The organism is Globicatella sanguinis, assembly GCF_002847845.2.
GTDB lineage: Bacteria > Bacillota > Bacilli > Lactobacillales > Aerococcaceae > Globicatella > Globicatella sanguinis.
Genome location: NZ_CP126962.1, coordinates 1,672,472 through 1,787,814, shown reverse-complemented (window position 1 = coordinate 1,787,814; position 115,343 = coordinate 1,672,472). Strand labels below are relative to the sequence as shown.

Sequence of the window (115,343 nt, the reverse complement as noted above, 5' to 3'; positions counted from 1 at the left end):
AGTTTTAAAGTAGAATCTACAGTGCTTTCTGAATTAGATTCATTTTCTGATGCCTCTTGTTCTATTTCAATATTCTCATCATCGTTTGTTATTTCATTCTCAATTGAGTTTTCCTCGCTTGGATTTTCTTCATTTGGTTCCTCTTCAGCCGAGTTTTCATCAATTGGACTTTCTTCATTGTCCTTTTCAGAAGGTTCTTGAGCAATATCGCCTGTTTTCTTTAATAACCAATTATCAGTCGTTCCCCAGGCTTCAGCATCAGCAGTCACGTGTAAACCAAAAATTAGTTCAGTAGACTCTTTAAGTGTAAAATCAATATTAGCTTCTTGCCAATTCGCATAGCCTTTTAAACTAATCGTTGAAGTTAACAACGTACCATCTGGATATTTAATGAATGCATAAATATTTTCACTCTGCCCCGTTTGATCTCCTTGCATCAATAAATTAAATTGATACATTCCCGGTGCTAAAAATACTTTTTGTTCAACATCAAAATCAATCGCTTGCTCAGACCAAAAGTGAAGAGCATATTCGCCATCTTTTGGCGTATCATTTAAACGCGAAACATATCCTTCACTAATTGTATAACTATTAAGATTTTCTTCCTCAAAGCTAGGGTTATCTAATAAACTCTCAAATTGTTCTTTTGGTTCTTCTATTATTTCTCTTTCTGGTACCTCACCATAGCCATTATTTACTAATTCAAAGACTTTTATAGAAGGTAATGCTTTACCATTGAAATCAAATAGCGCTTGGTTATCCCAAGCAGAACCACCATACGTTGATTCTGTTACATTCGAATCATATTCTATCGCATGAGAAGAAGCCCATCCTGACCCATATTTTTCCCAAATAGGAAGATTCTGTTCCCAATTTGGTTTGCCTACGGGTACCTATGCTGGTTCCCAATAAAAAATACCTAACGCACCGGCTTTGTTCGCTGCATCAATAACATCACGAATATTATTAGTTTGTCCCTGAACCGTTGCTTCATAGCCTCCCAAATCTGTATCTGATGTCGATCCGATGACATTCCCATGTCCATCACCATCTTCAAGAGTATAAGCATAACTCGTTTCTGCAATTAATGTTTTCTTATTATAATCTTGACTAATTTGTTGTAAAACATGCGTTAAATTTTCTAATTTTCCGTGCCAATATGAATAATAACTTGTCGCAAATACATCATAATCAATAGCATAGTCAGACAATCCTTTAGCAAAATTAAGTATAGTATCTGTTTTCTCAGGATTAGTAAAATGAAGGGCAATTTGGATTCCTGGATCAATTTCTCGAATGGCTCTTGAGCCTTCTTTGAATAATTGATATTTTTCAATCCCTTTTTCACCCGCAATGCCACTACCTGTCGTTTCATTTCCTACTTGCACCATCGTCACATTGACACCCGCTTTTTTTAGCTTCAACAAACTGTCCTTAGTATATTCATAAAGAGCCGTGGATTTTTCATCAATGGTCATCTCTTGCCAAGCCTTTGGAGCCAATTGACGCCCTGGGTCCGCCCAAAAATCTGAGTAATGAAAATCCACTAAAACATTTAACCCTGCCTCAGTTGCACGTTTTCCAATTTCAATCGCTTTATCTAAATCATTATTACCTCCACCATAACCATTACCATCACTATCATAAGGATTATTCCATACTCTTATCCGAATATAATTGACACTGTTTTGTGCTAAATAATCAATCAAATCCACTTCTTTTCCATTTAAGTCATAATATTTTACACCACTTTTCTCTTGAGCTATCAAAGTTGATATATCAACTCCCTTGATGAAATCATCCGGTAAGTCTTCTACCTTTTCAACATAAAAATCAGTTGGTAAAACATCATTTAGTTCGTCTGAAATTTGTTCATCATTCATAGTAACTGCTAGAGTCGTTTCGTTATTACCTTTTTCTAAGTCGGTCTCCTTCGTTTCTCCTGACTCTTCACCATCAGGTGTCTCATTTGCTGTTGTTTCAATTAAAGTGTTTTCAGTGGTTCTTTCTTCATCCAAACTGCTTTCATTAACTTTTTCTTCTGTATAACTAATTGCTATATCTTCATCCTCAACTCCATTATTTTCAATAATTTCTACTTCATTCATAGAGTTTTCTGTAAGCACCTCAATAACCTCTTCATTTTTCTTGTCTTCAGGTTGTTCTGCAGGGGGTATATTTTCTATTAGAGTACTAACGATAACTTCCTCATGATTAGTTTCCCTTACCACTTCCTTACTATCTTCATCAACTTTCTCTTCCATTGCTAGATCTATACTTGTCCTAGATTCAAAATTAATTAATTGATTTGAGATAACTTGATTGTTACTATCAACCTCTTGCGCAGAAACCGTCGCATTTGGCATTGCAATCATTAGGGTTGTTCCTAACATCAATAAAAGCTTTTTTGCATTCATTTTCATTAATTCATCAGCCTCCTTCTTTATTATTGTCATTGCGATTACCTCAAAATTAATATTTCACTCCTTTCATATTGAGTTAACGCTTACATTTATTTCGAATAGTAGGTGGGCAGGAAGTAGAAAATCGAATGATTTTCGCTTCGTCTACCCACTCCTGAACTGTTTGAGACCACTCAACCACTGCGCGTATAATTAATGAGCCATAACTTGATTGAATTTTTAATATTTTTGTTCAGACTCTTATAATTTCATTGTGTTTAACGTCTTTTTAAGACCTTAACTCCGTATACTGGTAGTGAAATATTTTTGCCTTGGGTTTCACCAGAAATAATATCCACTGTCTCCTCCTTTACAGTAATAGATTGTGGCTGTTCAGAAAAGTTCATTACAAAGTAATAATCTTGATTATTTTTTGTTCTAGATTGAACAGATACAACAGGATTTCCATTAACAACAAAAGGATTACTTAAATCAAACTCCTCGATAATCGCATCATAGATAGTATTTAAAGATGATACTTCTGTTCTCGCCCCGATGAAGTACGCTTGACCTTTTCCAAATGTATTTACAGTAACAGCCGGAGTACCTGCATAGAAATCTTTTTCATAACTGGCCAAAGTCTTAGCTGATAATAAGTCAATCACTGATTGATAGTCTTTAGTCTCAACAGTGGTTCCATCTAAAAATGTCATTTGATTATATTGACTTGGATAATACGTATCCGTTTCGAGAACAGAAATGCCAAATAATTCTTGTAAAGGTTCAGGCCAACCACCTAAATAAGTTAAATCCGATTCATTTACTAATCCTGTCAAGTAAGTAGAAACTAAAATACCGCCCGAATGCACATATTCTTGCAACTTGGTCATAGTATTTTCATCTATCATATATAACATTGGTAAGATTACCAACTTATATTTCGATAAATCGTGTTCTTTAGTCACAACATCCACTTCAATATCACGATCCCAGAAATAACGATAATGATCTTGTAATGTATGTGGATAGCGTTTTGTTTCTAATCCAAAACCTTGTGCATCATCTAATGCCCATTTATTTTCCCAATCATAAATCATCGCAACTTTTGCATGCTTATCGCTTGTCTTAACCTCTTGTATTTTTTCAAGTACTTCTCCTACAAGACTGACTTCTCGGAACACACGATTATTTTCGGAATTATCATGATCCACGACTGCACCATGAAATTTTTCACTTGAACCACGCGATTTACGCCATTGGAAATAAAGATTGCTATCAGAACCATGTGCAATAAATTGTAAAGAGGACAACAGATGCATTCCCGGTCTCTTTGTTTTATTAACTTTATGCCAATTAACACCGCTTGGGGTTGACTCCATAATTAAGAACGGTTTTTGTTTCAAACTGCGATATTGATCATTAATAAAACCAACTTTACTAGCTAAATCTGCAGTAGTTCCCCAATCATTATGCCAAGCTGGATAACAATCCCAACTGATAATATCGACATGCTGAGCAAATTTAGCATAATCTAGACTTTGGAAAGGAATAAGATCATCTGTATCTGCCATAAAATTAGTGGTAATCGGAATATCCGGAGTAATTTGACGAATTTCTATAATCTCATGTTCATAGAAATCAATTGTTTGATCTGTTACAAATCTTTTCCAGTCTAAATTTAAACCATGCACTGCATTCTCACCAATAGGTGAAGGAGACTCTATTTGATTCCAATCTGTTATTGTATGACTCCAAAACGGTCCCCACCAAGCATAATTAACTTCATCTAAAGTTTTATACTTATCTTTAACCCATTGTCTAAAATTCGCTTGACAATAATCACAGTGACACTCACCAGAATATTCATTTGAAATATGCCACATTAATAGAGCCGGATGGTTCTTATATCGCTCTGCTAGAAGTTTATTAATAATCGCTATTTTTTCTCGATATACTGGTGAAGAAAAGCAATGATTATGACGACCACCATGTAACATTTTTTCACGTCGTTCATTTGTACGCAACACCTCAGGATATTTATGCGACATCCAAGCTGGTCTAGCCCCACTAGGAGTTGATAAAATAACATTGCCACCTATTCCTGCGATATCATCCATAATCTTATCTAACCATTCAAAATTAAAGTGACCTTCTTCAGGCTCAAGTGTCGCCCATGAAAACATTCCTATCGAAAATGTATTGGTATTCGCTTTTTGCATCAATTCAATATCTTTTTCTAATATCTCTGGATAATTTAACCATTGATCGGGATTGTAGTCTCCACCATGTAAAAACCTTTGCTCACTCATATATTTATTCATTTCATTCTCCTATCCTTTTGTTCCTCCAGTTGTTAACCCAGAAACAAAATGTTTTTGTAATGACAAGAACACTAATGCGATTGGAATACTAATCAAAATAGCTCCAGCAGCAAAAGTAGTATAACTTGCTCCCATCTTATCAGTAACCAATTTATATAAGCCTATTGGTAAGGTATAATATTCTGGTTGTCTTAGTAAAACTGATGATAATGCGAAATCACCTAATGGGCCAGTAAAACCATTCATCGCTACTACTGCTAACATCGGACGCGATAATGGTAATAAAATCTGTAAAAATATTCGCGTATTTTTAGCGCCATCAATTTTTGCACTCTCATCTAAATCGATTGGTATCGAATCAAAATAGCCTTTCATTAAATAGGTATTCATAGGAATTTGTCCACCTACATAAATTAGTATCAATAACCAATGACTGTTTATTAACCCTAACATTTGTGCTAAAACAAAGATAGCAATTAGGGCTGAGAATTGGGGTATCATTTGTAATAGTAAAAAGAGCATTAATCCATTTTTTCTACCTTTAAAACGAAATCTCGAAAAAGAATACGCAGTCATTGAAACAAAAATTAACGACAAAATCATTGTAAAGAAACTTATTTTCAAAGAATTCAAATACCAACGACCATATAAAAGAGTTCCTTCATTAGCAAACAATCTTTTATAATGGGTTAATGAAGCGTTTTTAGGTATTAAACTCGTTGAGATTAAACTATTTCCTGGGTTAAAGCTAGCACCAACAGTCCATAATAATGGATAAATAATAACCACACAAACAATGATTAATAATAAATAAGTTGACAGAAGTCGTGTACGACGTTGTTTTGTTAAGGAATGTGTTTTTTCCACTACAATCTACCTCCTTCTTTAAATGAATTCGTTCTTCTAAATTGCCATAATGCTATCGCAATTACAAAGATTGAGAGTAAAATAGTTAAAGCTGCTGCCAACGCATACTGACTCTTTTGCATCGTTAATTTATAAATCCACGATACAAGAATATCGGTACCACCAGCTGTTGAACCTGGAACAGCTGGTCCTCCAGAATTAAATAGATAAATAATATTAAAGTTATTAAAATTAAAAGTATACTGCGTAATAATGATTGGTGCCATCGAATATAAAATTAATGGTAAGGTAATTTTTCTAAATTTTTGAAAACCATTTGCTCCATCGATGGTGGCAGCTTCATACAAATCGTTTGGAATCGATTGTAACGTTCCGGTCGTCACAATGAAGATATATGGAAATCCTAACCATCCTTGTATCATTAACAATGCAATTTTAGTCCAATTTGCATCGGTCAACCATGGAATTGGCGAAACACCAATTAAACTTAAAATGGAATTATTAATTGCTCCAAAAGTATCATTAAACATTCCGGCAAACACCATAATCGTTACAAAACCTGGAACAGCCCATGGTAAAACAAGTATGGTTCGGAATAATTTTTTAAATTTTAACTCCTTTTGGTGAACAACAATGGCTAACAAAATACCAATTGAAACTTGTAAAGTTGAAGCCACTAAAGTCCATATAACCGTCCAACCCAATACATTAAAAAAAGTCTCTCGCCAAATATCAACAGTAAAGATTTTAGCAAATGTTTCAAGCCCCACCCAATCAGCTAGATTCGCTGGCGCTGAATGATATAAATCGTAATTAGTAAAAGCCAAAGCAACACTAAATAAAATTGGAAAAATAACGGAAAATACTAATAAGAAAAAAGCGGGACTACTCATTAGATAAGGATATCCCTCACTTAATAATGCCTGGTAACTCTCCACAATGTTATTCACTGCATTGCCTTCGTCCCTCTTGCGTCCATTACGAAAAGCATCTTTTAAATTTAAATAATAAAATCCCAAACCAAACATCAGGACTATCAACGCAACCAAACCTTCAGCTAAAAGGAAAATTGAATTATCTCGAGGTAACTCTGTTCCTAAGGTAAACAACCCCCAAATCCCCATATTCAATAGATCTTTGAATACAAAGAAGTAAGAAACGGTAATAACGAGAAAAATAAACCCTTTAATATATTGTCGATTATAAATCTGTCCCAATCCAGGAACTACTGATAGAATTGTGGCATTTTTTGCATATTTTGATGAGTAAGATTGATCACTCATAATCATTACACCTACCTTTATTAAAGGCGACGAAAGATTCGTCGCCCATGAATTTCTCTGATTATTGTTGAGTCGTTGCTTTTATATCGTTAGCAATTTGTTCTACTGCTTGCTCTAAAGCTTCTTTTGGCTCAGCTTTTCCTGTTGCAATTGTTTGAAGGGCTTGATCAATTGGTAACCATACAGAGTTCATTGCAGTGATACCTGGCATCAATTCAGCATATTGTGATTGTAAAGCAATCGCGGCTGCCGCTTCACTTTCTTGAACACTTGGGTCTTCAGCTAGCGCTAGCACAGCTGGAACTTCTTTTGTTTTTTCATAGCGAACTTTTGAATTTTCTTCATTCGCAATAAATTTAACAAATGCTTCTGCTAATTCTGGGTGTTTTGTATAACTACTTACATTATAACTTTTGACACCAATGAATGATCCCATATGTTCTCCATTAGGTAACATTGGTAATTCTTTAACTCCATAATTAATGCCTGCTTCTTTATATGGTTCAACGTTCCAAGGACCAGAGATTACCGCTACAGCTTTTCCTTCAGTAAATAATGAATCTAACACATTAATACCTTGTTCGCCGATAATTCCTGCCGGGAATACTTTTTCGTCATAGAACTTTTTGATATATTCAGCTCCTTCGATAGCACCCTCGTTAGCAAGACCTAGATCTTCTGGGTTAAACTCTCCGTCCTTTTCGCCGAATACATAAGATCCAAATCCTCCCATTACCCCTTGAGCATAGTAAAGTGTATCCCATAGTGCTAATAGACCATATTTTTCACCATCAGAATAGTTCTTAGAAAACTCAAACCATTCGTCAGTAGTATTCGGTAGTTCTTCTTCTGCAATTAAGTCTTTATTATAAAATAAAATTTGGGTTTCTACCGCTTTTGGCAGCCCGTATACTTTTCCATCAACAGTTTGCGATTGCATAGCTGCTTCAGTATAAATTCCTTTTAATTCATCATCTACGGTTAATTCTTTCAGTAATCCTTCTGTTACAGCAGTCCCTACTTGATCACTCGGAATAGTAATCACATCTGGGCCTGTTCCTGCTGGTCCGTCCAAACGTAAATCCTCTATATGGTCTGCATAAGCTTTTTCTACCATCGTGATTTTTACATTATTTTCTTCTTCAAATTTTTTAATTGCATCTTCAATCCCTACACCTTTGGCTTGATCTTCCCAAACTAAAAGTTCTGTTGGTTCAGAATTTTCTGTTGTACTTAGATCGTTTGAAGTTACTGTTGCATCATTCTCTTTTGGTCCACATCCTGCCAACCCTAAAACGACTAAACTGCTAAGCAATAAACTTGATATTTTTTTCATTTGTCTAGCTCCTTTATTAATATTGGTACTTTTAGTATATAAGAAAACGTTTTAATTGTAAATAGTTTTATTTAAATAATTTAATTTATTTAGTAAATATATTTATCAATCATTCTTGATATAGTTGCACAACCATGATAAAAACGTTATAATTCTAGTAAATAGTTTTACTAACTAATATAAAAATAATTTTTATTGAGGTAACAAATGACAACAATTAAGGATATAGCATACCATTCTGGGTATTCTTCAGCGACAGTCTCTCGCCTACTTAAAGGAGACGAAAACTTATCCATAACCGAAGAGGCCAGACAAAAAATAATCCATACTGCCCTAACTTTAGGATATGATCGCTCTAAGATTAAAACGACACTTGAAAAAATTGCAGTGCTATCTTGGATAAGTGATGAGGAAGAATTGCAAGACGTTTATTTTCGCAATCTGAAAATTAATTTAGAGAAATATGCAAAATTGAATAATATGGAAATATTTACAATCAAACAAGACAAAGGTCTAGATTCTATTCCCAAAAATATTTCTGGTTTTATTGCTTTGGGTTCTTTTTCTGAAAAAGAAATACAAAAATTAAAAAATAGCTATACTAAGGGCGTCTTTTTAGAAATTAATCCTGAACCCGATTATTTTGATACTGTGAAGCCCGATACCGATCGGATGACAGTCAAAGCGATTGATTATTTTAGAGAAAAAGGCTATCAAAAAATTGGTTTTATCGGTGGAAAATATTACAATCATTTTAATGATACAATTGACATGGATAGTCGTGAGATAACTTTTCGTCATTATCTTTCAACTCTGGGACTACTTAATGATAAATATATTTTGAGCGAAGGCCGCTTTTCTGTAGAACAAGGTTATAATCTAGTAAAAAATAATATTTCAAAATGGAAAGACGACCTGCCCGAAGCGATTTTTATTGCATCTGATACGATTGCAATCGGCTGTTTACAAGCTTTTAATGAATTGCAAATCAATATTCCAGATAATATTGAAATTATTAGCATCAACGATAATGATATCTCAAAATTTGTCTCTCCCCCATTAACTACTTTCAGAATTGAGGCTGAAGAGATAGCAAAGACTACCATTGATATTTTAGTTGATCAAATTGTCTATAACCGAAAAACAACTAAAACCGTTTTACTTAATTCTGAATTAATCATTCGCAAAAGTTTTATCCCAAAAACATAGTTAGAAGGACAATAGTCCATCACCAATAGGTGTTACTATTGTCCTCTTTATTTAATCTACTTTATAATGGTTCTTTGATACGATATCGTTTTCTTCTAAAGTTAATAAAGATTGCTTCCGACTCACTCCACCGGCATATCCGCCTATTGAGCCATCGGATCTTATTACACGATGGCAAGGAATGAGAATCATCATAAGGTTACTACTATTGGCATTACCAATGGCTCTGCTAGCATTTGGATATCCAATTTTCTTACCTAACCCTTGATAATCTATGGTTGTACCGTAAGGAATATTTTTTAACGCTTGCCATACCTTCGTTTGAAAGACCGTGCCGTTCATAATGGTCGGAATTGTAAACTCAGTTCTTGTTCCTTCTAGGTATTCGCTTAGCTCTTGTTTCACTTTCAAATTCATCGAATGATCTTTTTCAATAATCTTCCGTTGATATTGCTTTTGAACTCGTTCAATTCGTTTTGATGTCAGGCTATCAGCGAACTGCAAAAAGTAGATACCGTCTTCTGCCACCAAACTAGTCATGGTACCAATGGGCGTCTCAAATGTATTTTTATATAAATAACTCATTTACGATCATCCTGTCTAAAATAAAAAGTATATTTATTATATCATAGTGCTGTATCTTACCTAATAAAAATCGAGATTGTGTGCTATTTTATCAGACACCCTTTGATACTAATAGCTTCGATAACAAAACATTAGTTATGACACATACTATAAACTACTTTTAAGCACATATCGGTACGGAAATCGAAAGCTATGAGGCTTTTAAAACGCAACTAAGGTTCGTCCTAAATGCTGTCCCTCTCGTATCTTCGATAGGGGTTCGTCTAATTTATCAAATGGCACTTCATTGACTAATAATGAATCAATGACATTCCATTCATTCGCTAACAACTCCCAAATTTGATTACGTAACGCTACAGGTCTTGCTAGTGAATCAATTCCAAATATCGTTACCCCTCTTAAAATCATCGGCAAAACAGACGTGTTAAATTGAATACCTGCCGCATTCCCACACATCGACATGGCACCATTATTGGCAATTTGAGTTAAAGCAATTGCTGCCGGTTCACCCCCTACGTTATCCACAACATAATCCCATTTTGCTGAAGCTAAAGGTTTAACAGTTCCTAAATCTTCTGGCCAAATTACTTCAGTGGCTCCTAATTTTAAGGCGATTTCTTCTTGATAATCTTTCCTTACCAGAGCTGTTATCTTTTCAAAACCTAACTTTTTCAAGATTGCTAAAGAAACGGATCCCACTCCGCCAGTCGCTCCCGTAACTAAAATATGAGGTTGTTTATTTACATCCATCCCATGGTTAATCAGTGACAACAAGGCATAAGCAGTAGTAAAGCCAGCTGTTCCATAAATCATCGCCTCTTTTGTCGTCATGCCCTCTGGCACTTTCACCGCCCAATCACTATCAACTGATACATATTCTGAATAACCACCGGTCGTCGATACTCCCATATTACTTCCCATCACGATGACTTTATCACCTTTTTGATATTTCCCCGATTGATCTTCGACTATTTCACCCGCTACATCTATCCCAGGTATCATTGGATAATGCCGAATAACGCCTCCTTTAGTTTTAAAACCCAACATATCTTTATAATTTAATGAAGAATATTCCGCCTTAATTAAGGTATTGCCTTGATATAAAAATTGACGGTTCAATTCCTCTACTTTATAGGTAACCTCGCCATTTGTTTCTCTAACCACATATGCTTTAAACTTTTCCATGATAAACCTCCCTAAAGTTTTCCATTCAAGAAAAAGATATCAAATCCCTAATACAATAGCAAGTGTAATCCCTTACAATTAATGGTGTTATAATATTTAGCATTCTATTTCTAAGAAATGTTGCCTATTCCTCCTTTCTAAAAGCTACCTGATATAGTCCGGTTCGCTTAAAGCTTGTTTTTCCACTATCAACGCCTAACTTTCATAATTACGTTTCATGACTATACATTGTCAATAACTTGGTTAAAGTTTATACAATACCTGATATTGACATCCACCGTGATTTTGCTATACTTAATTAACAAAAGGGAATGAGGTTCTCCCCAGGTAAGTTTACCTAAACCGCAGTTATTTGCTGATGACTTCTGTGACGCTTTATTTGGCATGTCACGGGGGTCATCTTTTTTATGGATACCTTCGTGAAACAAATTAATAAATGAAGGAGATTAATTTATGTTAACATCTTTAGCTTTCGTCTTTTTAGGCGGCTTATTAATGGCAACGGTCGCTGAAAAAATTGGTTTGCCTCGTATTATTGGTATGTTGCTTGCCGGAGTCTTACTCGGTCCCCATCTACTGAACGCCTTTGAACCAGCTTTGCTCGATAATTCAGCTGATTTAAGAAAAATGGCATTAATCATTATTTTACTGAAAGCTGGGCTTACCTTAGATTTATCGGATTTAAAACAAGTCGGACGCCCTGCCGTTCTGATGAGTTTCTTGCCTGCAACAATTGAAATTATTGGCTATTTGCTGATAGCCCCTTGGTTATTAGGTATTTCTCTTATTGATGCTGCTGTCATGGGCGCTGTCATGGCTGCTGTATCTCCTGCTGTGGTCGTACCTAGAATGATACATTTGATTGAACAAAAAATCGGTACGAATCAGAAAATTCCTCAACTCATTTTAGCGGGTGCTTCATGCGATGACATTGTGGTGATTATATTATTTACTGCTTTTTTAAGTATGGCACAAGGTGGCGCCATCCATTATCAAGATTTCTTTAATATTCCTATCTCAATAATCGCTGGCGTCGGCTTAGGTATTTTAACAGGTTGGCTGTTACTTCTTTTCTTCAAATGGGCTCATACAAACATTGGCTTAACTGAGATTCAAAAAGTCATTATAATGCTTGCTATTTCATTCATACTCGTAGCGATTGAAAAATGGTTAGCTAATACCATTGCAATTTCGGGTCTTTTAGCCGTCATGAGTATGGCCAGCGTAATAAAAATGCGTGGTCCGATACCACAATCGACAAAGTTATCTAAACAATTTGGTAATATATGGATTGCTTCAGAATTATTGTTATTTGTGTTAGTGGGAGCAGCTGTTGATATTCGTTATTTAAGCATTGCTGGATTTAAAGCTATATTAACTATTTTATTAGCTTTAATCTTTAGAAGTTTAGGCGTTTACCTTAGTTTACTCGGCACTAAACTGTCAGCAAAAGAAAAAGTATTTTGTATTTTTGCCTATTTACCAAAAGCAACAGTGCAAGCAGCAATTGGTGCTATTCCTTTAGCCGTCGGCTTAAATACAGGGCCACTTATCTTATCCGTGGCGGTCATCGGTATCACCATTACCGCACCTCTTGGGGCATTATTAATTGATCGAACCCAACACACTTTGCTATCACAAGATAATTTAATAGATTAGACAAATATTCACAAAACTCTAAATACTACTTTTCAACACTATATCATTTCTTAACAACCTCAGCTAATTATTTTCATTAGCTGGGGATTTTTCATTGCAAGTAAATATTAGCGAACTCTTTCAATAACACATTGATTAATTTTTTACTTAAGTTTATTTGCAAGGAATAATTGATTAGATTTTTACTTAATATTTACAGAAAATTGATATTACTTTGCCATAATTAAAGTGCGTAAAGCATATTGATATTTTTTAAGAGGAGTAAAATTGCTTAAATCTAAGTCTAGTAAATTCGTTGTATCGTTACTTGCTGCTACTCAATTATTAGCTCCAATGGCTGCATTTGCAGAAGACATGGAACTTTTAGCAGAAAAACCGGTTGTTGCTGAAGTTAAGTCAAATGATGTCCCTAACCGTGTCATTACAACCATTAAAAATGATCCATCAACTTCAATGGCCTTTAACTGGTTCACTACTTCGAAGTTTGATGATGCGACCGTATTAGTTTCAAAATCTGAAGATATGAGCGAACCGATGGAATTCACGGCTGAAGCTACTGAAGTAACCAATCGCTATTTAGAGCGTGATGAAAATGGCTTCTTAATCTTTGCTAACGTTGCTTACGATGAAGAAGGAAATATTGAAAAAGATGAAAATGGCGAACCAAAAATTAATGGTTACTTTACCGATGAAAATCAAACTGGACCTGAATGGACTTCAGGTGACAAAATAGGTCAAGCAGGGCTTGTTGATGTTGTAGAACATGCTTATAAAGCAGAAGCTACCGATTTAGAACCTGTCACAACTTATTACTACCAAGTGGGTTCAGCTTCAGGCGAAATGTCCGAGGTCGGAAAATTCAAAACAGCTGGCAAAGCGGATGAATCATTCACTTTTATTCAATATACCGATACCCAAAATGCGTATTGGAACGAAAACGTTCGTAACGAAGCAACATTTGCTGCCGATACCATTGCTCACGCCGTTGCAGAAGTGGGTACTGATAATGTAGATTTCATTTTACACACCGGTGACTTTGTTGAAACAGCTGAAGTAGAAGACGAGTGGGTAGACCTGATGGAACAATCAAAAGCTACTCATTTAAATTACGCATTCGTTTCAGCTTCTGGTAACCACGATGAATACACAATGAAACAATTTGGTGAATACCCTGATCCAGATATTACTCAATTTAATGAGCATGTTAATGTGAACTCAGCTAATGATGCGATTAGTGGCGGTTCATACTACTCATTTGATTACAATGGTGTTCATTTTACAGTATTAAACTCGAATGATAATAAAGCAGACGATACTGATAATCCAGATGAAAAAGCCTTTGGTAAAGCTCAATTAGAATGGGCTCGTAAAGATATTGAAGAAGCACGTGCAAATGGTGCCAAATGGGTAATTTTAGCTTATCATAAGCCTATCTTCTCTAAATCGTATCATTCACTGCAAGATAGTGATGTTCAAGCCGTTCGTGAAGAATTCATGCAACAAATTGATGAACTAGATGTTGATTTAGCTTTACAAGGGCATGACCATGTATTATCAGCAACCTATCCATTAAATTTCGTACCAACTGAAGAAAACTTCTCGAATGGTGTCATCGCGGATGCTGAAACAATCGAAAAAGATGGCGTTGACTACTATGTAGATCCTAAAGCAACAGTGTTTGTATTACCTAATACTGGTGGTACTAAAGCCTATGATGATATTTACTCTAAAGGTGTAGACCATGTTCATAAAGTTCGACCAGCTTTAGATTGGATGACAGCCGAAGATGTTGATTATTATAATAGCTTATTCGCATTCGGTAACCAACCACAAGAAACGGAAGCTTTTGCAGAGTCTCACTCTAACTGGCGTGATAGCTCTGTTCAAAACTTCGCAACCTATACTGTTGAAAGGAATTCATTACACGTTAAAATTTATCCAGTTTCTGGTGATATTTTAGCTGGCGAAGAACGTAAAGTAGAATTAGTTTACGAATTCGGTATCACGAAAGATGCAGCAGAAAACACTGAAGAAGAGACAACTGAAGCAAATAAAGAAGAAACTTCTGCTGAAGAAGCAGCTGAATCTAAAGAAGATGAAACTTCTGCTGAAGAATCAACTGAATCTAAAAAAGAAGAAACTTCTGCTGAGGAATCAGGTGAGTCAAAAGAAGATGAAACTTCTGCTGAAGATTCAACTGAGTCCAAAGAGGAAGAAACAACTACAGAGGAAATATCTGCCCAATAATCTTTCCTATCTATATTGGAAGAAAAAGGACAAAACCTAGGCAAAAAACTTTTATTACTCTTTTGGATCCTATTTATTTAATTTATTGCGCAAGGGTTGAGTGGTATCAGAACGTGTCTTAATCACTAGTTGGATACCTACTGGACTGTGAGGAGTGGGCAGACGAAGCGAAAATCATCCGATTTTCAACTTCTTGTCCACTCCCTTGCTTTATATAGAGGAAGGTTTAAAATGAAATTCGTAAATAAAATATTTTATGCGCTGTTTATAATAATCGCAGTCTCACAAATAAATTCACTTTTAGTGGAAGCAGGAAACACCATGATTAACGCGTCCCAACAAACATCATATACTGATAAATCTAGAGTATCCTTTCAATCTGATGAAACTGAAACCACATCACAAGCTCATGAAGCTGAGCTTATTATTCCAACTAGCACCACACTTCCTACTAACGAACAATGGGCCGAGTTAAGTTTAGAAGAAAAGGCTCATACAATTGTTTCAACGATTTATCTTAACGCTAACGCTGAAAATAGTATCACCGAAGAGCAAATTCAAGTACTATTAGGTGAACCAGATGAAGTGATTGAAATGAATGACCAAATCAAACAACATCTTTTTACATTAGAAGATGGTGGCCGAAAAATTGCTTTGAAATTAGCTTATGATTTAGAAAAAAAGACTTACTTTGAAGGACTGGGTGAACAATCATTTGAATTAGACACTATACCCGTTACATTTGATAAATTTAATGAACTCGCATCCCTTTTAAGAGAAAATTATCAAGATAAACAACATACAAAAGTTGAAGTATTGGCGGATTACTTGGAGTCACCAAAATCAGTCTCTTATATTTTTGATGCCATTGTCTATCAATTTCCCGGTGAAAACCATGATAAATATGCTTGTTTATTGTATTCTAAAAAGGGGCCAAAAATCGAAAGAATTGCAGCCGAAAAAGGGACCACCTGCAGTCAATTATCCGCTATAATATTTAGATAGAATTTTTATAGTGGAGGTTGCTTGGAGTGTTAAGTATGACTCTTGAATTTGAAATTATCAGTTGTTATCGTCGAGGAGAAACTAAAAGAGGAATTAGTCGTAAACTGGAGGTAGATAGAAAAACAGTCAGAAAAATTTGTGATGCTTATGACGAGACGCTAGTTAAACTGGGCAAAGCTGAAGACGACCAAGCCCTTGAACGTGCCACAGAGGAATTAGTGTTAAAGAGAAAGTATGATAGCTCTAACCGAAAGAAAACAGCCTTTACTCCAGAAGTAGAGGCAAGAATGAAGGAGTTGCTTGAAGAAGAAAAAGAGAAAACAAAAAGATTAGGTTCACATAAACAAGCTCTAACTGCCGTAGCTGTCGCTGAAATACTCAATGAGGAAGGCTATGATATTAAGTATCGAACGGTCGCTCACTATTGGGGACAATTGAATAAAAAGGCTAAGGAGGCTTTTATACGCCAAGAGTATGAATTAGGATCCCGAGTTGAATTTGACTTTGGAGAAGTTAAGCTGGAAATCAATGGAAAGGTGACAACACTTTACCTAGCGGTCTTTGCCAGCCCAGCTTCCGATTATTATTGGGCTTATTTATATACCCATCAGAAACAAGATGTTTTTCAAGACGCACATGTTCGCTTCTTTGAACAGGTAGGAGGTGTTTATTTAGAAGTTGTCTATGATAATATGCGTAACGTTGTTTCAAGATTTATTGGCAAAAGTGAAAAGGAGTTGAATGCTCGTCTGATTCAATTAGCTACTTATTATGGGTTTGATATCAACGTCACCAATTGTTTCAGCGGTAATGAGAAAGGAACAGTAGAAGGCAGGGTTAAAAAGGTGCGTCAAGCTTGTTTCACCAAAGTCTATCAGTTCGATAGTTTAGAAACAGCTTGTGACCATCTCCAATCCCAACTGGTAAAACTAAATGAAAGTAGCCAAATAGAAGCCGAAAAGGAACAGCTCTTATCTTATCGCCCACCTTTTGAATTAGCAGATTTCCATGAACTAAAGGTAAATCGTTATTCCGCTATTCATTATGAACGCAATCAGTATTCAGTACCCGATTACCTAGTTGGAAAAACTGTCCAAGTGAAAGCCTATCATGACCGCTTAGTTATCTATTCTAATGATCAAGAGGTCGCTAGGCATCAAAAAATAGAGGGTTCTCAAGGCTTCTGTCTCGATATCTTCCACTATATCAAAACTTTGAAAAAGAAGCCGGGGGCATTAAAGCATTCACATGCATTGAAGTATAACCCTGATTTGAAAATCCTCTATGAGAAATATTATAGCGATAAACCAAGAGATTTCCTAGAACTACTTGAAAAATATCAAGTTTTAAATCCTGAGGTTCGCATTCAAACCATTGAAGCCAGCCTTCTTTCTTCACTAGAAGAGCCCTCAATGGAGTCGAGTCAAGATGCCATCATCCAGCAGACTCAGCAGACTCTTCATCAATTCAATGACCTTTTCGGTTTGGAGGAAGTTATATGATGAAGATTGTTGAAGCAGCTAATGAGCTAAAATTGGCCTTTCTTAAAGAGAATCACCAGCAATTAATAAAAGAGTATCAAGCCAGAGGATTGAACATTGAAGAGGCCATCGAAGAATGGCTGAATGAAGAAGTGATGCATCGACGGGACCGTAGTCATCAAAGGCGAATCAAAGCGGCTAAATTTAATCAGAAGAAGTATTTGGTGGACTTTGATGACACAGTCTTTCAGGAGCCTGTTAGAAAGGAACTACGGAACTTAAAGACGTTACAATTTATTGAAGAAAAGGAGAATGCCATTTTTATAGGAAATCCAGGAACGGGTAAGACCCATTACAGTATTGGATTAGGGATGGAAGCTTGTTTAAAGGGTTATAATGTCTTATTTGTCAACGCCCCTAATCTAGTCATCCAGATGAAAGAGGCCGTCACTCAGAGTCAATTTTATCGTTTTAAGCAGCGCTTAAAGAAGGTAGATTTATTGATTATCGACGAACTTGGCTATTTATCCTTCGATGAATCGGGGGCTGAACTTATCTTTAATTTATTATCGAATCAGATAGGAAAGGGATCGGTGATTATTACCACTAATTTAACATTTGATCGTTGGCAAGAATGCTTTAAAGATCCTACTTTAACAGGAGCGCTTGTCGACCGTCTCGCTTACAAAGCCCATGTGGTAGATATGCGAGGAGAAAGTTACAGAATGAAGCAAACAAGCCTATGGAAAAAGGGACTAGAGAAAGGAGAAGATTAGCTCCTATTACCACTGCAAGGTGGTCCCTTTTTCGTCAGCAAAGTGGTCCCTTTTTCATTTGACATATACAATGCTGTGACAGTTAAAGAAAACATTATTACGGACATCAATTACTTATCGGGTGATCAAGCATCAATGAAGCACCCCATTGAACAAACCAAAAAACAATTGGACCGTTTGGCTCATGAAGCCGGACTCAATCACCAAGAAATTCTCAGCATTCTTGGCCAGCCTCATAGCATCAACTATGACTCAAAATCAGGCATCATCACCAATGCATGGTTTTCAACATCAGAAACATCAGCTGCTAAAGAAGTCTATTATTATTATGCTTATAATGGCATTAGTATCGGTTTAGCTTATGGGAGTAGACCAGAAGTAGAAAATTGAATAATTTTCGCTTCGTTGGCCTACCCCCGCACAGTTGAGTAGGCCTCAAACAAGTCTTTTAGACGCAGTTTGAGACCACTCAACCACTCCGCTATTAATTAACGCACAATAATTTTGACTAAATTTATCCAGTTTATGCCCAGCCTCTTGTTAGCAAAACTTCCATCAGTAGTATTTTTGCTACAAAAAAATAGGAGTAGGTAAGAAGAAGAAAACCCATGATTTTCGCTTCCTATACCTACCCCTCTTATATTTTGGGTAACAATTATTCTCTTTATTTTTCTGCTAATAAACGTTTTTTACTTTCTTCCATGGCTTCAATTTGTTCTTTTGACACCTCTGGAAATTGTGGATCTATTTCTTTTAATAAATCAAGCATAATTTCAGATACTAAGTAACGCGTATACCACTTTTGATCTGCAGGAATAACATACCATGGACTATGTTTCGTAGCCGTTTCATTTATCACCTTTTCATAAGTTTCTAAATAAGTATCAAATTGATCACGCACATCTAAATCCCCTGCATTAAACTTCCAGTTCTTCTCCTGACGTTCAATCCGTTCTAAAAAGCGTTCTTTTTGCTCTGCTTTTGACACATTTAAGTAAATTTTGACGATTCGATAGCTATTTTCATATAAATATTCTTCAAAATCTCGAATTTGACGATAACGTTTTTTGAAAAATTCCTGATCACTATCATTTTTCACTCGTTCAGCTAAACGATAGCCTTTATGAATATCATTAATTTGAACGGTTAAGACCTCTTCATAATGGCTTCGATTGAAGATTACAATATCGCCACGCTCCGGCACATGTCGGTGAATACGCCATAAGAAATCATGAGCTGCTTCTTCTTCACTCGGGACTTTAAAACTTTCCACGTAAACGCCTTGTGGGTTAAACCCCGTCATCACATGTTTAATGGTTGAATCTTTACCGGCAGCGTCTAAAGCCTGGATCACCACAATGACGCCTTCACGGCCATCCGCATACAATTTCTCTTGAAGTTCTTCCATTTTCAATAAATTTTCGGAAAATTTCGTCTCAATTTCTTCGCGTTCTACTTTATCCTCTGCCGCATTGGTTGGAATCTTTTTTATATTTAATTTTTCGCTTCCGTCAAACTTATATTGTTTTAGCATCTTAGATTCTCCTCTGTATTAATTTACTACCTTTCATTATAAATATATTTGAGACTATTAACAAAAATAACACCTTATCAACATAATAAAATATGATAGCACTGCCTATTGGTTGATAAGTTATCCTATTCAGTTGTATCAATACAAGCCGACCTATTTTCAAATGGATTTATAATATTTTTAGTTATATTGACTCAACCTTCTACCAATTGATAACTCTGTCGGATTAATGCCTGTAATTGCTCTAGATTAATCTTTTCATCCACTACCACACTCACCCAATGCTTCTTATTCATATGATAAGCTGGATAAAAAGTCTGATGGTCTATTAAATCAACGATTTGCAAAGGCGGTGCTTTAAGATTTAATACATCTACTATACCTGGCTGCTGTGAATCCAATAATTGATATGAAATGCGCATCATCAATCCATACCATTTTTGACGATTAGCTGTCTTCATTAAATAAAATTCTGGATGCTTAGCCCAAGGCGTCTCTAACTTTGTATTTAATTCAGCCCTAACAAAATCAAATACTATTTTTCGGAAATCCTTTAGTTGATAACACAATTCAATAATTTGATGCATCACTTCATTCACTTCAGAACGAATTTGATTAACAAAACTACCGCCCTCATCCTCGTTTAAATTGAAAGGCAAATACTCTAATCTTTCTGGCAATTCAAACACTGTTAACTTTATCTCATTATGATCGATCATAATTTGAACCTCAAAATCGGATGTTTTTAAAGGTTGATTGATTTCAAATGTTTCAGGTCCTGTTTTTTTAAAACCAAACTTAAGCGCTAAAGGAGGAATAAATTGTTTTTGTACGAGACTATCTAAATATCGCATGTTACCACCCCACAATCTTTCTAAAACTATTATAAATCATCTATTTTGAAAACTAAAAAATAAAGTTATCTATCAGGAATATTTAATCCGTGGTTCTTCAAATATGACTCTATTACGCAAAAAAGACTCGCAAAACCGCTGGGTCTTTCGAGCCTTTTAATCTCTTATTTAAGAATAAAACAATTAATCATGTGTATAATTATCAAAATAACCTTGAACTAATACAATCGGTGTCCCTTTATCGCCTGAACCACTCGTTAAATCACATAAAGAACCTAATAAGTCGGTAATACGACGAGGTGTTGTTCCTTCTGAATCCATTTGACCTACTAAACTTTGATCCTTTTCTTTTATACGCAACGCAATCGCATCTTTTAAATCTTGACCTGATAATTCACTGAATTCATTGTCAGCTAAATATTTTAATTTTAATTCATTTGGCGTACCTTCTAAACCATCCGTAAAGGCTGGTGAAACAACCGGATCAGCTAGTTCCCAGATTTGTCCTACTGGATCTTTAAAGGCACCATCACCGTAAACCATCACTTCTACATGTTTACCTAATTTAGCCAGGATTTGGGCTTGAACATCTTTAACTAAATCAGTACATTCATGTGGGAATAGCTTGACACTATCATCTGTACTTTTATTTGATCCTAATAAGCCAAATTCAGCATTATAACCACTACCATCAATAGATTCAGTTAATAAATCATCCAATCCATAAACCGTCGCACCTTGTGCTTTTAAAATACGCTTAGTGCGTTGACGAGTATGCACATCACAGTTAATAACTTTATCAGTATAGTTCAAAATTTCTTTAGCATGATTCGCAAATACAAATTCTACCTCTGCTCCAGCTGCTGTCACAATTTCTGCATAATACTTAACATAGTCTACACCGGTGAATGGATGCAAGTTTTCGCCAAATAAACGACGATATTCTTCTAAATTCATTACGGTAGCATAAGGATCAATATTATGTTCTTCTAATTGATCTTCTGTTAATAATTGGTTTCCTACTTCATCTCTTGGATAAGATAACATTAAAACAACTTTTTTAGCACCTAATGCAATTCCTTTTAAAATCATTGAAAAACGGTTACGTGAAAGAATTGGGAAAATAACCCCCACTGTTTCGCCACCTAATTTTTGGCGAACATCTTTACTAATTGCTTCAACTGATGCGTAATTACCTTGACTGCGTGCAACGATAGATTCAGTCATTGCGATGACATCACGATCACCAATTTCAAAATGATCACTGGCAGCTGCCTCCAATACACTATCCACAACGATTTTCGCTAAATCGTCTCCTTGTCGAATAATCGGGCAACGGATACCACGAGCAACTGTTCCAACATTTCTTGCCATAAGCTTTTCACACTTTCCATTATGAATTTAGACGTTGATAGAACGAGCATAGCATTTGTTCTCTTATTCATTGTCCAGATACATCATACACTAAAAACGAAAGATAGAAAAGAAAATCTTTTATATTTAGAAAAATTTAGAAAAACACCTATGAAAACGCTATTGATAATTCGTATTTTGACGAATTAATTGAGCCATTTCTTCTTCTTAATCATATACACTTCAAATATAACGATCCCAATGAAGACCATAATGATTATCGGATAGGATATAGGGGGTTCTAATTCAGGGATATGTTCAAAATTCATACCATACCATCCCGTCAATAAGGTTAACGGCGCAAAAACCGTTGTCACCACTGTCAATATCTGCATTATCCGATTTTGCTTATTAGAGACATCTGCGTTATAGATTTCACGCAATTGCATCACATACTCTCTTAAATCCAATGCATCATCTTTTAATCTTTTCGCATACTGGCTTAAATATTGTAATTTTTTTCGACTGATTGGCTTCACAATGTCTTGAAAATACTCATCTAACAAATCGCAAAATTCAGATAATTGTTGATAGTAACGTTTAAATGCTAATAATTCTCTGCCATATCTATGAAACTCATGATCTAAATCAGGCTGATATTCACCATCATTATTTAACATCGCTTCTTCTTGCTGATCTAACTTTTCTTCAATTTCATCCAAATACTTTTCTTGTGAATAAATCATTTTTTCAATAATCATTAATAATACTTGAATCGGTTTCGTAAGCTCAATAGTATTTATTTCATTCGCTATTTGATTAAGCAACTCTTTCATCCAATCATGCTCTTCAATAATAATGAATCTCGCATCATATAAATAAAAATAACAAGATTGTTCGCTACGTTGCTGAATCTTTGGTAAAAAAAGGGCTCCATATGCATAATGAGACATATCATATATTTTAGTGTGTTTAACAGGCTTATTAAAATTTAAAAAATGGTTATCTTCCATAAGGTATAAAAGTTACAATAAGATTACCCAATTTGTTGCACGTAACTTTCCCCAGTTACAAAAACAATTGAGGTAATCTTTTTTGATATAATTATTCCATTAGGAGGAATGATTATGTCAGAAATTGCAAAGATCACAATCACATCATTAGATGATTTATCCAGGTTAAGTGAATGGTATCAGAAAGGAGAATTGAAATTGAATCTATCAAAGATTGCACGTGAATTAAACTGTGACCGAAAAACGGTTAAGAAGAGACTAGAAGGCGTGATACCAAAGACAACACGTAAGAGAAAAAAGTATTTAGATGAGTTTAAACCGCTGATGCTTTCCTATCTTCATGATTCAACGCGTCACTTCAGTTATATCGATCACCTTTTCTATTTTATGAAAAGAGAACATCATATCACCTGTGCCCGTTCTACTTTTTATCGCTATATTGTGAATGATGAAGAGCTGAGTCAGTCATTCCAACAAAATACTAGAACAGCGTTCACACAACGTTTCGAAACTCAACCCGGTCAACAAGCTCAATTCGATTTAAAAGAAAAAGTAAAATTAGTAACGAATGACGGGCAGACCATTACAGTATATATTCCAACGTTAACTCTTTCATGGTCACGTTACAATGTTCGTCGACTGATATTAAATCCGACAACAGAAAACTTACTGTCATTTTTAGCAGAAGCATTCGAGGAAATTGGCGGAGCACCACGAGAATTAGTCATTGATAATTTGAAAGCATTTGTCGAAAAACCACGAACGAGTATGGGAGATAAAGCTGTCTTAACTTCACGTTTTTCAGAATTTTGTAAAGATTATGGTATTGAACCACTGCCGTGTATGGTCTATCGTCCTCAAACAAAAGGAAAAACGGAGACGCAGAATAAATGGGTGGAACAATTATATAATTACAATGGTACCTATGAAGGGATATGGACTATGCATCATCGGTTAAAACAACTGAATGAAGAAGATAACAGAGGCATTTCTCAAGCGACAAGGTTGCCACGAAATTTCTTATTAGAAAAAGAAAAAGGTGATTTGGTCCCACTGCCATCCTTATCAGTCAGAAAACCTTATCACCTTCATCTTAAAAAGTTCATGTTACCAACGACTCTCTCTTCCAATACCATTATAATAAATATTCCGTTCCAAAAGAATTTATCGGTAAACAAGTAGAAATTATCGTTCAAAACAATAAACTTTATATTTATTATAACGGAAACATCATCGATAGTCATCCTATAACCAATCAACTGTTCAACATAAAGCCAGAGCACCAATTGTATTATGCAAAACAGCAGGATGAAACAAATAACTTAGAAACAGCGACAGAACCGAGTCTTATTTCAAGGGAATTAGGAGGCATCCGTTATGACAATCTATCTTAAAGTACAAGAGCAATTAGAGTATTTAAAATTTAAATCAGCACAGCACTACTTAGAACAATTATATCAAAACCATCAAATGACCGAGGCAGAATTATCTGGATTATATAAAATACTGGCCAAAGAAGTGGAAGCGAAGGATGAAAATAACCGTTTGTATAATGTTAAAGTCGCTGCTTTCCCTTACTTAAAGACTATCGACGATTATGACTTCACGTTTCAGCCAAGTATTGAGGAGGATCAAATAAGAACGATTATTGAGTCATCCTTTTATAACGAAGCAAAGAACGTGGTATTAGTGGGGAATCCAGGTACAGGCAAAACGCATTTAGCGATTGCGATTAGCTATAGTGTCGCAATTAAACGTAATAGTGTTTACTTTATTAAATTTAGTAAACTAATCCATTCCTTGAGAACGGCTTATCAGGAAGGAACGCTCGAACGAAAAATAAAATTATTCTTCAAATATAAGTTACTTGTGATTGATGAAGTAGGATTTAATGAAATAAGTCCACTTGAAGCAAAATTATTCTTTCAATTGATCGATATGCGATATACAAAGCGATCCACGATCTTCACGAGTAACTTAACTTTCGATAAATGGCATACCATTATGGGACAAGATGAGATGTTAACAAAGGCGATTATTGATCGTATTTTACATCATTCTTATCTCATTAATATAACAGGGCCTTCTTATCGAATTAAAGACAAGCTTTCCCCACGAAAAAGTGGGGAATCTTAAGTGAGACAAATCGGGATTTTTAAGTTGACTTTTATATAAGGTATTGATACTTATCGTGATACTCTTTTACGCCGATTATTTCAACGTTGATATCACTTAATTTTTTCGGTAATCCTTCCATGATTTTCCTCATTTCTACTGTTTGATAATGTTTTGGCGAGGCTAGGCATAAACTTGTTAAATTTAGTCAAGTTTATGGTTCGTTAATTAGTAGCGCAGTGGTTGATTGTCCTTAAATGGCGTCATAATTTAGCTGAGATTAATCTTGAAAAGTCCAGTCAAATTAATTTATAACGCAGTGGTTGAGTGGTCTCAATCTGCGTCTCTAGACTTGTTTGAGACCTACTCTACTTTGCGCGGGTGAACAAACAAAGCGAAAATCAATCGATTTTCAACTTCTTGAACACTCCCTATTATACTATATATATGTGTGAGATGATAAACAAAAGTCTTGACTCTCCTATTAAGGGATGGTTTACACTATTAATATAAACATCAGTTGACTAGGAGGATTCATGATGAAATCAAATATTAATACACTGATTGCCTTTATTTTGAATTTAAGCTTTGCGATAATTGAATTTATCTATGGAGGAATTTTTAATTCTAGCGCTATACTAGCGGACGCTGTGCACGATACTGGTGATGCAGTAGCGATTGGGATTGCGGCTTTCTTAGAAAATTTTTCTAATCGTAAGGAAGATCATCAATTTTCTCTCGGATATAAACGATTCAGTTTACTGGGCGCGATGATTACAGCCCTTATTTTAATTATCGGTTCCTTTTTTGTTACCCTTAAAAATATCCCTAAATTAATTCATCCTGAACCCGTCAATTATAACGGTATGTTAATTTTAGGTCTCATTGCCATTATCATCAATTTTATCGCTAGTTATGTCGTCAGCCGTGGACAAACTAAAAACGAAGCGATCCTTGGTTTACATTTCCTAGAAGATATCTTAGGCTGGTTAGCTATTATAGCAGTTTCAATTATCTTACGTTTTACTAATTGGTATTTCTTAGACCCCTTGCTTTCACTCATGATTTCAATCTTTATTTTAAGCCGAGCTTTGCCACAATTTTGGACCAATTTGAAAATATTTCTTGATGCTGTTCCTGAAGATATCTGCTTAAAAACATTAGAAAATGAAATAGCTCAACACGATAATATCCGATCCATAAATCAAATAAATCTTTGGTCGATGGATGGTCTTGAAAACAATGCCACTTTACATATTTGTGTCGATGATACTCAATTGATAGAAGAAACAAAACATGACATTCGTGATTTATTGGAACACCATCAAGTTTATAATGTCACGATTGAAATTGATTCTTCTTGTGAAGCACACGACTTACATAAACGTGATATAGAAAAAATATTCGCTAATCGCAAGGGCCATACTCATAGCCATGGGCATCATCACCACCACTAAGTTTTAAGATCAGTTATTTAAAAAATAAGAGCACATTATCCCTCATAATTGAAACAACTTAAAATCTATTAAACTCTTTTAATACCTCATAATAAAGAGAGAGTTGGCGAGAAAGCATAAACTTTATAAATCCAGTTCGTTATTTTAAAGCACTGTGATGCAGTGGACTCACTTTGTGGGGGATGAACAGACGAACCGAAAAAACATTCGGTTTTCTACTTCACTCCCAGCTGTGCGGGGTGGGCAGACGAAGCGTAAATCATTCAATTTTCTACTTCTGGCCTACTCCCTCTCTTTTGTGTTATTTATAATTCACCTAGATTAATCTTCGATAAACTTATCCTCTTTTATTTGTGAGTATGGCAAAATTTTTGGCATATCTTTATGTTTTTTACCAATAATTTTTTCCATCCACATAATGTGATACCAACGATTAAATTTATAACCACAATAATGAAACACACCTGCTTGTTGATAACCTAAGTGGCAATGAAAATCAACACTGTTTTTTGATAGGTACTCATCCTCATCATCCAGAAAAGCAATACAAGCATAAATATTTAAGATCCCCATCTCTTTTAAAGTCATTTCCATTTGTTGATATAATTGACGTCCGTAACCTTTTTGTGGTGTAGGACGGATCTAAATAAATTGAAATCTCGCAAGACCAATCATACGCTTGTCGTGCATTTAAGGGACTCGCATAAGCATAACCAATGATTTCTTTTTGCTCTTCCATTACTAAATACGGATAACGTTTTAAAACATTCGTCATACGGTCTTCAAATTCAAATACTGACGGCACTTCTAGTTCAAAAGTGATGGCAGTATTATTCACATAATGAGCATAAATTGATAATAAATGAGTAGCATCTGTTAAACTGGCATTTCTAATTTCCATCGGGTCACTTCTTTCTTTTAGAATGATATTATTTTATTACTCCTTTACACTATTGGCAATAAAAAAATGGGATTGTCCAAATAGAAAACAGTCATGAAGGGCTACTAATCTGGACACTCCCAATATATTCACATTATAAACAGATTCCAAGTAAAATGGCCATTAAGACGATAAAAGGTGCCGGAACTTTTTTGGTTAGTAATAATAATACCGTAACTAACGTTACTGCCATATTTATAAAAGAGAATCCACTTCTTTGTACCATCGTAATAGCTGAAGCCAAAATTAACCCACAAGCCACCGGTGCAATGCCACTGATGGATAATTTTATTGCTTTAATCCCTTTTAATTGTTCCCAAACTGGATAAACAAAAAGGATTAATAAAATACCAGGTAAAAATATTCCAATGCCACCTACAATCGCACCCATTAATTGGCCTACCCAGGCTAATGAACGAGCAGCCATACCTCCAGCATATGCTGAAAAACTAAACATCGGACCGGGCATTCCTTGAACAATACCAAAACCGGTTAAAAACTCATCATTTGTCATGTGTTGATGAACTTCCACTAAATCATTATGCATTAAAGGCACAACCACTTGTCCACCACCAATGACTAAATAACCATATCGATAAAAACTCTCAAACAACTTGATAATTAAATTATCAAATAAAAAATTTAATACGATTAATCCCAGTGCAAAAACGAAAAATAGTATTAAATAGTGCCACGGAGGAGTAATCGAAACATGGTTAAAAATCCCCTCTTCCTTAGATGCCCAAACAGCAATAATTCCACCTAAAATAAGTACTAACGGAAAGACCCAAGTTGCTTTAAAGAAATATGTGACGACTGCACCCAATAAAAATAATCCTACCGTAAGATTTGAATTAATGACCTTACGTCCAATATTATAAATAGCCACTAAAATAAAACCCACCGCCATTGGTCCAACAAAACGGAAAATGTCTGCCGACACATTCATTGCTTTGGCAAATTGCCCATAGAAAGACAGTGCCGTCATAATAACTAAAACAGGAAGCGACCAAACAACCATGGTTAACAACGCTAGTGGAACACCACCCATTTTATAGCCCATGGCAATAATTGTCTGCGTAGAACTTGGCCTTGGAAGAATTGAAGTTAATGCAATCAACTCCGTTAATTCTTCCTCTGTCACACATTGCTTCTTTACCACCATTTGATCTGAAAATACACCATAATGGGCTTCCGGCCCTCCATAAGCACCTAGAGAACAAATAAAAACATCTTTTAGAAATGTCAGATGCGTCGATTTCATTGAGTAACCTCCAGTGAAATAATTAAATGACAGAAATAGGCTTCTATCTCCTCAATTATAGTATGGAAGAAACCAATTGCCTTATGATGCTTTTTAATAAGAATATTAGCAACACTAATTATTTTCCAAATAAAAAATCTTAGACCAAGGGATTATATCCTCCGATCTAAGGCTAAACTGTTTTATTAATTATTCCCCGTTTAATAACCAAGAAACTCCGAATGGATCATCGAACATACCAAATAGTTCAGTCCATTCTGTTTTTCCTAATGGTAGAGTAATCGTGCAACCTAATTCTTTCGCTTTAGCTTCTAATTCTTTAACGGCATTCACTTCATCTTCATTATTTAAATCAAATACAATTGAAATATTTTGACCAGACATATCAATTGGCATATTGCCCCAAGTGTCTGAACAGTAAATACGTTCACCTAACATATTGAATTGCGCATTCATCACGAAGTCTGGATTCGCTTTTCCAGCCATTGGTGAGTCAGCAAAACTTGGATCCGATGCTTTAACAATTTGAATATCAGTTGCGCCTAATTTTTCATAAAATGCTAATGCTTCTAATGAGTGTTGAAAATTTAAATACGGTACTACTTTTACCAAAAGGACCACCCTTTTTTCTAAAGTTGACTTAACGTCAACTCATTATAGCATTCAAAAATAAGTTAGAATAGTAGTTTGTAAAATTTATTTGTGTTCCTTTGCAAGTCGCTTGTTATACTCAATTTCAATAAATTCAGGTAAGTAATTAGGCGTACAACCTTTTGATACCCTCATCCCTTTATAAAGTTCAGTCTCTTCACCAAGTTGAACACATCGCGCTCGGTATTGATCTTCATAAACACCAATCCAACCCGCAACAAAATTCATGCCCATTGAACCACAGCTTCTTCATCCATAATTGTTTGCTCAATAATCGAAAGAAGCTCGCCTGAATTTTCAGGTGGAGTTTTCCCTTTCCAACGACGTCTCCCCTCAAAATACCAATAGGTGCGTCGTTGAAGAGGCAATTTGCTCTCACACCACGATTCAATCAATTGGACTAATTTTTTTGATTTCGTTAATTGATTAGCAAATAGCCAATCCATTAATTGAGTTTGTTCATTTTCATCATGAATCGCCATATCCTCAACTAAAGAATTTACTTTTGCTTCATCTAACTCTTTATTATCCATAATTAAAATGGCTAATTGTCTCGGTTTAAATAAATCCGTTGACCATAATTCCATTGCTAATAAATGATCTTTTTTTATCTCTTTAGCAATCTTACGTAAATCCCCTAATTTTGTGGAATCATCGAATGACTTTAAAATAATTTGTACATTTTCAGATAACGGTTTATTGTTTTCCGTTTTCATTCCCTCTTTTACTTATGATAGGCATGTGCGTACCAATCGTAACTGCGGTTTTTAGACTTTTATGATTGCTTCGACTATAGAAATTTTTATTAATCACAATTTTTTATAATGTTCACGTTCTCTACTATATAATAATCCTCACAAATGAAATCTCCATATTCGTTAGATAATTGAGGATAGTTTGAATTTTCTATAAAAATATCAGGCGTAAGGGAAACGATCAGAATTTGCTTTAAATTCTTTCCACTATCAATCAGGTCATCTATTTCGTCATTTTTATCGACCCGAATTAATTCTTTTTCAGCATCAAAAACATATTGATTATCTGTAACTTTAATCGTAATTTCTTTCAAGATATTATTATATAAATCATTTACAAAAAATGGCTTTAACTGAAAAAGAGCTAATATATTTTCTTTATCAACCAGATTCAGTTCTCCTAAACTCACAATTCCTTCATTAATGATTTTATTATCATCTACACGCAAAATATTAGCGAACATTTTGAGATGGTTTTGTAGCTGTTGCAATGAATAGAAGCTTTCGATCGCATCATTGTATGTCATTACTACTGTTCCTTTGTCTATATTAATTATAGTTTGATTATCGTCATCAAACTTGGCATTCGTATGTGCTCCAAGATGACGCAACTCACTATAATAAGCATTTTCGACAATTTTAGTAAATTCTGCCAAGGATGCTTCCTTTTTTAGTTTATCTCTAATATCATTTATAACTACTCCTTTTTTAATATTTCCTCTGTTATCTTCATAACGACTAAAGTTTTGATTCAATGGCTCATCTATAAGGCACTGTGTTACCCAAAACAAAATCTTCATTATTTCTGTATTTTCATACGAACTTTGAAAAATACTAAGTAAGGTAGGATTGAACTTGCTTTTTGAGTTTCTATTGAAATCTAATCTATAAGTAGAGTAGCTTCTATTTAATAATCTATCCCAAAAATTTTCATCTTCGTCTATTCTTACTTTTAATTTTTTTTGATTGTCAAATTAAGCTAGAATTTTTACCTAACACATAATACGTTTGCTTTTTGTTTAATTGATAATTAAAATGCTTGTTCGAAAGTTCAAGTATAAATTATCCACTAACTTTAAGGTTTCCACAAAGTCAGATTTGTGGCAAGTGTAGTGAGTCAAATTGATGCATTAAATCGTTAGAGCTTTACTTGGATGCTCCGGTATGATACTCGCGAATAGCGAGTTGGGGAAAGGGTTTGGGTAGGAGACCCAAAAAGCATCCCCAAATCATCATGCCGGGCTAGGCACCAAGTCAAGCTCTAACAATCAGGTGCCTTACGCAATGGATTCACTGTCTTAACAAACACATTGTGTGCATTAGAAAGCATCTATCCATCCAAGTTCCTTACAACAATCGATAAAAACTTCAATTGGCGTTCGATAACCTAATGATTTTCGTGGAATTTCATTGCGGAAATGAGCTGTTTGGCTGAGTATTTCCTGCGATATATCGGTAAAATCCATCCCCTTAGATAACCCATCTCTTCGAAGTAGTCCATTAGAGTGTTCATTTAAGCCGCGTTGTGACGGACAACCGGGATCAGCAAAGTAAATATTGATGTCATTGACATTTGAAATGGCTTGCCAATCAGAAAATTCTTTTCCACAATCAAACGTAATGGATTTAAATAAATTTCTCGGTAAATAAGCAAACCAGTTATCACAAGCGATTCGCACATCACTTGCTTTGCGACTGTTAATTTTTATCGGGATGATGAGTTTACTGATTCTTTCGACCAGTGTTAGGACTGCACTCTTATGGTCTTTTCCGACAATCGTGTCACCTTCTAGATGTCCAAATTCTTTCTCATATTGTGGATTTTCTTTTTGACGATCTTCGATGGTGCGTCTAAAGTGTTGTTTACCTCTTTTTTCCTGATACCCATTAGGTTTTCTCTTACCTTTCATCGGTAAAGTTGAGGGATCAAAGAGTTCCGAGTCTTTAAAACGACGATAAAGTGTTCGAGCTGTACATCCTAATGGGAGTTCATTCCGACCAATGATGACGTCAGGAGACCACCCCTGGTCCACTTTTTTCTTAATATATGTGATTTGTTTAGTGTTAAAGACCTTCTTTTTGGCACCACAGCGTGATTTATTCTCTTTATATTGATCGTAGTATTCCTGAATATTACCACTATTTTTAAGAAAATTAACGACGTTATAAATGGTTTGGATGGCCCGATTTAATTTTTTAGCGATATCCGTTACTTTTTTACCGCTATCGTAATAATTTTCTATCCAAATCAATTCTTTCATGGTAAGATGTGTATAAGCCATTTGTATGTACTCCTTCCTTAGCATGTGATTTTATGTTTAGGATACCATACAAATGGCCTATTTATTTTTCTAGCTTAATTTTACTATCCAAGTTTAATTTCTTAGCATATGACAAATTATTTAATTGAACCAACACTTCATAATCGACATTGGTGTCGCTAGCTAAAGCTATTTCCGAAGTTAAGGACGAAGTGTAGAAAGTTAAAGCATCAATAGGTTTATTATTAGCTGAAAAATATAACAAAGATTCTGGTATTAAATTTAAATCTAATTTGTCCCGCTTATTTAATGAAGTCAGATGGTGATAATAATATAACTTATCTTCCAGTTTACGGACTTTATCCTCAGAATATTCTAACTCATTCATAATTTTCCCCCTTTTATTTACTTTTTGTGCACTAAACTATAATATCATCTACTTATTGAACTCATGCTCATATTGGTAGTTCCCGAGGCTTATTTGCTATTAATTAGATATACCTCACTTAACTTTCTGAATTGTTTTCATCTAAAATATTTATTACGTATTGTTTATCTGTATTATAATCACCTTATTCATGTACGGTTTCAGTATACTAAATATTTCTGGCTTACTTTTATACTCAAAAATGCTATTGTAACTGTACAAAAATTTTAATAATTTGGATAGTAAAATTAAGCTAGAAAAATAAATAGGCCATTTGTATGGTATCCTAAACATACGAACACATGCTAAGGAAGGAGTACATACAAATGGCTTATACACATCTTACCATGAAAGAATTGATTTGGATAGAAAATTATTACGATAGCGGTAAAAAAGTAACGGATATCGCTAAAAAATTAAATCGGGTCATCCAAACCATTTATAACGTCGTTAATTTTCTTAAAAATAGTGGTAATATTCAGGAATACTACGATCAATATAAAGAGAATAAATCACGCTGTGGTGCCAAAAAGAAGGTCTTTAACACTAAACAAATCACATATATTAAGAAAAAAGTGGACCAGGGGTGGTCTCCTGACGTCATCATTGGTCGGAATGAACTCCCATTAGGATGTACAGCTCGAACACTTTATCGTCGTTTTAAAGACTCGGAACTCTTTGATCCCTCAACTTTACCGATGAAAGGTAAGAGAAAACCTAATGGGTATCAGGAAAAAAGAGGTAAACAACACTTTAGACGCACCATCGAAGATCGTCAAAAAGAAAATCCACAATATGAGAAAGAATTTGGACATCTAGAAGGTGACACGATTGTCGGAAAAGACCATAAGAGTGCAGTCCTAACACTGGTCGAAAGAATCAGTAAACTCATCATCCCGATAAAAATTAACAGTCGCAAAGCAAGTGATGTGCGAATCGCTTGTGATAACTGGTTTGCTTATTTACCGAGAAATTTATTTAAATCCATTACGTTTGATTGTGGAAAAGAATTTTCTGATTGGCAAGCCATTTCAAATGTCAATGACATCAATATTTACTTTGCTGATCCCGGTTGTCCGTCACAACGCGGCTTAAATGAACACTCTAATGGACTACTTCGAAGAGATGGGTTATCTAAGGGGATGGATTTTACCGATATATCGCAGGAAATACTCAGCCAAACAGCTCATTTCCGCAATGAAATTCCACGAAAATCATTAGGTTATCGAACGCCAATTGAAGTTTTTATCGATTGTTGTAAGGAACTTGGATGGATAGATGCTTTCTAATGCACACAATGTGTTTGTTAAGACAGTGAATCCATTACGTAAGGCACCTGATTGTTAGAGCTTGACTTGGTGCCTAGCCCGGCATGATGATTTGGGGATGCTTTTTGGGTCTCCTACCCAAACCCTTTCCCCAACTCGCTATTAGCGAGTATCATACCGGAGCATCCAAGTAAAGCTCTAACGATTTAATGCATCAATCTGACTCACTACACTTGCCACAAATCTGACGTTGTGGAAACCTTAAAGTTAGTGGATAATTTATACTTGAACTTTCGAACAAGCATTTTAATTATCAATTAAACAAAAAGCAAACGTATTATGACTCGTATTATGTGTTAGGTAAAAATTCTAGCTTAATTTGACAATCAAAAATTAATATAGTGGCTCACTTTTAAGTTAACATATACAGAAAGATCAATACCATCTAATAAGGTCTTGGTACCATAGGTCTTGTGTAAGTTTTCAATGGTTAATTCTTTCATGGAGAAGCCTCCTTTGTAATGAAATTATTATAACATATCCTGGATCTAACAAAGCTTGAAGGAATGATTCTTCTAGAAGAACTGCGCCAGATAGGTGATCCATAGATAACTAATGGGTAGCGAGACCGCCATGGCTGGAATCATGTTGGTGACTGGTAAACGTTTTAACTCCAAAATATTGAGTGCAGAAGCTAGAATCAAGACCCCACCCACTGCCTTGAAATCCGCAATTATGGCGGGTGTCGTATAGGCCAAAATTATTTCACCGGCATAGAACAAGGATAAGAAAACAATCGCCTGTGGCACCGCAATAAAGGAAACAACGGGCCCTAAGCTAGCGGAAAAAATCATGGCAGTAAAGAAATCCAAGAGGGTCTTGGTGATTAACAACCCATGATCACCGGTCATTCCTGATTCCAAAGATCCGTAGATTCCTGTCCCACTGGCACAAAAAAGCACAATGATGGTCGTCAATTGGAAAAAGTAAGTCTTTGAACCTAAACCGTGATTACCGATAGGAATCACTTTGGCCACCCATCGTTCCATATTGGCAGCCGCCTGATTAATTTTCTCATCAAAGCGCAAGCCCATTCCTACCAAAAGGCCGACAATCAGGCTCAATACAACTGCCGGCAAATTCTCGAGGGCGATCATATTCACAACTGCCATTAAGAAGGCACAAAGACCAAAAATCATGGTGAGCGATTCTTTGGCCTCTCGACTCAGCCTCTTACCAACGCTTCCACCTAATAATCCTCCAACAAAGATTCCCAATGAATTCACAAGGACACCGATCGGCATAGATGACTCTCCTCTTTCTCTTTTCTCACATCGACCATGCGTTTATTTTATCATGAATCATTCTTGAGTGGTAAAAATTTACAAGAAAGAGCCTTCCCGGTGATGATGGGAAGGCTCTTAAACGTGCGTTTGTCTTATAAGTTTTTAATGCTTTCATTTAATGCGTGTTGACGTTTCCGGCGGTTAAACCAAGCACGCAAATGACCTTTGCGCGGTGAGAACAAGAATGCAATCATAGCAACGATTCCTGTCACAACCGCAATCACACCGGCGTAGGATAAATCCATTTTGTAAGCCAGATGCACACCGACAATGGCATTGAAGGCCGCAATGATTAAACTGAGAACAATCACATGACTCAACCGATCGGATAAAAGATAGGCTGTTAAAGCCGGGCCCACCATAAAACCAACGACCAAAATAGATCCGACGGCTTCAAAAGCACCAACCGCGGTTAAACTTACCAGCGTCATGAGCCCATAATGAAGAAAGGTGGTCGGAATTCCCAAGGAATGGGCGTATTGAGGGTCAAAGCTCGAAACCTTTAATTCCTTGTAAAAATGAAGCACATAACCAAGGTTCACTAAGAAAATCACCACGGCGATCCAGAAAGCGCGTGGTCCAATATCATGACCCGCAATGACCATCCGGTCAAAGACCGTGAATCCCAACTGTCCCATAAAAACCGAGTCAATGTCCAAGTGAACATCCCCAGCATAGCGGGTCAACAGAATAATGGCAATACTAAACAAGAAAGGGAACACAATTCCGATGGACGCATCCTGGTCTAAGAGCTGTGTACTTCTTAAAGCTTCAATAGCTAAGACAGTAATGACCCCCACGATCGTTGCACCCACCATGAGCAGTGGTGAAGAAAGATCTTTGGTGATAAAAAAACCTATGACGATTCCTAGAAGAACCGTATGGGTGATCGCGTCGGATACCATGGTTTTACCTTGCAAGACCAGAAAGTTTCCGATAATTGCACAGGAAAGAGCGACTGCAACGGCCACGAAGGTAATTTGTATTAAGAGGCTCATAAAGATTCTCCTTTCTCCTGGGCCAGACTTTCTTTTAATTGGCGTTGACGACGAAGAGAACGACGGCGTCTCGCAATTAATCCACGTTCAGGTGCAAAACACACACTGATAATTGTGAGACACGTGGCGACGATTACAATGGTGGCACCTGTAGGAATCTGTTTGCCTGTGGAGCTCAAGAAGGTTCCTAACAAACCAGATATTCCACCAAAGAGGCCCGATAAACCGACAACGACTGACATGCGGTTGGACCACTGGCGAGCCGCAATGGCTGGATTCACAAGCAAGGCCGAAATTAAAACAACTCCGACCGATTCAAGCCCCATTACGATGGCTACCACAATCAGTAGAGACAAAAGAAAGGCAAAAAATCGGTAGGGACCCGGCAAAGTTTGGGCAAAGTGAGCATCGAAGGTAATGACCTTGAACTCCTTCCAAAAAACAATGACCAGTGCAAGAATTATCATTCCAATGATGATCAAAACATTGACTTCTTGCTTGAGCATTCCACTGGCTTGTCCAAAGATAAAATTATGCAGACCCGCTTGAGCGGCATTGGGCGTCTTTTGAACAGACGTTAACAGCGCTGTTCCTAATCCAAAGAAAGTGGATAATACCAAAGCCAAGGCGCTGTCTTGTTTGACCACAGAATTTCTTTGAGAAATAAAATTGATCAACCAGGAAGCCAACCAACCAAAAATTGTAGCTCCCGCTAATAAGGCAAACATGTTCTTGCTACCTGTTAAAATAAAACCAATGACAATTCCCGGTAAAGACGCATGCCCCAAGGCATCTCCCAAAAGACTTTGCTTTCTTAAGGTCAGGAAAACTCCCAATACTCCACTGAAAACACCCAAAAGTGCGGTACCCGTCGCTACCACTTGGAAAGTATGGTTATTTAAAATGTTGGCAATTGAATCCACATCACTCACCCTTCCCCTAAGTTATGGTCTTGTCGATAAGTTTCTTCAATATTGGCAGCCGTGTAAAACTCCTTGACAGGTCCTGCAGCCACGACTTCACGGTTCAAAAAGACCACTTGATCAAAATAATCTTTAACCGTATCCAAATCATGATGAACCGCAATGACTGTTCGTCCCAGTTCTGCCTGCTGGCGCAAGAGATCCATCAAGATTTTCTCCGTCTTCATGTCTACACCAGCCAATGGTTCGTCCAAAATAATGATATCCGCGTCTTCACAAAGAGCTCGGGCTAAGAAAACACGCTGGCGCTGACCGCCTGAAAGTTGTGAAATTTGACGATCCGCAAAAGTACCCATTCCGACACGTTCCAAATTCATCTTGGCAATTTCTCGGTCTTCTTTACTGGGTCTTTGACCAAACTTTAAGTGCCCATATCTTCCCATCAAAACCACATCCAAAGCAGAAGTGGGAAAGTCCCAGTCTACACTGGTTCTTTGAGGCACGTAAGCTAAGCGGCGTTTGACTTCCTCATAACAATAAGATTCACCGTCCAATTGATAAGTGACCTGACCGGCGATTGGCTTCAAAAGGCCCAACATCCCATTGAGCAGTGTGGATTTACCTGCTCCATTGGGACCGACGATGGCGGTGCGTTGCCCTTTCAAAAACTTTACATCCACGTTCCATAAGACGGGATGCCCATCGTAAGCAACGGTTAATTGATCGACTGTAATCGCATTATTAGTCATTTTCGAACCTACTTTCTAATTGAATCAAAACAATTGATAGTCATTAATTTTACTCTGGCCTAAACTTTTTCCTGAATCGATTTTTAGACCTTGTCAGGGAGAATTTTTGCAATAAGAAAACGGCGGCCCTGTGAGTCAGCCGTAAAATTCTTATATCAAAGAGTTATTTTAAAGCATTCACAATGGTTGAAATGTTTGTCACATAAGCGTCGATGTAGTTACCTGCTTTTTCTTCGTCAGTACCTAGGGCGTCTGAGTATAGCTCTCCGCCGATTTCTAGATTTCCACCTTTTGCTTCGACTGCTTCGACCAACGCTTTAACGTTACGATCTGAAACAGAACTTTCGATGAAACATGCTTTGATCTTCTTGTCGATGACAAGGTCAGCAACTTTAGCGATGTCCCCTGTACCAGCTTCGGTTTGTGTGTTCAGACCTTGGATACTTTCGACGTTGAAGCCGTAGTTTTTACCAAAGTATGAGAAAGCGTCGTGAGCAGTTACTAGGTAACGTGATTCTTCTGGAACTTCAGCAACTAAGTCAGCAATTTGCTTGTCTAGCTCGTCCAATTCCTTCACGTATGCATCCGCATTGGCTTGGTAGTCTTTGGCGTTGTCTGGATCCACTTCTGCTAACTTATCAGCAACTAATTGAGTGGCTTGTTGCCAGATTTGGATGTCGAACCAGATGTGTGGATCTAGGTCTAAATCTTTGTCTTCGTAGACATAGTCAAGAACTTGACCGTCTTTAAGAGCTTCTTCCAATGAGAAGATGTTAACATCATCGGATTCTGCCATCTTTTCGAAGATATCTGTGAACATGGCTTCTAAGTGCAGGCCATTGTATCCTACTAAATCCGCATTGTTAACAGCATCAATGTCTGAAGGGGTTGGTTCATAACCGTGTGGGTCAACCCCAGGTCCCATAAGACCGGTCACTTTTACGTGCTCCCCGCCGACAACTTCAAGCAAGTCCTTCATGTGTGTGGTCGTAACAACAACGTCTAATTTCTCAGCTTCCGCTTGTGCGGATGGCGTTGAAACAAATAGACCACCGATCATTAAAGCCAGCGCAACAAGAACTACCAAGCTTCTCTTAAATAAATTATTCATATAACCTATCGTCTCCTTTTTTATGATAAATTTAGTCTAACCTAAAATATAATTTCTGTCAACTCCACTTTGATCAATGATAGTGTCAAATTATTGTTGGTTTTCCTCTACCATACTTTTTACTAATTCTCTGAACCCAGTTTCATGGATTCCGTATTTTAACCACTATCCTTGATAGCGAGCCGCTAGCGGCATAATGGGTTCTGGAAGTCTTTAGGGAGGTATTCCCTATATCCAATCCAGTCTCGCTAGACGCCAGTACCATGCCGTTGCTCGCTATCAAGCATTCACTTCATCGCCTTTAGCTATCATTATGAAGACTGGCTTCAATCTACTATATTTCAATAACCAGCGATTGTCCCAAAAGCCTGGCGACTGCGTGTGTTATTGGAATAGTGTAAGATGGCTACTTTACCACTCCAATCATACTGACGAACGTATTTCCGCCCCACACGGCCATCTAATTTCTCTACTCTTCTTTTTCTTTCTTTTGTTTTAATTTGATTTGTTACCCAAGTTTTTAAATCGCCACCATTTAAGTCATAAGCACGGGCTTTAGCGATGTTTTCTGCTCCTGTTGTACTCCATCCTAGCGGTCGCGAACTTAAACGAGCACTTAACCAATGGCTGACGTGACCTTCGGCACTACAACCGATATATTGTGGGTCCCTTTGTCTTTGAATAGAATCCCAATTGCCTATCAGATAGCGACGGACCTTTTGAAGCGTTTGTTTCGAAGAGTCGGGTAGCGACGGATCGCTGAGTCGCACTTCGAAGTAGTCCTGTAAATAGCCTTTTTCACCTGTATAAAGCCAACGATGTAAAGTGGCGTATAAATGATCATTACTGATACCAACACATGCCTGACGAAGGTATTTAACCGTATGATAAGGGTCAAGAACAAAGCGTGTTTGAGTCGGTAGATAGTCCAACCCTTTCTTAATCCAGTGAGCCCCGTCTCCACTTAAATAAAGGGTCGGACAGGCTGCTAAATCGTATTGTTGGTCGAGATAGTAATAAACATCTTCCCACAATTCCTCGCTATCTTCGTATAAGCCTGTGAAGATGCGACTAATATTTAATTCTTTTCGGTCACTTGCTTCTAAATTTTCTTTGTATCCTTCGTGAACATACGCCAAGCGCATTTCCCGATTCTTCCCATCTTGATAAGCTACATGGTCTTCATCAGCTTCAATATATAAGCAGTCTACCTGACGCTTTGCTTCCACCGGTAACGCAACAGAATCTGGGCGATACTTATGCACAATATTCTTGACTGTCTGGCGACTATAAATCCCGATATGTTCGAAGCTATCAATGGTCTCTTGATAAGAATGCTTACTAGCCTTCTCGTAAATGGCTGCTTCTAGCTCGAGATCCACGCGCTGGTGAGGCGTGAGCGATAAGAAGTCATCCAATAAATAGCAGAACTCACCCGTTTGTTTATCTTTGTAATAACGCCTTGAGAGTTTAATGTCACCAATCAGTGTGGAGATTGTTTTTTCATCATCGCAACGATGAACGCTATATCTTGCTTTTCTTGCAGGACTTTCAAAGAGTGATTCCTCAATTGTTGTACAGAGATCTTCTCCTAAATCGACTGAGAGTTGACGCATCGTATTGCTAATGGTTTTGATGCATGTTGAAAAATCTACTTCACCTTGAATCGCTTGATTATATAAATCTGCCATCATTTCATTAATTTTTTGCATAATTTGTGTTATAATACTCATGGATAATCCTCTACCTTTCTGTGTATTTACCTACTTACAGTATAGCAGAGGATTATCTTTTTTGCTTTTAGATGACCAACAGTTATTTTACACTAAGTTGATCAATTTATAAAATAGCGACAAATTTTCCCAGCGTTTTCTCTTCTGACCAATGTTCGTTCAACTCCTTTATTTTGATTCTTAGATTAGAAAACAAAAGGAAAAAGCCCCACTCTGACTTTAGGGAAGAGCTTTTGAAATAAAGACTGGCTTATGGGGTGTCCTTGCGTACCCAATACTCATAGGCATAGTCGACAGGATCTTCGGGATTGGTTTCACCGGGAATGGACGTTTCCAAGATAAAAACTCCTGGATCAATGGGTGGCATAAAAGTATCGCACTCATAGGTATGTCGAATATTGGTGCGGATAATTTTATTCACATCGTCCCAAAATAAATTAAAAAATTTCTGTTCCACCGATGACCATGAGGGCTTCTTGAGTGGCCATATCCAAGGCTTCTTGACGATTAGTAATCACAGTCAGGCCCTGAATGTCGGCACCATAATGAGGATCTCGAGACAAAACAATTGTTTTTCGTCCTGGAAGTAGGCGTTTGCCGAGAGATTCAAAAGTTTTGCGTCCCATCAATATGGTATGTCCCATAGTTGTGTCTCTAAAGAACTTTAAATCATTGGGTAGATTCCAAGGCAATTGATTGTTGACACCAATGCCTCCTTGTTGGTCTTGGGCGTATACAAAGATAATCACTGGCACTCTCCTTTTTAAACGGCGATGGGTGCACGAATTCCTGGGTGTGGGTCATAGCCTTCCACTCGGATGTCATCCACACTTAATTCATCCATGGGCGTGTCTGAATCGATAACAAGCGTCGGTAAATCTTTAGGGTCACGGCTGAGAAGAAGTTCGGCTTGTTCCATGTGATTGGTATATAAATGGGCATCGCCAAAGGTGTGCACGAAATCTCCCACTTCCAAACCGGTTTCACGGGCAATCAGATGGGTCAATAAGGCATAGCTGGCGATATTGAAAGGAACCCCTAAGAACAAATCGGCGCTTCTTTGATACAATTGACAGCTTAATTTTCCATCTTGAACGTAGAACTGAAACAAAGTATGACATGGAGGTAAGGCCATATTGGGCACACCTTCCGGGTTCCAAGCCGAAACAATCAAACGCCTTGAATCTGGATTCTCTTTGATTTGCTCAATGACGTCGGCAATCTGATCCAAAGTCTCCCCTTGACGTGTTTGCCAAGCGCGCCACTGTTTGCCGTAGACATCTCCCAATTCACCATGTTTTTGAAAGAATTCCAGATCATTTAGAACCTTGTCTTGGAATTTTAACATTTCCTCGTCATAAACTTTTTTGAAAGCATCATCTTCTAAGACGCGCAGACCAAAATCAGTCATGTTCGGTCCCGTATAGTCGTCGCTGTCGACGTATCTTTCAAAGGCCCACTCGTACCAAATGTGATTGTTGTGTTCCAACAAAAATTGAATGTTGGTATCCCCCGTAAGAACCAGAGTGACTCACTCAAGACATTGGCCACGAGACAAACAGTTCCAAACAAGAGAACCTTCCAGACGGAGGGTTCTTTTCGCGTCGTCCGATTGAGATATGGGTATAACCATTCCCCGAAGCCCCGACGGTTTCAGAGAGGAGACACATAAGACGACATAGGAGACTTCCCGATTTCCCGACGATTTTAGAAGGATAGGAGTTTGAGTGAGGACCTCATTTCCTCTTCGGCAAACACCACAAAGCAGAGCTCACAGGTTTTCCTGTAAACTCTGCTTTATTTTTTTGATTAGATAGATGATCAAGTTGGGTTTTCCTATCTACGGGCTCTTACTTACTTCAACTAAGGACTATCTAGTAATCCCCCGAACCCCCGATGATTTTAGAGGATATAGAAGATTGAATAGACACTCTTATTTACTAAACACATGAAATTTTTATCATCATTTATGGTACGCATGCCCATTGATAATTCTAAATGCACGATAAATTTGCTCAACCAACACTAAACGCATCAATTGATGAGGTAAAGTTATACGTCCAAAACTCACACTTAAATCAGCCCGCTGCTTTAATTCTTCAGCAAGGCCGAGTGAGCCACCAATAATAAAGGTCACTTTACTATGACCATAGGTCGCATAGTTTTCCAAGGTATTGGCTAATTCTTCAGAGGTTATTAATTTCCCTTCAATTGCTAAAACAATCACTTTGCGGTTCGCATCTATTCGAGCACTAATCTTTTCAGCTTCTTTATTTAAAACCAACTGGATTTCATTATCACTCATTGACTCAGCAGTCGCTTCATCGGGCACTTCGAATATTTTAACTTGAGCATAATTACCTAATCTTTTAATATATTCAGCAATACCCTGTTTCAAATATTTTTCTTTTAATTTACCAACACAAATTATTTCAATATTCATTTGATCACCCTTTAATCTTTTCATAATAATCATAGCATTTATTGAAAATATTTTGTATCATTATACTATCGAATGATACATTTGAATGGAGGAAATATTTTGAAACCCACAATTATTGGTGTTTTAGGATTAGGTGTCTTTGGAAGAACTATCGCAAAACAACTTGGCCGTTTTGGCCGTGAGGTAATTGTTGTTGACAAAGACCAACATAACATTGATTTAGTAGCCGATGATGTCACAACAGCCACCATCGGAGACTTTACCGATTATGATTTATTAGAAGATATTGGTATCGCTAATTGTGATGCAGTAGTTGTCGCAACGGGTACTAATTTGGAAAGTGCGGTACTCGCAGTCATGCACTGTAAACGATTAGGCGTCCCTCATATTATTGTCAAAGCACACAGTGCTGTTTTTGAACAAGCCTTAAAGGAATTGGGAGCAACTAAAATTATTTCACCTGAACGTGATTCAGGTAAACGTTTAGCTTCTCAACTATTGAGAACTCATATCGGAGAAGTATTGTCACTGGATGATAACACTTCAATCGTTGAATTCTCTGTTCCGGATAAATGGGTCGGCAAATCAATCTTAGCTTTAGAATTACGTAAAAACTACGACATGAACGTCATCGGGTATCGCCCATACAAAGGCGCAAAAATGACTTCAACTTTAAATATTCAAACACCGATTGAAAACGGAATGATTTTTGTGGCGATTACGGATTCGCATCGATTTGAAGAACATGATTATTTAGATCGTATTAATTAAAATCTATTAATCATCAATATTTCCTATTACTAGCCATAAGGTTTTATGTTAAAAATAATATATGATACGCTCATTTTATGATGATTTTTTATTTATCAACAGGAGTTATGCACAGAAATTGTGGATAACTCTTTTTATTGCCAAAAACCTTTATAAAGCTTGATGCATCATTATTTTCATGTTAACGAAATAGTTACTATTTACAAACTAAGCTTATCAACATAGGAATCTAGTTATCAACAGTTTTCTGTGCATAAGTGTGTGGATAGGTGGTGAAATTAATTATAATTTATTTTTGAACTATCATTATAATTGTTTTTTGGTATACATTGATCATAAATATATAAAAATGACAGACCAAAGGCCTGCCGTTAAGAAAAAGGGCATTGATTAAACTTCTTGATTTCTATACATTTTGATAGTTTTCAGTAACAATAATAACAATAAAAGAATTGGTGTGTTGTATTATGAAATGCAACACACCAAATTCTTATTAAATATTTCTGCTTTAAGTTGAGTTTAGTAGATTATTATTTGCTGAACTTCACTTTCAAACAGAAATGTTGAGTTCAGCTTTGGCATTTACCAATGAACTGCATTTTTAACGAAAAAAATGGAGTTCATGTCAACAAAAAACGCTAAACTTCAATTCTCTCACTTTCACTCTTACTTACTGATAATACTGTGCCTGTGCACTCCATAATTCCTGGTACTTTCCTTTTTCATTCACCAGTTCTTTGTGTGTGCCTCTTTGTACGATCTCCCCTTGATCAAAAACGAGTATTTCATCGCAGAATTTGGAGCTTGAGAGTCTATGGGAAATATAAAAAGCTGTTTTATCTTTTACTAAGTTATCAAAGTTTTGATATATTTCAAATTCAGTCATTGGGTCCAGTGCAGCGGTCGGCTCATCTAAAATCATAACTGGCGCATCCTTATATAAAGACCGAGCGATGGCTATTTTCTGTTCTTGGCCCCCAGAGACACTGACGCCTGATTCTTCAAATTCTGTTCCCAGGTAGGTTTCTTCCTGATTAGGTAGATTTCTAACGAAGTCGCCTAACCCGACTTTATCTAAGGTAGACAACACTTTCTTTCTATCAAAAGAGGGTTTTACAGAAACGTTTTGTCCCAATGAAAATCCGACTAGATGGTAGTCCTGGAAGACAACGCCAAACAGATTGAAGTATTCTCTTAAATCATACTTATGGGCATCGATTTTATTCATTTTTATTGTCCCTTCACTCGGTTCATATAAACGAGTCAGTAGCTTAATAAACGTTGTTTTACCTGAGCCATTTTCTCCAACTATGGCATACTTTTTACCGACTTCAAACTTTTCAGTGATGTTCTTTAGGACTGTTTCATCTGAGCCGGGATAAGAAAAACTCATATTCTCTATTGCGAAATGATAGTCATTATCTAACCTTTTTTCTACAGGTAAACTGCCGACGACCTCTTCATCAGGCAAGTCCATGAATGCATAATACTGCTCTAATTCACCTGGTGAAGAAATCATCATCATGCCGTGCTGGATAACATCTGGTAAAGCAGAGACCATTTGACTGAGTGCGCTGGAAAGTTGAATAATCAAAGCAACAGGTAAAGCTCCGATTAAAACAAGCAAGCCGACATAGGCATAGGTCAAATAGGTCATCACCTGAAATAAGCCGGTAGTAGGGATCATCATGGATCGAAAGCGTTTATAGTTTTCAGACAGTAATCTTCCTGTCTGTTCAGACTCAGCTCTTTTATTTTCGATCATTTTTTCAGTTAATTTGTAGAGGCGCATTTCTTTTCCAGACTTAAAGTCCTGAAGAAGCCCATCTTCATAGAAAAATCGGGCATTAGATTCTTTCAATTCCGCAAGAAGCGCTGTAATTCGTTCGCTTGATTTTTTGGATGACGCGATTTGAATCCATACACTGATTCCAATCAGTAGGAGGAAGACACTAATAATAAGACTCGGACGCATCCACCAGAATCCGTCTGGCAATAAGGCTGTGTCTACTCTAAATAACGGAGTGAGTAAAATACCCCCCCATATAATACTGACCAATCCAGGCATCATTTCTTTTATACGGACATTAATCATTGGAAGTGAAGATTGGCTGCTCATCATATTACGGTTGATGATATCTAATTCTTCTCTTACTTCGGAACTTTCTGCATAATGGTAATGCATAGTTAACATCTTTTTATTTGGTTCAGCAAAGAGTTTTCTCAAAAACAGAGAATCCTCATGAGTGACTAGCGGGTCTATCCATCCAGAAATCAGCTGCAACACCAACAAGATTACTAAATACTGCACGATTAATGAAGGAATCCGGGTCATGTCATTCCTTGTTAAGGCATCCACAATTTGGGTCATATAGATGTAGCCGAAAAAAGGCAAACTGTATCTCGCCAATGAATGGATAAAGAACAGCACATAGTAAGTTTTGCCTATTTTAAACAAATCTTTAAAGGCACGTTTATACACGGTCAGTTTTTCCATTAAATCACCCCTCCTGTAACGACTGGCTCGTCTTCTTCCTCTTTTTCTTCCTTATCATGTTTATAGTAATAAGCTTGTGCTTCGTAAAGCTTAAAGTAATCTTTTTGCTTAGCCATTAATTCTTCGTGCGTTCCGACTTCTGTTATGTCTCCATCTTTGATGTAAATGATGCGATCACAAAAACGAGTTGATGAAAGGCGGTGAGAAATAAAAACAGACAATTTATCTTTAGAAAACTGGAAGTAATCCTGATAAATCTGATGTTCGGCGATGGGATCCAAAGCCGCTGTCGGTTCATCCAGTAAGAGAACGGGTGCGTCTTTATATAAGGCTTGAGCCAGTTTCAGTTTTTGTAACTGCCCTCCGGACAAATTCACTCCATCTGGATAAACGGCGCGCACAATTTTTGTCTCGTCTCTCGATTTGAATTTTGAAATGATGTCAGTCAAGCCACTTTGTTTAAGAACACGATTATACTTCAGTTCATCAAAGGGCAAGCCTTGAATGACCGTCTCTTTAATGGAATAGGTCAATAAAAATTTCTCCTGAAATACAGGCGCAAATAAAGCATAATAGTCTGAAATATTAAACTCACTCTGAGCTACTCCGTTAATATAAATTTCTCCACTATCCGGTTTAAGCAAACCGGCAATTAAATTAGACAGCGTCGATTTCCCAGCCCCATTTTCTCCTACTATAGCTAGATTTTCGTAAGGTTTAATGGTTAAAGATACATTATTTATCGTTGGTGTATCATTATTCGGATAAGTATAGGACACATTTTTTAATTCGATGGACAAGGGTTCTTTTGGCAAAGATCTGCCCTCTTCATGGTTAAATACTTGACCCTGAGACATAAAGTCATCATATTTTTTTGTCTCATTTAAACTCGTATTCATTTTACCTATAGCATTGACTAAGGTCATGATGGTTTGAGCCAGGATTGTAACAGACCCGGCAAAGATGACAAAGCTAGAAACCGGAATAGCTCCCGCCGCAATCAATTGAACACTTCTAATATAAGATAAGGCGGATAGACCGATAATCCCTACATTTACCAAGGTGCTTTCTGTCCATGTCACCCTTACTTTCGGTTTGATGATCCGGTGGTATTCCGCAATTGTTTTATCTTCAACTTGCTTGAACCAGTCTTTCATCTGGAAAATCCGTACATCTTTAGTTATACGGGATTCCCCGTACACTTTTCTCAAGTAACGTAATTTTTGGGAATTGGCTGCTTTCGCTTGAAATAATTTGCGGTCCATCTTCACTTGCCATACGTTAAAGAAGACAACGATAAGCAGAAAGACACCTACTAAAACAAGAAACAGAGATTCTAGTTGACTTAATATATTGATATACAAAACAACCCCTAGAAACGAACTCATTAATTCAATGATTTCCGTTACCAATCGGCCAAAAAGGGTCGTATTATTGTCGGTTAATTCACTGGCATTGTTATATCTTTCTTGCGCTTCTTTTCCTATAATGAGCGGATAATCCAGCTTCAAATACTTCGTTTCAATTTTATTTCTCATAAAATCTCTCAAATGGTTCATATTCTCTTCTTGATAAAGCATAAAATAATAGTTACCCATTTGAGCTATTCCAATAAGAACAATAAACACGAGTAGTCTAAGCAAGTACTCCCTAATCGCTACCCCTTCCATTAACCACTGAATCACAAAAGCAGATAAAAGCAATTGGAGTAAGGGTAAGGCCGCGCTAATAAGGGTAGCTAAAAGAATGGCTATAAATACTGTCGGTTTGAATGCATATAATTCCTTCAATAAAATTTTTGAATACTTCATTTTTTCTTTCATCTTCATCACCTCAATCGTATCTTACCAAAAAAAATACACTCCCTATTCAGAAGTGTATGAATGGTTAGTATTTGGTTACGAACGGTTTTTAAGCGGCAACGTCACTTCTGTCGCAAACACGCCATCTTCCCATTTACGGTTGACCATGCCTTGATATCTCTCCACTGCCTGATCAATTCGGTACAAGCCATAGCCTCTTCTATTGATACTTTTTAATGAAAACAGAGAAGGTTTTGGATTCTCTGTCATCGTGTTCGTCACATTAATATACAATGTGTTTTTCATTGGTGCTATGTACAAACGAATAAAACGTTCATCAGAAGAACTGGATTCTTTCTCAGTCGCTTCTATAGCATTGGTCAGCAAGTTACCCAATATAATTGCTAAATCAACATGCTCTACACCCAATTCATTAGGAGCAATGGCTGTCGCATAGAGGGAAATGCCTTTATGTTTAGCAGCTGTCAACTTTGTATTAACGATGGCATCTATCATCGTATTTCCTGTTTGAATGATCGTATCGACTTGATTCAATTCATTGGTAAGCTGTTTAATATACGCATCCAATTCATCCAGACGGTGGTCATTCATTAAGGTGTGCATCACTTGTAAATGATTGCGATAGTCATGACGGATGCCTCTCATCTGTCTATAAATCGTTTCGACTTCTACGCTGTATTGGTCGAGTTCCTTTTCTTGTATTTTATAAAAATCAATGCTCTTTTTTTGCCTAACTATAACTATCCCTGCACTGATAAGGATAATAAGTACGACGGTTAGCCCTATCCAATCAGTCATTGTAAAACACCGCTCCTTTATTAAAGGCAATAAATTTTTCTTGAACTGTTTTGGCGAGACGCCTAGAAACGGGGACAGTTTGTCCGTTGGATAATTCAACATCTGTTTTTAACAGGCGATGGATGTGAGCGACATTGACTAAGTAACTTCGGTGAGTCTGGATAAAGTCAGCATTAAGCTTGTCCTCCAATTCTTTTAAAGGACGAGTGACGGTTATCACTTGATTGTTTAAATGAATCTCACATTCACGTTTAATGACTTCAATGTACAGAATATCATCCAGTAGAAGTTTATGCATCTCACCTTCTGCTTCCAGTGTTAAGGTTTCTTTCACTAAGGGTTTTTTATCGAGATGTCTTTGGATGACTTGCTTAATTTTGTCTCTTTCAATGGGTTTGAGCAGGTAATCCAGGGCCTGCACTTCATAACCTTGAACGGCATATTCGGCGAATGCGGTCGCAAAGACAAGCGTCACTTCATGATCTATTTCTCTTATTTTCTTAGCCACTTCCAACCCATTAATCTGCTTCATCTCGATGTCCAAGAAAACAATATCTAAATCTTTGTTTTCTTCTAACTCAAAAAGAAAGGCTTCTCCACTTGAATAGGAGGATACTTTTGCGTGTAGACCCATTTCTTTGATTGTTTGATTGATTAGTGACTTCATCGCATCGAGTTGAATGTTTTCATCATCTACTATCGCTATGTGTAATTCTTTAGACATTCAGAGCCCTCCTCTTCTCCAATACTCATACTATCCGTTCCACTTGATTTTTCCTAATCATCGTCGTTAGACATAATATAACATAAATGATTGATGGCAATAACAAACAATTAGTGGTTGGTCGTTTTTTTAAGCATTATGGTGTTTATTATTATGGTGTGTTGTAAGATGAAACGCAACACTAAAAAAAGACATGAAGATTTGTTATACTTAAGTCACCACAACATAGTATAAGACTAACTATATAAAGTCAAGTAGAAAACAAAAGAATGATAAAGTTGTATCTAGAGTTGTCTTTCACTTCTACGTCAATTAAGTTTTGAATTTCTTCTAAATTCAGTGTAAAATGTACTTGGTCATTTTAATTCCTAATGGTTTGTTTATCGTTCTTAAAAACATTGTACCAGTTATGGAGGGATTAATGACCCTTTCTTTTTACAAAATTATATGGACTCTATCAAAGTATGTCTCGATAAGGAAATTGTTTGGATAACTCACCGATGGAGAATTTCTTTGATATATTAAAACAAGAAGTGTATTATGGTGAACCTTTAATGACATAAGATAAATTAGAACAAAAGATAAATAAATAGATTAACCAATATAATAACAGCGAATAAAAAGAAAAATTGAACGGTATGTCTCCAGTTGAATACCGAAAACATACCGTTCAATTAGCTGCTTAAATTAAACTTCAACTTTTTGGGTTCATATCAGTCGTGCGCCCATTTTTAGGACATTAACACATTTTAGGATCAGGTGATTTTTTCAAGACAAAAAATAATATCCTCAACAAATTTCAGCATTAAAATTTTTAAAACTCATTATTTTCTTCAAAATTTCCCGTTTTTTCTCACTCAGTGACCTCTTACAGCGTTCTCATAAATAAATTAAGTAACAGACTATTTTAATTATCGATGAAAATTCTCAAATAGTTACCTTAATCCAGAAGTTAATAGACACTGACAATGCAATTTGCTCGTCTTTATTCAAAGTCAGCATGACGCGCATACATAGTATCTGACGTTTCACCCATTTTGTCCATTAAAGTCAATACTAAACTATCAAAAATTAGAAACGATAATTGTTCAAAACTTGTACCCATAGGTTGAGAAAAGTAACTCTTTTTTGGTTTTATCTGATCTTTAGTATGTCCAGGTAGTATAACCAATAAATCTGCTAATTGGCCAATAGTTGAATCTGGCTTCATAGTTACTAAAGCAATTTCAACCTTATTGTTTTTCGCTTTTTTAACTAGAGTTTTTAAACTATCCGTTTCCCCTGATCCAGAACAAATAATTAATAAATCACCTTCTTTTGAATGAGGGGAACAAATATCACCCACTAGACTTACGGAAAATCCTAGATGCATCAAACGATTCGCGAAGGCTTTCACCGTAATTCCAGATCGACCGGCTCCGGCTAAAAAAATATGATTAGCGTGGATTATTTTATCACTAAGGTGTTCTAATTCTGAATGGTTGACATGTCTTATGTTAGATTGCAATTCGTTCATTATTTCAACTAAATAATTATTGGACATGATGATTATCTCACTTCCTCTAATGATTGATACAACTTATTAATTTGCTCACGCGGATTATCTTCTCCATTAAAAATATATCCTCCTGATACAAAAATATCCGCTCCTGCTTTTTTACATGTTTTAATCGTTTGATTATCTATTTTCCCATCTACTTCAATAACATATCGATAATTATTTTTCTTTCTTAGTAAATCTAACTGCTCTATTTTAGATACTGTCTCAAGAATAAAATGTTTGTTTTCAGTTCCTGGATTAATCGTCATAACTAGTACTTGATCAACTACTGATAAAATTGGTTCAATGAAACTGACTGGTGTTGCAGGATTAAAGGTGATACCTACCTTAGCTCCAGCTTCTTTTACCATTTGAATAACTCTCATTGCATGATTAGTTGCTTCAATGTGAAAGGTAACAATATCTGCTCCAGCTTCAACAAACTTTTTTACAATTTTCTCTGGAGTTTCTATCATCAAATGAACATCAAACACAACATCGGTGAAAGGTCGTATATCCTTAATAAAACTTGGACCAAATGCCATATCCGGTACAAAACACCCATCCATAACATCAATATGTAGATAATCAATATTCTTTTCTTCTAATATATTAAATAAATCTTTAATTTCTAGAATAGATGCATTTAACAATGATGGTGCAATTGACATTCTAAATCCCTCCGCTTATTCTCCCATTATCATAATATTTATCGTTCTTATTCGTTCTCTTAATTGATCCCAATCAACAAAATAAACTCGCCCCATATCTCCCAACAAAAGCTTTCCATCTTTTATAATTAATGACATTGAGTTTGTCCCATAAATCGAAGAACGCAAATGAGCATCTGTATTCAACATAACCCACTTTTCTGCAGGATAATTAGGATCTGATAAGCTTGTGCCAAACTCAATATGTTTGGGCCCAGGACTATTATATTGGTTTTCACTAGTCATTTTAGGAACTAATGATTCCATTATATTATTAATATCAACATGCAAATAGTCATCACCAAAATAATTTGTATCATGCATTGTCTCTTCAAAGAACAAAGAACATGTAGTGTGTGGACTTGAAATGATTAAAACACCATTTTTAATCCCACCTATATCTACTATATTTAAAATATCTTTGCGAATATCATGATACGATGGACGTCCCGCTACAGTGTTAATCGTTAATTGGTTATGATGCACCTTCATTTTAGACACCTAATCTCTTTTTTATATCTGTATAAATTGCTTCAGTACCAATTCCCGTTAACAAGCCTAATCCATTAGTAACCTTATCTTTAATACTATCTGGTACAATTGTCGTGCTTACCACTGCGTCATACTCATCAATTTTATTTAATTCATCAGATATTTTAGATTGATAAATTTTCACTTTGTCTTGTAAGGCTTCTTCTTCTAACCATTTTGATAATTTCGCTACTGCAATTGTTGATGTTGCGTGACCTGCTCCACATACTACTAATAATTTTTTCATGTTAACCTCTTCTTTCTAAATTTATTTTACGCTTTTTTCACTTTATTCATATAAATAGATATACCTACTAAAACTCCCCCTAAAATTACGATACCAAATATTCCAAGATAAGAAGCTAATAAAACAAATAATCCTACTGGCCATAAACCTGATAATAACATCGTCACTAAACCTGTGGTTCCAACGTCAAAACTAGCTAATGCAAATACATCAGTAACAACTGGAGCTAACCATGTTGAGATATAAAAGGTTGTAACAACATATAACGAACAACCTACTAAAGCTCTTACAATATTCCCTTTGAAATAAGGAATCATTAAACAAATTGCAAAAGCAAAGAAAGCTAAATCACCGAATGGCAATACTTGGTTTCCAGGAAGAGCTAATGCTAATAACAATGATATTGGCACTAACATTAAAGAAGTTGACATAATAGTTGGATGTCCGACAGTCAAGGCAGCGTCCATACCAATATAAACTTGACGTCCATTTAATTTCTTATTTGCAAATTCTTTTGCTGCGTCTGCAATAGGCATTAATCCTTCCATAAACATTGCAACCATTTTTGGCATAATTTTCATTACAGCTGCTGTTGAAATTCCTAAATTACCAATTCCAGCTGTGTCATAACCAGCCATAATTCCTACTATTATACCAATAATTAAGCCAATAATAACCGTATCTCCTAAGATACCAAATCGCTTCGTTAATGTTTCTGCATCTGCATCAATTTTATTAAAACCTGGAATACGATCAAAAATCCAATTCATTGGCTTGGCAAATAAAATACCTGATAACCCCATCATGTGAGTAATAGCTATCCCCGGATATCCAAAAAATTCACTCACTGTTTCTTGAGTTCGATCCGCTAAAAACCATTGTAAAATAACCGCTACGATTGCACCAATTAATCCGAACCAAAAGTTCCCAGTCACAGATTGTGTAATCATTCCTAGAAAAATTGGAAACCAAAAATTCCAAATATCAACATTTAATGTTTTAGTCCATCCTAATACCACAAAAACTAAGTTAAGTATTAGAGAAATAGGAATCATCAGGATTCCTATTGATGTAGAAAATGCTAAAGGACCTCCAACACCTACTCCAATATCAAGAATGTTCAAACTACCACCGTATTGTTCTCCCATTTTTTGAATAGCAGTTCCTAAACCCTCAGATAGTAAATTTAATACTAACCCTAAGCCAATTGAACCTATACCAACAGTAATCCCTGAAACAAAAGATTTACTAGGTTTTAGACCAAATAAAATACCAATTACAAAAATAATTAATGGCAGAAAAACGTTTGAGCCTAACCCTATAAACCATTCAAAACTATTTAATACTAAATCCATCTTACTCGTCCTCCTAATAAACTCCAGCTGAATGCACTATCTCAATAAATTGTTCTTTTGTCGTGCAGCTTAATAATTCTTGTACTCTTTCTTGATTTTGAAATAGATTAACTAAGTTTTGCAATGTATCTATTTGTTCATGCGGTTGTGACATTGCTAGCATAAACACCAGACTAACAGGTATTTCACGTTCTTTATTTGTCATATCATAAAACACAAGCGGTTCCTTCAATGAAGCAAAACAAATTTGAGAGTTGTTCACATGAATAGAGTCTGTATGTGGGATAGCAAAACCAATTTGATTAATCTCTAATGCTGTTGGAAATTCTTTTTCACGATTTATTATTCCTTCTAAAAAACTATCTTTAACACAGCCGTTAGTGACTAACTGTTCAGACATTACTTTGAATAATTCCGCTTGATTCTTCACTTCTAATTGAAAAAGACATAACTCTTTGTCTAAATACATTTTTATAACTCCTTCTTTTGAAATAATTCTAATAACTTATAACTATCATGAATCTTTACCAAATGATCTACTGTTTCCTTTTGCCCAATAAATTGGTATAACTCTTCATAAACTCCTCTGATTTCAGAACCATCTTCCTCAGCTAAACTAACCATAATAACCAGTTTAATTTTTCTGTCACCCCAATTAACAGCCTTTTTCAGTGACAGAATAAAAACATTTGATTCAACTACAGTCGTTGGATTAGCATGTGGTAAGGCGACACCACTATCTAGGTTTGTGTTTCCCATCTTTTCTCTGGAAAAGATTGACGTACGAAATTCATCTGTTACTAACCCTTTTGCTTCTAATTCAGAAATCATCAAATCTAAACATTCTTCCTTACTTTCAACTTGTACTCTAGTTTTCACTAAAGATGGTTTAACAAATTTAGAAATCGCTGAAATCTTCACTTCTTTTGAAATCAAATCATTTTGTATTATATGAGAGGTATCTTCAATTAAATATTTAGTATAAGCTTCCATAATGTTCATATAGTCTGTTTTACTTACCAATGGAGATACTTTTACTAATGGAATACCTCCACTATCAAACGTCAGAGAGGAAATAATTAAGTCTACCTTTCTAATTTCTGCAGAATGAAATTTATCTAATGTAGAAATTTCCACATTATCCTTAGCAGGTAAAAAACGACGAACTTTATTATAAATTAACTGCGCTGAAGACATCCCATACTGACAAATAATTACAATATTATTTGCCTTCGACTGATCTTCTATTGCAATTTGAAAGTGTATCAATATTAATGAAACCTCATCATCATTTAATGTTACATCAAATTCTTCTTCAATGAATGACATAGCATACCATACTATGCTAAACAATTCAGAGTATTGTAACTTAATACTATCTAACAATGGATTTTGAATCTTAATGCCTTTTTTCAAACGTAGAATCATTGCGGGCACATGATACAATAATGATAAATATAATCGATTATTTTCAGTCAAATCAATTTTCTCTATTTCACTCATTCTTTCAACCAATTTGTAAATAGTTAATGAATACTCTTTATTGCTCGATTTAAAATTATTCGTCACACGATGAGCAAATAATTGACGACACAAATATTCCTTGTCAGAATCAAAAAATGTTAAGCCTAATTTCTTCTGTAATTCTTCTATCAATCCATTTGCTACAATATATGTTTCCATGTAGCGTATGCTATTGAATAAGAACTCTTCTTCTACAGATAAATGATAATCTTTCATTAATCGATTACACTGAATCACTAATGTTGAAAGTAGCGAACGAACATAGTAATCAGAGACTTTTTCCGTTAATTCATTATACTCATTAAACAATAAATCATAAATTACATGAACTATTTTTGAATCAAATAGCATATTCAACACTTGTAAAAATGTGTTTTGTTCCATATCATTTGCATAAAAAACCTTAAGAGTGCTTCGCACTCTAAACCATGACAGAAAAACGGTTTCGCATTATAATTAAATGGGCAATACAAATCCGATGCGTTTATTGTGAGGTATGTCCGTACCCCCGTATAAAAAACTGGATGAGCTTTTTATCGTTTGCGATAAACCCATTACGTCTTGAGCGTGTAAATAAAATTACAAGTTAATATAGAAAGCTCACATTGCCTAATATTATTTTGGAGGTCATGATCATGGAAGTAATGATTGAACGATGCTGTGGGATTGATGTTCATCAAAAGACCATCGTTTGTTGTATATTATCTGGTCCATTAGAGACCAATAAACCCCAAAAACATCAGAAGACATTTGGAACTACCTCAGCCGAACTTAGAGCGGCACTTGAATGGATTCAATCATTCAATGTGACTGATATATTTATGGAATCGACTGGACAATATTGGGTCCCAGTTTTTAATATTTTCTCCGATAGTGAGATTCAATTAACACTGGCTAATCCTGCCCATATTAAAAATGTTCCTGGTCGAAAGACTGACGTCAAAGATGCTGAATGGATTGCTCAATTAGGGCGATGTGGGTTAATCCAATCATCTTATTTACCTTGTGCACAAGCAATGGAATTGCGTCAATTGACTCGCCGTCGGTTAAGCTATATCCAAAAACGGACGCAGTCGAAAAATGAAATACATAATATCTTACAACGGGCAAATATTAAATTGACGAGCTATCTTTCAGATATCTTTGGTCAAACAGGCCAAGCATTACTCTCTTTATTTATTCATGGTGAAAAAATCACCCTTGAACGAGTCGCCGAGTGTATGCATACTCATGTTAAAGCGACACCCAAACAACTCTTAGAAGCCATGGACGGCAAAATGTCAAAGACTGACCGACGATTATTAGATGATTCATTGGAAGAGTACCGCTTTTATACAGAAAAAATTAAGCGAATGGATGGAGATATTGAGGAATTTATACTCACTTATTTTAAGGAAGAATATGAATTATTAATGGAGCTCCCAGGGGTGAAAGCAAATAGTGCTGCGGTTATCTTGGCAGAAATTGGTCCAGATGTAGAGGCCTTCAAGACAGCTGCGCACTTAGCTTCATGGGCTGGACTATCACCTGGTTCATATGAAAGTGCTGGAGTAAAAAAAAGCAGTCGAACCACCCGGGGGAATAAATACCTTAAAACAACACTGATAGCCTGTGGCGGTATTGCAGGAAGGTCGATGGACCCCGCTTTTTCGAATCTCTATCAACGTCTATCTGCTAGAGGAGCCAAAATGAAAGCTGTAGTTGCTTGCGGACACAAGTTACTACGTATCATATATAAGGTACTTTCTTGTCATATTCATTATGATAAACAAAAAGCATTAGGACTGCGCCAACAGAACTAATGCAACAATTTTTAAAAATTTTTCACTTTAATTATAGCATAGAGGGTGCTTTTTTGCGCCTTTTTTGTCTTTCTTTTCAAATAAAAAACGCCTACCCTTGCGGATAAGCGAATCTACATTATATGATTATACAAACTCAACATCAATCGAGTGTGTTAATACATCACTGTAACTATAAGACACACGATCGATATTATTATCATCTTGGTCTAAATCTACGACAAATACTGAACGATAAGTCTCCCTCAAAACGCCACGACGCTCGCGTTTTTTCTTACGGCCCATTTGGACGGTGACGATGATTTCTTCACCTAAGTTTTCATCTAAAAGTGACTTGATTTCAACTAAATCTTTTGGCATTGTCTCAACCCCTTCACGAACCATTATAACATATTTTAGATAAATAATCAATTTTAACATAACATATATATATCATGGCAAGCGATTTTTTGAATTTTTTCTTGGTTTTCTGCCCAGAATTGCCAACCGAAAGTTATAAAATTAAATTAGCCACTTAAATTGTGAAACCTTCCCATTTTCCATATTCTCAAATACTTTTTAGTTCGTTCAAAGCTCTGTATTGAAAATAGCTACTGTTTAATAGATTGCATTGTATAATCGTTGATAGTCTTCTAAGGTTAGGGACTCCGCTCGACGCGCCTTTTCAATATGAGCTTCATCTAAAGCCGTCTCCAATTGATCTAAACTTAAGTCCAAATCTTTTGCAGCATTTCTTAAATTATTCCAGATTGTTTTTCTTCTTTGAACAAAACAAGTCTGAATTAAATGATGAAACTTTTCTAAATTATCAACTTCAGCAATGGGGTGCTCTAATCTCGTTAAGCTTAAGACAGCGGAATCGACATTGGGTTGTGGAATAAACACACTTTTAGGTACAATAAAGGTTATTTTCGCATCCATCGTATTTTGTATAGCTAAGGTCAATGAGTTGTATGATTTTGTATTAACAGCTGCTGTCATTCTTTCGGCTACTTCTTTTTGCATCATCATCACCAATTGATCAAATTTTAAGTTACTTTCGATTAAATTCATAATAATCGGGGTCGTAATATAATATGGCAAATTAGCCACAACTACTAGTCGCTCAGCATCATGTAGATTTTGATAAATTGGGTCGTTGAAATTCACTTTTAAAATATCTTGATGATGAATCGTGACATTATCATAATTGCTTAAAGTCTCTTTTAATATTTCAACAAATCGTGAATCAATTTCGAAGGCAATCACTTCTTTAGCATTTCTTGCTAAAAATTCAGTGAGGGCGCCAATTCCTGGTCCTATTTCTACCACAGTTGTATGGTGATCGATTTGACCAGTTTCAATCATTTTATCTAAAATTTGAGGTTCAATCAAAAAATTCTGACCTAAACTTTTTTTCATTTTGATGTCATAACGACGCATAATATCAACCGTTCGGGTCGGGGTTGCGATAGGACGAAACTCTCTCATAATGACTCCTTTTCATATAATACAGCTTGGATTTGTTCTAAGGTAATGTTATATTGACTTAATTTTTTTTGCAATTGCTTACCATTGAGGTGGCCTAATCTAAAATGCTCACTGACTATTTTTCTACGGGATTTGGCATCTTTGTGTCCGATTAGCCTTAATTTTACCAATTCAATCATCGGAATTACCACCAAATTTTCTGTTTGTGGACTTATTAAATTAGATAAAGCTTTCTTAATGGCATCTGGTTGTGCATGTTCAATGCCTAAGCTGGCGCCATTTTTACCACTGTCGGCTTCTTCTTGGGTCAGATAAGCTTGTTTGGCCTGTGGGACAATTTGAGTGACAATTTTCCGGATTCTTTCTCCTTGGTAGTCAGGGTCAGTGAATATAATGATGTCAAACTTTTCACTCGCCGCTTTAATTTGCTCTTGAGTTTTACGGCTAACAGCTGAGCCATTCGTCTCGATAGTTTTTATGTTTGAGCCAAATGTTTCTATCAATCGTTTGGTATCATCACGACCTTCAACAATGATGACTTCATTTGGTACCATTATGCTTCTGGCTCCCATCTGAATAGTTTAAACGCATTACGGGTTGTTACTTCGGCCACTTTTTCAATCGTCCAGCCTTTTACTTGAGCCATTTGTTCCGCTACAAAATATACATACGCTGGTTCATTACGTTTCCCACGATATGGCATTGGAGCTAAATAAGGGGCATCCGTTTCAATTAATAAACGGTCTTCTGGAACGACTAAAGCTGCTTCTCTTACTTCATTGGCTTTTTTAAAAGTTAGAACGCCACTAAAACTGATATGCATCCCTAAGTCTAAAAATCGCTGTGCTTCTTCGGCATTGCCACCAAAACTATGCATGATTCCCCCAGCTTTAGGGATTCCTTCTTCTTTCAGTATTTTATAGGTATCTTCCGTAGCATCACGGTTATGGATGGTAATCGGCAGATTATGTTCTTTAGCAATGGCAATTTGTCTTCTAAAGACTTTCTCTTGCACCTCTTTGGCGTCCCTCATCCAATAATAATCTAATCCTATTTCACCAAGCATCTTAACCTTCGGCAAAGTCAACCATTCTTCTAATTTTCTTTCAAATTCCGGATTATAATTTCCTGCTTCTGTTGGATGGCAGCCTACTACACTTAATATATTAGAATATTGATTACTTAAAGCCAAGCTTTTATGAATGGTCGGTTCATCAAAACCAACTACCGCCATATACTCAACATGTTGTTGTTTTGCATTTTCAATGATTTCCGCTTCTATCCCATCAAATTGATTGGCATTCAAGTGGGTATGGGTGTCAAATAATTTCATTTTGAGTCCTTTCTTTTGATAACTAAACCCGAAAAGCAACGAATACTTTTCGGGTTCACACTCGGTTTATGCTTACCCGATTAATGCGCCATTCGGAGCATCATCTGGTGCAAATAATAAGCTTAATTGGCCTTGATTTTCTGCTGATAAAATCATTCCTTGACTCACATATCCCATCATTTTACGTGGTTTTAAATTCGCTACAATGGTAACTTTTTTACCAACTAAATTTTGATATTCAGGATAATATTTAGCAATCCCGGATAAGATTTGACGATGACCTTTGTCTCCTGCATCTAATCGGAATCTCAATAATTTATTAGAACCTCTAACAGGAGCCACATCGATGACTTCAGCTACTTTCATTTCGACTTGAATAAATTGATCAAATTCAATATTCGCTACTTCTTCATGGACTAATTCAGTCGCTTCAGGGTTCCATGTTGGATCATCCACAGTTGGATTCTCTGAAATAGTCTCATTGCCACCTGTCATTAAGTTCTTAATATATTGAACTTCTTCTTCAACTTCTAAACGTGGGAAAATAGGCTCACCTTTTTTAATTACTTGAGCATTATCTGGTAAGTCGCCCCATTTAACTGTTTGTAAATCTTGTTCTAATTCTTGAGTTAATCCTAATTGTTCAAAGATTTTTGATGGCGCTTGTGTCATAAATGGTCTTAATAAATGTCCGACAATACGTAATACTTCAGCTAAGTGATTCATAACTGAACGCAATTGACCTACGTTCGCTTCATCTTTTGCTAAAACCCAAGGGGTAGTTTCATCGATATATTTATTCGCACGTGAAACAATTTTCATGACGTGGTCTAGCGCTGAATTAAAGCTCATTGAATCCATACTTTGATGGTAAGCTTTAATCTCTTCTTCCACAAAGTTTTCGAAAATTGCATCGACCTCATTGGCAACTAATTCTGTCGTTGGAATTTGGCCACCGAAGTATTTATTCATCATCGCGATGGTACGATTTAATAAGTTACCTAAATCATTTGCTAATTCAAAGTTTACTCGGTTTACAAAATCTTCTGGCGTAAAGATAGCATCATTACCTTGACTCATTTCACGCAATAAATAAAAACGAGTCGCATCTAATCCGTAACGCTCAATTAATTGTCCAGGGTAAATCGTATTGCCTTTGGATTTAGACATTTTACCATCTTTCATTAGCAACCAACCATGAGCATAAACTTTTTTAGGTAAAGGTAATCCTAATGCCATTAACATCGTTGGCCAATAAATCATATGGAAACGACTAATGTCTTTTCCAATCACATGCACATCAGCCGGCCAGAATTTATCATAATTTTCTGTGTTTTCACTACCATAACCAAGCGCTGTAATATAGTTTGTCAATGCGTCAATCCAAACATACACAACATGTTTAGGATTAGATTTTACAGGTACTCCCCATGAAAATGTTGTTCGAGAAACAGCTAAATCCTCTAAGCCTGGTTTAATGAAGTTATTAATCATTTCATTCTTACGAAATTCTGGTGTAATAAAGTCCGGATGTGATTCATAATATTCTAATAAACGATCCGCATATTTACTCATACGGAAAAAGTATGATTCTTCTTTGACTAATTCAACATCATGTCCACTTGGAGCTTTACCACCAATCATCTTACCATTTTCATCACGATAAACTTCTATCAATTGACTCTCCGTAAAGTACTCTTCATCACTAACAGAATACCAGCCTTCATATTCGCCCAAATAAATATCATCTTGTGCTAATAATTGTTCAAAAATTTGTTGTACCGCTTTTTCATGGTAATCATCAGTGGTACGGATAAAGCCATCATTGCTAATCTCTAAATCTTTCCATAACTTTTTAATGCGATCAGCCATTTCATCGACATAAGCCTTTGGTGTTTGTCCTAAGTCAGCAGCTTTTGATTCAATTTTTTGTCCGTGTTCGTCAGTTCCGGTTAAGAAATAGACATCATATCCCATTAGACGTTTGTAACGTGCCATCGCATCACAAGCTAAGGTTGAATAAGCATTTCCGATATGTAAATTTCCACTTGGGTAATAAATAGGTGTTGTAATATAGTAAGTTGGTTTTGTTTGATTGGTCACAGATGAGTGCCCCTTTCTATTTTTATCATTCTTTCATATTATAGCACAACGCCTCTTTTTGTGAAACGATACCATGAATTTAGCTCTAATTTTTACATCCTATAAAACGCTTAATAATCTCCTGTTTTTATGTTAAACTATGCTTATTGAACTTAAAGGAGTCTCTATATGAAACATAGTCCCATTATTCAAGAAAATTTAGATAAACTGGAAACACCAAAAGAAAAAATTAGCTATTTACTTTACGCATATAAAGAATGGATTATATCGATTTCGATTATCTTGATTTTTACATTTAGTATCGCATTCAGCATCTTATTTAAAGAGGAGGCAAACTTAACTATTCGCATAGTAAGCGATGTTCCAATTGCTGAGCAAACATTAGAGGGTATAAAATCACAATTAAATAATCAATTCGAAGAACCCATCGCAATTGATTTGAATAACTTTTATTCGATGGACCAATTTCAAGTGTTAACTGTTCAATTAGTCGCACAAGAAATAGATTTTGTTGTTTTTCCAGAAAACTTATCCGATGAAACTTTCCAACTTCAAATTGAAAACGTCCAAGAACCTTCCGTTTTTTCACTAAAACAAGATGAACTTCAATTTAACTTTTATAAAACTTTTAGTAAAACGGAAAATTCCTTTGCCGAACAAGTTGAATCAAAACTGACATCTCGTTAGGTTTTTTTATTGACACACTCTCAACTAATTTCCTGAAATCTTGATAAAGGTATAAAAAAACTTAAAATAAGTCAAAAAAGCGTGGTCGTAAAAGACCGACGCTTTTTTAACTTACTAGAGATTAATTAAAGGCTGCTAAGTATTGTTCGACAATATTTTCTACTGTAAAGCCATAATCAGCCACTACTTCTTCACCTTTTCCAGATGATCCGAAGCGATCAATTCCGATAGTAACACCATCTAAGCCGACATATTTTGCCCAGCCAAATGTTGCTCCCATTTCAATTGATAAACGATTACGTACCGCATTAGGTAGAACCGTCTCACGATATTCTTTTGATTGTTCATCAAATAAGTTCATCGCTGGCATTGAAACGACTGAGACGTCATGCCCTTTTTCAGCTAACGCTTTTTGTGCTTCAACAGCTAAACATACTTCTGATCCACTTGCTAATAAGATACCACTTGGCACCTCACCTTTAGCTGGTGATACCACATAAGCACCTTTACGAACGCCTGCTTCTAAAGTTTTACTATCAACGTCTAATACTGGAACATTTTGACGAGTTAGTACTAACATCGTTGGGCGGTCTTTAGATTCTACCGCAATTTTCCATGCTGCAATTGTTTCATTTTCATCAGCTGGACGAATCGTATTTAAGTTCGGTAATGCTCTAAAGGCTGCTAATTGTTCAATCGGTTCATGAGTTGGGCCATCTTCTCCCACCGCAATGGAATCATGTGTCATGACATAAGTAACTGGAATGTTAGAGATAGCTGATAATCTTACCGCTGCTTTTAAGTAGTCAGTAAAGACAAAGAACGTTCCACCATAAACACGTGTTCCACCATGTAATTGTACCCCGTTCATAATGGCTGCCATTGCGAATTCTCGTACACCAAACCAAATGTTGCGGCCAGCACGGTTTTCTGGCATAAAGTCAGTTTCAGCGCTTACCATTGTTTTGTTTGAACCGGATAAATCGGCAGAACCTCCCCAGAAATAAGGAATTGCTTCTGATAATTTTTGAATAACACGACCATTTGAATTACGTGTCGCATCTGCTTTACTACCATACTCCACATATTCTAAGGCTGTTTCAAAGTCTTCTGGTAATTCTCCATTAAAGGCTGCCTCAAATTCAGCGGCTTTTTCAGGATTACTCGCTTTATAATCTTCAAATACTTTATTCCATTCCTCGTAAGCATTTAAACCACGTTCTTGGATATTTAATTTAAAATCAGCTGCTGCTTCTTCTGGTACCGTAAAGGCTTCATTTTCCCATCCATAATATCCTTTAGTAGTCGCCCAATCAGCGGATCCTAATGGTGCTCCATGGACTTTTGATGTCCCTTGTAATGGTGAACCGTATCCAATAACCGTTTTAATCTCGATAATGGTAGGCGCTTGGGTATGAGCTTTCGCTTCTTCAATTGCTTTAGAAATCGCATCCACGTCATTACCATCTTCGACACGTAGATAATGCCAATTTTGAGATTCAAAACGTTTTTTAATATCTTCATTAAACGCCATGTTCAAATCACCGTCTAATGAAATATCATTTGAATCATATAAGACAATTAATTTATCTAGTTTTTGTCTTCCTGCAAATGAAATAGCTTCATAAGAAATACCTTCCATTAAGTCACCATCACCGACTAAAGCGTAAGTGTAATGATCGATTAATTTATGTTGTTCAGTATTAAAAATCGCAGCAGTATGAGTTTCTGCTAAAGCCATCCCTACTGCTTGGGCAATCCCTTGTCCTAATGGACCGGTTGTCGCTTCAACCCCTTGTGTATGTCCTACTTCAGGATGCCCAGGTGTTTTACTACCTAATTGACGGAATTGTTTTAAATCTTCAATCGTTACATCAAATCCCGCAACATGTAATAAACTGTATAGTAAAGCAGAGCCATGACCAGCAGATAGAACAAAACGATCGCGATTCACCCATTTTGGTTCAGTTGGCGTAATATTTAAATGCTTTGTCCACAAAGCATAAGCCATTGGAGCAGCTCCCATAGGTAAGCCTGGGTGCCCAGAGTTAGCCGCTTCAATTTGCTCGATACTCAAAGCACGAAGTGTATTAATAGATAATTGGTAATTCATACAGTCATAACCTCCTAAATTGATACTTATATTATACCATCTGTATATAAATTTATTAACTATAAAATTAATATTGATAAACAAGACGGCTCATATTGTCTACATTATACAAATAATAACGGTTTATTTCCATTTTTAATGTTACATTATTAAAACTTTATATGTTCGTTTTTATTAATATGAAAGCGATATGATTAAATGAACAATTAAAACAAACATTCCCTATTAATCAAAAGTCACTTGCCAGTTTTTACCTTGCTGACGTGCTTGATAACACAACTGTATTTGTTCCTTTGATGTTTTATTTACCATTAATTCAGGCAACTCATCAACTGAGAAAAATTTCGCTGCAATTGTTTCCGAGTTTTCTGTAAAAGACCCCGCTTTATATAGGCATTCCACAAAAACTTTGACAATCGTATAAGGATTCTGACCTGGATTATGAAGATTACGATCTAGAAGTGAAACTAATTTAACAACTTCAGCTTCCATACCTGACTCTTCATAAATTTCCTTTAATACATTAGAACTGATAGTCTCCGTAACATCCATCCAACCACCAGGCAAAGCCCACAGTCCATCCTTTTCTTGTACTAATAATATTTGGTCATCTTTCCAAACTGCTCCACGTGTGTCGATCTTAGGTGTTTGATATCCAGAATCTTCTAATCTTAATTCCGCTATCACTTGAGGACTAGTATTGGCTAATACCGACATCATCTGATGAGACATTTCTTTAATCCGTTCATAACGTTCTTCATCATATATATCTTTCGTATAATACAAACCTGATTGAGCCAAAGAATGAAGTTCTCTCGCCCACTCTAACCAATTAGTCATGCGCTTTTTGCCCCTCCCGGTAACGTTTCATTAACTCTGCAAAAATTTCTGCAGAAGTAGGTGGTGTATAGGTAATAGCATTAGCTCCCGCTCTAATCGTTGCTTTTACTAGTTCACCAGTTGGTCCACCAGTTGCAATAATCGGAACATCAGGTCCGACTTCTTGACGGATATGCTTTACTATTTCAACCGTCTTAGCACCGCCAGAAATGTTGAGCATCGTAGCTCCCGCTGCCAATTTACCTTTAAAATCATCTTGAAAACTCGAAATGGTTGCAATCAAAGGAATATCAATGTGCTCTCTAATTTGAGAAATTACTTCGTTCTCCATCGGAGCATTCACAACAACAGCATAGGCTCCCAATTGTTCTGCTTGAAAGGCCAAATTAACACTTCTTAAACCAGTGGTGGTTCCTCCACCGACCCCAACAAAAACCGGTACCGAAGAAACATCAATAATGGATTGCATAATCGTCGTTTGAGGCGTAAAAGGATAAACAGCAATAACCGATTGTGCATTAGAATTACGAATAATGGCAACATCAGTAGAAAATAGTAACGATTTAATTCTCTTACCAAAAATCAAGATACCTGATGCTTCATAAATTTCCTCAGGTACCTCAACAATTCTAGAACGCAATTTAGATTGGAATGCCGGTATATTTTTCCGATTAGGTACCTCAACATCATTAATGATGACAACTGATTGATTATCATCATCTAACTCCGTTCTAATTGATTCATAATGAGTAATATTATATTGATTAAAGCTTTTTTCGTTTTGTTCATTAGTCATAAAAATACCTCACTTTACAAAAAATAGATATACAAATAAAGTATACGGATTTTAAAGATTTATTGCAAAGAAAATATTTTATAACCTTAAGTAATTTAAAATTAACAATTAAATTGAATAAAATTCATATTATTGTGTAAAAAGAAAGGTCACTAATCCCTCCATAACTGGCACAATGTTTTTAGAAAAATAAACAAACCAGGAGGAATCAAAATGACCCACACTGAAACTAGCTTAGTGTTAAATAACTGTTGGTCACCTAAAAGCTAAAAAGATATAAAAGTTACAATAAGATTGCCCAATTTATTGTAACTTTTATATATGACTTATACTCAAAATATTCAGAAATCACAAGTTCTCAAATTGCAAAATCAAAAGGTGTACTAGTTCAAACCATTGATGGATACTGAAATTTCAATAAAATCAAAGAAGTTGGAAATAGCAGAAAAAACATATTACCTACTGAAAGGAAATGAAAATGACACTTGAAGATAGAATAAAAAACACATTATTAATGAATTGGAACGAAAACAAAATGAAAAGATCGAAGTAATACTTAAAAACGTGACCGCAAAATAATTGCAAAATAATCTTGCAATCTATTGTATTCTAATGCTTTCCCAAAAATATAAAAACAGCCACAAACACTGATATATCAACATTCATGGCTATAAATTGATTTTTCTTTTACTATCTTTTTACTTCTAAAAAAGCCATTTGCCGGGATCGAACCGGCGACCTCTTCCTTACCATGGAAGCGCTCTACCTACTGAGCTAAAACGGCAATTCAATTTAAATAAAAAAAGCTCCGCAAGTAGGGCTCGAACCTACGACATCATGATTAACAGTCATGCGCTCTGCCAGCTGAGCTATTGCGGAATGAAAAAAATATACCTTGCGCGGCAACGTCCTACTCTCACAGGACCAAAGGTCCAACTACCATCGGCGCTAAGAAGCTTAACTGCTGTGTTCGGCATGGGAACAGGTGTATCCTTCTTGCCATCATCACCACACAGGTACATTATTTTCTTTAAGTAAACTTATATTAGTTCACTCAAAACTGAATAACTCACAAACCTTTCAACCTTAAATCTTCGTGGTTAAGTCCTCGACCGATTAGTACTAGTCCGCTCCATATATCACTATACTTCCACTTCTAGCCTATCTACCTGATCGTCTCTCAGGGGTCTTACTTCTTGCGAATGGGAAATCTCATCTTGAAGCTGGCTTCGCGCTTAGATGCTTTCAGCGCTTATCCTTCCCACACATAGCTACCCAGCGATGCTCCTGGCGGAACAACTGGTACACCAGCGGTGCGTCCATCCCGGTCCTCTCGTACTAAGGATAGCTCTTCTCAAATTTCCTACGCCCGCGACGGATAGGGACCGAACTGTCTCACGACGTTCTGAACCCAGCTCGCGTACCGCTTTAATGGGCGAACAGCCCAACCCTTGGGACCGACTTCAGCCCCAGGATGCGATGAGCCGACATCGAGGTGCCAAACCTCCCCGTCGATGTGAACTCTTGGGGGAGATAAGCCTGTTATCCCCAGGGTAGCTTTTATCCGTTGAGCGATGGCCCTTCCATACGGTACCACCGGATCACTAAGCCCGACTTTCGTCCCTGCTCGACTTGTGGGTCTCGCAGTCAAGCTCCCTTCTGCCTTTGCACTCTACGAATGATTTCCAACCATTCTGAGGGAACCTTTGGGCGCCTCCGTTACGCTTTAGGAGGCGACCGCCCCAGTCAAACTGTCCACCTGACACTGTCTCCCGTTGCCTCACAACGCGGGTTAGAGGGTTCATATCACAAGGGTAGTATCCCACCAGCGCCTCCTCGTAAACTGGCGTTCACGATTCTTAAGCTCCTACCTATCCTGTACATGTCACACAAACACTCAATATCAAGTTACAGTAAAGCTCCATGGGGTCTTTCCGTCCTGTCGCGGGTAACCTGCATCTTCACAGGTACTATAATTTCACCGAGTCTCTCGTTGAGACAGTGCCCAGATCGTTACGCCTTTCGTGCGGGTCGGAACTTACCCGACAAGGAATTTCGCTACCTTAGGACCGTTATAGTTACGGCCGCCGTTTACTGGGGCTTCAATTCGAAGCGTCGCTTGCGCTAACCTCTCCTCTTAACCTTCCAGCACCGGGCAGGCGTCAGCCCCTATACGTCATCTTTCGATTTGGCAGAGACCTGTGTTTTTGATAAACAGTCGCCTGGGCCTATTCACTGCGGCTGGTATTTCTACCAGCACCCCTTCTCCCGAAGTTACGGGGTCATTTTGCCGAGTTCCTTAACGAGAGTTCTCTCGATCACCTTAGTGTTCTCCACTTGACTACCTGTGTCGGTTTGCGGTACGGGTTCATGTTATCTCGCTAGAAGCTTTTCTCGACAGTTTGATTATCCACCTTCGCTACTTTATTCGCTACGCTTCACAGCTCATCCTTATAAGTAAAAGCATTTCACTCTTACTAAAACTCACTGCTTGCACATCCTCTTCCATCCGGATGCGTGGAGTCACCTCCTGTGTCCCTCCTTCACTCAATCGATAACATCAAGTACAGGAATCTCTACCTGTTGTCCATCGCTTACGCCTATCGGCTTGGGCTTAGGTCCCGACTAACCCAGGGCGGACGAGCCTTCCCCTGGAAACCTTAGTCTATCGGTGGACGGGATTCTCACCCGTCTTGCGCTACTCATACCGGCATTCTCACTTCTATACGCTCCAACACTCCTCACGGTATGCCTTCGCCGCATATAGAACGCTCTCCTACCACTCTAGTCTTAAACTAGAATCCACAGCTTCGGTGTATTGTTTAGCCCCGGTACATTTTCGGCGCAGAATCACTCGACTAGTGAGCTATTACGCACTCTTTAAATGATGGCTGCTTCTAAGCCAACATCCTAGCTGTCTGTGCAACTCCACATCCTTTTCCACTTAACAATTACTTGGGGACCTTAGCTGGTGGGCTGGGCTGTTTCCCTTTCGACTACGGATCTTATCACTCGCAGTCTGACTCCCAGAGATGAGTCCTTGGCATTCGGAGTTTATCTGAATTCGGTAAAACTTGCGTCCCCCTCGTTCAAACAGTGCTCTACCTCCATGACTCTTACTCTGAGGCTATACCTAAATATATTTCGGAGAGAACCAGCTATCTCCAAGTTCGATTGGAATTTCTCCGCTACCCACAAGTCATCCAAACACTTTTCAACGTGTCCTGGTTCGGTCCTCCAGTGTGTCTTACCACACCTTCAACCTGCTCATGGGTAGGTCACTTGGTTTCGGGTCGACAACAACATACTCTCGCCCTATTCAGACTCGCTTTCGCTTCGGCTCCGTTTCTTCAACTTAACCTCGCATGTTATCGTCACTCGCCGGTCCATTCTACAAAAGGTACACCATCACCCCTTAACGGGCTCTGATTACTTGTAGGCACACGGTTTCAGGTACTCTTTCACTCCCCTCCAGGGGTGCTTTTCACCTTTCCCTCACGGTACTGGTTCACTATCGGTCACTAGGGAGTATTTAGCCTTGCCAGATGGTCCTGGCGGATTCCAACGGGATTCCTCGTGTCCCGCCGTACTCAGGATACTCCTAAAGCTTCAGTCAGTTTCGTATACAGGGCTCTCACCTTGTCTCGCTCTGCTTCCCATCAGATTCTACTACTCACTTCGGTCTTATATCGGAGTCCTACAACCCCATTGTGCATGCACAATGGTTTGGGCTCTTCCCTTTTCGCTCGCCGCTACTTAGGGAATCGATTTTTCTTTCTCTTCCTGCAGGTACTTAGATGTTTCAGTTCTCTGCGTCTTCCTCGCTTACGCGTACTGCATTTAGCAGTGGGTTCCCCCATTCGGATATCTCTGGATCATAGCTTACTTACAGCTCCCCAAAGCGTTTCGTCGTTCGTCACGTCCTTCATCGGCTCCTAGTGCCAAGGCATTCACCGTGCGCCCTTTGTTTCTTAACCACATTTTTGCGCTCGTAAAGGCTCTTCCCCTTTACTCATATTTTCTCTATATTATTATATAGACTCGGTCAATTCTCGGTTTATTATATCTTTCTCTTGAAATTATATAATCTATATTGATTACTCCTGTTAAAATAATCAATATGGTTTGTTTTGTTATTCAGTTTTCAATGAACTATGATGTTAGCCTTCACTAACAATGGAGAATAGCGGGATTGAACCGCTGACCTCCTGCGTGCAAAGCAGGCGCTCTCCCAGCTGAGCTAATCCCCCGTGCTGGTATCCTATTATACCATAGTGTTGCTTATTGAGCAATGGGCCTAAATGGATTCGAACCATCGACCTCACCCTTATCAGGGGTGCGCTCTAACCAACTGAGCTATAGGCCCGTTTAGTGAACCTCACTCAAAACTGAACAATGACAAATCCTCACTCGTGTAGTTCCAGTACTCCTTAGAAAGGAGGTGATCCAGCCGCACCTTCCGATACGGCTACCTTGTTACGACTTCACCCCAATCATCCATCCCACCTTCGACGGCTCCCTCCAAATGGTTAGGCCACCGGCTTCGGGTGTTACAAACTCTCGTGGTGTGACGGGCGGTGTGTACAAGACCCGGGAACGTATTCACCGCGGCGTGCTGATCCGCGATTACTAGCGATTCCGGCTTCATGTAGTCGAGTTGCAGACTACAATCCGAACTGAGAATGGCTTTTAGAGATTGGCATGCTCTTGCGAGTTAGCGACTCGTTGTACCATCCATTGTAGCACGTGTGTAGCCCAGGTCATAAGGGGCATGATGATTTGACGTCATCCCCACCTTCCTCCGGTTTGTCACCGGCAGTCTAACTAGAGTCCCCATCTCAATGCTGGCAACTAGTTATAAGGGTTGCGCTCGTTGCGGGACTTAACCCAACATCTCACGACACGAGCTGACGACAACCATGCACCACCTGTCTTCTTGCCCCGAAGGGTTTCTCTTATCTCTAAGATATGCAAGAGATGTCAAGACCTGGTAAGGTTCTTCGCGTTGCTTCGAATTAAACCACATGCTCCACCGCTTGTGCGGGTCCCCGTCAATTCCTTTGAGTTTCAACCTTGCGGTCGTACTCCCCAGGCGGAGTGCTTATTGCGTTAGCGCCAGCACTGAAGGGTGGAAACCCTCCAACACTTAGCACTCATCGTTTACGGCGTGGACTACCAGGGTATCTAATCCTGTTCGCTCCCCACGCTTTCGAGCCTCAGTGTCAGTTACAGACCAGAAAGCCGCTTTCGCCACTGGTGTTCCTCCATATATCTACGCATTTCACCGCTACACATGGAATTCCGCTTTCCTCTTCTGCACTCAAGTTCCCCAGTTTCCAATGACCCTCCACGGTTAAGCCGTGGGCTTTCACATCAGACTTAAGAAACCACCTGCGCTCCCTTTACGCCCAATAAATCCGGACAACGCTTGCCACCTACGTATTACCGCGGCTGCTGGCACGTAGTTAGCCGTGGCTTTCTGGTTAGATACCGTCAATCTACTAACATTTCCTCTAGTAGCCGTTCTTCTCTAACAACAGTGCTTTACGATCCGAAAACCTTCTTCACACACGCGGCGTTGCTCCGTCAGACTTGCGTCCATTGCGGAAGATTCCCTACTGCTGCCTCCCGTAGGAGTTTGGGCCGTGTCTCAGTCCCAATGTGGCCGATCACCCTCTCAGGTCGGCTATGCATCATCGCCTTGGTAAGCCGTTACCTTACCAACTAGCTAATGCACCGCGGGGCCATCCTTTAATGATGCCGTAGCACCTTTCCCAACTTAACCAGGCGGTTAAATTGTCTATGCGGTATTAGCAGTCGTTTCCGACTGTTATCCCCCACTAAAGGGCAGGTTCCCCACGTGTTACTCACCCGTGCGCCACTAACCTTAACCAGAACAAGTTCTCGTTATGGTTCGTTCGACTTGCATGTATTAGGCACGCCGCCAGCGTTCGTCCTGAGCCAGGATCAAACTCTCATGAAAGTTTCATGAGTCGTTTCAGACTCTTACTATTTACTAGCTTGTATATTTATAGAGTTACCACTCTGTCTCGAATTTATATTCGGGTATGTTGTGATAATTCGTTTGAATTATCCCCTACACATTTTTGGTGTTTGTCTTTGTTCAGTTTTCAATGAGCTTCGTTGTTGCTTGCTTAAGCAACTTCTATATAGTATCACGTTTGATTGAAACTGTCAACAAGTTTTTTCAGCTTTTTTTATTTCTTTTTCAATCTTTCGTCTTGTTCTCTTGGAACTCCCTTATAGTATCATGTTATCCGACACGCGTCAACACCTTTTTTACTTTATTTTTACATTTTTTACAGAAATATATCCACTCGATGATTTTAGTTGATCGAGTGGAAATTAATCTATCTATTTTGTTGGATATTAGTTTTGTTGAGTTGTTTCATCAACTTCTAAAGTAATGGTTAATTTTTGAGTTTCTCCTCGACGAATAATGGTTAATTCAACTTGGTCGCCTGCTTGATGTTTGTAAAGTTCTTTTCTTAAGTCCATCATGCCATTAATAGCTACACCATCAAATTCTGTAATGACATCGTATTTTTCCATCCCTGCTTTATCTGCTGCTGTACCTGAAACTACTTCCGATACTACGACACCCTCTTCAGCATCTTCGGCTAAACCGAGCACTTCAACTTTTGATCTCGCTGATAATTGGTTAACAGGAATTAAATAGCTTACACCTAAAACTGGTCTTGTTACTTTACCATTTTCTTCTAATTGCGAAATGACATTTTGCACATCATTACTTGGGATAGCAAAGCCCATTCCTTCGATTTCAGTTGAACTTAACTTGCTTGAATTAATACCAATTAATTCTCCGTTCTTATTAATAAGAGCGCCACCTGAGTTCCCTGGGTTAATCGCTGCATCGGTTTGGATTAAGTTCATTTCCCAATCATCTTCTCCGTCATCGTTCATATCAAATGGGACGACACGATCGGTTCCAGATACTATACCTTGAGTTACTGAACTTGAGAACTCACTTCCTAAAGGAGATCCAATCGCAATCGCTAAACTTCCTACTTTTAATTGATCTGAATCAGCAAAAGTAATGGCCGTCTTTAATTTTTCCGAAGAAACTTTTAGGACTGCTAAATCTGTAAACACATCTGTTCCGACTAATTCTGCGTCGACTGTGTCCCCTTCAGCAGTGATAATTTGTAATTTATCTGCCCCATCAACAACGTGATTGTTGGTTACAATATATGCTGTATCACCTTCAATTTTATATACAACCCCACTACCCGTTCCGTATAATTCTAAAGATTGTTCTGGATCTTGTAAATCAACAGTTCCTTGACTATTTGAGCTATATCCATATCCAAATCCATAATTACCAATTTGGTTCATATGTTGAGATTGTAAATTATTAACTGAAACTACCGCATCACCTGTTTTTTCTACGGCACCCATAATCGCTGATTCAAAGTCCGTTAATGTTTGACTATTGGTGTCACTTTCTTGCGAATATGCTTTCATTGTTTCGGATGATTGAAATAGTCCATTAAACGCAAGTAAAAACACCATTCCAATGATAATTGCACTACCTAAAATACCGCCAAACACACTTTTCCAAAATGGATTATCTTTTTTATTTGAATTCATTGGGATTATTTTTTTTGAGTCATCATTTATTTTTTTGTTATCCATAGTAATTCTCCTTTACTAATCTTGATTATGTATTCAATATATCACGGATTTATGAATAATCATTGAACATTCTTCTATAAAATATTTACCAAATGTCTATTTTTTATGTTTAGTGGCTAAGCAAATCTTAAAAAAATTCTGTTTGGTTCTAGCTCTTTATTTTATAGCACAGTGATTGCGCAAGTCTCAAACTACGACTTAATGAAGCAGGCATAAACTTGAAAAATTCAGTCAAATGATTACTCGCTAATTAAAAACGCAGTGGTTGAGTGGGCTCAACCAACGTCCTAAAGACTTGTTTGAGACCTACTCCACTGTCCAGGAGTAGGCAAACGAAGCGAAAATTATTCAAATTTCTATTTCTGGCCAACTCCTAACTGTGCGAAGGTAAGCTGACGAAGCGAAAACCATTCGCTCCGCTACTTCATACCCACTGTCATTACGTTAGTTTCTCGCACTTATTCTCCATTAACGTCTAGTAATATTATAAAAAATAAGGCTGAGCTTAAACGAGCATCGTTTTTTGCTCAACCTTTAAATTTTAGCGTTTTGGCGAACTAAAAAATATATTTTTAGCCACTGTCAAGGATAACACAAATATATCATTGAGTCTGAGCATAAACTTAGTAAATTCATCAAGTTACTGCTCGGTAATTAAAAACGCAGTGGTTGAGTGGTCTCAAACGGCGTCTTAATGACTTATTTGAGACCTACTCAACTGTGCGGGGGTGCGGGGGTGGACCTACGAAACGAAAATTATTTAATTTTCTACTTCTTGCCCACTCCCTCTTTTTATAAATACATTAATTTTGTTGATTGAGCTGGATCAGTCATATGGAGAGTAAAATCTTCATTCACTCGCATATCTTTAGCTGACATCGAATTAAACATTGTTGACATCGCTAGTTCTTTAGTATTATTGTCACGGCTCAAATGTCCCAAGTAGATTTCTTTAGTTTGATCGCCAATCATTTCAATCATGGCATTAGTGCCCGCTTCATTACTTAAATGGCCTTTATCACTTAATATTCGTTGCTTTAATGACCAAGGGTATTGCCCATAGCGAAGCATCTCGATTTCATGATTACTTTCAATTAAATAGGCACTTGCATTGCGCAATTGACTTTTAAGTCGATTACTTACATACCCCGTATCCGTCAACATCACAAATTGTTTATCACCTTTTTGAAAGGCATAAAACTGCGGCTGAGCAGCATCATGACTCACATTGTAACTTAATACATCAATATCACCCATTGACATCATTTGTTCGGGTTCAATATATTTTCTATTCTCTAGTGCGATTGCACCAATTTGTTTTTCCATCGCCAACCATGTTTGACGGTTAGCATAAATAGGAATATTGTATTTTCGTGATAAAACGCCGACTCCATGGATATGGTCTTTGTGCTCATGGGTCACAAAAATAGCATCCACCTTGGATAAATCGCGGTCAATTTGCTTAATTAACTCATGAATTTTCTTCCCACTGAGTCCTGCATCGATCAGAATCCTTTGGTTATCTGTTTCGACATATGTACAATTACCACTACTTCCACTCGCTAAAATAGCAAAGCGCAATCTTTCATCTTTTGTTTCTAACACTCTATCATCACTTTCTAACATCTTTAGAAGCCTCCAGCTCCTGATCCACCACCAGATCCACCAGAACTTCCACCACTAAATCCACCACCAAATCCACCGGTGTTGGTGCCACTATATTTGGTTGTTCGTGGTTGAGCACTTCCTACTGTATTACTAATGGATTGATTCATCCCACGTGTTAAGATATATGGATTTGAATAGAATCCTCCTCCTACACGCATTTGTTCCAATTCAACTGGTTTAAACTCCATCTTCATCGCTTCAACTACTTTATCAGCGACGCCTAAAGAAATAGCATAAACCAAAAACTCTTCCCAAAGCTCAAGCGAACCAATTTCTCGCATATTAAAATTACCAATATCATTCAACATATTTTTAAATCCAGTCCACTCTTTGATACGACGATCTTGGTCAGCTGTCCGGATTGGTTTAAACAATACAATTAACCATATAATTAACGTCGCTATCCAACTAGCCCCCCCAATGATCGCAATCCAAGGGATAAAATGTTGATAGGCTGTATGATTAATCAGACTAATGGCAATTACCACAAAAATCGGGATAAAAACTAACCCCATGACGCCATTTGCCGACGCTATCTTCTGCTCTTTGTTATTGCCTTTTAGTTGCATCCCTCTTACTTGGGTGAAATTGACAAATCGGGTCCAAAGATTATAGTTTTTCTTAGCTAAGCTACGATCCTTTGAGGCAGATTCTTCTAGCTCTTGTAGCGTCACTGGTTGATCGGTTGGCATTACATACTGTAAAGCGTATTTTTCATGTTTTTGCAATTGGCTGTCATCGCCATATTTTTCACCTGGTTCAATTAAAACGGTTGATTGATCCCCTCTTGAAAATAAACCACGTCTTTCTTTGGTAACTTCAGTAAGAACTAAATAGCCTTTTCTAGCTAAATCCACAATTGTAGCTGTAAAGTCTTCTGTGGCTGGTGTTCCTTTAAAGACGGATGTCGTCATTAATGCTGGTGTTATATCTTCAGGTAAAGTATAGATATGATCCGGCAGCTTTATCGGATTGGGATTGAGAGTTTTCTTTTTATTCAAATAATAAATTAACAACCCAATTGGTAAAGCAGGCATCAGAATCGATATTAACATTCCAAAAAGTCGAATCCAACCTAATTGAGTCGCATAAGATTCACGATCTCGTTCGACTTGATCGTTCTCTCGCTCGATAATTTCATCTTTTTTCGCGACTTCTCGTTTATTTTGATTGTTTGGTGTTAACGCAATTGGAAAAATAGAATTCACTTCCACAAATTGTTTCGGTGGGTTGTTTGGCACCGTCACTTTAATGGCACTTTTTCCTTCATATTCAACCAACTCTACCTCTCCTTGAGGTGCACCATGGCCCCAAGCTCTAAAATCTTCTTCGTTCGCTACCTTTCCAGGTAAAACAATCAAAGCTTCAACATCTAAATAATCATCAATGCCTCGCCCCACAATTTTACGGTTAAATTCTGCCGTATCACTGAAATTGGTCACCAAATCGGTTAAAGTATATTCTAAAACAAAGGTTACTTTTTCATTTTGGGCAGGATAGTAAACTTTAAACTCATAGATATCACTGGCTTGTGATACTTGATAAGTTTCACTAGCACCGGTTGGTGTCTCTTCAAATATTTCATCTTCTTGTGTTTGATTATCTTTGACACCCACTTGATAATCTTTTAACTCATATCCTGTGCGATCAATTTGAAACAAGGCACCATTCATATAATCAACATCATAAACATACTCTTCTCTAAAACGTACACTGCCATCTGAGCTAATCTGTGCATGTATTTTTTCGCTAATAATGTTAAAGTCTACCTCTTGCGCACTGACTAAACTTGGAAATATTACCAATAGCGCTAACCATAAAGTAATACAAACTTTTGTTAAACGTTTCAAACAACTCACTCCTTTTGATTCCTAAACAATTGGGAACACTACACACAAACTAAACCAGTTGTCTTCTAACTCTAGCGTCATACTACCACCATATTTTTTAGCGATAAAATCAATATTTTTAAGACCATAACCATGATTTTCCTTATCCTTTTTTGAGGTCTCAGGTATAACCATTAAGTTCAATTGGTCATCGATACAATAGTTATCTACTCTTAATATTACCATTTTTCCACGATTTTGTAACTTAAGAGTCACTAATCTTTTCTCTGTTTCAGGAATTTTCTCAACGTGCTCAATCGCATTATCTAATGCATTTCCAAATAGACTACAGATATCCATAATTTCCATATTATGAAGTAAAGCACCATTAGCAATACAAGTAAGACTAATATCGTGTTCTTGACAGTACATATTTTTTCGTGTCAAAATCGTATCCAACACACCATTGCCCGTTTCAATTTTATAATTCAAACTTTGAATCGCATCGCTCAAATCTGATAAATAACGACGGCGAACTTCAACATCATCTTCCGCTAAAATCACTTGTATTTGATGTTTTAAATCATGTGCTTTCCGGTTTATATAATTCGTATTCTCTGCATAAGCTTTATACTGATGATATTGCGATTGAAACAAATTCTGAATCGCATCCAATTCACGTCGACGATTTTGATCGATTAATTGATATTGTTGCATATATAATAAGCAAATGCCAGAGATATTCACAACCGTTCTGACAAAAAAGACGGAATAAGAATTCCCTAAGTGATAAGCCGTTTTAGTGAGTAAAAAACCGATATTACTAGCTAAAAATATTAAAATACCCGTCATGATAAACATAATAACGGTTTTGCGGTTAACGGCATTTTTTAAACGTACATAATTAATCTTATGGTCCCAAAAAATTACTATAGCTAAAATGAGTGCAACAATACCAATAAAATTGAGACACTCAACGAATAGATTGTTAGCCCATCTTGTTTCTAAAATAAAGGTTACATATATTTGCCATACAATCGATGCTAAAAACTCCGATAGGATAAAGGCTTTGACTAGAAACATAAACAACATGCTAGGATGTAGCTCCGCTAATAAATAGATAGTTAATCCCATCCATAAAATATTTAATAACATTCCCGGAATCCATAACATTAAAGGCCAATTGGCAACTAATAATTGCAGTGCTATTTGTCCTAATAAAGTCAAAATTGAAATAATAACAAAACGACGATTAATTTCTTTCTTAATAGGATAAACACATATGATACACGCAATCCATTCCGTAAGCGCCGTATAAATGCGGGGGATGTCTGGTAAGGAAGATTCAAACATTATAATACCTGCCCCCCTAAATACTGGGTAAATTTCTCAACACATTCTTTTTTACGTGCACGACTTATTTGGATTTTATGTTCTCCTAGGTGTGCGGTCCCAGCTGATTTATCAATATGTTCCACATGTTCAAAATTAATAATATACGAATTATTACATCTAAAGAAACGTACTGGGTCGAGTTTTTCTTCAATATTTTTCATTGAATCAATCAGAGTAAAGCGTCCATTTAAGGTTACAAAATCAATATAATGTCCTTGGCTTTCACAATATAGTATCGAATGTTGATCTACTCTTTTAACCGTTCCACTGACTCGAACCACGATTGAATCATCTTGTTTCTTAACTTTTTTGATAATCTTTTTGAAATGTTCTTCGAAAGTAAACTTATTTAATGGTTTTAATAAAAAATCCGATGCTTCGACAGAATAACCTTGAATGGCAACTTGAGCATGGTTCGTAATAAATACAATCAACACCTCTGAATCGGTTTCCCTAATTTTTTTGGCGGTTGACATGCCATCCATAAATTCCATTTCAACATCTAAATAGATAATGTCAAAACTCGATTGAAAACGATCGACCAATTCAATCCCATCTGCAAAACAAGTAATATCCACTGGTATTTCTAAGTTAGCGGCATTATCTTCGATATATCTCACTAACCTTTCTCTAAATTCCTTATGGTCGTCTACAATTGCGATCCTCACCAATCATCACCTCATACTCTTTATTTTATTATACACTAAATCTGTTACAGACAATACTGGTTTACCTCTGAAGTGCTATCTTCAATCACATTATTTAATTTCTATCATATCAAACATTCATGCACTCTAAAAAATCGAAAAAGGGAGTGGGCAAGAAGTAGAAAATCAGTGGATTTTCGCTTCGTCTGCCCACCCCCGCACAGTTGAGTAGATCTCAAACAAGTCATTAAGACGTAGTTTGAGACCACTCAACCACTGTGCTCTGAATTAACTAGATATGTCTGAATAGAATTTAAAAAGTTTTTTCCCAGCCTCTGCTAATAGCCGCCAAATCGTCGTATTAATTTATACAATTGATTAGAAAGCTTTATTCCTATTTTTGTTTTGAAGGTGGTTAAAAAACCAAATAAACCCAAACGCAATTTTTTAAATGCACGAGGATTATTTTCTCGTAAATAACGCCATAATTCCTGTCTTTTTTCAAAAGCGTCATCGGTACCAATCCGATTTAATAAAGCGCTTGAAATATTGGTAACAATTTCTAGATGCTTCAATAAATAACGCTCTTGAAAAGGATGAAGTTGGTGGCTAAAATCATATGAATCAATCAATAATTTATTTACCTTAATTTGCTGATCAATGCGTTTCATCATCACTTTTTCGTTAATAGATTGATCATCTCTTCCAATAAAATAACGATAAAAGTCAACATTTAAATAATACATCCTGGTCATTTTGGTTAATGGTACATATACAAACAAATTATCCACATAGAAGGTATGTTCTGGCAATTGTAATCCAGAAGCTTTAAATGCTTGCGTTTGATAAATAATCGAATGCATCATAATGTATTTTCCAGTTGGAAATGGACGAGTGTCACCCCATTTAAATATTTTATTTTCAGGGAAAATATAGCGGTAGCGAACAACCTTTTTGGCTTCAGCACCTTCTTGCTCATAAACATAATTGGTAAACAGAACTTCCACCGTTTGTTGTTTGTTTTCAAACTCCGTTAAAGTATCCATGACACGTTTCAATGCCTCTTCATTGAGCCAATCATCACTATCCAATACTTTAAAGTATTTACCGGTCGCATGCTGCAATCCTGTGTTTACCGCTCCACCATGACCTTTATTCTCTTGATGAATCGCAACAACAATATTTGGAAATTGCGCTTGATATTGTTTTGCTACTGCGAAAGTTTCATCTTTTGAACCATCATCTACAACCAATAGCTCGATTCGCTCATCATTTAAATCGGTCACTGATTCGATTGCTTTATTTAAATAATCCTGTGAATTGTAACTCGGTACAACGATACTTAATAACTTCATCGTAATTCCTTTCATATTATTCATGTATTCTAATATTATCAAATACTATGGGAATTAAACAAGCCTATTTTTTCATGATAACAAATTTCATCATCGGATAATTAATCACAACTTGGACTACAATATTTACCACATTAGCTAATGTTTGGGCCAAACCTAAACTCAATCCTGCGTTTGTTAATAGCCCGATAACATACGGAGGTAATACGATTGAAAGGACGCCTGCCACAATAATCGTTAAGAGATACCAATGAAGAGTACTCGAAATATCATTAGTCGCTCCAAATACTAAGGTTCGTTGTACCAAATAATTGACCGCTTGTGCCGCCACATAGGCTAATAAGAAAGATAAGAAGCCGGTTAACCCTCCATTCTCGACGCTATAGTCAAAGATCGTCCAATGAAAAGGTTGTTGGCTAAATTGTGGAAACAAGATCGTTGTCCCCAACCATAACACAATAAAATTCGTAATTGTTGCAATATTTGATAACACATTAAATTTAATAAATTCCCATAAATCAGGATGTTCGTCGATCCATGTTTGAATTCTTTCCAATTAACTCACCTTCTTGTTTGTTTGATGATTATGCAAGGCTGCTTTGATCAATCGACCTAGTCCTCTAAAGAACTGACCATTGACTATTGTTAAAATATGGTCGACCATTTCTTTGTTGATCATGCCACCGGTCATTTTACTGATAGCTCTAAAAGTCATATTATAATTAAAGTAAAGATTTAAATTCGGCTGTCCTTTTTTAATACTGCGCTCTAAGAAATAGTTGAGGACTTGATAAATGCCTCGTCCTACCCAACCTTTGGCGTAATATAATTGGGAAATCGTATCATTTTCCTGTAAGGGCAATGTTTTATCCCAACTCGACTCCGGTATTGGACGTCCTAATAACATTTCAAATTCCTTTGCACTAATTTGAGTGACTTTACCCGCAAAATAATGAGACACTTGTGCAAGAGGTAATTCGATCAATTCGGTCGTGGCATTCTTTTCAACACTAACTTTTAATGAGATGGATCTTGAATGTGGACCTACCCCGATACTATACTGACCACCATCAACTTCCCATTGATTAGTTGCTGTATTGAAATATTCAAACGCGCGTGTTGGTAATTCAATCGTAACCGTTTGGCTTTCACCAGCCTTTAAGAATACTTTTTCAAAACCAATAAGTTGCTGCTTAACATAAATTCTTTGGGTAGACTCATGTTCCAAATACGCTTGAGCTACTTCGGCACCATCTGTTTCACCCTTATTAGTTAAAACAAAGCTTAATTGATTATCCTTAATGGCTAATTGACTATATTCAAATTGAGTATAACTTAACCCAAAACCAAAAGGATATAAAATTTCTTTTTCAACAGTATTGAAATAACGATAACCAACAAATAAGCCTTCACGATATTCACTCGTTTTTTCTAAACCAGGATAGTAATTGGAACTTGCCACATCAGTTAAAGATAGGGGATACGTTTCAGCTAATTTTCCTGATGGATTAATCTTACCGGTTAACACATCCAACACCGCTCTTGCTCCGGCTTGTCCCCCTAAATACTGATGAACAATCGCAGCTACATTATTCGCAAAAGGCATTTCAACAACTGACCCACCCGATAATATCACCACCGTCTTAGGATTAGCCTCAGCAACAGACTCTACTAATAATAATTGGTCCTCACTTAATGACATATGCGTGCGGTCCATACCTTCTGACTCGTTGATTTCAGTTAGACCCATAAAAATCAATGGCACTTCTATCGATTTCGCCAAATTAACCGCTTGATTAATTAATAACTCTTCGGAAACACCAGAACGATGATAACCTTGACAATAAGGTGCATCCTCAAATCCATATTCCATTTTCGCTTTTTCAATCGTATCCAATTGAGTAGGGTTTACTACCGATGAGCCTGCCCCTTGATAGCGAGGTACTTTAACAAAATCGCCGATAAAACCAACTTTCATTGTGCTTTTTAATGGTAATACCGCCTCATTTTTTAGTAAAACGATACTTTCTTGCGCTGCTCGGTATGCTAATTGATGATGTTCGGTTGCTGTACTCGGTTTTAAGCTTGTTCGATTTTCCACTTCAGTTTTAGTCAACGTCATCACAATGTCTAATAACTCATCAACTCTTTGATCTAAAACCGCTTCTGATAACTCACCCTTTTCAATCGCCGCCACTAATTCTAATGCACTCGGAACACCTGTGCCAGGCATTTCTAAGTGGCTTCCTTCTATAACACCTTTAACATGGTCATTACTACCGCCCCAATCGGTCACAATCACTCCATCGTATTGCCATTCATCATATAAAATTTCTTGTAATAAATGATGGTGTTCATTGGTATACTCACCATTTAATTGATTATATGAAGTCATCATAAATTGCGGTTGGGCTTCTTTTACAACATATTCAAACGCACTCAAATAAATCTCTCTTAATGTTCGTTCATCAACGATTGAATCATTGGACATTCTTCTTAATTCTTGACTATTAACCGCAAAATGCTTCGGTGTGGCTGCAATGCCCTGCTTTTGAATCCCTTTAACATATTGTGCGGCTAATTTCCCTGTTAACAAAGGGTCTTCACTAAAATATTCGAAGTTACGTCCACATAATGGATTTCGCTTAATATTCATACCGGGCCCTAAGATAACATTAACGCCTAATTCTTTTGCCTCTTGTCCTAAAGCTTCGCCAATCTCTTCTGCGAGTGATAAGTCCCAACTATTCGCAATAGTGGCTGCAGTGGGAAAACAAGTTGATGGAATACTTTCATTTAATCCTAAATGGTCGGCACTTCCCAATTGTTTACGAATACCATGAGGACCATCTGATAGGAAGATAGAAGGTATATTATATTTTTCAAAATCTTTTGTTTCCCAAGTACTTTTTCCTGTCATCATTTGGGCTTTTTCAAATATTATCGTGGACCATTTTTCGGTTGACATTTACATTTTCCTTAATTTTATTCTACCATGCCCCTTTATAAGTCCTATGGACAACTTCATTTTTGGTCACCTTTCATACATAATTGGTGGAATACTTGATAATGCTGACAATGGGGAGTGTAGTAAATCAGCTAGCAGATTTAAAAACAACTAATTGAATTGAAGAAATTCACCTCCATTATTTCTAGTTAAAACTGTTAAGACCTTCTCAAAATGACCACGTTTTTCAAACTTTGCAAAATAAGAAAAAGTTCCACTTAGGTTTAACTTTCTCAATCAAACGCAAAAATTATAGTTAGTTCGAGTTTTAGATCATGTTTAACTTCATTATTCAAAATAGATACATGATAAACATCCTTTATATGAATTAAGTTTTAGACTACTGCTACATTAATAGTACATTGGTTTATCTTTTGTTATAATAGAGTTATCATTTGAAGGAGGCTAAAATATGGAATACCAACGTTTTGACTCAAAAATTATTGTCCGCCTTGATCGAGGCGATTATGTGATGGATAGCTTGAAGGAAGTGGCGAAAAAAGAAGCGATTCAAACTGGGTTCGTTAGTGCCATTGGAGCAGTTGATTTGGCACAACTTAATTATTTCTTTTTAAATTTACAAAACTATAAAACCGTTGATTTTGAAGAAGCATTTGAAGTTTTATCGATGAATGGAAACATTACTCAAAATAATGGAGAGCCGCATCTTCACTTGCATACGGTTCTTGGTAGAAGTGATTATTCTACAATCGGAGGACATTTGCTTGATGCCAGAGTGAGTATCACTTTAGAAGTTATTGTCGATATCATTGATACCAAGATGACTCGTGAGGATGACAAAAATATTAACAATTTTAAATATATGAAATTTGACGCTTAATCCCGTTTTGTATAAAAACATCAAAAAGGAACTGATCACTCGGATTTCCTCACTTAGCTACACTTTCAGTTAAGTGAGGAAAAGCACCCTGTGGTTCAGTTCCTTTCTTATCATTGCGGGAGTGGGCAAGAAGTAGAAAATCAGTCGATTTTCGCTTCGTCTGCCCACCCCCGCACAGTTGAGTAGGTCTCAAGCAAGTCATTAAGACGCAGATTGAGACCACTCAACCACTGCGCTTTCAAATAAATAGATATGCCTGAACAGAATTTAAAAAGTTTTTGCCCAGCCTCTTTAATATACATTTATTTTTGTTATTTTACACTCTTTAAAATCCAATACCCTTTGTCTTGAGTAATTTTTTCAACATTGTCAAACAATCTTTCCATATATTTAGCCATCGAAGGGGCACCTTGTTTCTTCTGAATCACGACATAGAGAATTCCGTTCGGTTGTAGTATTTGGTGTGCTTGCTTAACAAACGCTTGAATAACCGCTTTTCCAGCTCTAATCGGTGGATTCGTTACGACTACCTGAGCTGATTTTTCTAATGTAACAGTTGTCGCATCATGATGAATAAAGGTACAATTCGACACTTGATTGAGTTTAGCATTATCCTGTGAAAGTAATTGCGCTCGTTGATTAATTTCAACACCAATCACCTCAATTTTAGGATAACTTTTAGCCAAGCTAATGGCAATCGGACCATACCCACTCCCTAATTCAACTATCGGGCCCTCTAACAGAGAGGATAAATCTTCCACAACCGCCTCTAATAAAACTTTGGAGCCATAGTCGACTTGATTTTTAGAGAAAACACCACTATCGGTTTTAAATATTAAAGGGAAATTTAACCATTGAAATTGAATCGTTCTGACATTGTGATCCAAATGCTCATTATTTTCAAAATATTGATTAGACATTGCTCGCTTCCTTTATTCTGGATTGGCTACCATTATTTCTAAATCACCACGTAGGGTCACTGATTGAATCGCTGTTGGTAAAATAAATGAATCAGCTAGTTTAAGTGGGTACACTTTTCCATCGATCTCCATTTCACCTTCACCGGTAATGACTGTTGCCAAATAATAGTCCTTAGGTAAATCAACCACTAGCTCTTTTTTCAAGTCCCACTTGTAAACACTAAAATACTCATTGGTTAAATAGTGCACCACTTGACCCTCTTGATTGCCTTCGGTAGTAATTTCTAATTCTGGTGTTTGATGCGGAATCATCGTCACATCGAAAGACTGTTGTAAATGTAATTCACGCTCATGACCATTCGCATCCGTACGATGATAATCATAGACACGATAAGTAGTATCTGAGCTTTGTTGAATTTCTAAAATAACAATACCAGCACCAATCGCATGAATGGTACCATGTGGCACATAGAAAAAGTCGCCATCTTTAACCGGTACTTCGGTCAATAGTTCATCCCAATTATCTTTTTCAACTTGTTCGATAAATTCCTCTTTCGTTTGAGCTGTATGACCATACACTATTTTAGCTCCAGGAGCTGCCGAAATAATATACCAGCACTCCGTTTTTCCTAACTCGCCAGCTCCTTCATGCGCCGCAGCATATTGATCATCTGGATGAACCTGTACAGATAAGGCTTGAGAAGCATCAATGATTTTAGTTAATAAAGGAAATACTTCTTCTCTAGGGTTACCAAATAATGCGGGTTGTTCTTTATACAAACGATCTAAAGGTAACCCTTCTAACTCAGTCGGGGACATTACTTCTGTAACACCATTTGGATGACCACTGATCATCCATCCTTCTCCAGTTTGATTACTAGGAATCGGTAGGTCAAAATAAATCCCTAATTTATTACCACCCCATATTTTCTCTTGCAATACAGGTTTTAAAAATATTGGTTTCATAAAACAGCTTTCCTTCCTTTCACAATTTTTCAACAAACTTTCATCTTTTCATTCGATATTATAACACTTTTTCCTAGTTCATGGTAAACTAATAGTAGATTAATTTTGGAGGTTTGATGATGATCAAATTATTTGCATCCGATATGGACGGAACTTTATTAGACGAAACACATACTATCAATGACCGCACCGCTAAAGCCATCCATGATTTGCAAGCAGCTGGAGTAGAATTTATGATAGCAACCGGACGTGACTACCAATCTGCCAGTCGCTTAACAAAAGCTCAAAATATATCTTGCGCGATGATTAATTTAAACGGTGCATTAGTGCACGACAAAGACGGAAACGTCATCTATGATTGCCCTCTAGAACAAGAAACAATCGAGAGCGTCATCGCTTATTTAAAAGACCATGGCTTATTGTATACAATTTATACCGAAGCTTATTCTTATTTTTATAACCGTGATGAATATATCCAAAACACCTTTAAAATTTTACAGAAGCGCTTTGACTTTGACGATTTAACCATGGCTCAAATTAAAGATAATTTAATGGAAAACAAAGACGCTTCAGAATTTACTTTTTCTAAAGAAAACCCGGTTTTAAAAATGATGATTATGAGCGATGATGACGACAAATTGCATCAAACTCGTCTTTACCTTGAAAAATTCCCTGAACTCGATGTCACTTCATCAGGACCAGGAAATATTGAACTTACACATAAAAATGCTCAAAAAGGTCTGGCTATTATTAAATATATTGAAAAGCAAGGTTATACAATGGATAATGTTGTCACGATTGGCGATTCTTTAAATGACCGTTCCATGTTACAACTTTGTCCGAATAGTTATGCCATGGCAAATGCCAGTGAAGAAATCAAAGAAATGGCTGCGCATACGACCTTTAGTAATGATCAATATGGCGTGGCGGTGGTCATCGAAGAATTATTAGAAAATATGAAAAAATAAACCTCATTAAAAGAGTGAATTGCCCGTGAGCATTGACAGCCATCACGAGTAATTCACGCTTTTTTAGTATTTTGTGAGTTTTATTTGATATTGACTAGCAATATTATTTTTTACGCATTGTTTTACGGATATCTAATGCTACGGCGGCCACAATGACAATACCTTGGAAAACATTGGTCATTTCTGGTGTGATACCCAAGAATTGTAAACACGTTTTTAATAACTCAAATACCAATACCCCGACTAAAATTCCCGGTACGCGTCCAACCCCACCAGAGGTTGAAACCCCACCGATAGTGGCAGCAGCAATCGCTTCTAACTCATACCCGGTTCCGGCCGTTACGGCTGCTGAACCTGTTTTAGCGGTTAATAAAAACCCTGCGACAGCATACATGGTTCCAGCTAAAGCATAAATCAATAGTTTAGATTTGGCAGTGTTCACTCCAGACACCTCGGCAGCGACTTCATTACCACCTATCGCATACATTTGTTTACCATAAACGGTGTATCGATATAAAATATACATAAAAATCCCCGCTACAATTGCTACGAAAGTTAAATACGGTATTTGCAAGCCACCTAATTTGACCCCTTGTGCACCAAAACGTGTATAGGTTTGATTCAATGAACCAATAGGCGCATTTTTAGATAACATCATATTTAATCCATAGATGGCAATTTGTGTCCCCAATGTCGCGATAAAAGGCGGTACATGTAAGCGCGAGATAATTAAACCATTGACAACCCCTAAAGCTAATCCTACCGCTAAAGCAGCCAATAACGCCACAATAATTGGTGACCCTGCAATACCCGGATACATCACACCTGAAGCATCTGCTCTTTGTAAAAAGACCGCTGCCACAACTGATGTTATCCCAACGATACGCCCTGCTGATAGGTCTGTTCCACGGATAATAAGTGGACCTGAGATACCTAAAGCAATAATAAAACGTACCGAAACATTGGCTAAAATATTTTTTAAGTTATTAAAACTCAAAAAATTATTGGCACTAAAAGCCGTATAAATGACCATTAAAACAATGACCACGATTAAGGCATTCTCAATAATTTGCTCTTTAAAGCTACGTTTTGGTTTGATGATTTCACTCATTCGCTGCACTCTCCTTTAATTGCATGAATTTGGTAGCTAAATCCATGACTTTTTCTTGCGTTGCTTCTTCTTTCGATAAAAATCCAGAAATCTTGCCTTCACACATTACCATAATCCGATCAGATAGCCCTAAAATTTCACTCATTTCAGAAGAAATAACGATAATAGATTTGCCTTGTTTGGCTAAACGATTAATAATTTCATAAATTTCAAACTTCGCTCCAACGTCAATCCCACGTGTCGGTTCATCTAAAATTAAAATATCCGGATTTGTTGCCAGCCACCGGGCTAATATCACTTTTTGTTGGTTGCCTCCAGATAAATTTTCAATCGCTGTGTGTTGACTAGGTGTCTTGGTTCGCATACTGTCAATGCCTTGCTTCACCACTTCAGCAATTGATTGTTCATTTAGTAAACCATATTTATTTTTATATTTAGATACCGACGCCGTAATGATATTATCACTAACCGATAATACGCCAAAAATCCCTGAACCTCGTCGGTCTTCTGTCACTAATGCAAAACCATTTTTAATCGCATCTTTTGGATCTTTATTCAAGATTTCTTGGCCACGATGAATAACTTTGCCACCTTCGATATGATCACGCAATCCAAAAATAGCTTCCATTAATTCTGAACGTTGGGCTCCTACTAAACCTGCGACTCCTAAGATTTCACCTTCTTTTAACTCAAAAGAACAGTTTTGAAATGATTTTGGATTTGGAGATGTATAATTTTTAACTTCTAAAATATTTTGCTCACCCGGTCCAAAATCTTTATCAGGGAATTGATTGGCAAGTTCACGCCCCACCATATGTCGAATAATTTCATTTATCGTAATGGTAGCAGAATTATAAGTACCAACATATTGTCCATCACGCATAATCGTAATTTCATCCGATATACGTAAAATCTCATCCATTTTATGAGAAATATAAATAATACCCATGCCAGTCGCACGTAAAGCATCAATAACTTTAAATAAGTTCTCTACTTCCGCTGCAGTTAAAGACGATGTTGGCTCATCCATGATTAATATTTTAGCGCGGTGAGAAATGGCCTTCGCTATTTCAACTGATTGTTGTTGTGAAATCGTTAAATCACCTAAGCGTGTGCGCGGCGAAACATTCAATCCAATAATATCTAAAAATTTCTTAGTCTCTTTTTCCATTGCTTCATGATCTACAAATAGGCCTTTTTTAGGATAATCTCCCAAAAACATGTTTTCAGCAATCGTCATTTCAGGAATGGGTTGTAATTCTTGGTGAATCATTGCCACTCCATGGTCCAAAGCTTCTTTAGAAGTTAAAAAATTCATTTCTTCGCCTTCTATTTTAATTGACCCATTGTCCCGGTAATAAATACCATACAAACATTTCATTAAGGTTGATTTACCTGCACCATTTTCTCCCATTAAGGCATGGACTGTTCCTTTTTTAACAGTCAATTGGGCTTTATCTAGTGCTTTAACCCCTGGGAAAATTTTATCAATGTCTTTCATTTCTAAAATTACATTATTTTCCACTGTATCACATCCTTTATAATTATAAAGAGGGCTCCCGCTCATAGTGATCAGAAGCCCCATCTGTTTATTAAATTAAAGATTATTCACCGTATGCTTCTTCTAGACGTGTTTGGTATTCTTCAATCGTTTCTTCACGATAGTCTAAACGTTTTAAATCAGCATCTTCTGGTTTAGTTGCTTTAACATAATCATGCCAGAAATAAGGTGCTACTTCTTCACCATTTAATAATTTCACTGCAACTTCAGCTGCTGTATGTGATTGGTTGAAATGATCGTTTAATACTGTTCCAGTAAATTCACCTTTACCAATTAACTCTACAACTTCTGGTAAAGCATCTACCCCAACGATATAGATGTCTTCGTTCACTTTACGTCCAGCGCCATTGATCGCTTGAACAGCCCCTAAAGCCATACCATCATTATTAGAAAAGATCACTTCTAAATCCTCACCATATTGACTTAAAGCATTGGCAGCAATCTCTTGACCTTTTGCTTGATCCCAGTTACCACGTTGTGCTTCACCTAAGATTTCAACATCAATTGATTTAGCTAATGTCTCAACAGAATATTTAGTACGTTGTTCAGCGTCAACGTTACCAGCATCCCCTTGGATCATGATATATTTAACAACACCATCACCGTTAATATCCCCTTTGTTTTCTAGGTCAGCAATGATTTCACCTTGATAAACACCTGATTGACGAGCATCAACCCCTACATAAGTTGTTTTACCAGGCCATAATTCCATTGTTGAAACATCTGGTTCACGGTTAATTAAAACGACTGGAATATCTGCTGATTGTGCAGATAAGATAATTTGGTCTGCACCAGTAGGGTCAACTAAGTTCGCGATTAGCAAGTCTTTACCTTGTGCGATAAAGTTATTTAATTGCTCTGTTTGAGTTGCTTGGTCATTTTTTCCATCTTGAAATTCAAGATTATAAGTATTGCCATCTTTTTCGCCTAATTCTTTAAAATAAGCTTCTAATTCATTACGGAATAATGTCATAAAGTTGTCGTTATATTGATAGATTGCAACCCCAATTTCGTAAGTTTGTCCTTCTGCTCTTACTTGGGTTGGTAATACTGTGACTAAAGCAATCATGAATGCAAATAAAGCAACAAATAATTTTTTAACAGTTTTCATTAAATTTACCCCTTTATTTTATTGTCTGAGCATTTAGCTGTGCGATGAGCCTCTTTAAAGAATGATATATCCTCCTTTCATCTGTCTTTTTGTTAATCTAATGATGCTAGAAAGTCCCTCGTGCTCATCTGGTAATTTTCAAGCTCTACTACTATTATAAATGCGTTTTCATTATCGTTCCATAGCATTTTGTAAAGATTATATGTCATTTTGTTTAATCGCTTACATTGTGGTAAAATATATTTACGAAAATGTTTATTGGAGGTTCAAATGAAAAGTTACTGGAAACATTATTTTATCGATAATCATGATATTGCTTTAATCGAAGCCGGTGTTCAAAAAAATCTTCCCTCACAAATTAATGATTATACCGTGCACCATGATTACGTCATCCACATCGTTTTATCTGGTAAAGGTTACTTTGTTGTCAATCATCAACATTATGAACTTCAAAAGAATGACTGTTTTATTTTAAAGAAAGACCATCATGTTTATTATGAACCTGACCATGATGATCCTTGGACTATTGGTTGGATTGCTCTAGGTGGCAAAAATATTGAACATTATTTAAAAGATACTATTATTACACACCGTGACACCTTTCATTTTAAAGAAGACAGTGCTGTTTATTATCAAATAATCGATCTAATCACTTTTCTCGAAACGATTAATCCACAAATGACTTCGAATAAATTAAAAATAATCGGACTACTTTACAACTTATTAGCAGAAATCAATCTTGAATTAATCGACCCGTCAACATTTATAAGATTTACCTTGCCTGAAGTACCACAACTCGCTCAAAATATCAGGCACTATTTAAAAACGAATTATCATCTTCCTATCACCATTGAAGAAGTTGCTCTACATTTCGGTATCAGTCGTAATTATCTCTTTCAAATTTGTAAGAAATATTTTAATTTATCACCGAAACAAATTTTGCTTGAAAGTCGTATGGCGCAAGCAGCGTGTTTACTACGTTCTAGCCAATTAAAAATTAGTGAAATTTCCGAACAAGTGGGTTATCGAGATACATTCCAATTTTCCAAGATGTTCAAAAATTATTTTGGACATAGTCCATCACAGTATCGTATTTTAAGTGATGAAACGATTGATGATTCTGTTTTAACATTACCCATTCTATATCACGAAAAGTCTTTATTAAATACTAAAAAACCTAATGTTGAAATTTGGTTATAACACTTTGCGCAAAATAATTGATTTATCATTTCACTATTTGTAGTAAGCTTGGCGATAACGGTTGAAAGAATTTGACTTCCATAGTCATTCAGTTCCTATCATAAAACTACAAAAGGCTTTGATAGCTCTGTGAGAGAGCGTCTCAATCTGTGTCTTAATGACTAGATGAGACCCCCCTCGCTTTTTGAACTATTATGTCTATTGCTTGTGAAATAAATTTAAGAACACCCTCTAATCGATAATTTTATGCTGATTATTTTCATTCACAAGACGGTGTCTCATTTTGAGACATATTTTGCTTAATTATTAAGAATTTATCAAGCTTTGCAATGAAATTTTCGAAATTTTATGAAAATGAAAATAATACTCAAAACAAGCTGTTTTTGTGTCTCAAAATGAGACACTATGAAAATTTATGAAAACAAAAAAGAAACATTTTTTATCACTTCTAGTACTTTTATTGCCTTTGGAATGCTTACATTGTTCATTTATGTTTCTGATGAAAAAATTTTTTTCATTTTGAAAATTGAAACTTTGTGAAACGGTATTTCTTTAGCGGACTAGACAACGATCTCGACATTGATAGAAGACTGGTCATAAACTATGATTTATCCAGTCAAGTCATCTGAGCGTTAATGATTAGTATATACCTGAATGGTATCAAATTTCGTCTTCAAGACAAATTTAACCCCTCTCAATGATGCGGGGAGATGGGTAGCCGAAGCAAAAAATCATCTCATTTTCTATTCTTGTCTACTCGCTACTTGATTGATGGTTAATACCAGAGACGACCACTTCTGTTTTTTTATTTCTGAACATTTCATGCATAACAGTTTGGTATTTTATATTTTGTCACATTCCATTTTACAATCTATCGTATTAAAAAAAACTGACCCAACAGATACCTTCTCATTAAAGTACTGTTAAGTCAGTTTATTTTATATTAAGCGGTAACGAAACGATAAACCGTTCGACTAGTAAAAGTGTCCCCTGGTCTTAATACCGTATCACCATGAAGTGGATTATTAATAGCATTTGGTAAATTTTGGGTTTCCAAAGTGACGCCAGCAAATGGTAACAGTGGCTGACCCCAAATTTCTTCAATATTGTTTAAGTAGCCATGAGTATAAATAACGACTGCGTTTTCTGTTGTAGTCATCTCAATACGACGATTCTTTGCTGGTAATTGAATGACGGCCTGTGGGCCTTCGACGGTTTTAGCGATTAACCATGGATGGTCAAAACCTTTTGTATAATCAAACTGTGGTTCTGGTTGATGAACCCGGTCACCAATCAAGATCGCTTCACGTAAGTCAAAGACCGTATCACTTACAGGTTCTAATCTGCCTAAAGGGATCGTGTCATTTTTTAATGGCATATATTTATCACTATGAACTTGTAAAAAGTGATTTTCTATACTTTGAGTATTATTCCCATTTAAATTAAAATACACATGATTCGTCGGATTAAAGATAGTTGGTGCATCCGTTGATGCCAGGTAATCAATCGTCCATTCATTTTGTTCATTATAAGTATACGTTACTTTTAATGTTAAATTACCAGGATACTGATTATGTCCGGCTTTGTCATAAAGTGAAAACTCAACACGAACTTCATCTTCTGATTCAATAATATCAAAATTGAACTTTTGTAAATCAAAGCCATCGAAACCGCCATGTAAATGGTTCGCTTTATCGTTGGTTTCGAGTTGATATAACTGTCCATCAATAACCGCCTGACCTAATTCTACTCGACCGGCTACACGACCAATTGTTGCCCCATAATAACTACCCGAATCAAACACTTCTTGAGCATTTTGATGCCCTAAAATAAATTGCTCATACTCTCCCTTATCATTTTGGATGCCCCAACGATTGATACGTGCCCCCAGATCACAAAAACTGATTTGTGTTCCTTTTTTGTTGGTAATAAAAATCTCTGAATAGTCGATTCCTTCATATTGACCAAAAGGTTTAATTTCAACTTGCACAAAGATTAACTCCTTTCTTCTTACTCTTTTGATTGATTATAATGCTTTGGCACCATCGCCAACTTCAGCGACATAAAATTCAGCTGAATAACCAACCGTTTTTTCATATTCTGCCTGTACGGCTGCTTTCACGGCCTCTACTTGCTCACGGTTCACTAAGGCAATCGCACAGCCACCCATTCCTGCTCCGGTCATCCGTGCGCCTAATACCCCCGGTTGTTCCCAAGCAGTATGCACCAAGGTATCTAACTCCAGTCCCGTTACTTCATAATCGTCACGTAAACTAATATGAGATTGATTTAATAATTTTCCAAATTCTACTAAATCTCCTGAAGTCAAGGCTGCTTTAGCTAATTTTGTACGTTCGTTTTCATACACTGCGTGTTTAGCACGACGTTCCAATACTTCATCACCAATTAAATGACGATTTGCTTCAAATGCTTCAATCGATAACTCACCTAAGGCTTTGATATCTAATTGGGTTTGAAGTCGTTTTAGCGCTTCTTCACATTGGCTACGTCGTTCGTTATAATTGGATTCCACTAATTCCCGTCGTTTTTTTGTATTCATAATTAAAACTATATTATCACCAAATTCTGCTGGTACTAATTCATATTCTAAAGTATTGGTATCTAAATAAATTGCATGATCTTTAGCACCCATTCCAATTGCAAATTGATCCATAATTCCTGAATTAACACCTATAAATTGATTTTCAACTCTTTGGCCAATTTTTACTAATTCAACCCGATCGATTTCAAATCCAAATAAATCTTGAATGGTTACCCCAATTAAAAGTTCTAATGAAGAAGAAGAGGACAAACCAGAACCATTAGGGATATTGCCATAAATAACAATGTCGAATCCTTTATCAATAGCATAACCTGCCTCTGCCATATATTTAATCACACCTTTGACAAAGTTAGTCCAACTATCTTCTTTCTTATTGACTAACTCATTAAGGTCGAAACTAATAATCCCTACCTCTTCAAAGTTTAATGAATAGCAATTAACGGTTGTATCTTCACGTGTTGCTGCCACAGCGTAAGTACCATTCGTAATTGCACAAGGAAAGACACGTCCTCCATTATAATCGGTATGCTCACCAATTAAGTTAATACGTCCTGGCGCAAAATAAGCTTTGCCACCTTCATGTTGAAATAGTTCATTAAATTTTTTATTTAATTGCTCAATGATCATCGGCTCATGCCTCCTACAAATTTTTATACAAACTCATTATAACGTTTTTATGGAATCGCTTCAATCATATATCAAAAAATGTTGAATGTTGCACAAAGTCTTTTATTGCTTTCAACCAAATGATTCGTTAAACTGATGAAAAGAGAAGGGTGTGAAATGACCCTCTATATATATTACAAGGAGGAATTGTTTTGATTAAAGTAATTTTTGTTTGTTTAGGCAATATTTGCCGTTCCCCGATGGCTGAAGCTGTTTTTAAATCTTTAGTTGAAGAAAAAGGTTTATCTGATCGGATCATCATCGATTCTGCGGCGACTAGTTCATGGGAACATGGTAACCCTGTTCATTCTGGAACCCGTGAGCGTTTAGCAAAAGAAAATATTTCGGTTGAAGGGATGCATTCACGTCCATTAGCAGAAAATGACTTATCTGCTGATTATCTAATCGGAATGGATCAACAAAATATCCGTAACATAAAACGCTTTGCTGGCAATGATTTTACTGGTGAAATCAAATTACTGTTACAATATGCTAATCGCGAAGACGAAATTGCGGACCCCTATTACACTGGCGACTTTGAAACCACCTATCAAGATGTTCTTCAAGGCTGTCAGGCTTTGCTTGACTATTTAATTGAAAACCATTCATTATAATCCTATGACAATATTCAACTTTTTAGCCTAAAGATTAATTTTTCATTAGAAACAATTGAGAAAATGTGCCAAGTTTGTTATAATCAATTTATTAGAATTATGTCATTTTTCTCATTACACTTTACTTTTTTTAATATTTATTTTATTATAAAACAGTTGCGATGAATAAAATGTTAATCTTAATCAAGGAGGCTACAAAGTGATTGAATCATTAATTGTTCCAAAAAATCGATTACTATGTATTAATGAATCTTTAAATTGTCAAGAAGCGATTCAATTACTCGAGTCAAACGGTTTACGTTGTGCACCTGTATTGGATGCTACAAACACCATCTTTAGAGGCAATATTTATCGTTATCATATTTATCAACATAAATTTAGATATCCTCAAGCTGATTTAAGCACGATACCTGTTACGCATTTTCTAAAAAATACAACCAAAGTCGTTAGAACTTCTGACAGTATCTTACGCTTATTATTTGTGATTAATGATTTACCACATATCGCGGTTTTATCTGTTCAAAATACTTTTGTAGGGATTATCGAACATACGGATATGATGACTTTTTTAGCAGAAGCATGGTTATCCGATAATGCGAAATATGTTTTAGAAGTGACTGCTAAAGGACAAGTTGGGGAGTTAACTAAACTGATTCGCTTAATTAATCGCTATACGCATATTATCAGCTCTCTAACATTTGAGAACACAAAATACGGTAGCGAAAGTAAATTTTTATTTGTGTTACCGAGTGGTTTTGACATCGTCGAATTTAATGATTTGCAACGACTTTTGAACCGGAAACAATATAAAACCAAACATTATAAAATGAAATAATAAATAAGCAGTCTAAGTTTCATCATGAAAACTCAGACTGCTTATCTTTTTAATTGGTAAAAGGATTAAATCTTTTCTCAAATTTTATCGTCGTACTTTGACCATGGCCTGGATAAATCGTCGTATCATCTGGTAATGAATATAAGTGGGTCTTAATTCCATTAATCAATTGATGATAGTCTCCTAAATATAAATCGGTACGGCCGATACTACCTTGAAATAGAGTATCGCCAGCAATCACAAATTTTTGATCTTCAAAAATATAGACAACGTGACCTGGACTATGGCCTGGAATATGAGCCACTCTAAAATGAAAGCTACCTACTTGCTGCTTCTTCATATCATCCGCTTGCCACACATGTTCAGCTGGACGTGCTACTACGGTTGGCACCGGCATATTAGCTGATAAATTTAAATTCGGATTTGACAAGTAATCTGCCTCGATCTGATGAACATAAGCTTCGATACCAAATTCATCGCGCAATTCATCGACTGATTCAATATGGTCAAAATGACAATGTGTCAATAAGATGGCTTGCGGTTGCCAATGATGACTTTTTATCCAATGAATCAACATTGGAGCACCCGCACCAGGATCAATAATCAGCGCTTCTTTCTTTTCATTAACAACGACATAAGTATTCTCACTTGCTATACCAACTGTTTGATAAAATACTTCTAACATCTCGTCCTCCTAGTCTTTTAAATAAATTCTTGGAACTCGATTACTAATACCACAAAATATTTCATAACTAATGGTGTCAACTTTTCGCGCTAATTCACTTGCATGATTTTCTAAATGTCCATCTTTACCAATTAAGGTCACAGGTGTACCAATCGGTAATGCTTCTGGCAGGCGAATCATCATCTGATCCATATTAATCGTCCCCACAATCGGACATGCAACCCCTCCAACGAGCACCTCAATCACTGAATAGCGTCTTAGCCATCCATCAGCATAACCTATCGGAATCGTTGCAATCCATTCATCGGTAGTTGTTGTATAGGTTGCGCCATAACTAATAGAATGTCCTTTCGGAACTTTTTTAGTATAAATAATTTCTGAAATTAATTGTAAAGCCGGTTGTAACTGACGTTCAAATTCTGGTAATTCCGCTAATGGTCGGTCTAATGGATCAATGCCATACATTCCAATCCCAAAACGAATAATATCCGATTTAGGTTCATAAGGATGCCACATCCCCATCGCTGTGTTAGCGAAATGCTTAAGCGGCACAGTGTCTGGTACTACCGCAATCAATTGTTGCCATTGTTCAAACTGATACTCAATATAGTCTTGCGGTCCACCTCCTGCAGTAGAAAAATGAGTAAATGCCCCTTCCCATTCAACCCAATTGAATGCTGATATATCCTCGATAAATTGTTCAACCTCAACGACGCTTCTTAACCCAATTCGTCCCATGCCCGTATCTAAAGCTAAATGGAATTTCAAATGATATAAATCCAATAGCGATAATTGATTGGTTGCTTCTAACTGCTGATAAGCAAGTCTAAAGAATTCACTATCGCTCACGGTAATCGTAATATTATAATGCAGTAATTCAGCAATTCCACGTGGGTCTGTTAAGCCTAGCACTAAAATCGGTACTTGACTCAGTCCATTCGTTCTTAATTCAATTGCTTCATCCACCGTTGCCACTAATAATCCTTTAGCTCCAGCTTCTAGGGCCGCTTTTGCCACTGGGACGGCACCATGCCCATAGGCATTGGCTTTTACTGTAGCATATAGTTTTTGTTCTGGTGTTAATTGGTCTAACATTAATCGAACATTATGTTGGATTGCATTTAAATCGACAATCGCTTCCGTTGGTCGATGTTCACTTGGTTCAAACATAGATTTCACCTCTTCGTAGTATGGTTATAATTGTAACATATTCAGCTCGTCTTAAAAAGTAGCTTCAGTATGATAGTGCTTCCCCTTAAAAAAGAAGGTTTGCTCAACACTTACCACGAAAATTTTATTAAAAAGTTTAAAGTGGACGCTTTCAATCATCATTTAAAGTTCAGCTTTTAACTTTGTTCATTGATAACTTGTCTTGGATTAGGATTGACTCTTCATCCCTATCGCTTTGTACGCCAAGCAACAATTGATCCAAGAAAAAAAGTTAGCTACTAGAAAATGTTAGCTACTAGAAAAACCGTACGTTACTCTAAATATTGAGTAAGTACGGTTTAATCACCTTTTCTTGGCCGACATTAAATAAAATTAATTGAGGAAGGAGGTTATTTGTGAATTAATAACAAAATCTGGTAAATCAATGATAACCGTCGCTGTTGCATAAGCTTTTGAATGGCTAATCGACACGATCACACTTTCTACTATCGGCCCTTCTACCACTTTAGGCGCACCCATTTCATTGGGGAGTACCACAATGTCGGTAAATTTTATTTTACCGATGCCAGTACCTAATGCTTTTGCATAAGCCTCTTTCACACTAAAACGACCGGCCAAAAATTCATATTGACGTTGCTCTTTCATATCCCGAAATAAAACTAATTCTTTTTCTGATAATATTTTAGTTGGAAATTGCGCATTACGTTCAACCGCTGCTGCTATTCGTTCAATTTCCACAATATCCGTTCCTAGGCGCATTTAAAATAACTCCATTTTAATCTTTTTTCATCATTTTAAAATTTTTATTGATATTCACTTTTTTAGAAGACTTGTTGCTTTTTCCTTGGTCTTTACCACGCGTGTTTTTATCAAATTTTGGATTTTTCTTTTTATCCTTACGTTTAAAATCTTGGTCACGGTCTTGACGACGGTCACGATTGCGTCCACCCTCACGGCGTTCTCCACCATATTTACCTCCATCGCGACGACTACCACCGTCACGACGACGATTATCTCTTCTGCCACCACGACCTTTATTACCCGATTTATAACCTTTTTTATGCTGAGCATTTGGTAATGGTCTTTGTGGTGAGATTTGTACTTCAATATTACTATTATCGTTAATAATCGTTCCTAATAAAGCAGTGACTAAGTCATTCGCTTGGTAATGTTCTAATAATAATTTTGCGGTATTACGATGTTGTTGTGCATTACCTTCTTCTAAAATTTCATTGACTTGATCAATTAACTGTTGAACTTGTCCCCATTGTGCCTCTTGGACTGTTGGTGGTTTCATTGGTGTCATTGCTTTTCGAGTTAATGTTTCAATCGTTCTTAAATATGGCATCTCATTTTGCGTGACAAAGGTAATTGAAGCACCTTCATTCCCTGCACGACCGGTACGTCCGATACGATGAACATAACTTTCAGGATCTTGGGTGATATCATAGTTATAGACATGCGTTACTCCAGAAATATCTAAACCACGTGCCGCTACATCCGTGGCTACTAATAGTTCAATTTCTCCGTTACGGAACTGATTTATAACAGTGGTACGTTTTTGTTGCGTAATATCACCATGAATTAATTCCGCATTAAATCCTCTTAAGGATAATCCTCGTCCTACTTCATCCACACGCTTTTTAGTACGACAGAAGACAATTGCTTGTTTGGGTGACTGTACATCTAATAAACGCGTTAGCACATCAAACTTTTCATCGTCACGACATTTAATAAAAAACTGTTCAATTAAGTCAGCAGTAATTTGTTTAGTTTCAATTTTAATATGTGCTGGTTCTTTTAAAAATTGATCGGCTAAATTACGAATTTCTTTTGGCATAGTAGCTGAAAATAGTAATGTTTGGCGTGTTTCAGGGGTCGTCTCAATAATGGCACGAATGTCGTCAATAAACCCCATATTCAACATTTCATCAGCTTCATCCAATACTAATGTTTGTAACTCATCTAATTTTAAAGCTTTACGACGCATCAAGTCTAAAATACGTCCTGGTGTTCCAACCACAATTTGAGGGGCATTTCGTTTTAAACGATTAATCTGATTCCCAATTGGGGCTCCGCCATAAACAACATAGACACGTGCTCTTTGCTCTTTCCCTAAACGGAATAATTCTTCTTGTACTTGAATCGCTAATTCACGCGTCGGTGCAATAACTAAGCCTTGAACCGATTGGGTTTGACTATTTAATTTATTTAACATTGGTAAACCAAAGGCCGCTGTTTTACCGGTTCCGGTTTGAGCTTGACCAATTAAGTCTTTTCCTTCTAATGCCACAGGCACAGCTTGTTGTTGAATCGGAGTTGGTTCTTCAAACCCTAACTCTTTAAGTGATGTTACTAATAATGGTGATAAATTTAATTCTGAAAATTTCAATATCTTCTTCCTTTTCTTGTCTTTAAGACTTCTTATTTAACATAGCTTACCCGTGATACCTATCATTTATTGTATCGAGCAAGAGATGTTATGGTGGGTAAGTTACAAATAAAAAAACCGCTTGGCGTAGAAATAGCAAAATGCGCTAGGTGCCATGCGGGTCAAACTTCCAAAGAACGGTTGACTTAATGATACATCGTTAACTTTCCATTGCTTAGATTAACACAAATAAGTTTGATAAACAAGTTATTTATAATTTAGCTAGTGAAAATTTGAAAACAATATGATTCAATTGAGTAATGCTTCATTATTTAGAAACTCGTAATGTCTTCTTCTTTTTTAGAAAATTAGCTTTTAACAGAGTAAAAAATTGGAATTTTCATGCGAAGGTAAGTCAATCGTTGATTCATTCAGTCAAACTATTGCTCGGTAATAATAAGCGCAGTGGTTAAGTAGCATCAAGCGGTGTCTTAAAGACTCATGTGATAGTTACTCCACTGCGCGACGGGGGGGATTAGACATATAGAAAATCATCTGATTATCAACTTCTAGCCTACTCCCATATAATTCTTTATTTTCTTAACATATTATGTGTTTCGTGGCCAGTTAAAGCGGTAACGACTTTTAATAAATCCACCCCTAAACTCGATTTAACTAACACGACATCTTCCGGTTGAATATCACGTTGTAATAATGCAATTAACTCATCGTGATCCGATTCAACATAATATAATGCCTCTTGACTATACTCCGTTACTAACTCATTATATAAAGCTTTCATTTCCGTTCCAAATAAGTAGACACGGGCAATCTTATCTGGATCAATCGCCTCTTTAATACTTCGATGCAAATTAGCACTTTCAGGACCTAACTCTCTAACATCCCCTAAAACCGCTATTTTACGGCCAGTATGTTCCACAGGAACCGTTGATAAAGTTTTCAAAATGGCTTTCATTGAAGTTGGACTTGCATTATAGGCGTCATTTAATAAATCTGCCCCATTTAAAGTCTTAATCCATTCTAAACGATGGGCCGTTAATTCAAATTGAGCCAATTGAAAAATGGCTTGTTCCATTGGGATTTCTAAATGTTTGGCAATGGTTAAAGCAATCAACGCATTCGATACATTATAAGCACCAATAACAGGTATCGTACTCACAATATTAGAATCGACATTTGTTTTAAAGAACGTTTTATTTTGTTCTTCAACTAAATCATAAGCATAAACATCATAAGAACTATCGAAACCAAAGCTACTGATTTGAATGGTTGGCGCTTTTTCATCTAATAATTCGCTTATTAATGGTTCATTGCCTGGATAGACGAATAATCCATCCGGTTTTAACCCGTCTAAAATTTCCATCTTAGCTTGGGCAATCCCTTTGCGTGATCCTAAAAATTCTAAGTGACTTTCGCCAATTAAAGTAATGGCCGCAATATTCGGTTCTGCTATTTTGCTCAACACTTCAATCTCGCCAAAGCCACTCATTCCCATTTCAGTTACACAGACTTGCGTATCCTCTGGCATTTTTAGCAAAGTATACGGAACACCAATTTCATTATTGTAATTCCCTTGCGTTTTGTGGACACGATATTTAGCTGATAATGTTGAAGCGGTCATATCTTTAGTGGTAGTCTTCCCGTTACTACCAGTAATACCAATCACGATTGGATTGATGACCTGACGATAATAATGAGCTAAATCCTGTAATGCTTTTAATGTGTCATCTACTAAAATAATCGCAATCCGATCACTTGGCGCAGCCGATTCCTCTTTAGACCAAAATGTTGCTACAGCACCCATTTCAATCGCTTTTTCTACATAATCATGACCATCGGTTGCTCCTTGCAATGGCACAAATAATGATCCCGGGGTAATTTTTCTAGAATCAAATTCGACATTAGAAATCGAAATTGTGCGATCTTTTGCTGTGTAATCAATCGCATGAACGTGTTTTACAACGTCCATTAATTTTATCGGTTTCATCTTGTACCTCCACTAAAATCTGTCAGCAGTCAACGCTTTTTTTGCTTCAAAATGACGTAACCCTAACTGAATCAACTCTTCAACTAGGTCCCGAGTACCTAAGCCTGTTCCTTGCCATAGCACTGGATACATACTATATGGCGTAAAACCTGGCATGGTATTAATTTCATTGATATAAATATCGTTATTGGCCGTTACAAAAAAGTCGCAACGAGATAATCCACGCCCGTCAATTGCACGATACGCTAATAAAGCATACTCTTGAATTTTTTCAGCAACTGCTTCAGGTAATTCAGCTGGAATTTGCATTGAAACACTATTGTTTAAATATTTATTATCATAATCATAAAAACTTTGTTCTTTTACTAATTTCCCGACCACACTCACATGAGCATCAGCATTACCTAAAATCGCTACTTCCACTTCATCGGCATTAATTCCTTGTTCAACTACAATTCTAAAATCATATTTTAAAGCTAATTCAACCGCATTAGCTAATTCTTCAACATTTTCAACTTTACTAATCCCTACACTTGAGCCCATATTGGCTGGTTTGACAAACATTGGATATAGCAAGCTACCTTCACATTTTTTAATCAGCTCATCCTTTGCATTGAGCCATGCTTGACGGTCAAATGCTTCAAATGGTACTTGCGGAATACCTACTTGGCTAAAAATATACTTACTAATTGTTTTATCCATGCCAGCTGCACTAGCTGTGACGCCTGCGCCAACATAAGGCATGTTTAACACTTCTAAAAACCCTTGAATAGTACCATCTTCTCCATTTGGTCCATGAAGCGCCGGAAAGACAATGGTGTCTTTCTCATAAATTGAACCTGGCTGAATCACTATACCTGTTGAAGCCGTATCAGCTTTTTGCGACCATTGAGCTATTTCAGCGGCTTCTAAAATGAGTTCGCCTGAAGTGCTAGGTGCTTCAGTTAGGGGGGCTCCTTTAATCCAAACCCCATCACGTCGAATAAAAATAGGTTGGACGTCGTAATAGTTATACATAATTTGTTGGGCAATATTGTGGGCTGAAATGACTGAGATATCATGTTCCGCACTTTGGCCACCATATAGTAAAATTATTTTCATATTTTCCTCCAAATGCATGCTAGTTAGAAATAAGTTCTACTTGCCAAATTTTTTCTTGATAATTATACACCAATTGACCGACTTGATTCGTCTGACTTTGATTAGAAGTTAAAAGTGTTAATTCATCTTCAATGATAAATAACGGTACAAACCACTGGCCAGCCATATCATAGGCTTGAGCAAAGTCAATTTTCAATCCTTTAGTAAATAATGGTGTTATTTGTTCTACAATGGCTTCCGGAACCGGCTTAGCGATTTCTTTCTTCTTAAAAAAGAAAGAGCGTCCTTCATTTAATAAATTTTGCATCTGCTCTTGTAACACTCTTTGAAATCGCAAATTAAAATGTTGGGAATAACGATAATAGGTTTTTATTAAGCCGTTCGGCAAGGTTAGAAACGCATAATTATTTTGTAATTTATAAAAAAAAGCTGATCTTAAGGTTTGATTTGCATGGAATAAATATAATATTTCTGCAATCTCATTAGGAGTTAATTGGTGCATCATACTGACACTTTCAAAATCCATCCAATTAGACACACGCACTTTTTCTTTGCGACAGTAATTCAAGTATTCTAAAACTTCTGGTTTCCCTCTTAATATCTTAAAGTTGGTTCTCACATCAAATTTCCCAAAATTAGAAGGCGCTTCTGACAATATCATATTATTGGGTACATATTTTGCCTCAAAATCTATCGGCAACAAATTAATTCCCCGTGTCATGATATGACTCGTTACCGAATCATAATGTACATACAAATTAATTCTCATTTTTTTGCCCCCCTTCTGGCTTTTTACCATGATATACAATCACCCTATATTCTACTCTCTTTTTTTATAAAGTTAAAGTATAATTCATTAATAAATCACTAAATTAACGCAAAAAAGGAGAGGAAAGAGGGCAAACTTCACTCTGAAATTTGTTCTCTTTCACCTCTCCTATTTTAGGGGTCTAAATAGACACACTAAAATGAACATCATATCCTTCCATTATTGGAGATTTGCTCTAAAATTCTACCTTTGGTGCTACACGAGCTTCTTCTGGTGTTTCTAAGAACACTTTCTTAGTAAAGCCATGAACACCCGCAACGATATTGTTAGGAATTGTTTCAATCTTAGTATTATACTGATTAATGCTAGAGTTATATAACATTCTAGCTTTAGCAATTTTATCTTCTGTATCGGTTAAGCTACGTTGCAATTCAACGAAATTAGTGTTTGCCTTTAAATCCGGATAAGATTCGGCTACTGCTAATAAACGAGACAAAGCACCTGTTAATGCATTTGAGGCCGCATTAATTTGTTCGGGTGAAGCATTCGCAACATCGATTAATTGTTGACGTGCTTTGATTACGGAGTCTAAGGTTTCTTTTTCATGAGCCGCATATCCTTTGACTGTTTCGACTAAATTAGGGATTAAGTCATTGCGTCGTTGTAACTGCACATCGACTTGACTAAAACTTTCTTCAGCCCAGTTTCTTGTTTTAATTAAATTATTATAAATTCCAACCCAAGCTAAGGCAATTAAAACTAAAATTCCTAGTATGATTAAAAATGGCATGGTAAATCAACCTTTCTTTTTTCGTATATCTTAATTATACTTAAACCCATTAAAAATGTCGATTGAAAACACTAAACAGAAGAAATTACCGCTATTGATTAAGTCCAAGCTTTCAATTGTTCAGCGTCCGCATAGACAAAATGATCGGGTGATATTTCATATTTGCTTACTTCTCCGGTCGGTTCTTGATGTTGATAAGGCACCCGTTGACGGACACTTTCACTAATCGGATCTGGCTGAGGAACTGCTGATAATAAAGACTTCGTATAAGGATGAATGGGATTACGGTAAATTTCAGCAGCTGGTCCTACTTCAAGTATTTTTCCAGCATACATCACCGCAATACGGTCGCTAATATATTTAACCATTGATAAATCATGAGCAATAAATAAATAGGTTAATTGACGTTCTTTTTGTAATTTTTTCAATAAGTTAACGACTTGTGCTTGAATCGAAACATCGAGTGCTGAAATAGGTTCATCTGCGATAATGAATTTTGGTTCTAACGCTAAAGCTCGCGCAATACCAATTCTTTGTCTTTGACCTCCAGAAAACTCATGAGCATAACGGTTTTGATGTTCTTTATTTAACCCTACTGCTTCTAACAATTCACCAATTCGCTTACGACGTTCTGCTTTATTTTTATAAAGTCCATGAATATCAAAGCCTTCACTAATAATTTCTCCAGCGGTCATACGTGGATTTAAGGAAGCATAAGGATCTTGGAAAATCATTTGTAGTTGACGAGCCAAATTTTTCTTATCTTTGGCACTTTGCTTACCACTGACGACTTTCCCATCAAAAGTAATCGTGCCCCCCGTAATATCATAAAGCCCAATAATCGAGCGCCCCGTTGTAGATTTACCGCAACCAGATTCCCCTACAAGTCCCAGGGTTTCACCTTCATAAACTTCAAATGAAATACCATCAACGGCCTTAATCGGTTGTTGACTGTTACCAAAATATTGTTTGAAATCTTTTACTTCTAAAAGTACTTTCTTACTCATTTGTAACGCCTCCTTCTTTTAAGTATCGTTGAATTCTTTTTTGAATCATTTCTGGCACTTCGATTTTAGGTGCTCCTTCAGCCATCAGCCAAGATTTAACGAAATGGTTCTCATTGACTTTAAACATTGGCGGTTCCTTTTCATAATCAATCTTCATTGCATAGCGATTCCGCGGAGCAAAAGCATCTCCTTTAGGAGGATTGATTAAATTCGGTGGCGAACCAGGAATGGTATAAAGTTCTTCGGCATCATCATTTTCTAAATCAGGCATTGAACCTAGTAGTCCCCAAGTATAGGGATGTTTAGGATTATAAAAAATTTCATTGACGGTACCGTACTCTATAATTTGGCCCGCATACATCACCGCTACCTTATCGGCAACATTCGCCACTACGCCTAAGTCATGCGTAATAAAGATAATCGAATTGCCATTTTTTTGTTGGATCTCTTTCATCAATTCTAAGATTTGTGCTTGAATCGTTACATCTAAAGCCGTAGTCGGTTCATCAGCAATTAATAATTTAGGTTCTGCTGCTAAGGCAATCGCGATAACTACCCGTTGTCTCATACCACCTGAAAATTCATGAGGATATTGTTCATAACGACGCTCTGGAAATGGAATTCCGACTTCTTTTAATAACTCTATCGAACGCGCTTTGGCTTGTGCTTTAGAGATATCTTTTTTATGTCGTAAAATGACTTCGGCAATTTGTTTGCCAACTTTCATTGTTGGGTTTAAAGCGGTCATCGGATCTTGGAAAATCATCGCAATATCTTTCCCACGGATATCGCTCATTTGATTCTCAGTTAGTTTCAATAGATCTTGTCCATTAAATAAAATTTCTCCCGCATCAAAATGTCCAGGTGGCTGTGGAATTAAACGCATAATCGCATTACAGGCTACTGATTTTCCTGATCCTGATTCTCCTACAATGGCTAAGGTTTCTCCTTTTTCTAAAGAAAAATTAACCCCACGAACGGCTTGAACACGACCCGCAAAAGTTTTAAAACTAATACGCAAATCATTTACTTGTAATAATTTTTCTGTCATATTAGTCACCTCTACTTTCTAAGTTTTGGATCGAGTGCATCACGTAAACCATCACCGACCGCATTAAACGCAAAAATTGTTAATGAAATTAATAACGCTGGAAATATTAAACGCCACGGTGCCGTCATAATGGCTTCGTTTCCTTCTGAAGCCATCGTTCCCCAACTGGCCATTGGCGGTGTCACCCCAAGACCTAAATAACTAAGAAATGATTCCGTAAAGATTGCTGAAGGAATCGAGAGTGTCATCGTCACAATAATCGCCCCCATCGCATTTGGAATCAAATGTTTCAGTATCAAGTGAGTGGTATTCGCCCCTAATGTACGCGCCGCTAAAACATATTCCTGGTTCTTGATAGATAATACTTCTCCACGGACAATTCGGGCCATCCGTACCCAACCGGTTATCGAAAGGGCCACTATCATTGGCATTAACCCCTTATCCATCACAACTAATAATAAAATAACTATCAATAAATAAGGAACCGCCGTTAAAATATCAGCGATACGCATCATGATATTATCGACACGGCCACCAACAATTCCGGCAATACTGCCCCATAACACTCCGATAATTTATGTCAATAGCAGCAGCTGCTAATCCAATAAATAAGGAAATACGCGCGCCAACCCAAATACGAACAAAAATATCACGCCCTAAGTTATCTGTACCAAACCAATGAGTCGCATTGGGTGGCATATTATAATTTTTGGTTTGTTGACTAAAACTAAATGGTGACACCATCGGCACAAAAATCGCCATTAAGGCCACTACAATTAATAACCCAACCCCAAACATCGCTAGTTTATTACGGCTAAAAGTATGAAAGACTTCGCCCCAAAACGACACCGTTTTATTACTTAAAATATCAGTTTGATCTTCAGAAATCCCTATTATTTCAAAATCTTGGGGATTTAATTTTTCTTCATGCGTCATTATTATTCAGCTCCTTCCAACTTAATTCGTGGATCGACCATTACATAAATGATATCCACAATTAAGACCGCAAATAATAATAGAATCGAATAGAAAACAGTGGTTCCCATAATCATCGTATAATCACGGTTATTAATACTGGTAACAAAATGTTTACCGAGTCCAGGTATCGCAAAAATATTTTCAACAATGAAACTCCCCGTTACCACGCCGGCTGTTAAAGGTCCTAAATAGGTTATAACAGGTAACAATGCATTACGCAGTGAATGTTTAAAGACCACACTCCATTTTCTTAATCCTTTTGCTCGAGCTAGTTTTACATATTCAGATGTATTTTGTTCCAGCATACTAGATCGGACCATTTTGGCCACATTTCCCATATAACTTAAAGCCATCGCAAATGAAGGCATGACGGTATAACTAAATCCTTTCCAACCACTTAAAGGAAACAATCCCAATTTCAATCCTAAAAAATATTGCATTAATCCTGCTAAAATAAATGAAGGAATTGAAATTCCTAAGACAGCAATTATAGTTGAAATATAATCACCTAATTTATTATGGTACATAGCAGAAATGACCCCTAATAAAACACCAAAACCGACTGCTAAAAAGAGCGCTTGAGCTCCTAAGGCTAATGAGATAGGAAATGACTGAAAGATCATATCATTAGTTGAACGACCTTTATACTTCATAGACTCACCAAAATCAAGTTTTAAAATATTCAATAAATAATCCTTGTATTGCACATACCATGGATTATCTAAGCCATAGGTTTCATTTAATTGTTTTTCAATCGCAGGCGTTAGTGCTCTTTCACTCGCAAAAGGACTACCGGGTGCAATTCTCATTAAGAAAAACGTTAATGTTATAATGAAAAAAAGTGCAATCAGTATATAAACGATTCTCTTAAAGATATACTTTTTCATCTAATATTCCTCCTTATATTATCAAAAGTTTGCGCCACCGTTTAATAAAGCAACACGAAATGGGCGTAGGCAAGAAGTAGAAAACCGATTGATTTTCGCTTCATATGCCCACCCCCGCACAGTAAGAAGTAAGTATCAAACAAGTCTGAAAAATACCAGTTCACGCCATTTACCCACTGCGCAATGATATAACGATACAAAACTGGACAGAAATTATTAAGTTCCTGCCCAGTCCTCATTCATTCCGTTATATTTTATTCAACTACGACATTTTTCAAATCAAGGTTACCTAATGCATCAGGTTCCATATTTTTAATACTGTCTTTCTTAACTGATAAGTTAGTGTAGTAATACAATGGGATAACTGGCATTTCTTCAATCATGACAGCCTCAGCTTGTTTCAATAATTCTGTACGTTTATCAAGATCCGTTTCTAACTCTGCTTCTTTTAATAATTTAGTATATTCCTCATTAGACCAACCCGTGTCATTGTTACCATTGTCTACAGAATCATACATTCCTAAGAATGAAGAAGCGTCGTTGTAGTCTGCAATCCAACCTAAACGTCCTACTTGATAATCTAAAGCAGATAATTTATCTAGATAAACTTGCCATTCAGAATTATCAATTTCAGCGTTAATACCTAAATTACTTGCCCAACCTTCTTGGATATATTGCGCAATTGTTGAATGCGCTTCTGATGTATTAATTGAGATTTTAACAGTTAATTCACTCGGATCTTTTAATCCTAACTCTTCTAAACCTTTTGCTAAATAATCTTTAGCTTGTTCAAAATCAGCATCTTTGAAGTAACCACGGTCTTCTTCAAACCCAGCAATTGTTTGTGGAACATAACCTAATGCCGGTTCTTGTTCACCTTTCGTAATATTGTCTACTAAACCTTGACGGTCAATAGCTAAAGCTAAAGCTTTACGAATATTCACATTAGACATTACTTCATCGGTTGTATTCACTTTGTACCAATAAATAGCAGCATAGTCAGAGATATTTAATGCTCCATCTGCTTTATAAGTATCAATCGCATCTAATGAAACACTATTATATGGTGATCCTAAGTAATCTAATTCACCTGCTTGATACATTGCATTAGCAGTTGCTTCAGATTCTACCATTTGTACATTGACAGTTTCTAATGAAACATTGTCTGCATCCCAATAATTTTCATTCTTAGTCAATACATAATCACTCGAATGATTCCATTCAGATAAGACGAATGGTCCGTTGGTTACGTAATCTTCACCCGCTTCCATTGCCCAATCAGGGTTCGCTTCTACTACTGCTTGATTAACTGGCATAAAAGTATAGTGCGCAATTAATTCTGGGAAATAAGCTACCGGAGCATTTAATTTAATTTCTAAAGTCATATCATCTAATGCTTTAACACCGACTGCATCCTCTTCGCCTTCACCCGTATTATAAGCTTCCCCACCTTCAATCACATAAAGTAAGTTCGCATATTCTGATAAGGTTTCTGGATTTAAAGCACGTTTCCATGCAAATTCAAAATCACTTGCTTTCACTGGATCACCATTTGACCATGTTAAGCCTTCACGTAATTTGAACGTATAAGTTAAACCATCTTCACTTACTTCCCAAGATTCAGCCGCTGCTGGCACTGGTTGATTATCTTTAATCGCTGTTAAACCTTCAAAGACGTTTTTAATAATCGCACCTGACGAACTATCGGTTGCAATCCCTGGGTCAACAGTTGGTGGCTCAGATGTCGTTGATAATGTTAAAGTTTGTTCTGCTTGTGCGCCAACTTTGGTTACGAATAATGGAGACATTGCGTTAAATGATAATAGTGCCGTACCTAAAACGGCTGCTTTTTTAAAGAATTTTCTCATTAATGTTTCCTCCTATTTAATATTTATGATAGCTTCATTAAAGATTACCTCTTTAAATGAGATAATACACCAAATGAAATTAAAAATCAATCTTTATTTTAATTAATTTTTAATTTTGATAAAATAAAACCCTGAAACATTTTATTTGTTTCAGAGTTTCATTAAATTATGATAAATCTAAACTAGGTTGAGCATTGAAATCTAAACTACCCATTTGTTGTTGTAGATACATTTGATAAGCAGCAGCCCCAATCATTGCCGCATTGTCACCACACAAAGGTAATGAAGGAATCAATACTTCGATTGGATCTAAGGTTGCAACTAATTCTTTTCTTAATCCGGAATTAGCTGCCACCCCACCAGCTAAGACAAATTGTTTAACTGAAGGATATTTCGTCACTGCTTTCGCCGCTTTAGTCGTTAGAACTTCAATAACTGCTGTTTGGAAACTAGTCGCTAAATCTTCTTTCACAAATGTCTCGCCACGTTGTTGAGCATTATGAACGAGATTCATAATAGCACTTTTCATGCCACTAAAACTAAAATCAAGATTATCTTCATGAATCATTGCTCTGGGGACTGGATAGGTTGCGTGTCCTGTTTGTGCTAATTGATCTAAGTATTTTCCAGCTGGATAAGGTAAATCTAATATCCGCCCTACTTTATCATAAGCTTCTCCAACCGCATCATCTTGTGTCTCGCCAATAACTTCAAACTGGTTATGGTTTTCCATGTAAACGAGCTCAGTATGACCGCCACTTGCGATTAAGGCTAATAATGGGAATTGTAATTGATTTTCTAATTGACATGCATAAATATGCCCTGCCAAATGGTTAACTTCAATTAATGGTTTATCATGAACGAAGGCTAATGTTTTAGCAGCAGTAATGCCTATCAATAAAGCCCCAACTAGTCCTGGACCTTTGGTGACGGCAATCGCATCAATCTCATCTATTGACACTTGTGCTTTTTTTAGTGCCAGTTGATAAATTTGAGTGATTTGTTCAACATGATGACGACTGGCTACTTCTGGTACGACACCACCAAATCGCATATGTGATTTAATTTGCGAAGCCACAATATTGCTGCGTATAATCGAACCATTTTCAATGACGGCAACACTTGTTTCGTCACAGCTTGACTCAAATGCTAAAATGAGATTATTCTTTTGACTCATCTTGATCTCCTTTCGTCAAATTTTTTTGGAAAATATAAGCATCCTCCATGGGATTTTGATAATAATTCTTGCGCTTAATTAATAAATCGAAGCCGGTTTTCTGATATAAATGAATTGCTGAATGATTACTCGCTCGTACTTCTAAAAAGATATTTTTTATTTGACGCTGACTTAATTGGTTTAATACAAAGACGAGTAATTCCGTTGCTAACCCTTGTTGTCGAAAGGTCTTATCAATGTAGACAATATTGATCGACGCTTCATCTAAAATATGATGCAATGCGACATAACCTAATAATTTGTCTTGATTAACCAAACAATAATATTCACTATGTTCATTATTAAAATCCGTTAACGTTTGGGCTTCATTCCACCCAAAATGTCGATTAGCTTCGATAATTTGTTCCTTAAATGGCGACATCATTAGTTTTCCTTTTATCGGTACAACATGGTACTCTATCAATCCTTATTCCTTCTCTCTACGACTCATAATTAAAGCCGTTTCGTGATTATTGTAATAATAGTTTTCCCTTTGATCAATGACTTGAAAACCCATTTTTTGATATAATTTTTGAGCACGTTGATTACTTTCTCGTACTTCCAAAGTGATTTGCTTTGTTTTAAATTGTTTAGCGATAGATAGCCATTCACTCACTAACCACTGACCTAACCCTTTTGATTGGTATCTTGGCAGCACCATCAACTGACTGATATGTGAATCTCGATACAGTACTCTACCAGTGATTACGCCCACTAACTTTCCTTCCAATTCAATCACTAAATACAAGGCATAAGGATTTTTGCGCCAATCATTTAAAAAATCAGCTTTACGCCAGGCTAAATAACCGTCGTAAGTTTGTTTTTCAATTTGTTCAAAAAAATCGAGATCCGATTGGTGACACAGTCGTAATACAAAGCCCTCGGGATGGGTTTTTGCTTGCCAATCCAGTTGTTCCATTATCTTGGGCATGGTAGGCGTCACTAAGTTTTTGCCTGATAGTCGTGTTTTGAATTTAGTTAATTGTTGTATCAACCAATGTATCATAACCGTCTACCTGCTCTTTTTTTTCTAACCATTCTCGCTCAGCTAAAGTCAACTGAGCATAATTTGGAGATAATAAATCAATATCTGCAATAGGCTCTTTTATTAAACGCACTGAACGTTCCATACGTGGTAAAGCCGACACATCGTCAACCCAGCGATAATTTAAATTAGGCAACACCTCTTTGACTAGCGGTTCAAAATTTGCGATTTGATGACCTACGAAAACAATCTCATCATACTGACTTAAAATAGACGCATTGTTTTTTAACCACAATCGCCAATCACTA

General features: G+C 36.6%; 99 protein-coding genes, 4 tRNA genes, 3 rRNA genes, 3 pseudogenes and 1 riboswitch (2 of these 110 running past the window's edge). Of the genes and pseudogenes, 20 read left to right on the top strand and 89 right to left on the bottom strand.

Features of this window, described 5'->3' with window-relative positions; all coding sequences use genetic code 11:
• The 6 genes from CYJ72_RS08030 to ganS all read right to left on the bottom strand — a co-directional run.
• Window positions 1–458 carry the 5' portion of an LPXTG cell wall anchor domain-containing protein gene (locus CYJ72_RS08030; protein ID WP_284630909.1) on the bottom strand. Its footprint begins 145 nt before the window's first position, so 458 of the gene's 603 nt are visible here — the first part of the coding sequence; it begins with the start codon at window positions 456–458; the stop codon falls past the left edge of the window.
• A 435-nt stretch (window positions 459–893) separates the two neighbouring features.
• The gene (locus CYJ72_RS11595; RefSeq protein WP_348651907.1) at window positions 894–2,423 is read right to left on the bottom strand and encodes a glycosyl hydrolase 53 family protein; all 1,530 of its coding nucleotides are present in this window, start codon (window positions 2,421–2,423) and stop codon (window positions 894–896) included.
• A gap of 257 nt (window positions 2,424–2,680) precedes the next feature.
• Window positions 2,681–4,723, bottom strand: coding sequence for a beta-galactosidase (locus tag CYJ72_RS08020; RefSeq protein ID WP_284629205.1), 2,043 nt, complete (start codon window positions 4,721–4,723; stop codon window positions 2,681–2,683).
• Window positions 4,724–4,732: 9 nt separating this feature from the next.
• Window positions 4,733–5,590, bottom strand: a complete 858-nt coding sequence (ganQ, locus tag CYJ72_RS08015; RefSeq protein ID WP_276646507.1) for a galactooligosaccharide ABC transporter permease GanQ — start codon at window positions 5,588–5,590, stop codon at window positions 4,733–4,735.
• Complete coding sequence (locus CYJ72_RS08010; protein ID WP_284629200.1) at window positions 5,590–6,873, bottom strand: sugar ABC transporter permease; 1,284 nt, start codon at window positions 6,871–6,873, stop codon at window positions 5,590–5,592. Before CYJ72_RS08010 ends, ganQ begins: the two co-directional genes overlap by 1 nt.
• 61 nt (window positions 6,874–6,934) lie before the next feature.
• Window positions 6,935–8,209, bottom strand: coding sequence for a galactooligosaccharide ABC transporter substrate-binding protein GanS (gene ganS, locus CYJ72_RS08005; RefSeq protein WP_284629198.1), 1,275 nt, complete (start codon window positions 8,207–8,209; stop codon window positions 6,935–6,937).
• 207 nt (window positions 8,210–8,416) lie between these two features.
• Between ganS and CYJ72_RS08000 the strand changes: the two genes are divergently transcribed.
• Window positions 8,417–9,418, top strand: coding sequence for a LacI family DNA-binding transcriptional regulator (locus tag CYJ72_RS08000; RefSeq protein WP_284629196.1), 1,002 nt, complete (start codon window positions 8,417–8,419; stop codon window positions 9,416–9,418).
• A 51-nt stretch (window positions 9,419–9,469) separates the two neighbouring features.
• On the opposite strand, the gene CYJ72_RS07995 is transcribed toward CYJ72_RS08000, so the two are convergent.
• Window positions 9,470–10,003 carry a methylated-DNA--[protein]-cysteine S-methyltransferase gene (locus CYJ72_RS07995; RefSeq protein WP_284629194.1) on the bottom strand — a complete coding sequence of 178 codons (534 nt, stop codon included), beginning with the start codon at window positions 10,001–10,003 and terminating at the stop codon, window positions 9,470–9,472.
• 201 nt (window positions 10,004–10,204) lie between these two features.
• Window positions 10,205–11,188 (bottom strand): acrylyl-CoA reductase family protein, encoded by a 984-nt coding sequence (locus tag CYJ72_RS07990; protein WP_284629192.1) that lies wholly within the window; start codon window positions 11,186–11,188, stop codon window positions 10,205–10,207.
• A gap of 298 nt (window positions 11,189–11,486) precedes the next feature.
• Window positions 11,487–11,563: riboswitch (Fluoride riboswitch) on the top strand.
• Between the two features lie 78 nt (window positions 11,564–11,641).
• Here CYJ72_RS07990 and CYJ72_RS07985 point away from each other — a divergent pair.
• From CYJ72_RS07985 to CYJ72_RS07960, 6 genes are all read left to right on the top strand, one after another.
• Complete coding sequence (locus CYJ72_RS07985; RefSeq protein WP_101812923.1) at window positions 11,642–12,847, top strand: cation:proton antiporter; 1,206 nt, start codon at window positions 11,642–11,644, stop codon at window positions 12,845–12,847.
• A 267-nt stretch (window positions 12,848–13,114) separates the two neighbouring features.
• Window positions 13,115–15,094, top strand: coding sequence for a purple acid phosphatase family protein (locus tag CYJ72_RS07980; RefSeq protein ID WP_284629190.1), 1,980 nt, complete (start codon window positions 13,115–13,117; stop codon window positions 15,092–15,094).
• 321 nt (window positions 15,095–15,415) lie between these two features.
• Entirely contained in the window at window positions 15,416–16,099 is a 684-nt protein-coding gene (locus CYJ72_RS07975) for a hypothetical protein (protein WP_284629187.1), read from the top strand.
• A gap of 35 nt (window positions 16,100–16,134) precedes the next feature.
• Window positions 16,135–17,601: an IS21 family transposase gene (gene istA, locus CYJ72_RS07970; protein WP_284629185.1), complete on the top strand. Its 1,467-nt coding sequence runs from the start codon at window positions 16,135–16,137 to the stop codon at window positions 17,599–17,601.
• Entirely contained in the window at window positions 17,598–18,356 is a 759-nt protein-coding gene (gene istB, locus CYJ72_RS07965; RefSeq protein WP_071408384.1) for an IS21-like element helper ATPase IstB, read from the top strand. Before istA (CYJ72_RS07970) ends, istB (CYJ72_RS07965) begins: the two co-directional genes overlap by 4 nt.
• 75 nt (window positions 18,357–18,431) lie before the next feature.
• A complete protein-coding gene (locus CYJ72_RS07960; protein WP_284629183.1) occupies window positions 18,432–18,746 on the top strand; it encodes a hypothetical protein in 315 nt (104 codons plus the stop codon).
• Window positions 18,747–19,020: 274 nt separating this feature from the next.
• Here the strand turns inward: CYJ72_RS07960 and CYJ72_RS07955 are convergent, their stop codons facing one another.
• The 4 genes from CYJ72_RS07955 to CYJ72_RS07940 all read right to left on the bottom strand — a co-directional run bounded on the left by CYJ72_RS07955 (window position 19,021) and on the right by CYJ72_RS07940 (window position 23,110).
• Complete coding sequence (locus CYJ72_RS07955) at window positions 19,021–19,890, bottom strand: PPK2 family polyphosphate kinase (protein WP_101812925.1); 870 nt, start codon at window positions 19,888–19,890, stop codon at window positions 19,021–19,023.
• Between the two features lie 194 nt (window positions 19,891–20,084).
• On the bottom strand, window positions 20,085–20,744 hold the full coding sequence (locus CYJ72_RS07950; RefSeq protein WP_284629180.1) for an MmcQ/YjbR family DNA-binding protein: 660 nt from the start codon (window positions 20,742–20,744) through the stop codon (window positions 20,085–20,087).
• 183 nt (window positions 20,745–20,927) lie between these two features.
• Window positions 20,928–22,118: a coenzyme F420-0:L-glutamate ligase gene (locus CYJ72_RS07945; RefSeq protein ID WP_284629178.1), complete on the bottom strand. Its 1,191-nt coding sequence runs from the start codon at window positions 22,116–22,118 to the stop codon at window positions 20,928–20,930.
• 185 nt (window positions 22,119–22,303) lie between these two features.
• Window positions 22,304–23,110 (bottom strand): CorA family divalent cation transporter, encoded by an 807-nt coding sequence (locus tag CYJ72_RS07940; protein WP_284629176.1) that lies wholly within the window; start codon window positions 23,108–23,110, stop codon window positions 22,304–22,306.
• A gap of 108 nt (window positions 23,111–23,218) precedes the next feature.
• Here CYJ72_RS07940 and istA (CYJ72_RS07935) point away from each other — a divergent pair, with 108 nt between their 5' ends.
• The 4 genes and pseudogenes from istA (CYJ72_RS07935) to CYJ72_RS07925 all read left to right on the top strand — a co-directional run bounded on the left by istA (CYJ72_RS07935) (window position 23,219) and on the right by CYJ72_RS07925 (window position 26,682).
• Entirely contained in the window at window positions 23,219–24,292 is a 1,074-nt protein-coding gene (gene istA, locus CYJ72_RS07935) for an IS21 family transposase (RefSeq protein WP_431606492.1), read from the top strand.
• Window positions 24,271–24,504 (top strand): annotated as a pseudogene (locus CYJ72_RS11680) (hypothetical protein); the annotation flags it as partial. The gene istA (CYJ72_RS07935) and the pseudogene CYJ72_RS11680, both read left to right, overlap by 22 nt.
• Window positions 24,488–25,246: an IS21-like element helper ATPase IstB gene (istB, locus tag CYJ72_RS07930; RefSeq protein WP_101813547.1), complete on the top strand. Its 759-nt coding sequence runs from the start codon at window positions 24,488–24,490 to the stop codon at window positions 25,244–25,246. The pseudogene CYJ72_RS11680 and the gene istB (CYJ72_RS07930), both read left to right, overlap by 17 nt.
• A 518-nt stretch (window positions 25,247–25,764) precedes the next feature.
• Window positions 25,765–26,682: a cation diffusion facilitator family transporter gene (locus tag CYJ72_RS07925; protein WP_284629171.1), complete on the top strand. Its 918-nt coding sequence runs from the start codon at window positions 25,765–25,767 to the stop codon at window positions 26,680–26,682.
• Between the two features lie 321 nt (window positions 26,683–27,003).
• Here CYJ72_RS07925 and CYJ72_RS11675 read toward each other — a convergent pair.
• The 8 genes and pseudogenes from CYJ72_RS11675 to CYJ72_RS07880 all read right to left on the bottom strand — a co-directional run bounded on the left by CYJ72_RS11675 (window position 27,004) and on the right by CYJ72_RS07880 (window position 32,941).
• Window positions 27,004–27,583, bottom strand: a pseudogene (locus tag CYJ72_RS11675) (GNAT family N-acetyltransferase).
• 133 nt (window positions 27,584–27,716) lie between these two features.
• Entirely contained in the window at window positions 27,717–28,886 is a 1,170-nt protein-coding gene (chrA, locus tag CYJ72_RS07910; protein WP_284629165.1) for a chromate efflux transporter, read from the bottom strand.
• A 189-nt stretch (window positions 28,887–29,075) separates the two neighbouring features.
• Window positions 29,076–29,498 carry a VOC family protein gene (locus CYJ72_RS07905; protein WP_284629164.1) on the bottom strand — a complete coding sequence of 141 codons (423 nt, stop codon included), beginning with the start codon at window positions 29,496–29,498 and terminating at the stop codon, window positions 29,076–29,078.
• Between the two features lie 84 nt (window positions 29,499–29,582).
• Entirely contained in the window at window positions 29,583–29,771 is a 189-nt protein-coding gene (locus CYJ72_RS07900; RefSeq protein WP_284629162.1) for a hypothetical protein, read from the bottom strand.
• Window positions 29,762–30,253 carry a DNA alkylation repair protein gene (locus CYJ72_RS07895; protein WP_284629160.1) on the bottom strand — a complete coding sequence of 164 codons (492 nt, stop codon included), beginning with the start codon at window positions 30,251–30,253 and terminating at the stop codon, window positions 29,762–29,764. The genes CYJ72_RS07900 and CYJ72_RS07895 overlap by 10 nt, the downstream gene beginning before the upstream one ends.
• Before the next feature lie 89 nt (window positions 30,254–30,342).
• Complete coding sequence (locus CYJ72_RS07890; protein ID WP_284629158.1) at window positions 30,343–31,092, bottom strand: hypothetical protein; 750 nt, start codon at window positions 31,090–31,092, stop codon at window positions 30,343–30,345.
• A 519-nt stretch (window positions 31,093–31,611) separates the two neighbouring features.
• The gene (locus CYJ72_RS07885; protein WP_101975427.1) at window positions 31,612–32,574 is read right to left on the bottom strand and encodes an IS30 family transposase; all 963 of its coding nucleotides are present in this window, start codon (window positions 32,572–32,574) and stop codon (window positions 31,612–31,614) included.
• A gap of 61 nt (window positions 32,575–32,635) precedes the next feature.
• Window positions 32,636–32,941, bottom strand: coding sequence for a hypothetical protein (locus CYJ72_RS07880; protein ID WP_284629156.1), 306 nt, complete (start codon window positions 32,939–32,941; stop codon window positions 32,636–32,638).
• A 365-nt stretch (window positions 32,942–33,306) separates the two neighbouring features.
• On the opposite strand from CYJ72_RS07880, the gene CYJ72_RS07875 reads away from it, so the two are divergent.
• On the top strand, window positions 33,307–34,269 hold the full coding sequence (locus CYJ72_RS07875) for an IS30 family transposase (protein WP_284629154.1): 963 nt from the start codon (window positions 33,307–33,309) through the stop codon (window positions 34,267–34,269).
• Window positions 34,270–34,823: 554 nt separating this feature from the next.
• Here the strand turns inward: CYJ72_RS07875 and CYJ72_RS07870 are convergent.
• The 10 genes and pseudogenes from CYJ72_RS07870 to rlmH form a co-directional block, all read right to left on the bottom strand.
• Complete coding sequence (locus tag CYJ72_RS07870; protein WP_071408067.1) at window positions 34,824–35,552, bottom strand: DUF554 domain-containing protein; 729 nt, start codon at window positions 35,550–35,552, stop codon at window positions 34,824–34,826.
• 134 nt (window positions 35,553–35,686) lie between these two features.
• The gene (locus CYJ72_RS07865; protein WP_284629151.1) at window positions 35,687–36,592 is read right to left on the bottom strand and encodes a metal ABC transporter permease; all 906 of its coding nucleotides are present in this window, start codon (window positions 36,590–36,592) and stop codon (window positions 35,687–35,689) included.
• A complete protein-coding gene (locus CYJ72_RS07860) occupies window positions 36,589–37,515 on the bottom strand; it encodes a metal ABC transporter permease (protein ID WP_284629149.1) in 927 nt (308 codons plus the stop codon). Before CYJ72_RS07860 ends, CYJ72_RS07865 begins: the two co-directional genes overlap by 4 nt.
• 5 nt (window positions 37,516–37,520) lie before the next feature.
• A complete protein-coding gene (locus CYJ72_RS07855) occupies window positions 37,521–38,264 on the bottom strand; it encodes a metal ABC transporter ATP-binding protein (RefSeq protein ID WP_284629147.1) in 744 nt (247 codons plus the stop codon).
• 163 nt (window positions 38,265–38,427) lie between these two features.
• Window positions 38,428–39,375 carry a metal ABC transporter solute-binding protein, Zn/Mn family gene (locus tag CYJ72_RS07850; protein WP_284629145.1) on the bottom strand — a complete coding sequence of 316 codons (948 nt, stop codon included), beginning with the start codon at window positions 39,373–39,375 and terminating at the stop codon, window positions 38,428–38,430.
• A gap of 341 nt (window positions 39,376–39,716) precedes the next feature.
• Entirely contained in the window at window positions 39,717–41,108 is a 1,392-nt protein-coding gene (locus tag CYJ72_RS07845) for an ISLre2 family transposase (RefSeq protein ID WP_284629143.1), read from the bottom strand.
• Window positions 41,109–41,358: 250 nt separating this feature from the next.
• Window positions 41,359–41,565, bottom strand: a complete 207-nt coding sequence (locus CYJ72_RS07840) for a dihydrofolate reductase (protein WP_284629141.1) — start codon at window positions 41,563–41,565, stop codon at window positions 41,359–41,361.
• Complete coding sequence (locus CYJ72_RS07835; RefSeq protein WP_284629139.1) at window positions 41,546–41,857, bottom strand: dihydrofolate reductase; 312 nt, start codon at window positions 41,855–41,857, stop codon at window positions 41,546–41,548. The genes CYJ72_RS07840 and CYJ72_RS07835 overlap by 20 nt, the downstream gene beginning before the upstream one ends.
• A gap of 14 nt (window positions 41,858–41,871) precedes the next feature.
• Window positions 41,872–42,650 (bottom strand): annotated as a pseudogene (locus tag CYJ72_RS07830) (thymidylate synthase); the annotation flags it as partial.
• A 421-nt stretch (window positions 42,651–43,071) separates the two neighbouring features.
• Entirely contained in the window at window positions 43,072–43,551 is a 480-nt protein-coding gene (gene rlmH / locus CYJ72_RS07825; RefSeq protein ID WP_066126047.1) for a 23S rRNA (pseudouridine(1915)-N(3))-methyltransferase RlmH, read from the bottom strand.
• A 99-nt stretch (window positions 43,552–43,650) separates the two neighbouring features.
• Here rlmH and CYJ72_RS07820 point away from each other — a divergent pair, with 99 nt between their 5' ends.
• Window positions 43,651–44,322, top strand: coding sequence for a potassium channel family protein (locus CYJ72_RS07820; RefSeq protein ID WP_284629136.1), 672 nt, complete (start codon window positions 43,651–43,653; stop codon window positions 44,320–44,322).
• A gap of 670 nt (window positions 44,323–44,992) precedes the next feature.
• On the opposite strand, the gene CYJ72_RS07815 is transcribed toward CYJ72_RS07820, so the two are convergent.
• The 11 genes from CYJ72_RS07815 to CYJ72_RS07765 all read right to left on the bottom strand — a co-directional run bounded on the left by CYJ72_RS07815 (window position 44,993) and on the right by CYJ72_RS07765 (window position 56,455).
• Complete coding sequence (locus tag CYJ72_RS07815) at window positions 44,993–46,819, bottom strand: ABC transporter ATP-binding protein (protein WP_066126044.1); 1,827 nt, start codon at window positions 46,817–46,819, stop codon at window positions 44,993–44,995.
• Entirely contained in the window at window positions 46,819–48,642 is a 1,824-nt protein-coding gene (locus CYJ72_RS07810) for an ABC transporter ATP-binding protein (RefSeq protein WP_066126043.1), read from the bottom strand. Before CYJ72_RS07810 ends, CYJ72_RS07815 begins: the two co-directional genes overlap by 1 nt.
• Window positions 48,643–48,717: 75 nt before the next feature.
• Window positions 48,718–49,440: a sensor histidine kinase gene (locus CYJ72_RS07805; RefSeq protein ID WP_168164951.1), complete on the bottom strand. Its 723-nt coding sequence runs from the start codon at window positions 49,438–49,440 to the stop codon at window positions 48,718–48,720.
• Window positions 49,433–50,164, bottom strand: a complete 732-nt coding sequence (locus tag CYJ72_RS07800; protein WP_066126039.1) for a LytR/AlgR family response regulator transcription factor — start codon at window positions 50,162–50,164, stop codon at window positions 49,433–49,435. Before CYJ72_RS07800 ends, CYJ72_RS07805 begins: the two co-directional genes overlap by 8 nt.
• 985 nt (window positions 50,165–51,149) lie before the next feature.
• Window positions 51,150–51,707: a 6-phospho-3-hexuloisomerase gene (gene hxlB, locus CYJ72_RS07795; RefSeq protein ID WP_284629134.1), complete on the bottom strand. Its 558-nt coding sequence runs from the start codon at window positions 51,705–51,707 to the stop codon at window positions 51,150–51,152.
• Window positions 51,708–51,712: 5 nt separating this feature from the next.
• Window positions 51,713–52,375 (bottom strand): ribulose-phosphate 3-epimerase, encoded by a 663-nt coding sequence (rpe, locus tag CYJ72_RS07790; RefSeq protein ID WP_071408504.1) that lies wholly within the window; start codon window positions 52,373–52,375, stop codon window positions 51,713–51,715.
• A gap of 15 nt (window positions 52,376–52,390) precedes the next feature.
• On the bottom strand, window positions 52,391–52,906 hold the full coding sequence (locus CYJ72_RS07785) for a YjbQ family protein (RefSeq protein WP_284629130.1): 516 nt from the start codon (window positions 52,904–52,906) through the stop codon (window positions 52,391–52,393).
• Window position 52,907: 1 nt separating this feature from the next.
• Complete coding sequence (locus tag CYJ72_RS07780) at window positions 52,908–53,192, bottom strand: PTS sugar transporter subunit IIB (RefSeq protein WP_071408502.1); 285 nt, start codon at window positions 53,190–53,192, stop codon at window positions 52,908–52,910.
• A 26-nt stretch (window positions 53,193–53,218) separates the two neighbouring features.
• Window positions 53,219–54,547: a PTS galactitol transporter subunit IIC gene (locus CYJ72_RS07775; protein WP_284629127.1), complete on the bottom strand. Its 1,329-nt coding sequence runs from the start codon at window positions 54,545–54,547 to the stop codon at window positions 53,219–53,221.
• A gap of 13 nt (window positions 54,548–54,560) precedes the next feature.
• A complete protein-coding gene (locus CYJ72_RS07770) occupies window positions 54,561–55,016 on the bottom strand; it encodes a PTS sugar transporter subunit IIA (protein WP_071408500.1) in 456 nt (151 codons plus the stop codon).
• Window positions 55,017–55,018: 2 nt separating this feature from the next.
• Entirely contained in the window at window positions 55,019–56,455 is a 1,437-nt protein-coding gene (locus tag CYJ72_RS07765) for a BglG family transcription antiterminator (protein WP_284629124.1), read from the bottom strand.
• A gap of 251 nt (window positions 56,456–56,706) precedes the next feature.
• Between CYJ72_RS07765 and CYJ72_RS07760 the strand changes: the two genes are divergently transcribed.
• A complete protein-coding gene (locus tag CYJ72_RS07760; protein WP_071407987.1) occupies window positions 56,707–57,873 on the top strand; it encodes an IS110 family RNA-guided transposase in 1,167 nt (388 codons plus the stop codon).
• A gap of 126 nt (window positions 57,874–57,999) precedes the next feature.
• Here CYJ72_RS07760 and CYJ72_RS07755 read toward each other — a convergent pair whose 3' ends face one another.
• The 5 genes from CYJ72_RS07755 to metG form a co-directional block, all read right to left on the bottom strand.
• Window positions 58,000–58,233 carry a Veg family protein gene (locus tag CYJ72_RS07755; RefSeq protein WP_066125893.1) on the bottom strand — a complete coding sequence of 78 codons (234 nt, stop codon included), beginning with the start codon at window positions 58,231–58,233 and terminating at the stop codon, window positions 58,000–58,002.
• Window positions 58,234–58,470: 237 nt separating this feature from the next.
• Window positions 58,471–59,343, bottom strand: coding sequence for a 16S rRNA (adenine(1518)-N(6)/adenine(1519)-N(6))-dimethyltransferase RsmA (rsmA, locus tag CYJ72_RS07750; protein ID WP_284629120.1), 873 nt, complete (start codon window positions 59,341–59,343; stop codon window positions 58,471–58,473).
• Window positions 59,340–59,897: a ribonuclease M5 gene (gene rnmV / locus CYJ72_RS07745; protein ID WP_101814024.1), complete on the bottom strand. Its 558-nt coding sequence runs from the start codon at window positions 59,895–59,897 to the stop codon at window positions 59,340–59,342. Before rnmV ends, rsmA begins: the two co-directional genes overlap by 4 nt.
• Window positions 59,897–60,676, bottom strand: coding sequence for a TatD family hydrolase (locus CYJ72_RS07740; protein ID WP_101814025.1), 780 nt, complete (start codon window positions 60,674–60,676; stop codon window positions 59,897–59,899). Before CYJ72_RS07740 ends, rnmV begins: the two co-directional genes overlap by 1 nt.
• Window positions 60,677–60,748: 72 nt before the next feature.
• A complete protein-coding gene (metG, locus tag CYJ72_RS07735; RefSeq protein WP_284629116.1) occupies window positions 60,749–62,779 on the bottom strand; it encodes a methionine--tRNA ligase in 2,031 nt (676 codons plus the stop codon).
• 168 nt (window positions 62,780–62,947) lie between these two features.
• On the opposite strand from metG, the gene CYJ72_RS07730 reads away from it, so the two are divergent.
• A complete protein-coding gene (locus tag CYJ72_RS07730) occupies window positions 62,948–63,466 on the top strand; it encodes a hypothetical protein (protein ID WP_101814027.1) in 519 nt (172 codons plus the stop codon).
• 121 nt (window positions 63,467–63,587) lie between these two features.
• Here CYJ72_RS07730 and tkt read toward each other — a convergent pair whose 3' ends face one another.
• From tkt to CYJ72_RS07640, 18 genes are all read right to left on the bottom strand, one after another.
• Window positions 63,588–65,579, bottom strand: a complete 1,992-nt coding sequence (gene tkt, locus CYJ72_RS07725) for a transketolase (protein WP_284629113.1) — start codon at window positions 65,577–65,579, stop codon at window positions 63,588–63,590.
• Between the two features lie 225 nt (window positions 65,580–65,804).
• Window positions 65,805–66,419, bottom strand: coding sequence for an NUDIX hydrolase (locus tag CYJ72_RS07720; protein WP_066125905.1), 615 nt, complete (start codon window positions 66,417–66,419; stop codon window positions 65,805–65,807).
• A complete protein-coding gene (locus CYJ72_RS07715; RefSeq protein ID WP_284629111.1) occupies window positions 66,412–67,215 on the bottom strand; it encodes a beta/alpha barrel domain-containing protein in 804 nt (267 codons plus the stop codon). Before CYJ72_RS07715 ends, CYJ72_RS07720 begins: the two co-directional genes overlap by 8 nt.
• Window positions 67,216–67,926: 711 nt before the next feature.
• Window positions 67,927–67,999, bottom strand: a tRNA-Thr gene (locus CYJ72_RS07710).
• A gap of 22 nt (window positions 68,000–68,021) precedes the next feature.
• Window positions 68,022–68,094, bottom strand: a tRNA-Asn gene (locus CYJ72_RS07705).
• Window positions 68,095–68,112: 18 nt separating this feature from the next.
• Window positions 68,113–68,228: ribosomal RNA gene (rrf, locus tag CYJ72_RS07700) — 5S ribosomal RNA — on the bottom strand.
• Between the two features lie 83 nt (window positions 68,229–68,311).
• A 23S ribosomal RNA gene (locus CYJ72_RS07695) occupies window positions 68,312–71,192 on the bottom strand.
• 200 nt (window positions 71,193–71,392) lie between these two features.
• Window positions 71,393–71,465 (bottom strand) — tRNA-Ala (locus tag CYJ72_RS07690).
• Window positions 71,466–71,507: 42 nt separating this feature from the next.
• Window positions 71,508–71,581, bottom strand: a tRNA-Ile gene (locus CYJ72_RS07685).
• A 68-nt stretch (window positions 71,582–71,649) separates the two neighbouring features.
• Window positions 71,650–73,198: ribosomal RNA gene (locus CYJ72_RS07680) — 16S ribosomal RNA — on the bottom strand.
• Together the 16S, 23S and 5S rRNA genes with 4 tRNA genes alongside form the textbook arrangement of a ribosomal RNA operon.
• A gap of 407 nt (window positions 73,199–73,605) precedes the next feature.
• The gene (locus tag CYJ72_RS07675) at window positions 73,606–74,892 is read right to left on the bottom strand and encodes a S1C family serine protease (protein ID WP_284629109.1); all 1,287 of its coding nucleotides are present in this window, start codon (window positions 74,890–74,892) and stop codon (window positions 73,606–73,608) included.
• Window positions 74,893–75,684: 792 nt separating this feature from the next.
• A complete protein-coding gene (locus CYJ72_RS07670; protein WP_101813106.1) occupies window positions 75,685–76,518 on the bottom strand; it encodes an MBL fold metallo-hydrolase in 834 nt (277 codons plus the stop codon).
• 2 nt (window positions 76,519–76,520) lie between these two features.
• Window positions 76,521–78,410 carry a DUF2207 domain-containing protein gene (locus CYJ72_RS07665; protein WP_284629100.1) on the bottom strand — a complete coding sequence of 630 codons (1,890 nt, stop codon included), beginning with the start codon at window positions 78,408–78,410 and terminating at the stop codon, window positions 76,521–76,523.
• Window positions 78,411–78,431: 21 nt separating this feature from the next.
• Window positions 78,432–79,742 (bottom strand): sensor histidine kinase, encoded by a 1,311-nt coding sequence (locus CYJ72_RS07660; protein WP_284629093.1) that lies wholly within the window; start codon window positions 79,740–79,742, stop codon window positions 78,432–78,434.
• A complete protein-coding gene (locus CYJ72_RS07655) occupies window positions 79,742–80,452 on the bottom strand; it encodes a LytR/AlgR family response regulator transcription factor (RefSeq protein WP_284630889.1) in 711 nt (236 codons plus the stop codon). Before CYJ72_RS07655 ends, CYJ72_RS07660 begins: the two co-directional genes overlap by 1 nt.
• 317 nt (window positions 80,453–80,769) lie before the next feature.
• Window positions 80,770–81,786, bottom strand: coding sequence for a glycosyltransferase family 2 protein (locus CYJ72_RS07650; protein ID WP_284629087.1), 1,017 nt, complete (start codon window positions 81,784–81,786; stop codon window positions 80,770–80,772).
• A gap of 64 nt (window positions 81,787–81,850) precedes the next feature.
• Window positions 81,851–82,342 (bottom strand): GtrA family protein, encoded by a 492-nt coding sequence (locus tag CYJ72_RS07645; protein ID WP_284629080.1) that lies wholly within the window; start codon window positions 82,340–82,342, stop codon window positions 81,851–81,853.
• Window positions 82,343–84,754, bottom strand: a complete 2,412-nt coding sequence (locus CYJ72_RS07640) for a beta-glucosidase (protein WP_284629061.1) — start codon at window positions 84,752–84,754, stop codon at window positions 82,343–82,345.
• Window positions 84,755–85,205: 451 nt separating this feature from the next.
• Here CYJ72_RS07640 and CYJ72_RS07635 point away from each other — a divergent pair, with 451 nt between their 5' ends.
• Complete coding sequence (locus tag CYJ72_RS07635) at window positions 85,206–85,634, top strand: PPC domain-containing DNA-binding protein (protein WP_284629052.1); 429 nt, start codon at window positions 85,206–85,208, stop codon at window positions 85,632–85,634.
• Between the two features lie 311 nt (window positions 85,635–85,945).
• Here the strand turns inward: CYJ72_RS07635 and CYJ72_RS07630 are convergent, their stop codons facing one another.
• Together CYJ72_RS07630 and manA are read right to left on the bottom strand one after the other, a co-directional pair.
• On the bottom strand, window positions 85,946–86,554 hold the full coding sequence (locus CYJ72_RS07630; protein WP_284629047.1) for a class I SAM-dependent methyltransferase: 609 nt from the start codon (window positions 86,552–86,554) through the stop codon (window positions 85,946–85,948).
• A 12-nt stretch (window positions 86,555–86,566) separates the two neighbouring features.
• Window positions 86,567–87,520 carry a mannose-6-phosphate isomerase, class I gene (gene manA, locus CYJ72_RS07625; protein WP_066124939.1) on the bottom strand — a complete coding sequence of 318 codons (954 nt, stop codon included), beginning with the start codon at window positions 87,518–87,520 and terminating at the stop codon, window positions 86,567–86,569.
• Between the two features lie 119 nt (window positions 87,521–87,639).
• Here manA and CYJ72_RS07620 point away from each other — a divergent pair, with 119 nt between their 5' ends.
• Complete coding sequence (locus CYJ72_RS07620) at window positions 87,640–88,488, top strand: Cof-type HAD-IIB family hydrolase (protein ID WP_066124937.1); 849 nt, start codon at window positions 87,640–87,642, stop codon at window positions 88,486–88,488.
• A gap of 103 nt (window positions 88,489–88,591) precedes the next feature.
• Here CYJ72_RS07620 and CYJ72_RS07615 read toward each other — a convergent pair whose 3' ends face one another.
• From CYJ72_RS07615 to CYJ72_RS07605, 3 genes are all read right to left on the bottom strand, one after another.
• Window positions 88,592–89,599 (bottom strand): ABC transporter permease subunit, encoded by a 1,008-nt coding sequence (locus CYJ72_RS07615; protein ID WP_066124936.1) that lies wholly within the window; start codon window positions 89,597–89,599, stop codon window positions 88,592–88,594.
• On the bottom strand, window positions 89,592–91,100 hold the full coding sequence (locus CYJ72_RS07610; RefSeq protein ID WP_284630888.1) for a sugar ABC transporter ATP-binding protein: 1,509 nt from the start codon (window positions 91,098–91,100) through the stop codon (window positions 89,592–89,594). The genes CYJ72_RS07615 and CYJ72_RS07610 overlap by 8 nt, the downstream gene beginning before the upstream one ends.
• 103 nt (window positions 91,101–91,203) lie before the next feature.
• On the bottom strand, window positions 91,204–92,271 hold the full coding sequence (locus CYJ72_RS07605) for a galactose ABC transporter substrate-binding protein (RefSeq protein WP_284629034.1): 1,068 nt from the start codon (window positions 92,269–92,271) through the stop codon (window positions 91,204–91,206).
• 270 nt (window positions 92,272–92,541) lie between these two features.
• Between CYJ72_RS07605 and CYJ72_RS07600 the strand changes: the two genes are divergently transcribed.
• Window positions 92,542–93,471, top strand: coding sequence for a helix-turn-helix transcriptional regulator (locus CYJ72_RS07600; RefSeq protein ID WP_066124930.1), 930 nt, complete (start codon window positions 92,542–92,544; stop codon window positions 93,469–93,471).
• A gap of 943 nt (window positions 93,472–94,414) precedes the next feature.
• Here the strand turns inward: CYJ72_RS07600 and CYJ72_RS07595 are convergent.
• Entirely contained in the window at window positions 94,415–95,461 is a 1,047-nt protein-coding gene (locus CYJ72_RS07595) for an aldose epimerase family protein (RefSeq protein WP_284629032.1), read from the bottom strand.
• Between the two features lie 36 nt (window positions 95,462–95,497).
• Window positions 95,498–96,661 (bottom strand): galactokinase, encoded by a 1,164-nt coding sequence (locus tag CYJ72_RS07590; protein WP_284629030.1) that lies wholly within the window; start codon window positions 96,659–96,661, stop codon window positions 95,498–95,500.
• A 191-nt stretch (window positions 96,662–96,852) separates the two neighbouring features.
• On the opposite strand from CYJ72_RS07590, the gene CYJ72_RS07585 reads away from it, so the two are divergent.
• A complete protein-coding gene (locus CYJ72_RS07585) occupies window positions 96,853–97,314 on the top strand; it encodes a low molecular weight protein-tyrosine-phosphatase (protein ID WP_066124925.1) in 462 nt (153 codons plus the stop codon).
• A 199-nt stretch (window positions 97,315–97,513) separates the two neighbouring features.
• Window positions 97,514–98,149, top strand: a complete 636-nt coding sequence (gene cbpA, locus CYJ72_RS07580; protein ID WP_284629027.1) for a cyclic di-AMP binding protein CbpA — start codon at window positions 97,514–97,516, stop codon at window positions 98,147–98,149.
• Between the two features lie 49 nt (window positions 98,150–98,198).
• Here the strand turns inward: cbpA and CYJ72_RS07575 are convergent, their stop codons facing one another.
• The 18 genes from CYJ72_RS07575 to tsaB form a co-directional block, all read right to left on the bottom strand.
• Window positions 98,199–98,834, bottom strand: coding sequence for an MBL fold metallo-hydrolase (locus tag CYJ72_RS07575; RefSeq protein ID WP_066126547.1), 636 nt, complete (start codon window positions 98,832–98,834; stop codon window positions 98,199–98,201).
• Window positions 98,835–98,843: 9 nt separating this feature from the next.
• Window positions 98,844–100,004, bottom strand: a complete 1,161-nt coding sequence (gene alr, locus CYJ72_RS07570; protein WP_066126545.1) for an alanine racemase — start codon at window positions 100,002–100,004, stop codon at window positions 98,844–98,846.
• A 372-nt stretch (window positions 100,005–100,376) separates the two neighbouring features.
• Window positions 100,377–100,763, bottom strand: coding sequence for a holo-ACP synthase (gene acpS / locus CYJ72_RS07565; protein WP_066126544.1), 387 nt, complete (start codon window positions 100,761–100,763; stop codon window positions 100,377–100,379).
• Between the two features lie 16 nt (window positions 100,764–100,779).
• Window positions 100,780–102,396 (bottom strand): degradosome RNA helicase CshA, encoded by a 1,617-nt coding sequence (cshA, locus tag CYJ72_RS07560; RefSeq protein ID WP_066126543.1) that lies wholly within the window; start codon window positions 102,394–102,396, stop codon window positions 100,780–100,782.
• A gap of 571 nt (window positions 102,397–102,967) precedes the next feature.
• Window positions 102,968–104,383 (bottom strand): UDP-N-acetylmuramoyl-tripeptide--D-alanyl-D-alanine ligase, encoded by a 1,416-nt coding sequence (locus tag CYJ72_RS07555; RefSeq protein WP_101813115.1) that lies wholly within the window; start codon window positions 104,381–104,383, stop codon window positions 102,968–102,970.
• Between the two features lie 12 nt (window positions 104,384–104,395).
• Window positions 104,396–105,484, bottom strand: coding sequence for a D-alanine--D-alanine ligase family protein (locus CYJ72_RS07550; protein WP_101813116.1), 1,089 nt, complete (start codon window positions 105,482–105,484; stop codon window positions 104,396–104,398).
• Window positions 105,485–105,503: 19 nt separating this feature from the next.
• Window positions 105,504–106,253 carry a hypothetical protein gene (locus CYJ72_RS07545; RefSeq protein WP_284629022.1) on the bottom strand — a complete coding sequence of 250 codons (750 nt, stop codon included), beginning with the start codon at window positions 106,251–106,253 and terminating at the stop codon, window positions 105,504–105,506.
• Between the two features lie 235 nt (window positions 106,254–106,488).
• Complete coding sequence (locus tag CYJ72_RS07540; protein WP_071408057.1) at window positions 106,489–107,043, bottom strand: LemA family protein; 555 nt, start codon at window positions 107,041–107,043, stop codon at window positions 106,489–106,491.
• Between the two features lie 98 nt (window positions 107,044–107,141).
• Entirely contained in the window at window positions 107,142–108,050 is a 909-nt protein-coding gene (locus CYJ72_RS07535) for an ABC transporter ATP-binding protein (protein ID WP_284629020.1), read from the bottom strand.
• Entirely contained in the window at window positions 108,043–109,101 is a 1,059-nt protein-coding gene (locus CYJ72_RS07530; protein WP_284629018.1) for an ABC transporter ATP-binding protein, read from the bottom strand. Before CYJ72_RS07530 ends, CYJ72_RS07535 begins: the two co-directional genes overlap by 8 nt.
• Window positions 109,102–109,112: 11 nt before the next feature.
• On the bottom strand, window positions 109,113–109,667 hold the full coding sequence (locus tag CYJ72_RS07525; RefSeq protein WP_284629016.1) for an ABC transporter permease: 555 nt from the start codon (window positions 109,665–109,667) through the stop codon (window positions 109,113–109,115).
• Window positions 109,621–110,037, bottom strand: a complete 417-nt coding sequence (locus CYJ72_RS07520) for an ABC transporter permease (RefSeq protein ID WP_284629014.1) — start codon at window positions 110,035–110,037, stop codon at window positions 109,621–109,623. Before CYJ72_RS07520 ends, CYJ72_RS07525 begins: the two co-directional genes overlap by 47 nt.
• A gap of 2 nt (window positions 110,038–110,039) precedes the next feature.
• Window positions 110,040–110,966 carry an ABC transporter permease gene (locus tag CYJ72_RS07515; RefSeq protein WP_071408061.1) on the bottom strand — a complete coding sequence of 309 codons (927 nt, stop codon included), beginning with the start codon at window positions 110,964–110,966 and terminating at the stop codon, window positions 110,040–110,042.
• Window positions 110,967–111,220: 254 nt separating this feature from the next.
• Window positions 111,221–112,834: a peptide ABC transporter substrate-binding protein gene (locus tag CYJ72_RS07510; protein WP_284629010.1), complete on the bottom strand. Its 1,614-nt coding sequence runs from the start codon at window positions 112,832–112,834 to the stop codon at window positions 111,221–111,223.
• A gap of 166 nt (window positions 112,835–113,000) precedes the next feature.
• Entirely contained in the window at window positions 113,001–114,011 is a 1,011-nt protein-coding gene (tsaD, locus tag CYJ72_RS07505; protein ID WP_066123487.1) for a tRNA (adenosine(37)-N6)-threonylcarbamoyltransferase complex transferase subunit TsaD, read from the bottom strand.
• Window positions 113,995–114,474, bottom strand: a complete 480-nt coding sequence (gene rimI, locus CYJ72_RS07500) for a ribosomal protein S18-alanine N-acetyltransferase (RefSeq protein ID WP_143739999.1) — start codon at window positions 114,472–114,474, stop codon at window positions 113,995–113,997. The genes tsaD and rimI (CYJ72_RS07500) overlap by 17 nt, the downstream gene beginning before the upstream one ends.
• 3 nt (window positions 114,475–114,477) lie before the next feature.
• Complete coding sequence (gene rimI, locus CYJ72_RS07495; protein WP_066123480.1) at window positions 114,478–115,056, bottom strand: ribosomal protein S18-alanine N-acetyltransferase; 579 nt, start codon at window positions 115,054–115,056, stop codon at window positions 114,478–114,480.
• Window positions 115,025–115,343: the 3' portion of a tRNA (adenosine(37)-N6)-threonylcarbamoyltransferase complex dimerization subunit type 1 TsaB gene (gene tsaB / locus CYJ72_RS07490; RefSeq protein WP_066123477.1), read on the bottom strand. It continues 431 nt past the right edge of the window; the window shows 319 of its 750 coding nt (coding positions 432–750); its start codon lies beyond the right edge, outside the window — the gene reads right to left on this strand; the stop codon is at window positions 115,025–115,027. Before tsaB ends, rimI (CYJ72_RS07495) begins: the two co-directional genes overlap by 32 nt.

Excerpts from the sequence above, each read along its gene's own strand:
- CYJ72_RS07760 (WP_071407987.1), top strand. The coding sequence starts at position 56,707 with ATGGAAGTAATGATTGAACGATGCTGTGGGATTGATGTTCATCAAAAG.
- CYJ72_RS07895 (WP_284629160.1), bottom strand. The coding sequence starts at position 30,253 with ATGAAAACGGAAAACAATAAACCGTTATCTGAAAATGTACAAATTATT.
- CYJ72_RS07515 (WP_071408061.1), bottom strand. The coding sequence starts at position 110,966 with ATGAAAAAGTATATCTTTAAGAGAATCGTTTATATACTGATTGCACTT.
- CYJ72_RS08010 (WP_284629200.1), bottom strand. The coding sequence starts at position 6,873 with ATGAGTGATCAATCTTACTCATCAAAATATGCAAAAAATGCCACAATT.
- istB (WP_071408384.1), top strand. The coding sequence starts at position 17,598 with ATGATGAAGATTGTTGAAGCAGCTAATGAGCTAAAATTGGCCTTTCTT.
- CYJ72_RS07610 (WP_284630888.1), bottom strand. The coding sequence starts at position 91,100 with ATGAAAGACATTGATAAAATTTTCCCAGGGGTTAAAGCACTAGATAAA.
- rimI (WP_066123480.1), bottom strand. The coding sequence starts at position 115,056 with ATGATACATTGGTTGATACAACAATTAACTAAATTCAAAACACGACTA.
- CYJ72_RS07870 (WP_071408067.1), bottom strand. The coding sequence starts at position 35,552 with ATGCCGATCGGTGTCCTTGTGAATTCATTGGGAATCTTTGTTGGAGGA.
- CYJ72_RS07615 (WP_066124936.1), bottom strand. The coding sequence starts at position 89,599 with ATGAGTGAAATCATCAAACCAAAACGTAGCTTTAAAGAGCAAATTATT.
- CYJ72_RS07590 (WP_284629030.1), bottom strand. The coding sequence starts at position 96,661 with ATGATCATTGAGCAATTAAATAAAAAATTTAATGAACTATTTCAACAT.
- CYJ72_RS07640 (WP_284629061.1), bottom strand. The coding sequence starts at position 84,754 with ATGTCAACCGAAAAATGGTCCACGATAATATTTGAAAAAGCCCAAATG.
- CYJ72_RS07990 (WP_284629192.1), bottom strand. The coding sequence starts at position 11,188 with ATGGAAAAGTTTAAAGCATATGTGGTTAGAGAAACAAATGGCGAGGTT.
- CYJ72_RS07850 (WP_284629145.1), bottom strand. The coding sequence starts at position 39,375 with ATGAATAATTTATTTAAGAGAAGCTTGGTAGTTCTTGTTGCGCTGGCT.
- CYJ72_RS07555 (WP_101813115.1), bottom strand. The coding sequence starts at position 104,383 with ATGAAACCGATAAAATTAATGGACGTTGTAAAACACGTTCATGCGATT.
- istA (WP_431606492.1), top strand. The coding sequence starts at position 23,219 with ATGATTATGTCAGAAATTGCAAAGATCACAATCACATCATTAGATGAT.
- CYJ72_RS07600 (WP_066124930.1), top strand. The coding sequence starts at position 92,542 with ATGAAAAGTTACTGGAAACATTATTTTATCGATAATCATGATATTGCT.
- CYJ72_RS07810 (WP_066126043.1), bottom strand. The coding sequence starts at position 48,642 with ATGAAAGAAAAAATGAAGTATTCAAAAATTTTATTGAAGGAATTATAT.
- CYJ72_RS07670 (WP_101813106.1), bottom strand. The coding sequence starts at position 76,518 with ATGTTAGAAAGTGATGATAGAGTGTTAGAAACAAAAGATGAAAGATTG.
- CYJ72_RS07770 (WP_071408500.1), bottom strand. The coding sequence starts at position 55,016 with ATGTATTTAGACAAAGAGTTATGTCTTTTTCAATTAGAAGTGAAGAAT.
- CYJ72_RS07520 (WP_284629014.1), bottom strand. The coding sequence starts at position 110,037 with ATGACGCATGAAGAAAAATTAAATCCCCAAGATTTTGAAATAATAGGG.
- istB (WP_101813547.1), top strand. The coding sequence starts at position 24,488 with ATGACAATCTATCTTAAAGTACAAGAGCAATTAGAGTATTTAAAATTT.
- CYJ72_RS08020 (WP_284629205.1), bottom strand. The coding sequence starts at position 4,723 with ATGAATAAATATATGAGTGAGCAAAGGTTTTTACATGGTGGAGACTAC.
- CYJ72_RS07845 (WP_284629143.1), bottom strand. The coding sequence starts at position 41,108 with ATGAGTATTATAACACAAATTATGCAAAAAATTAATGAAATGATGGCA.
- manA (WP_066124939.1), bottom strand. The coding sequence starts at position 87,520 with ATGAAACCAATATTTTTAAAACCTGTATTGCAAGAGAAAATATGGGGT.
- CYJ72_RS07755 (WP_066125893.1), bottom strand. The coding sequence starts at position 58,233 with ATGCCAAAAGATTTAGTTGAAATCAAGTCACTTTTAGATGAAAACTTA.
- CYJ72_RS11595 (WP_348651907.1), bottom strand. The coding sequence starts at position 2,423 with ATGAAAATGAATGCAAAAAAGCTTTTATTGATGTTAGGAACAACCCTA.
- acpS (WP_066126544.1), bottom strand. The coding sequence starts at position 100,763 with ATGCGCCTAGGAACGGATATTGTGGAAATTGAACGAATAGCAGCAGCG.
- CYJ72_RS07985 (WP_101812923.1), top strand. The coding sequence starts at position 11,642 with ATGTTAACATCTTTAGCTTTCGTCTTTTTAGGCGGCTTATTAATGGCA.
- alr (WP_066126545.1), bottom strand. The coding sequence starts at position 100,004 with ATGTTTGAACCAAGTGAACATCGACCAACGGAAGCGATTGTCGATTTA.
- CYJ72_RS07575 (WP_066126547.1), bottom strand. The coding sequence starts at position 98,834 with ATGTTAGAAGTATTTTATCAAACAGTTGGTATAGCAAGTGAGAATACT.
- CYJ72_RS07865 (WP_284629151.1), bottom strand. The coding sequence starts at position 36,592 with ATGAGCCTCTTAATACAAATTACCTTCGTGGCCGTTGCAGTCGCTCTT.
- CYJ72_RS07875 (WP_284629154.1), top strand. The coding sequence starts at position 33,307 with ATGGCTTATACACATCTTACCATGAAAGAATTGATTTGGATAGAAAAT.
- rnmV (WP_101814024.1), bottom strand. The coding sequence starts at position 59,897 with ATGGTACCAAATGAAGTCATCATTGTTGAAGGTCGTGATGATACCAAA.
- CYJ72_RS07650 (WP_284629087.1), bottom strand. The coding sequence starts at position 81,786 with ATGAAGTTATTAAGTATCGTTGTACCGAGTTACAATTCACAGGATTAT.
- CYJ72_RS07550 (WP_101813116.1), bottom strand. The coding sequence starts at position 105,484 with ATGAAAATAATTTTACTATATGGTGGCCAAAGTGCGGAACATGATATC.
- CYJ72_RS07800 (WP_066126039.1), bottom strand. The coding sequence starts at position 50,164 with ATGTCTAAAGAATTACACATAGCGATAGTAGATGATGAAAACATTCAA.
- CYJ72_RS07510 (WP_284629010.1), bottom strand. The coding sequence starts at position 112,834 with ATGAGAAAATTCTTTAAAAAAGCAGCCGTTTTAGGTACGGCACTATTA.
- chrA (WP_284629165.1), bottom strand. The coding sequence starts at position 28,886 with ATGAAATCGACGCATCTGACATTTCTAAAAGATGTTTTTATTTGTTCT.
- hxlB (WP_284629134.1), bottom strand. The coding sequence starts at position 51,707 with ATGTCCAATAATTATTTAGTTGAAATAATGAACGAATTGCAATCTAAC.
- CYJ72_RS07900 (WP_284629162.1), bottom strand. The coding sequence starts at position 29,771 with ATGGGCATGAATTTTGTTGCGGGTTGGATTGGTGTTTATGAAGATCAA.
- istA (WP_284629185.1), top strand. The coding sequence starts at position 16,135 with ATGACTCTTGAATTTGAAATTATCAGTTGTTATCGTCGAGGAGAAACT.
- CYJ72_RS07540 (WP_071408057.1), bottom strand. The coding sequence starts at position 107,043 with ATGCCATTTTTAATCATACTAGGAATTTTAGTTTTAATTGCCTTAGCT.
- CYJ72_RS07890 (WP_284629158.1), bottom strand. The coding sequence starts at position 31,092 with ATGAAGATTTTGTTTTGGGTAACACAGTGCCTTATAGATGAGCCATTG.
- CYJ72_RS07815 (WP_066126044.1), bottom strand. The coding sequence starts at position 46,819 with ATGGAAAAACTGACCGTGTATAAACGTGCCTTTAAAGATTTGTTTAAA.
- rpe (WP_071408504.1), bottom strand. The coding sequence starts at position 52,375 with ATGTCAATTGCACCATCATTGTTAAATGCATCTATTCTAGAAATTAAA.
- CYJ72_RS07885 (WP_101975427.1), bottom strand. The coding sequence starts at position 32,574 with ATGGCTTATACACATCTTACCATGAAAGAATTGATTTGGATAGAAAAT.
- rlmH (WP_066126047.1), bottom strand. The coding sequence starts at position 43,551 with ATGAATATTGAAATAATTTGTGTTGGTAAATTAAAAGAAAAATATTTG.
- CYJ72_RS07535 (WP_284629020.1), bottom strand. The coding sequence starts at position 108,050 with ATGAGTAAGAAAGTACTTTTAGAAGTAAAAGATTTCAAACAATATTTT.
- CYJ72_RS07785 (WP_284629130.1), bottom strand. The coding sequence starts at position 52,906 with ATGAAGGTGCATCATAACCAATTAACGATTAACACTGTAGCGGGACGT.
- CYJ72_RS07805 (WP_168164951.1), bottom strand. The coding sequence starts at position 49,440 with ATGACTGATTGGATAGGGCTAACCGTCGTACTTATTATCCTTATCAGT.
- rsmA (WP_284629120.1), bottom strand. The coding sequence starts at position 59,343 with ATGAGAGAGTTTCGTCCTATCGCAACCCCGACCCGAACGGTTGATATT.
- CYJ72_RS07620 (WP_066124937.1), top strand. The coding sequence starts at position 87,640 with ATGATCAAATTATTTGCATCCGATATGGACGGAACTTTATTAGACGAA.
- CYJ72_RS07765 (WP_284629124.1), bottom strand. The coding sequence starts at position 56,455 with ATGGAACAAAACACATTTTTACAAGTGTTGAATATGCTATTTGATTCA.
- CYJ72_RS07675 (WP_284629109.1), bottom strand. The coding sequence starts at position 74,892 with ATGGATAACAAAAAAATAAATGATGACTCAAAAAAAATAATCCCAATG.
- CYJ72_RS07945 (WP_284629178.1), bottom strand. The coding sequence starts at position 22,118 with ATGGCAAGAAATGTTGGAACAGTTGCTCGTGGTATCCGTTGCCCGATT.
- CYJ72_RS07950 (WP_284629180.1), bottom strand. The coding sequence starts at position 20,744 with ATGCGATATTTAGATAGTCTCGTACAAAAACAATTTATTCCTCCTTTA.
- CYJ72_RS07925 (WP_284629171.1), top strand. The coding sequence starts at position 25,765 with ATGAAATCAAATATTAATACACTGATTGCCTTTATTTTGAATTTAAGC.
- CYJ72_RS07995 (WP_284629194.1), bottom strand. The coding sequence starts at position 10,003 with ATGAGTTATTTATATAAAAATACATTTGAGACGCCCATTGGTACCATG.
- tsaD (WP_066123487.1), bottom strand. The coding sequence starts at position 114,011 with ATGAGTCAAAAGAATAATCTCATTTTAGCATTTGAGTCAAGCTGTGAC.
- CYJ72_RS07605 (WP_284629034.1), bottom strand. The coding sequence starts at position 92,271 with ATGAAAACTGTTAAAAAATTATTTGTTGCTTTATTTGCATTCATGATT.
- tkt (WP_284629113.1), bottom strand. The coding sequence starts at position 65,579 with ATGAATTACCAATTATCTATTAATACACTTCGTGCTTTGAGTATCGAG.
- CYJ72_RS07975 (WP_284629187.1), top strand. The coding sequence starts at position 15,416 with ATGATTAACGCGTCCCAACAAACATCATATACTGATAAATCTAGAGTA.
- CYJ72_RS07880 (WP_284629156.1), bottom strand. The coding sequence starts at position 32,941 with ATGAATGAGTTAGAATATTCTGAGGATAAAGTCCGTAAACTGGAAGAT.
- ganS (WP_284629198.1), bottom strand. The coding sequence starts at position 8,209 with ATGAAAAAAATATCAAGTTTATTGCTTAGCAGTTTAGTCGTTTTAGGG.
- CYJ72_RS07660 (WP_284629093.1), bottom strand. The coding sequence starts at position 79,742 with ATGTTTGAATCTTCCTTACCAGACATCCCCCGCATTTATACGGCGCTT.
- CYJ72_RS07545 (WP_284629022.1), bottom strand. The coding sequence starts at position 106,253 with ATGAGAATTAATTTGTATGTACATTATGATTCGGTAACGAGTCATATC.
- CYJ72_RS07630 (WP_284629047.1), bottom strand. The coding sequence starts at position 86,554 with ATGTCTAATCAATATTTTGAAAATAATGAGCATTTGGATCACAATGTC.
- CYJ72_RS07720 (WP_066125905.1), bottom strand. The coding sequence starts at position 66,419 with ATGACTAATTGGTTAGAGTGGGCGAGAGAACTTCATTCTTTGGCTCAA.
- CYJ72_RS07780 (WP_071408502.1), bottom strand. The coding sequence starts at position 53,192 with ATGAAAAAATTATTAGTAGTATGTGGAGCAGGTCACGCAACATCAACA.
- CYJ72_RS07740 (WP_101814025.1), bottom strand. The coding sequence starts at position 60,676 with ATGAAATTATTTGACACCCATACCCACTTGAATGCCAATCAATTTGAT.
- CYJ72_RS07955 (WP_101812925.1), bottom strand. The coding sequence starts at position 19,890 with ATGCTAAAACAATATAAGTTTGACGGAAGCGAAAAATTAAATATAAAA.
- CYJ72_RS07730 (WP_101814027.1), top strand. The coding sequence starts at position 62,948 with ATGAAACATAGTCCCATTATTCAAGAAAATTTAGATAAACTGGAAACA.
- CYJ72_RS07530 (WP_284629018.1), bottom strand. The coding sequence starts at position 109,101 with ATGACAGAAAAATTATTACAAGTAAATGATTTGCGTATTAGTTTTAAA.
- CYJ72_RS07715 (WP_284629111.1), bottom strand. The coding sequence starts at position 67,215 with ATGACTAATGAACAAAACGAAAAAAGCTTTAATCAATATAATATTACT.
- CYJ72_RS08000 (WP_284629196.1), top strand. The coding sequence starts at position 8,417 with ATGACAACAATTAAGGATATAGCATACCATTCTGGGTATTCTTCAGCG.
- CYJ72_RS07635 (WP_284629052.1), top strand. The coding sequence starts at position 85,206 with ATGGAATACCAACGTTTTGACTCAAAAATTATTGTCCGCCTTGATCGA.
- CYJ72_RS07775 (WP_284629127.1), bottom strand. The coding sequence starts at position 54,547 with ATGGATTTAGTATTAAATAGTTTTGAATGGTTTATAGGGTTAGGCTCA.
- CYJ72_RS07855 (WP_284629147.1), bottom strand. The coding sequence starts at position 38,264 with ATGACTAATAATGCGATTACAGTCGATCAATTAACCGTTGCTTACGAT.
- CYJ72_RS07940 (WP_284629176.1), bottom strand. The coding sequence starts at position 23,110 with ATGGAAGATAACCATTTTTTAAATTTTAATAAGCCTGTTAAACACACT.